Genomic DNA, 115,343 nt, shown 5'->3' with positions numbered 1-115,343 from the left:
TTGAGACGTTTGCAGATGAATCGACTTTGCTTGTGCGGTTCTTACAATCGCCAGATTTTCATCATAGAGCGATTGAAGTTCAAGAGCAATTGCTCAGTCATGAGTTAATAGCACAGATTGAACCACGATTGCTAAAAGCAGCAGAGCCTGAGCAAACTGAGTTTGCGGCAGCGCTGATGGCAGAGATTCAGAAGAATACTCGAATGTGGTACAAGCTTTTTAATAGTTTAATCAAAAGCTGTTATGAAGCGGGTAACCCACTACCAAAAGAGCAGGTTGATATTTTGGTCGATGAATCCATGTACACCTATGCGTGTTTGATAGAAAAAATATTGGCCCATAGAACAATTGACCAAAAATCGCGCTGGACAGGTTATGTGCGCCATGAGCACTCTTACAATGTATTTGGTCGCCATTATTTAATGGTATTTTATGCGCAAGATAGCAATAGCTCGTTAAGTGCAGATAAAGTTCGTGCTGGTCATCAAGATTTGCTATTTGAGCTCAACGCCCAAATGCAGCAGCCCGTTATGCAAGAGCTATTTTTAATTGGTATCGATGTCAGACCTTGTGAAGATAGCGTGAATACCGAAGTATATCTTGATGCTTTCCATCAGCATGGATCGCTTATCGATGCGAATACGCAGCGTTTATATCAACAATTGGCTCAATTGAGAGCTCAATCATAGCCTAGTTTTGAGACTTAAGTTTGATAGCTGGTTTGGATAGTTAGATTCAATAGTTAGGCTCGACACTTATTTTTGACATTTAGCTTCGATAACTGATTTTAAGATAAATTGCTAATTTGATGCTTTACTTATATTTTTACGACTTACCTTGGCATTCATTATGACGCAGCAATATCAAGTTTTAGCCCGCAAATACCGCCCCAAAAACTTTCACGAGTTGATTGGGCAAACGCATGTCTCACAGGCGTTGATCAATGCGATTGATTACAATCGTCTGCATCATGCTTATTTATTTACGGGTACGCGCGGTGTCGGTAAAACGACCATCGCCCGTATTTTGTCTAAATGTTTGAACTGTGATACTGGCATTACCAGTACCCCATGTGGCGTGTGTGATAATTGCGTGGCGATTGATCAAGGGCGTTTTATTGATCTGATTGAGATTGATGCGGCTTCTCGTACCAAAGTTGAGGACACGCGCGAGCTACTGGATAATGTGCCGTATGCGCCAAGCCAAGGCCGTTATAAAGTCTACCTGATTGACGAAGTGCATATGCTGTCGACACACAGTTTTAACGCGCTTCTTAAGACTTTGGAAGAGCCTCCTGAGCATGTCAAGTTCCTATTAGCCACTACGGATCCACAAAAGCTGCCGATTACTATTATCTCGCGCTGTCTGCAGTTCGTATTACGTCCTTTGTCGCAAAGCTTGCTCAGTGAGCATTTAGCCAATGTTCTAACTCAAGAACAAGTAGGCTATACACAGCCTGCACTTTGGCAATTGGCTAGTGCGGCAAAAGGCTCGGTACGTGATGCTTTATCCTTGACCGATCAAGCCATTGCTTTTGGCCAAGGTGCGCTTGATGATGTGACCGTTAATTCGATGCTCGGCTTGATTGATGCGGCCGACTTAGTGAGCTTAATTACAGATATCTATAATCATGATAAGCCTGCTGTCGCTGCCCATATCGAGCAGATGCGTGCGCAAATGGTTGATGCTAGCAGTATGTTTGACGGACTCGCTGAGCTATTGCATCAGTTGGCATTGTGTCAGCTGCTGCCCGAAGTCGCTCTCAATGTCAATGAAGCGCAAGCACAGCATATCGATCAGCTTGCCCAGCATATGAGCCCTGACGTATTACAGCTTTATTATGAAATTGTGGTACAAGCACGGGAAGGCGTCAAGCTTGCCAGTACGCCGATGCAAGCACTTGAGATGTGTATTTTACGTCTCTTAGCTTTTCGTCCCTTACCGGTTGATGAGATATTAGCCAATGTACTTGATAGTACGGTAATGGCTATAGAAAAACCTACTACCACTGTCTCTAGCGCTACATTAATCACTGAGCCAGTGTCATCATCATTAGAATTACAAACTCAATCTGATAATATCGTTTATGAGAATATTGATACAAGTGTCAATGATAAACAGGATGTTGGTGCTGATAATAGTATTACTCAACATGAGCAATATTACTCAAATGACGAGGCTAGTCATTTAAACCAGTACGACAATTCTAGCGTTTATGACACGCTAGAATTGTCCAATAATCAGCCTGAACCCGTTGTTGAACCCGTTGTTGAACCCGTTGTTGAACCCGTTGTTGAACCCGTTGTTGAACCCGTTGTTGAACCCGTTGTTGAACCCGTTGTTGAACCCGTTGTTGAACCCGTTGTTGAACCCGTTGTTGAACCCGTTGTTGAACCCGTTGTTGAACCCGTTGTTGAACCCGTTGTTGAACCCGAGGTAAATGATTCTCAATTATTAATTCAATCTGAAGACCCTCGGGCGCTTCTACGTTGTCCGCCGCAAGAATTGATAGGTGAGTGGACACCAGAAAAATGGGACTATTGGCTACAAACTGCTCGTGAAGCCGCTAGTTTGGCTCAAGATGAATTGGCGCTTGCCCGTCAAGGTATGATGACAGGCAGCTGTAATGCCGAAGCCATCTTTGTCACAGCAGTCGATAGTAAGCATTTGCAGGCAACCTTTGAGCAGCTAGCGACAAAGATGCAGGTACAATTCCCTGATGCTGCCATCAGCTTACGAATTGATAGCAGTATCGCGCAAGCCGATGATAAAACCCCAGAGCGTCGTCAACAAAAACGTCTCGTTGAGGCTAAAACAGTGGCAGAATCAAGATTGTTTAATACGCCAGTGATGCAATATTTAACCGAGCGCGGCGAAGGAAAAATGGGCAAGGTTCAGTTATATTAAACAGTCATACATTTATTAATTGATTGATAGTTTATAAAAATTAGCACTTTATTAAAAATATTGTATTTATTGAAAAATCAAGGCGATATTTATCTATCATCTTGATTTTTTTTACCTTTATTGATTAAGGAACACTCACATCTTACTCTGAGTTTAATATTAAAAAACTGTAAGATTTATCATTATCCGCTATAATGGTTAAGTTATATTAACAACTAAAAAGCAGCTTGGATGAGAATATGTTAGATAATTTACGTGGTATGGCTGTGTTTGCTAGTGTGGTCGGACACGGCTCCTTTAGTGGTTCAGCCCGTGAGCTTGGTATCACCACCAGCGCCGTCAGTCAGCAAATACGTTCTTTAGAGAACGAGCTTGGTGTGGTGTTATTACATCGCTCAACCCGTAAGCTCAGCTTAACAGAAGCGGGTGCTAGCTTTTATGAAGCGGCAAAAGATGTGGTAAGTGCGGCAGAGCAAGGTCGAATTAAAGTCAATCAATTACGTGATGAATTGGCAGGTAGTTTGCGTATTGCAACGACCCCAGAGCTTGGTGTCAATCATATTTTGCCAGCACTATCGACTTGGATGTCAGCGCACGATGATCTTAGTATTACCTATTTTGCAGATAATAATTATATTGATATGATTGATGAGCGAATCGATATTGCGATACGTATGAGCCCCAATATCAACGACTCAACTGTGAGCAATCATCCGTTATCTGATGTGCGTCAAATGTTGGTCGCTTCACCACAATATTTACGTCAACATAAGAAAATTGAAACACCGAAAGATTTGGCGGATCATCATCTTATCTGTATTGATATCATGAAGGATACAAATAATGTTGAGCTGACTCAGACTGAGACTGGTAAAAAAACACGTATCAAAATGACGTCGCGTATCCATACCAATAACGTCTTTATGGCAATGACCATCGCTAAAGAAGGTCATGGTATTCTTAGAATGATGGAAATGGATGTCAAAAAAGAGCTAGAATCGGGTAACTTGGTCGAAGTTCTAACCGGCTATCAGATGCCAAGTTTTGTACTATATGCTGTAACCTTAAATCGTGAGCAACAGCCTGCAAAAATCACGCGTTGCTTAGAGGTATTAAAAAAATACTTTCATGCAAACTAAGGTTTAGTTTATTTAAATGCTAACAAAGCTGAATGATTAATAATGAAAAAAGCCTATAGATAATTTATCTATAGGCTTTTTATATTTTGGTTAAATAGACGTTTAAAACGAAGGTTTTAGTAAATTAACCAAGCGTTCAACTACTTGTGAGCTTTCATTACGGCTCATATTAAGTGGTGGTAGCAAACGAATTACATGACCGCCTGTAACATTGATGATAAGTTTCTGCTCATCACGAGCACGATCGACAAGCTTGCTACAGTCCATGTCTTCTGGTAGGGCAATGCCAATCATCATCCCAGCGCCGCGACTGCTGACGCCATATTGTCCAAATGCATCAACCATGCTATCACGAATAAACTGTCCCTCGTTGACGGCGTTTTGCATGATATCACTGTTCGCCAATACGTCATATACGCTATGTACCACACGACTGGCTAACGGTGTACCACCATAGGTTGAGCCATGACTACCAGCTCCAAATAAGCCATTAGCGCGACCACGTACCATACAGGCACCGACAGGAAAGCCATTACCTAAGCCTTTAGCCGTCGTTAATACATCAGGGCGTGCGCTGCTATGCTGATAAGCAAAATACTTACCTGTTCGTCCATTGCCTGTCTGTACTTCATCAAGCATGAACAGCCAATTATGTGTATCGCATACGGCTTGTATCTGCTCAAGGTAAGTAAAGCCGTTAGCTGCCGTATTAAGACCACCTTCACCTTGAATAGGCTCTACGAATACCGCGCAAATATCCTCATAGTCATGAGCTGCTTGTTTAATGGCGGCAATATCCCCAAATGGCACACGGATAAAATCATTATCTAAAGTGTAAAAGCCTTCGCGCGCTTTGGGGTTGGCAGTTGCTGATAATGATAATAAGGTACGACCATGGAAAGATTGCTCCATCACAATGACTTTTGGACGCTTAAAACCCTGTTGATGTGCGTATAGACGCGCCAATTTTAGTGCTGCTTCATTTGCTTCAGCGCCACTATTGGCAAAAAATACACTGTCCATTTGCGCGGCATTACATAATGCTTCACCAGCACGCTCTTGCCAGTCTATACCAAATAAATTACTGGTATGAACCAATGTTGCTGCCTGCTGTTGAATAGCTTCGGTTACTTGTGGATGGCAATGTCCTAAACCACATACCGCGATACCAGTCAATGCGTCTAGATAAGGCGTCTCATCTTGAGTATAGAGCCAGCTTCCTGAGCCGCGGGTAAAACTGATAGGTTGACGAAGATAAGTGGGCATCAGGTAAGTAGCAGACATGTACAGCATCCTTGGAATCATAAAGTGATAAAAGTAAGAGGGTAAAGCGCTTAATGTTATAGCTCATCAGAAAACGGCGTCGACTCAGCAGGCAATGTATAGTCTTCGTTTGCCCATGCGCCAAGATCGATCAGTTTACAGTGATGACTACAAAATGGCTTATATTTATTATCTTGCCATGTGGTTTGCTTACCGCATTCTGGACAAGGATACGTTTTAGGTGAAAGGCTGGCGTTAGAAGTAGATTCGGTCATAATAAAAGTAGAGAGATCCTTGGTTTTATCAACAAAGTATCCTCAAAAAGTAAGCAGTAATTGATTTTCAAATCATTGCTCTATTAATCTGATTGAGAAAGCTATCTGTCGATGAGTAATCGATATCGCGATATTACTATTGGGTTGCATTGACTATATAATAGCATGCAGCCGAATAATGACAAATGACAAATACTTTAAGGACAGCAAATGACTGACAACCTTGAGCTTTCACATCAGCAAGAGCGGGCATTTCAACCTCAACGACTCTCAGCACCACGTGATTTTTTGATGCCAGACGCAGCACTTAAACCTAAATCATCACTCGTTTTGGAGATTGGCGCAGGGAAGGGCAAGCATGCCTTAAGCTTTGCCATGCAAAATCCTGATAAGCATCTGATTGCGATTGAGCGTACTCGCAATAAGTTTGAGGCATTTAAAAAATTGGCAGCGCAGCAGAATTCTGCCAATTTGACCGCTATTCATGCTGATGCAATTGCATGGATCGTACATGCAATTGCGCCAAACAGTATCGATAGTATCTATATCTTATATCCCAATCCTGAACAGCACAATCCCAATCAACAATGGCTTAATATGCCGTTTTTTGAGTTTTTACTGTCACGCTTACAGGTAGGCGGGGAGATAATATTGGCAACCAACATCGAAACATATATGGACAATGCTGAGCATCAAGCAAATGAAGTATGGTGTTTGCCCAATACGCGTAGTCAGGTTGCAAGCAGTAGTCAGCGTACACATTTTGAAGTTAAATACTTAGCACGGCAAGAAACCTGTTGGGAATTGAACATGAAGAAACCTGAAGGTTATCAAACCAGATTCGATAAGTGGATGATAGCTGATGTGAGTATTTAAGATAATAGCCTAAGTAAAAGATAAAAGAATTACATTTGCTATAAAATGCTAAGGTTAAGTTAAAACTATAAAATAGCCTAAGCAATTAAGATTGTAATAAATAAAACCGCCCCAGAAAGGCAGTTCAAAAATCCGTCGAGTAAGTACGTTAAAATAAGTTTATAAAAACGGTTTTACTAAATTATTAGAATCCGTACGAGCATCAAGCACAGTCAAAAAAGTATAGGCACCGATAAATTTCCGACTGATAAACATAAACTCTTTAGGTGGTAGATTGAACTCGAAAGACTGCATCGCTTGTGTCGCATCATTTGAGAGGCGAGTATGCAGCTTACTGTTAGCCCAAATATAGCGCTGTTGGTCATCTAGACAATTAGCAGGCATATCAGTGTTTATCACAGGCTCACTAAAAGGTTCAGTTGCCAACAAAAACAATGAGGCGATATCTGAACGTACTTTATCACTCATGGTATCAAAAAAGTCATAACCAGTCATGGCACTCATCATAGATTGATGATCATGATAATAACCGGAACGTAATAAATTATGAGCAATCGTCAATAAGTTGTTATCGAACTGGCGAATCGCACCAAAATCTAATAAGACCAGTTTATCAATTTCAGTTTCGTCGCGTGCGACACGGACAAGGTAATTACCAAAGTTTGGATCCGTTTGCATCTCACCCCAAACGAAAATCTCTTGTATCATGATTTCGATAGCCGCCTGACCGATGGCGTTTCGACGCTCAAGAGGGAGTAGTTGCAATGCGTCAGAAACCACACTGATACCCGGCTCATAAGACATACAAAGTAAGCGCTTGGTCGAATAATGGCGGTTAATTCTCGGTACAACATAACGTGCATCGTCAATCAAACGGTTATAGAACCGCTCTGTTGTGTCAGCTTCCGCCTCATAGTCGACTTCATGATGTAATAAATCACGTATCTCTTCAAACCATGCATCGAGTGAACGGGTTTGTGGAACGATATTACTAACCTTTAATAGGCTCTTAAATAGAGCCAAATCAGAGTTAATCGCATCAGCTACACCCGGATATTGAATCTTTAATACCACTTGCTCACCCGTGGCTATGACGGTTGCACGGTGAACTTGGGCGAGGGATGCTGTACCAATAGGGACAGGGTCAACCTGAAGATCCTGCAGCTTATTACCCAATAAATCCTGTAAATTCTGCTCGATTTTTGGCCATGCAAGTGTCGCTGTATCATCATTAAGCGTTTGTAAGGCACGGGTAATCTCAGGTGGTAAGATATGCTCACCATAAATCGCTAGCATTTGACCAATTTTCACGACAGAGCCTTTTAATTTACCAAGCTCTTCTGCCAAATAATGCGCCTGTTCTTCCATAAAAATCTGGTTACGTGCTGTACGTGCTTCTTTATTAAGAAACATACCAGACACGCTATTACCTGCCCAACGTCGACCAATGTTCAATGAGGTTTTGGCAATCGACATACGACGATCAAACCCCGATGTTTTTAAATTATCGATAGACTGCTTGTTATTAGAAGACCTAGAGGTATTGTTTGCCATAGATATCGTCATTTCATCGAGTTGGTATTGATTTGTGGGTGATGTACCTACAATACAAGGGAGATGTGCTATGAGTGTACAGAATTGTATCATATAAAGAAGGCAGGTTTTGCAGCTTAGCCAAGCGACGTTATTTACTTTGTAATTTAGGCTAGCATACTGAAATTCTTAAGCATTTTTTGCCTGTTAGTTTTAGCAGCCTTTAAAAACTATAACCAATCAAAAAATTCAACCTAGCATCACGCTAGGTCGAATTTATCAAAAGTCGCTATAGGTAAGTGCTACTTATCACTACTATTTAAATGTTTTCACGGGCAATAGCATGATGACCGATATCACGGCGATAATGAGCACCATCAAAACTAATGGCAGCAGTGACCGTTAATGCTGCTTGCTGTGCATCTGAGATGCTATCTGCTAATGCAGTCACACATAATACACGCCCGCCATTGGTCACGACTTCTTTCTCATTGCTAGGAGCATTTTCATGAGAAAAAGCCGTGCCCGCATGAAAAACTTTTACCGAATTTTGATTGTCATTATTTAATTCTGGCAAGCCTGCAATCACATCACCTTTCGATGAAGTTTCAGGGTAGCCTTTTGAGGCGACGACAATACCAAGGGCAGGGCGCTCATCCCAGTTGGCTTCGCTCGGTAATTTACCTTCAAGTCCTTGTGCAACCAAATCAACCATTGACGATTGTAAACGCATCAAAATAGGCTGCGTCTCCGGATCGCCAAAACGGCAGTTAAACTCAATCACATACGGGTCGCCCGCATCATCAATCATGAGTCCAGCATATAAAAATCCGGTATAAGGATAACCGGCAGCTTTCATCGCATCTACAACAGGCTGAATCACTTGTGCCATGACTTTATCATGAACCTCTTGAGTGACAACTGGCGCAGGAGAATATGCACCCATGCCGCCTGTGTTTGGACCCGCATCACCTTCAAAAGCACGCTTATGGTCTTGGCTGGTTGCCATTGGCAGGATATTTTCACCATCGACCATACAGATAAAACTGGCTTCCTCGCCTTGCAAAAACTGCTCAATCACCACGCGGCTACCGGCATCGCCAAATTTATTATCTGCCAACATATCGTCAATGGCTTCATGCGCCTGTTCGATCGTCTCAGCAACAATGACCCCTTTACCGGCAGCAAGACCATCCGCTTTAATTACAATAGGTGCGCCTTGCCCATCGATATAAGCCTTTGCCGCTACTGCGTCGGTAAAGCCCTGATAAGCCGCCGTTGGGATATTGTTTTGTTCCATGAATTCTTTGGCAAAAGTCTTTGAGCCTTCTAACTGCGCGCAATACGCTGTTGGACCCCAAGCTTTGATGCCAGCAGCACGACAAGCATCGACAATGCCTGTTACCAACGGTGCTTCTGGACCAACGATGACCATGTCGATAGCGTTATTCTGACAAAACTTGATAACAGCGCTGTGCTCGCCTGCATCAGTGGCGTCTTCCAAAGTGACGTTTTGGCATTTGGGTTCAAGGGCGGTGCCAGCATTACCAGGCGCGATATAGATATTTTTTACATTATTATCTTTTGCGCACTGCCATGCTAGTGCGTGTTCACGACCACCTGAACCAATCACCAAAATATTCATCATACCTCTTGCCCTTAGCATTAAAATTCATAATAAGTGAGTTAATAGCGAGCCAGCAAAATACTGTCCAATATTCTGCGCTATTCTAACAAAAAAATGCTGCCATTGTCATGACTATGTGTCATAGCTATGCGCCTGTCCGTCTATATTCAGCCGTATCAAATCACAATCGTCTCATTAGTAAATGTTATCGACATCTCACTGATTCATGAAATGATGTTGTACGCTTTAGCTATGACAGCAGGTGCGTTACAATTCCACCTGAGAGATAGCCTTGAGTGAAATTATTTACTCATAGACCTGTTAAACCTCACAAAATAGTTCGTATAGCGGGAGTCAGACAAACCATGATTGCTAATGATCAATAAGTTCAAACTTAATTATTCACAATACATAAGACATAACACCTAAATAAGAAGCTTATAAAAAAGCGCAAGGACAAAGGATATGCCAAACTCTCTAAATATCGCAAAAGAGCGGATCAGCCAGATAAGCGATATTGCCACCAGTTATGTACAAGCGGACAAATCATTATTTGACCACTTTATTCATAGCTACTATCAGCCATTACATCAAGAGACTGCAAAGGACATCAGTAATGCTGATTTGGCTGGGATGGCGCTGCATCATTTTACGCTATTAAAAGCCTATGATCGTAGCCATCCGCAGCTTGCCATATTAAACCCCATTGCAGAAGAGCAGCATTTTCACAGCTCACATACCGTTATCCAAATCGTTGCCTATGATCGACCATTTTTGGTCGACACGCTATTGATGAGTCTTGAAGAGCAAGGCATCGATGTGCATCGTACTTATCATATCATTGTCAATGTCGAACGCGATGAAAATGGCGCGATCACTAAAGTTGAAAGCGCTCAAGAAAGTGGCACCTCACACATGTCTTTGATTCATTGTGAAATCTCTTATCAAGACAATGATGAATTGGCGGCATTAAAACAGATGCTGCTGGCAAAAGTAGACACCCTTGATGTCGTCGTTGATGACTGGCAGCAGATACGTGCCAAGCTAACCGATATAAAAGCGGAACTTGCTACAAAAACACTGCCGGAAGTATTTTACTCTCAACAAGAGATTCAAGCATTTTTAGATTGGGTCTTGGACGATCACTTTATCTTTTTGGGATATCGAGAGTACCGCTTGGAAGACGGGCACAGAATCGAGGTTAATAGTGTTGGCAATACAGCCAACCAAGACGACCGTAGTGATTTGGATTTATTTTCTATTGGTAATAGTGGGCTTGGGCTATTACGTGGCGGTAGTGAAGATCAGCTTTCAAAAAGCTTTGACGAGCTGCCAAGCAATCTAAAAAGACTGCTAACAGCGCCGCAAGTATTGGTATTGTCAAAATCAAGCCGAGTATCGCCAGTACATCGCCCAGTTTATATGGATTTTTTGGGCATTCATAAGTTTGATGATAATGGAAAACTCATCGGTGAGCATCGTTTTATTGGTCTTTTTACAGCGCAAGCTTATCAACTAAGCGTGCAACAAATTCCATTATTACGCGAAAAATCCAATAAAATCATGGCGATGGCAAAACTACCACGTGATGGTCATGCGTATCATAAAATGATGCATATCATTAACACCTTGCCGCGCGATGACTTGTTTCAAGCCAGCATTGAAGATCTTTACCCGACAGTACTAGGAATTAGCCAACTACAGGACAAAAAAAGCCTGCGCTTATTTTGCCGTATCGATCATTACCAGCGTTTTGTTTCCTGCTTGGTCTATATTCCGCGTGATAAATTCAATACCGAACTTCGCATCAAGGTACAGAACGTCCTAAAAGAAGCTTATGGTGGTACATCTTCAGGCTTTACAACGGAGTTTAATGAATCTGAACATGCCCGCGTCCATGTGCATGTCCGTACAGTGCCAGGTCAAGTGCATGAGGTGGATACCGCTGCGCTCCAAGCCAAGCTGTCCTTTTTGATGCAGTCGTGGAGTGATAATTATCAAAAAATGCTGCTGGATAATGTCGGTGAGCAGCATGCCAATGCTCTGACGCGCAGATTTTTAAGTTATATCCCTGCCGCTTACCAAGAGCGATTCGATGCACGTACTGCCGTTGAAGATACCAAGCGTTTGGCTGGACTTAGCGATGAGCAGCCGATGATTTGGCACTTGTATCAATCGACAGGTGACGCAAGCAATCAGTTGCACTTAAAGCTATATGGTCGTCAAAAAGCAGTTATCTTATCTAAAGTCTTACCCGTACTAGAGAACTTCGGGGTATCAGTTATCTCAGCGCAGACCTATGAGTTTGATTTACCTGAGCAACCTATTTGGATGCAGGAGTATGAGCTGGTCTTAGAGCACGTTGATACCATTGATATGCAAGTGGTGCGTGCACAATTTGAGGACAGCTTAAAGCAAATTTGGGCAGGACAGGTGGAGAGTGATTCGCTTAACGAATTGGTATTGACCACCAAGTTAGATACTTATGATGTGGTGGTACTGCGCGCCTTGTCACGCTATATGATGCAAGCGAAAGCACCGTTCTCAAATGTCTATATTCAACAAACTATGGTCAAAAACAGTGACATCAGTGTCGCATTAGGCAGTTTATTTGATGCACGAATGAATCCTAACTATAGTGAAGAGGAACGTACCAGCAAAACCAGCCAGATTCGAGCACAGATTACCACCGCATTAGCAGGTGTCAGTAGCTTGGATGAAGATCGTATCTTCCGCTGGTACTTGGATTTAATTAACGCCATGGTCCGTACCAACTTTTATCAAAGAGAGGCGAATGGGCAGCGTAAAGATCGTTTGTCCTTTAAATTTTTGGCAGCAGATATTCCAAATTTGCCAAAACCTAAGCCGATGTTTGAGATATTTGTCTATTCACCACGCGTTGAAGCAGTGCATTTGCGCGGTGGTAAAGTCGCTCGCGGCGGGCTGCGCTGGTCTGATCGTATGGAAGATTTCCGTACTGAAGTACTTGGTCTGGTTAAAGCACAAATGGTCAAAAATGCCGTTATCGTACCGGTTGGCTCAAAAGGCGGTTTTATCGTTAAAACCAAAACGATGGCGGATGGTCGTGATGTATTCCAAGCTGAAGGTATTGCCTGCTATCAGACATTCCTTCGCGGTATGCTTGATGTGACCGACAATATCGTCGATGGTGCGATTGTCCCGCCAGCCAATACCGTACGTCATGATGAAGATGATCCGTATTTGGTGGTCGCTGCCGATAAAGGTACGGCAACCTTTTCTGATATCGCTAATGCTTTGTCTGCTGAATATAACTTTTGGCTAGATGATGCCTTTGCTTCTGGTGGCTCGGTTGGTTATGACCACAAAGCGATGGGCATTACCGCCCGCGGTGGTTGGGAGTCGGTCAAGCGCCACTTCCGTATGCGCGGCATGGACATTCAAAATCGCGATGATTTTACCGTCGTGGCGATTGGCGACATGAGTGGTGACGTCTTTGGTAACGGTATGCTCAGATCAACCCATACCAAACTGGTTGCTGCCTTTAACCATCTGCATATTTTTATTGACCCAAATCCAGATACAGCAGCGTCTTTTGCAGAACGCGAGCGCTTATTTAACTTACCTCGCTCGTCATGGGAAGATTATAACCAGTCTCTCATTAGCCAAGGCGGTGGTATCTTCTCACGTCAAGACAAGACCATTGCTATCAGCCCTGAAATGAAAGCGGTTTTTGATATCTCAGATGACAGCTTAGCACCAAATGACTTTATCAGCGCGTTGCTAAAATCGCCAGTAGATCTCATTTGGAATGGTGGTATCGGTACTTATGTGAAAAGTAGTGAGGAGAGTCATGCTGACGTAGGTGATCGTGCCAATGATGCCGTACGTGTCAACGGTGGCGAATTACGTGCGGCTATCGTCGGTGAAGGCGGTAACCTAGGCCTCACGCAACGAGGTCGTATCGAGTATGCCCAAACTGGTGGACGTATTTATACTGATGCTATCGATAACTCAGGCGGCGTCAACTGCTCAGATCATGAAGTCAATATCAAAATCTTACTTGGCAAAGTGGTTGAGCAAGGTGATATGACGTTGAAGCAGCGTAATGAGCTTCTTGAAAGCATGACCGAGACCATTAGCGAATTGGTGCTGCGTCAAAACTATCTGCAACCGCAAGCAATTGAGCTGAGTCAAATCCGGGCAGCTGCAAACTTAAGCGATCATCAGCGCTTTATTCAGATGTTAGAAGCAGAAGGGCGTCTAGATCGAGCGATTGAGTATTTGCCATCAGATGAAGAGATTGCTAAACGCCAAAAATCTGGCACAGGTCTAACCAATCCTGAGCTAGCCGTTGTGATGGCTTACGGAAAAATGTGGGTTTATGACAACTTACTGCTCTCAGATTTACCGGATGCGCCGTATTTCGTTAATGAATTACGCAAATATTTCCCCGATGAGCTGGCATCAAAATTCTTTGATGAGATGACTGAACACCGTTTACACCGTGAAATCATCAGTACGTATATGACCAATAGTGTGGTCAACCGTCTGGGTATCGAAGCATTATTCCGTCTGCATGAAGAAACAGGACAAACGCTTGCCACTATCGTGCGCGGCTATGCCATTGCGCGTGATGTGTTCCATGTCTCAAAAGCATGGGAGCTACTTGAAGCACTTGACAATCAAGTCGATGCCACTTTGCTGCTTGAGCTTGAACTGCGTCTGCGCGATGCACTCGAAAACGGAGTAGTCTGGTTTATCAATGCCTTTGGACAAGATTTGCAAGTGGCCGATATGATTAGCCGTTTTGAAGACAGTGTCGAAAAGCTAACCAAATCAGGCGGATTTATTGAGCAGCAATTTTCACAATACTTGCAAGCCGATACCACAAGCTTGATAGAAGATGGTCTTTCTATCAATGATGCATCGATGTTTGCAATGTTGCCATACCATGTTGATGCCCTTGATGCTGCCCTCTTAGCAGAGCAGTACGAACGTCCGGTTGATGAGATTGCCACTTTATACTTTGAGGCCTATCACGTTTTGCAGCTTGATTGGATGATTGATAATATTGCTATCTTGCCGCAGCAAGACCACTGGGATCGCCGTGCCCGTCATGCGCTTGCCAATGATGTATCGCGCAGCTTACGTATGCTGATGGAGACGTTATTGACTCAACCTGATGCCATTCAAGCCTTCAGTGATTGGAAATCGCGTCATGCTAGCCAGCTTGCCGGCGTTACTGCTGAGATGAACAAACTTGATAGCAATAATGATAGCCAAATCAGCCTCTCAACGTTATCCGTCTTGATGAGTGAGTTAAGTGGTTTAGTGACCAAATAGCGAATCAAGTAAGTAAATAGATAGTTTGATTATAAAAAACCACCGTTATTCGTTAACGGTGGTTTTTTTATGTTTTTATGCTAAATAGCCGTGCCAGTATCATTTAATAAATGCCTTTAAACGTACTTCTTTATCATATGTCGTCATCAATCCTGCTAACTTATCATACTTTATCACTCATAACGCGCCGACATCCTTGACCGCTGATTTGGCTAAAGCCGCCCGATATTTTTTCGACCTTTATTTGGGTCAAAATGCGATCTTTTAACGCCTGTACATGAGAGATAATACCAATCAATTTCCCTTCTTGTTGCAAGCCTGTCAAGGTATCTAGAGCAATATCTAACGACTCTTCATCAAGCGTGCCAAAACCTTCATCCAAAAATAGCGAATCCACACGGATGTTGTGACTGGCCATTTGAGATAGTCCAAGAGCGAGCGCGAGACTGATAATGAAGCCTTCACCACCAGATAAGTTTTTGGTGCTGCGAATATCGCCGCCTTGATAGTTATCAATCACATTAAGCTCAAGCGGATTGCTGTCATCATGAATCAGCAAATAGCGGTCACTCATTTTTTGTAGTTGGCTATTGGCATGGCTAATCATAACTTCAAAGGTTAAGCCTTGAGCAAAGGTACGATATTTCTTACCATCGGCTGAACCAATTAAAGTATGCAGCTGCTGCCAAACTTGTAACTTCTCTTTTTGCGTATTAATGGCGGTAAGCTGCGTTGCTCGTTGACCTTTTTGGTTCTCATTGTCTTTGAGCTTTTGAACAATAGCACCAATCTGTTGGCTGAGCTGATCAATCTCCATCTGAATATGCTGATGTTGGGCGGCAATCATTTCTTGGCTGACATTCGTCATAGCAAGAGATAGGTTCTGCTCTAATGATTGTTGGGTGCTATCTAACTGTGACTTTGCCTGCTGCAAGGCGCTGTCAATCGCAAGCTTACGAGTATGTAAAGCATCACGCTCTTCTTTAGGCAGGCGCGCACGGGTAAAAGCGTCTTCATCCACAAACTGCGCCGCTGTTAGATGCTCCATAAATACAGCTTGCTGCGTATTTAGCGCTGTCGTAGCAGACTGCAATTCTGCCAATAGCTGTCGTTGTCTGTTTTGCAATTGCTCTAATACTTGCTGCGTGCTGTCTAGCTGTCTTTGAGCATTTGCTTGTTTGGCTTTTGCCTCATCCACTGTGCGGCGCAGTAGAGTGTCTTCTGACTCTGGGTTTTTGTCTGAAAAAAGCTCTGTTCTTTTGCTCTTGAGCATCTCAAGATCTATCTTTTTGTCCGCTATTAAGTGTTCGAGATTCTTTAGTGCGCTTTCATCCGTGCAAAGCTGTGTTTGCTTAGTGTCAATTTGAGCGCTCACTGTACTTAATGTATTGGTTAGCTGTTGCTGGCTGTTTTTTCTCTCGTTAAAATATTTTTTTAGCTGACTTAGCATGCTGCGCTGTTGACGTAATCTGTCAATATGACGCTCATAGTTACTGCTATCTAGTACGGTTTTCTCATCAGTACTAGCATCCAATTGCTTAAGTGCGCTTTGAATGTCTGCTTTTTTAAAATCAATACTTAAGTATTCTGCATAGTTATCCGCCGGATACTTATCTGCCAAAGTTAGAATACTGCTAGTAAGAGAGGTTAATGCCAAAAAGTTGGTGGCTATTTTATCTTCAGTAGTGTCTATTTTCTGCGAGTGTAGCTTGATATCCGTCGTCAGGTGATTGATCTTGCTCATCAATACCTGATGCTGCTTTTCATCACTCTCTATAGCAATAGAGAGCTCTGATATGCTTTGTGTCAAGTCATCATGTTGAAACAATAAGTCTTTAAGAGACTGCTTTTGCTCGAGTAGCTTTTGTTTGACGCTGTTTAGTAAAGGTAATGTGCGTTCAACGTCATTATCAATCGCATTGATATCCTTACTCAGTTGATAAAGCGGATGAATAATCCCTGCAATCGCTTTGGAACAATTTTGATTGGCGTTAAAAAGTGAAAGTAGGCTATCTTGAATGTCGTTGCTCAACATCTCACACTGCTGCTGTAATGTTACTAACTGCTGCTGTTGATTGCTAATGGTCTCATTTTTAGTAGCATGGTCGATATGATGTTTAGATAACGCTTGTTCGAGATGCTCAATGAGTATATCAAGCTCAGCTATTTGCTGCTGGGTCTGCTGTGTTAGTGGCAATGCTTGTTTATTGTCAAGTTGGCTATCCAATAGCGGATGATGCTTACCATAAGGATGCTCATGCGCGCCGCAAAGCGGGCAGGGCGTACCGTCTTTAAGCTCCAAGATATAATCTTCAAGTCTTGCAATTTTTTGCAGTAAATGAAGGTGCGTCTGTTTGTCTTGTTTTTTAAGCTTAGTGCTCTGAATGTCGGTGCGATGAGTGGCAACTAAATCTTCTAAGACCATCAGCTCTTGCTTCAATACCGGTAGCGTGAGATTGATTTTATGGATTTGACTGATCAGCTGAGAACGCTGTGTAATCTTAAAGCTCACCTGCTCAATTTGTATGATGATTGGATCGATTTGTTCTTGCTCACCGCGCATACTAGCAAGCGGCTGCTTTTGAATGATCACTGCTTGCTGCTGTTGGAGATTTAGCAGTTGCTCGCGCCGCTGCGCTACCAATGAAAGATCAGTATCTTGCTGTTTAGACAATATCTCAAAATCCGCTTGTAGCTGGCGGGCATGGCTATGTTGACTCATCCTAGCGGCTGAAAGTTTAGCATTATCTTCTAGTAGCGCCCTTAATCGTTGACAGCTACTATCAAAGATTGTCATATCGGTATCAAGGTCACTCAGCTCTGGGTAGTTGTCAAAGTAATTGTCGATATTATTTAGCTGAGTTTTGGTGCTATCGGCGGTTTGCTGATGACTTTGGATGGCTTGGCTTAATATCTGTACATTGCCTGCCAATAATTCCTTTCGCTGACTATCTTCCCCTAAGGATTGAGACTGTTGCCTTATATTGCTGTCTAATTCGCGTACCTGTGCGATGAGAGGCAAATTTATTTGAAGGTTGTCTGATGCTTGCTTTTCTAGCGTATTGGCATTGTCTAAATGGCGAGCAGCTTGCGTCAGCGATTCTTGCTGGGCAGGGATTTGACTCATCAAACTCTGTTGCTCAATATCAAGCTTCTGGACCGTATCACGGCGATAGCTAAGCTCACGAAACTGGCTATCAATCTCTAATGCCTTGTTTGCAATACTTAAACGCTTAGCCTCTGGAATATAAGCTTGCTGCGCTTGCTGGGCGCTTGCAAACTCGCTCTGATAAATAGACAGGTTGCTTTGTAGCTGTTGTATGTTATTTAGCCATTGTAGCTGCTCACTTAATGTCTTAAAGGTTTGTCGCTGCGTACTCTGCTGCTGATTCAATACTTTTAGATCGGCTTCCAATAGGTTTTCGTTTTCAACACTTAGTAAAGACAAGCCATCAACGCCTGCCTGCAACTTACTGAGCACATCTTCTTCCAAGCGTTTTTTCTCATGAACATTGAGTGAGATTTTGGCATAGATAGCGGTACCAGTTATTTTCTCCAAAATCGCCGCTCTATCACCAATATCAGATTTTAAAAACGCGGCAAAACTACCTTGCGCAAGCATGATGGAGCGGGTAAATTGGCTAAAATCCATGCCAATAAGCGTTTGAATATAAGCTGAGGTTTTGGATTTTTTCTCTTCTAAAATCTTGCCAGACTTGACCTCGCTAATCTCGTGCTTAATCGGTAATAAGTTACCTTTGGCTTTTTTGTGGGCACGATGTTGGTACCATGAACACTGATATTGCTTGGCGTCAATCTCGATAATAACTTCAGCCGAGCACTCTCCTGTACCTTGGGTCATGATCTCATTGGTAGAGCCAGTAATATCACCGAGTCGTGGCGTTTGGCTGTAGAGCGCCAAGCAAATAGCATCTAAAATAGTGGTCTTGCCAGCGCCTGTTTGCCCGGTAATAGCAAAGATACCTTCGTTAAGAAAAGCGGCGTCACTAAAATCAATGTGCCATTCGCCTTTTAAGGAGTTGAGGTTTTTAAGTCTGAGTTCAATTAGGCGCATGGCAGGGTCTTATTTTTATAGATATCAATGATAATTTGCGGTTAATTGTATCAGGCTGATGAGTTTTAGCTATTATTCAGCTTGAGTATCTGCATGATGTAGGTCATAAACGATTTGCTCATAAGCCTCTCGCAAGGTTAATCTTTGCTCATCGGGGATGTTATGAGTGGCTAGACAACGCTCAAATACTTCATGTTCATTTAAGTCTTGTAGCGTCTCAGAGATTTGTTGCTGATTAAGTACTTTGTTATAAGTGCGCGTATTTTTTATTTTTAACACCTCACACGGCAAGCCTTCTACCATCGCTTGAATGCTTTCACGCAATTCGCTAATCACCTCATCACCAGTGTAGATAATCTCTAACCAGACCGATTCTGTATCAGACAGAGCTTCAATAACATTATCAACTTTTTGATTAATAGTCTCCAAATCACCTGATACTTGCGCCAAGTTTTGGAACTTTGGAATAGGCATTGAGATAACTTGCATCTGACGTGAAGTATCATGATGCAGTGGCGTGGCGGGTAAAGTGAAAGGAGTGCTTAGAATAACTTCTGTTTGTTCAGAGGGTTCTTCAATACTCGTTTCACTATGCTGATCACTTTCTAGAGACTCGACATCAGCAAATAGGTCATCCATAAAACTTGCCGCCTGATTGACTGCTTTTTTAACGGTTTTTTCTACGGTCTTATCAGTGTTAATAAGGGTGTTGTTCAGCTGATGAGGGCTGCTCTCAGAGGTATTTTCCAGTGTTAGCTCTTTGTTTTTTAGCACCGTGCCAAACTGTATGAGCAATACTTGCTTTTGCTGGCGCGCCTCACCAAAGCCCATTGCAATGGGTGATCCTGAATATCGAATGGTTTCACGCCCACCGACGCGCTGCGGCACATGTAAATGCCCAAGCGCCACGTAATCAAAGCTTTCACTGAACATATCAGCGGAGACTTTACCAAGTGAACCAACATATAGCTCACGAACACCATCATCATCAGTAGTGGTGCCGCCGGCAGCGAACAGATGCCCTGTGGCAATAATAGGGATATGGCGCTTATGCGATTTTAATAATTCAGCTTGTTTGGCGTTGGCAATCTCTGCGACTTCATCATAGTGCGCGCAGATACCAGCGATGACATTGGCGTCTTTGCTTTTAGCTGACTCGCCAGCACTACTGTTACGCACGTCGCGGTCACGCAGATAAGGGACAGCGGCAATAATGCAATGCGGTGTGCCATCTACATCATCTAACACCATCACTTCGTCATTTAAGTCATCACAAGCGGTACCAACGACATGGACATTTAAAAACTTAAGGACATTGCTTGGGGCATCTAGAAATGTCGGTGAATCATGGTTGCCAGCGACGATGACGATATGTTGACAGCATGACTTTGAAACCTTGCCTAAAAACTCGTAATACAGCGCTTGGGCTTTATTGCTTGGCGTCATGGTATCAAAGATATCACCAGCGACAATAAGTACATCCACTTGCTGCGCACTAATGGTGTCTTGTAGCCAGCTTAAAAATGCAGAAAATTCATCGTAGCGCAGACGTCCATAAAGCCTGCGTCCCAAATGCCAGTCAGAGGTGTGCAGGATAGTCAGAGGCGTAACAGCAGATACAGGCATAATGAGGCTTAGTGGTGAATAAAAAGACAGCCATTATTCTAGCAAGGATTAGAGAAGTTTGCTCTGTTGCAATCAGAAAAAAGCCCTACCACTAGATTGGCAGGGCTTTAAATAAAAAGGGGCTTTTAGGGCGCTTTCTAATCAATCACTAACTGCTCAAGACCACCATCTTCTGTTGCCAAATTAGCAATCATAGATAGCGCATGCGCTTGCTGGTTAGGATTTGGTTTTGGTGTCGTAGCAGTACCGCCTCGTAACCAGTTATTATCGTTTTCTGAGGTCTTTTTATTATTATACCAAGCCAAATCATGATGTAAGCTTACGACATCACCCATGATGAGTAGAGCAGGCGTAGGTAGTTGATGTTGTGCTTGTAATTCAACGATGCTAGCAAGTGTACCCGTTAATACTTGCTGATTGGGCATACTGGCGTTAGAGACGATGGCAATCGGGGTCTTTGCACTACGTCCGGCATCAATCAAACCTTGAGTCAAGCGCGGTAGCGAATGCAGACCCATATAGAATACGACTGTTTCATCAGTATTCAAAAAACTTTTGAAGTTATTATTAGGCGCGCCTGCCTTTAAAAACCCTGTCACAAAACGTACTGACTGCGAATGGTCACGATGGGTTAGCGGAATACCAGCATAGCTAGCAGCGGCATTGGCAGCGGTAATGCCCGGCACTACTTGATAAGGGACATTGTGAGAGCGCAGGCTTTCAATCTCTTCACCGCCACGCCCAAAGATAAACGGGTCACCGCCTTTTAGACGCACCACACGCCGACCTTCTTTTGCGCTATTAACCAACAGCTCATTGATGCCCAATTGTGCAACGGCATGATTACTGCGTTTTTTGCCGACAAATACTTTATCGGCATCGCGACGGCATAAATCCAATACTTGCGGTGATACCAGCGCATCATAATAGACAATATCCGCTTGCTGCATCAAGCGTAATGCTTTAAAGGTTAATAATTCTGGGTCACCGGGACCGGCACCAACGATATAAACTTCGCCCATCGTATTTTGGGCTTCTGTTGATTCATCTGTAGCATTTTTTGCAGTGATATTTGCCGCTGTGTTATCTAAATCAGCTTGCAATTGGGCAATGGCTTCGTTTTCATTACCGGAAAACATCAATTGACTGACTTTACCTTCAAATACTTGCTCCCAAAATTGCCGACGCCCAGTCAATGTTGGAATTTTGGCTTTAACGTCACCTCGAAACTCGCCAGCAAGCTTGGCTAATTTACCATAACCTTGCGGAATCAAGGTCTCAAGGCGTGCCCGCAGTAAACGTGCCAGCACCGGCGCTTTACCGTTGGACGAGATACCAATCACGATGGGATTGCGATCGACAATGGCAGGGAAGATAAAATCGCATAAATGTGGCGTATCGACGACGTTGACAGGGATATTTAATGCAGTCGCATCGGAATGTATTTGATGGTTGAGCGTCTCATCGTCAGTGGCGGCGATAATAACGCGCGAGTCTGTCATATAGGTTTTATTATAATTCTCATAAATCAGCGCGTGCTTACTATCACTGAGCAATGCTTGTATCTCATGGCTAATGCTTGGCGCAAGGACAGTGATACACGCACCAGCACGGCTCAGCAAATCAGCTTTGCGTAATGCCACATCACCGCCGCCAACAATCAGTACTTTACGATCTTCTAATTTAAAAAATAGGGGAAAGGTATTCATAGTATGACCAGTCATTCAATTGAATATATACTGCTATTATGAGTTATCAGTTGCGCAGGCTCACGTAATGTATTGGCATTAGTATATTCGTTTTTAAGATATTAAAAGTAGTTTTTGTTGAGAAAGGGAATAGCAGTATAAAATTATGATACTAAAAAAATCCCGCTTAACTCGGTATAAACCGGTTAAGCGGGATTTTTATGCATTGTATTTATTAAATCACAATTCTGTATTTAGCAATTACAACTGCGTATGCAAGCCACATTCGCGGTGCTCTTCTACTTTAGTCGGATCGAAGTAATCGAACTCATTCGGTAGGTTATGTTCTTCAAGATAAACATCCAAATCGCTATCTGTCTTATCAAATAACGGTGCGACTTTTAACACGCCGTCTTTAGACAAGCTCAGGACATCAAGACCTTGACGGAATTCGGTTTGATCTTTACGAATAGCATTGAACCAAACATCAGGCTTTAGCTCATCTAAAGCGCGGCGGAATGGCTCAAGCTTCACTTGATCGGTGAACTCATCATGTAGTGGGTTATCAATACCAGGGATGCCTTCCATCGTCACGTCACGATGGGCAGCAGTTTGCTTAGGAATATAGGTGATCACGTTTAAATTTAAATCACGAATGACTTTATTGGCAAACTGGTAAGTGGCGTCAGTATTATAGCCAGAATCTACCCACAATACGGTGATGTTAGGGCGCAGCGATGCGACCAAATGCAAAATCGCTGACTCGTAAGGACGGAAGTTAGTGGTAATGATTGGGTTTTTCGCTTGGCTTAATGCCCATTCTACGATTTGTTCTGGTGTTTGACCTTGCAAGTCTTGGTTGGCTTGATCGATATCTAGATTTGGGTGTAATTGGCTCATGGTAGATTCCTTGATGAAAGTTCATGTAAAAATGATTTGAGTGAAAAGTAACTAATATAAGTGCTTATGATTTATTCTAAAACTAAGTGCCTGCAAACATCGGTAATGCGCTAGCATCGCGTCCATCGTAGCTGCTGGCAAGCGCATTAAATGCTTGACTGATATCAGAGATAGATTTCATATCATGCTCACTGAGCACAAAGCTATCTGCGCCCGCGCGTAAAAGGTAAGCAATTTGGTCACGGCCAAACTTGCCAGCCATACGAATCTCGCCCTGATAGCCTATTTGACGCAGGGTTTGCGCATAACTAAAACCGCGTCCGTCGGTAAAGGCCGGTACATGAATAACAATCAAATCTTGTTGTAATAAAAAATCTGACAAACCAACCAATATATCGGTGTCATTATCTGACGTAACCCAAACGCCAACACGGCTGGCATGTTCAGTCAATAGCTCGTTCAGCTGCTGTAATAGCCCGCCAGCAAGCTTGCCTTCAGCATTCAATAAATCCGTGAGCGGCAATACGATATCGAATTTTTCTTGTTTATGTAATAGCTCAAGCAGCGATATATGGCTAAGAGCAATGCCATCTGGTAGCTCATCGGTATTAAGCGCCAACCACGTATCACTTTGACCGATATCAATACCTTTGCTGTTTAACACATGATGATTACCCATAGACCTTCTCCTTAAAAGGTGCCACGCCAACGCGATTGACCAAGTCACTAAAAGCTTCTACGTCGTTCTCATTGCTCACGCGCTGCTCTAAATAGACGTCCAGTATTTTTTGTAGGGTAATCGCCACATCTTCGGCTGGTACTGCTTTACCCAATATTTTACCGACCTTGGCATCGTTGCTAGAGTTGCCGCCAAGGCTGATTTGATACCAATGCTCACCCTTTTTATCAACACCCAATATACCGATATCACCTGTATGGTGATGCGCACAGGCATTCATGCAGCCAGACATATTTAGGCGAATTTCACCCAAGTCATAAAGGTAATCGAGATCATCAAATTGCTTCTCGATTTGCTCAGCGATGTTGTGAGTCGTAGCATTGGCGAGTGAGCAATAGTCCCAACCTGGGCAAACAATCATATCGGTTAGTGTGTTTATGTTGGCACGCGCTAAATGCAGTTCAGACAGCTGTTGCCATAGCTCATATAGCTGATTGGTTTGCACATCAGAGAATACGAGATTTTGCTGATAAGTACCGCGCAATTCACCAAAGCTATATTTGTCTGACAGATCCGCGAGAGCATCCATTTGTGATTCGCTGACATCACCAGATGGTACGTAGGTTCCATCGACCAAGCCTGCTTTTAGAGAAATTACGACGGCGCGATAGCCTGCTATTTTATGCGCGACTGTATTTTGGTTATACCAATCGGCAAAATCTTTATTCGCATTGAGTTGCTGTTGCAAGTCAGACTGTACTTGTAAGGCATCAAAGCCAACATAATCAGGCTCACTAAAGAAGCCAATAGCAGTGTCAAAATTGGCATCGGTCAAAGTCAGTGGACCGTCTTTGGTATGGGCTTCCCACTCAGCATCGACCAATTTCGCAAAGGCAGGACCGCCCATGCTCTCGACCAATATTTTGATACGCGCTTTGTATTTATTATCGCGGCGACCATGCAGGTTATAAACGCGCAAAATAGCGTCTAGATAGCTAAGCAGATGCTGACGTGGCAAGAATTCGTTAATTACTTTACCAATCACTGGTGTACGGCCAAGACCGCCACCTACCAATACTTCAAAACCAATCTCGCCTGTGTCATTGGTTTTTACATGTAATCCAACATCATGTACTTGCGTCGCCGCGCGATCATTGGCAGTACCAACGACAGCAATCTTAAATTTACGCGGTAAAAAAGCAAATTCAGGATGAAAGGTAGACCACTGACGGATAATTTCGCAATAAGGGCGTGGATCCGCAATCTCTTCTTGATGAATACCGGCATAAGGATCGGTAGTCGTGTTACGAATACAGTTGCCTGAGGTTTGAATGGCATGCATCTGTACCGATGCTAGCTCCGCCAAAATATCTGGCACTTCTTCTAGCTTTGGCCAGTTTAGCTGGATATTGGTACGGGTCGTGAAGTGTCCGTAACCTTTATCGTACTTACGGGTAATCTCCGCCAGTTTACGCAGTTGATAGCTGGCTAGTAGGCCGTAAGGAATAGCAATACGTAACATCGGCGCATAACGCTGAATATAAAGACCATTCTGCAAACGCAGTGGCAAAAACTGTTCTTCTGGCAGCTCACCCGCCAAAAACCGTTCGGTTTGGTCGCGAAACTGGGCGACTCGTTCTTCTACCAAGGTTTGGTCAGCGTAGTTATATTGATACATGACGTAATCTCAATTTTGTTTTTAGTCTTAAAAGCAGCGACGAAAATGATTTGCGTGTGTAATATATTTTGTTGTCGATCGTAATGTGTACCGTTCAGCTTTACATCATATAAGCTTGTACTTCAAAACATAAATTCCTTTCAGTCATATACATATCCAAACACAGCATAAATTTTCATAACGAAAGTTAGGTAGCCTATGCTTATCGAATTCAATACCTGATTTTAATGAGCAGTTTTTAATCATTTAATAAATAGCTTTAACGTACTGCCATTATCCCTTTGTTCGCCCAATTGCTTCTCTACTACCTTTATCTACAGTTACTCATCTTTCTCTCATCTCTTAAGGTTGTAAAATTACTATGACATCTATCACCCATGATCAAAGACCCTCAAAACTTGTGCCTCCGCACGGTAGTGCTGAGCTTAAGCCGTTACTATTGAATGGTGAGGCTCGCAACCAAGCATTAAAACTTGCCAGTACTTTGCCAGCCATTACGCTCAGCTCACGTGAGCGCGGTGATTTGATTATGTTTGGTATTGGCGGTTTTACGCCGTTAAATGGTTTTATGAATCAAGCCGATTGGCAGGGCGTGGTTGATAATATGCGCCTGCAAAGTGGTGACAATGCGGGCTTGTTTTGGCCGATTCCTATTACTTTATCAGCACCGAAAGCGACAGCGGATAGCCTAAATCAAGGTGATAAAGTTGCTTTGGTAGCGCAAGATGGCGAGATTATGGGTATCTTGACGGTGGAAGAAACCTACACCATTGATAAAGAGCATGAGTGCCAACAAGTATTTACCACCACAGATCCTGAGCATCCTGGTGTCCAACAAGTACTGGAGCAAGGTGAAGTCAACATTGCAGGTAGCGTTGAAGTCCTAAGCGAAGGCGAGTTTCCAACCTTATATCCTGAGATTTATAAAACACCAGCTGAAACCCGCGCAATTTTGGACAATAAAGGCTGGCAAACGGTCGCGGCTTTCCAAACCCGTAATCCCATGCACCGCTCACACGAATACCTTGCCAAGATTGCGATTGAGATCTGTGATGGCGTACTGATACATTCATTATTGGGTGCGTTAAAACCAGGTGATATCCCAGCAGACGTACGCCAAGAAGCCATTAAAACCTTGATTGACAATTACTTTAGAGCTGATACTGTTATTCAAGCAGGTTATCCGCTTGATATGCGTTATGCCGGACCGCGTGAAGCATTATTACATGCCGTATTCCGCCAAAACTACGGCTGTAGCCATTTGATCGTTGGTCGTGACCATGCCGGTGTTGGTGATTATTATGGTGCCTTTGATGCCCAAACCATTTTTGACCACGTCGGTAAAGATGATTTGATTACCCAACCGTTAAAGATTGGTTGGACGTTTTGGTGTAATGCTTGTAATGCCATGGCGTCAGATAAAACCTGCCCGCATGAAGCGTCTGAACATGTCAAAGTATCAGGAACCAAACTACGCAAAGCACTCTCAGAAGACCTTGATGTACCAGAGAACTTTAGCCGTCCAGAAGTGTTGCAGATTTTGCGTGATTATTATGCTGGTATCGCTTTTGATGAGCGTGCTGAGGTTAAATTGGTCGGGGCTTCTGCGGTATAAAAATTTATATTCAATATGAAAGATAAAAAAGGGTCAGATGATAAGTCTGACCCTTTTTTTGTTATTTGAACGTTTTGAACATCTCGTGGTTAGCTGAGCTCTAAACCACTTGCCAACTTTTGATAGTCACCAACCAATGTGCCACCGCCAGAGCAAAAGTAGTTAAGCGCGTATTTATCTTGGCTATCAATAGTCAATTTATCATCTTTAAATTGAAAAAAAGCTGTACTGTCATTGACCTTGCTCTGAAAAATAATGCCGTGTGCATCATCTTGACCCATCAATGTTGCTTTGCCATCAAAATGGCAGGTCGGTTTTTTGACATCGCTGCGCGCACGTATCTTAATGTCAATCTGCTTATCACCGTCTGCTTTTACCATCACGGCTACCCAGTCATCGCCTTGCGTACGCTTAGCATAACCCTCAGAAGCATAGTCACCAACGATGACTTTTACAGCAGGCGAGAGTGTCGCTGCAGGTTGCGTAACGCTGTGATTATCCACATTGGCTTTTATAGTGTTATTACAACCACTCAAAGCAAGCAGCGCTGCACTCGTTAAAGAGAGGGCGGCAAAAAAACGCGAGTAACAAGAGAAAGAAGTAATCATTAAGTTGCCTTGGGTAAGTGAGTAAGTGATAAAAATGGCTTTGCAAAATGGCTATTTTTGATTGAATTAAACAGTTTTAGGTAGCAGTTGTTTATTTGCAGCCATTATAGCTAATCCACTTTTAAAAGAGTACGGAACTACTGGGGTTCATTATTTGCAGCCTCTGTCTGCGTAGGCACAGCAAGCAAGAAAAATTAACCCCAGTAGTGATTGATAATATTTGTATTTCTTTTATTAAGGACTGACTATACAGCGCCAGCGATGATACAGCTTACACAAATATTCGTCTACTGGGCAAACAATACCATCACTTACTCAAAAGTGATGGCTTATCTCTATATCGCAAATAGCTCCTAAAAATATCCATTATAGAATAACTAATAATAGCGCTACTAATCATCGTGCTTATGCCAAGTTCACCACTCGATAAGCGTATTCGTCACTAAGCATTTGTTATCTATGCTGCTAGCATATCTCTCATCAACAAAAAAACCAATGTATCTCCCAAAATTCTTACCATCACTGCCTTTGTTATCCTTATTTATAGAATTAATAAAATAGTAAGGTCCACAAGTGGCAGCATGACATTATCGAGAGCGTCTATGCAAACGACCAATATAGCCAAGAATCAGCCTTTGCGTCATACCTCAATGACTGATAATCAAGTGCTTCAAAATAAAGCACCACGTACCTTGATAATGGGTGGTGTGCTGACAATGGCGGTATTCATGACGGGCTGTAGCCCTACTGAATCTAAGCAAAGTGAGACCCAAAACGGCGCCCAAAAATCAGCAGCGCCGTCACAAGATATTGATTTGTTGAATGTCTCTTACGATGTCTCACGCGATTTTTATAAAGATTATAATACTTTATTTGCCAAAGGCTACCAAAAAGAGCATCCCAACAGCAAAGTACATATCAATCAGTCACATGGTGGCTCGAGTAAGCAAGCCCTGTCGGTTGCTAATGGTCTACAAGCGGATGTGGTGACCTTTAACCAAGAAAGCGATATGAATCTATTGGTTGAAAAAGGCTTGGTTGCTGCTGACTGGCAGAAAGCGTTACCAAACGGCGCGGTCCCTTATACCAGTACCATGGTTCTATTGGTACGCAGCGGCAATCCAAAGGGTATTAAAGACTGGCAAGATTTGGCACGTAGTGACGTAGCTATAGTAATACCCAATCCGAAAACCAGTGGTACGGCGCGTTATGCCTTTTTAGGTGCCTACGGTTATGGTCTGCATCATTTTAAAGAAACTGTCGAAACCTCTACCAAAACAGATACCTTTATCAAACAACTTTTGGCAAACGTCGTCACTTATGACAATGGCGCGCGCGCCGCAACGACCAGCTTTACCCAACGCGGTCTAGGGGACGTGCTTATCACGACCGAAAACGAAGCGCATTTGGCCGCCAAGCAATTTGCCAAAGGACAAGTCGATATCGTCTATCCAAGTTATTCAGTGTTGATTGCCAATCCTGTTGCAGTGGTGAATGCGGTGACTGACAAAGCGGGCAAAACAGAAGCGGCAAACACCTATCTAAAGAGTTTATGGGACACGCCAGCGCAAGAACTGATGGCACAGATGTACATGCGTCCTAGTAATGAGCAAGTACTTGCCGCCCATAAAGGTACTTTGCTTGATATTGAGACGTTTGAGCCAGTCAGTGTCTTTGGTCCTTGGACACAGATTATGGAGACGTTTTTTGTTGATGGCGGGCGTTTTGATAAGCTGGCAAGCGTGCAGTAAAGGTAATAAAAAAGGTAATCAAGTTGTTCAGTTATAAGCCATTTGATTCAGACATTCATGCTTAGATGAAAGGTTGAATCAAATGGCTAAATTATTAGCGGATAGCCAATGATCATTGAAAATATTTAACCTATGCATTACGGATAAATTTAAGTTATTGATAATCTTATATTTCTCATTTCTTTATTCCATTTTGGCAATAACATACACATATTCATCATTAAACATAATAAGATAGCACTGTTAGCATACTTACATTACTTATCAGACATTTTTTGAGGCAGCCATGACATCATATACCGCAGGTTATAAAAATAAGACACTTAGCGCCCTAAGTATCGCCGGTGTGGCGCTCACTTTAGGTATTGCAGGCTGTAGCAACAACGAAAAAACTGAGCCAGCTGCCAATGCAGAGGGCACGCCAGCAGCGACAGAAGGGCAGGACATCGAAATATTGAACGTCTCCTACGATGTCGCCCGTGATTTTTATAAAGACTACAATCCATTATTTGTTGATCATTACAAAAGCGAGCACCCAAACAGCAATATTCTTATCAAGCAGTCGCATGGTGGTTCGAGTAAACAAGCCCTGTCGGTCGCGAATGGTTTACAAGCCGATGTCGCAACCATGAACCAAGGCTCTGATATTGAGCTGCTTGAGAAAAAAGGCTTGGTTGAGTCAGATTGGGAAAGCAAATTCCCAGACAATGCCGTACCTTTTACCAGTACCATCGTCTTTTTAGTGCGCAAAGACAATCCAAAAGGCATCAATGATTGGGCAGATTTGACCAAAGAGGGTGTTGAGATTGTCATGGCAAACCCAAAAGTGACGGGTAACGGTCGCTATGCCTTCTTAGGTGCTTATGGTTATGGTTTACATGCTTTTAATAAAGATGAAGCACAAGCAGAAAAATACGTCAAAGACATGCTAAAAAACGTCAAAGTCTATGAAAGTGGCGGACGTGCGGCGACTACGACGTTTGTACAACGTGGTATCGGTGATGTCTTGGTAACATTTGAGAACGAAGCCAACCTTGCGGCAAAAGATTTTGGCGTCGGTCAAGTCGATATTGTTTATCCAAAATACTCAATAAAATCTGAAAGCCCAGTTGCTATTGTAAAAACCGTCACTGATAAAAAAGGCACCACAGATGCCGCCAAAGCCTATCTTGATTTCTTATGGAGCGATGCAGCCCAGCAATTGGCAGCTGACTTATACTTGCGCCCAAGTGTGAAGAGTGTTCTTGATAAAAACAGTGATAAATTGCCACCTATCGACACCTTCCGTCCGAATGACGCTTTTGGCACTTGGGATGAGATCATGAGCACCTATTTCAGTGATGGTGGTTTGTTTGATAAGTTAGCGGTTAATGCGCCTCAGTAACAACGGTAGTACTGTGAGTAACCGACGATAAAAGCCGTTACTTATTCAAGAATTTATTTGAGTACAGCGACTGCATTATTTGACTATTAATCAGTAACGCACGACATCATGAAATTATGTCAATCTCATAAAGGACATGGCCGTCAACGCTATGTCCTTTATACCATGAGCATATTCATCATCTCTGTTTATCATACTTTTCTCTTTATATCGATACGATAGAGTGCTTACGATAAGTACCATCAGCTAGGCAATAGGACACTATTATGAGTGCAACAACACCTTCTACCATCAAACCCGTGCCGAAAAAAGGCTGGTTAACACGCTTGCGTCAGCGCAATGTGCTACCAGGGTTTGGGCTAAGTATGGGTATCACTGTCTTTAGTTTGTCACTGTTGGTAGTACTGCCGTTTGCCATGATGGCCTATACCACCACACAAATGGGCTGGACGGGATTTTGGGAGACTATTAGCCAACCACAAGTCACGGCAGCGATCAAACTCAGCTTATGGATGTCATTTTTGGCGATGCTAACCAATATGGTGTTTGGCACACTGGTCGCATGGGTGCTCGTACGCTATGAATTTTGGGGCAAATCCTTGATTAATGCCCTAGTGGATTTACCCTTTGCACTACCGACAGCGGTTACTGGTATCTCTCTTGCGACTTTGTATGCACCTAATGGTCTTATCGGGCAATGGTTTGCCAAGTTTGATATTCAAGTGGCATTTACACCGATTGGTATTTGGTTGGCTTTGGTGGTCGTCAGTTTTCCCTTTATTGTTCGTGCTGTACAGCCCGTACTTGCGGAGTTATCGGTTGAGTTCGAAGAGGCGTCTGCGGTATTGGGTGCCAATCGCTTGACGACATTTCGCAAGGTAATTTTACCAGAGCTGTTGCCTGCGTTACTGATGGGTGCTGGCATGATGTTTGCCCGTGCGACCGGCGAGTATGGCTCGGTTATTTTTATCGCAGGTAATATTCCAATGCAGTCTGAGATTTTGCCATTAATCATTATCAGTAAGCTTGAGCAGTTTGATGTTCAAGGCGCGTCAGCCGTTGCATTATTTATGCTGCTTATCTCCTTTGTGATTTTATTGACCATTAATATCGTACAGTGGAAGCTGTCGCGCCGTGTAGGAGCTCGCTAATGCAAATCTCTAATAGCTACGACTACCAAAGCAACCCAGCAACCAAAGATACGCCATGGGTACGCCGCACCTTTATTATCATTGCGGTTTTATTCATGGTTATTATGTTGGTAGTGCCGCTGCTAGCTGTGTTTTATGAAGCTTTTAAGGGTGGCTGGGAATTATATATTGCCTCTCTCGTTGATCCTGAAGCCTTGCAGGCGATTAGGCTAACCTTGATTACTGCTGCGATTGTCTTACCGATTAATATGGTGATGGGTATTGCCATTGCGTGGCTAGTAACGCGTTATCATTTTAAAGGTAAGCAGTTGGTGACGACGTTGCTTGATTTACCATTCTCAGTGTCTCCCGTTGTAGCCGGTTTAATGTTTGTTCTATTATTTGGACTTAATTCTACGATTGGTGGCTGGCTTGAGAGCATGGGTTTTCAGGTAATTTATGCCGTACCCGGTATTATTTTAGCAACGTTATTTGTCACCTTTCCTTTTGTGGCGCGTGAGTTAATACCGCTGATGCAAACGCAGGGCGATAGCGAAGAGCAGGCAGCATTAACGTTAGGCGCGACGGGTTGGCAAACGTTTTGGCATGTGACACTGCCCAATATCAAATGGGCGCTGCTATATGGTTTGATTTTGACCAATGCACGGGCGATGGGGGAGTTTGGTGCGGTGAGTGTGGTCTCAGGCCATATCCGCGGAGAAACCAACACTATGCCGCTACTGGTTGAGATTGCCTATAATGACTATAACTTTACCGCCGCCTTTGCCTTATCGAGCTTACTTGCCGCACTTGCTTTGGTCACGTTACTTATTCAGCAAATCATGACCAAACTACAAGATCACAAATTTGCCAAGTCTGAACGTTTGATAAGTGCGCCTGAACTGCCAGTCAGTGCTAATGATACTGTTACAGAATCGGCAGGCAAATCATAACGGTTCATAGAAGCCACTATTGCTATACGCCATACTATTGAAACTATCTGCTACGATAAAAGAAATAATAAGAGACACCATTATGAGCATCGAGATTCGTAACGTTAATAAAAAATTTGGTAACTTCACTGCCTTAGATGATATCAATATCACAGTACCTACCGGCAAATTGACGACTTTATTAGGTCCTTCAGGCTGCGGTAAAACCACTTTGCTGCGTATCATTGCCGGTCTTGAGTATGCAGACTCTGGGCAGATATTATTTGATGAGCTAGACGTCACCAATACACCGGTACAAAAGCGCCACATTGGTTTTATGTTTCAGCACTATGCGTTATTTCGACATAAAAATGTTGCTGACAATGTAGGCTTTGGTCTGACATTACTACCAAAAAACGAGCGCCCCAGTAAAGCGGATATTGATAAGCGCGTGGCTGAGCTATTAGATTTGGTACAGCTGCCACAAGTGGCAAACGCTTACCCGCATCAGCTATCAGGCGGCCAGCGGCAGCGTATTGCGCTGGCTCGTGCACTCGCAGTTAAGCCAAAACTACTGCTATTAGATGAGCCATTTGGGGCGCTGGATGCCAAGGTGCGTAAAGAGCTGCGAACTTGGCTAAAAGACATACATCATGAGCTTGGTATCACCAGCATCATGGTGACTCATGACCAAGAAGAGGCAAGGGCAGTATCTGATGAAATTGTCGTGATGAATCATGGTCGTGTCGAGCAAGTAGGGACGTCCGAGGCGCTGATTCATCATCCAGCCAATGCCTTTGTCAGTGATTTCTTAGACTTGGTTTAAAGTTCAATCAAGAGTGCTAGCGATAGCACATAAAAAAGACCTCATCATGAGGTCTTTTTTATGCGGCTAATATAAGCCAAAGTTATCTAAGCAAAATTTTCACTGCCTATTAGCATTAGGCTAGTTTTAGCATGGCTCTTTCTTTGATTGATATCTGCTTATAGGTAGTGTCCAAGATGTCTTGACACCATTCTGGCAAGTCATTTGCGACCTCGTACCACATCCAAGTTCCATCACGAACACAATTTAGGATGCCCAGTTTTTTTAAATGATTGAGATGGCGGGATATCGTTGGCTGTGGTTGATCAAGTATCTCTACTAACTCACCGACGCAGCGTGATTCTTTATTATATAGGATTTGGAAAATCTTCAAGCGCGTAGGGTCAGATAATACTTTAAACAACTCAAGTGGTTGTATCATAGAATTATTATTAGACATGGGTCAATTCCAATGTATATTTAGTTAATAGGAGGACAATATAACAGCAGTTATCCTTAAAATCGATTAAAAAATGAGCAAATTTACAGTTCGTCGCCATTTTACTACCTTTGATACCGTCGGTTTACATGGATTACTATATTCAGTTACAGAGATTGATTAGGATCAACATAACCATAAATCTGTCATTAACCTGACTGAAAAAGTCACCAAACACTATTGTAAATGCTAATAATTATCGTTATTATAGCGAATAACACGTTAGTCAATCACAGTAGGAACCCATTTATGTACGTCTGTATCTGTAATGATGTCAAAGAAAAGCAAATAAAAGCTGCTATCGCTTCTGGTATCGATACGTTAGATGGCTTAAAAGACACGTTAGATGTCGCCACCTGCTGCGGCTGCTGTGAGCCTATGGTAAATGATTATCTAGAGGAGCATCATGCTAAGCTCGAAGTATTGGCTTATGCTGTTTAAGCGCTAAATAATTATAAGGCTTTATGCTCGAGCTTGTGCATCCTAATCGTGTATAAGCCTTGATAAAACAGGATTATATTCACTATTATGCATTTACTATTTTAGCATTATACCTAAAGAGTAGGTTGCAAGCGTCCATATAACTCCACTGATACTCCACATCAAAACTGAATCTAGCTACTTCTATTGGGAGTTTGCTATCGCACCTGTTGCTGATACGCTAATACAAATAGTGGTTGGTTATGATTCTCAGTTCATATCGTTACAAGCGTTAAGCTCTCTCTATGCTACTATATCCTTCTTAATATGTAAGGGCCTTCGTTGATTTTAATCTTTACTGATTGGTTGACTAATGGCACTTTATATATATGCAAAATTATGAATGTATATAACAAACAATGATACATACAGGAGTGTAAGTGATGATTGGCAACCCTAAAGTGATTGATTATTTAAACTTTTTGTTAGGTGGCGAGCTTGCAGCTCGTGATCAGTATTTCATCCACTCTGAGATGTATGCAGAATGGCATTACGGTAAATTGTATGATCGTATCAGCCATGAGATGGAAGATGAGACCTTACATGCACAGGCAATTATTCGTCGTATTTTGATGTTAGGCGGCACGCCTAAAATGAGCGTCGACGCGATTAATATTGGTACTACTGTACCTGAGATGCTACAGCTTGATTTAAATTTAGAATATCAGGTACAAAAACATCTTAAAGACGGTATCGCAATGTGTGAAGAAGCGCATGACTATGTCACACGCGAGATGTTGGTCGTGCAGCTCAAAGACACGGAAGAGGATCATGCCCATTGGCTTGAGCAGCAGCTACGCTTGATTGATATGATTGGTCTGCCAAATTATTTGCAAAGTCAGATGGCTGAAGTCTCTTCAAATCTTGTTTGATAGTAACGGATAATAATCGCTATATAGTTAAATCAAATATCCAATAGATAGGGAGAGAGAATATGAATGGGGATAAAGACATTATCCGCGCACTGAATAAAGTGCTGGGTCAGTCGTTGATAGCCATCAACCAGTATTTTTTACATGCACGTATTGCTCGCCATTGGGGCTTAGAATCATTAAACGAAAATTTCTATAAACAGTCTATCGCAGAGATGAAATGGTCTGATGATTTGATTGCACGGATTTTATTGCTAGGTGGTTTACCCAATTTGCAAGATTATGGCAAGATGTTTATCGCTGAAGATGTGCCTGAAATGATTGACTGTAATTTGCGCTTAGAAAAGCAAAAGTTTAGCATCATCACCGATGCGATTACTTTGTGTGAAACGCAGCAAGATTATGTATCACGTCAGCTATTGGTTACTCTAAAAGACGGTAATGAAGAGTATCAAGACTGGCTTGAGACGCAAGAAGACTTAATCAAAGATGTCGGTATTCAAAACTATATCCAATCGCAGATGAATGATGATTAGATATTAGCATTTCTCGTTGAATCACAATAAGCCAGCCTATTTTTTGCTCATAACCCAAGCATAGGCTGGCTTTTTTTGGTCTATTTTTTATCAAATATTACTTTTTATATTTCAAATACAGCCTTTCAATACTCACTTTTAATATAAACCACGACCATCCTCAGGTTTTAAGCGTAAAAAATGCAATCCTGAGAGAATGGTAAAGACACCCAATATCCAATAGGTGGTTTGAAAGGCGGTCAATGTATCCATTTGTAGGCGCTCACGTAGCAGAGTGAGCAGCGCAGCGCCAAAGGCAATACCAAAGCTGATGGCGAGTTGTTGGTTGACAGCCATCAGGCTATTGCCGCTACTGGTTTGAGTACCATGCAGGTCGCCAATGGTAATGGTGTTCATCGCACTGAACTGCATAGAGTTACATGCGCCCATGATAGTTAAAATAGGTATAAACCACATCCACTGCGCCGCATCATTAAATTGCGCCAAGATGATAATCAAGATACCCATAAAAGTCGTGTTATAGACTAATACCGTGCGATAGCTGTAACGCTGGATAATCTTACTCACCCAAGGCTTGATGCCGATAGCACCTACGGCGATAGGGGCAAGTAGCCAGCCAGCTTGCGAGGGAGAGTACTCGAACACCACCTGCAAAAGCAACGGCAGCAAAAATGGCACAGCGCTAATGCCAAATCGGGTAAACAAATTACCCGTGATACCGATGCGAAAGGTACGGATATCAAACAAACTCAATGGAAATAGCGGAGCTGTACGACGTTTTGCGTGCCAAATATAAGCACCAAGCAACAGACTTGCCAGCAATCCAAGCATCAGCCCATAAAACCCACGCCCGACTTGTGCGCCAAATTCTACCGCCAAGGTAAAACCACAAGCGGCAGCGGCAAACAACAAAAACCCTGTCCAATCTAGACGCTTGGTGTCCTCAAACAATGCTGGTACCAGTTTTTTGCCCATGATAAAACCAAAAACACCCATGGGTATGTTGATTAAAAATATCCAGTGCCAGCTGGTGTACTGTACGATATAACCACCCAATACTGGTCCGACCAATGGCGCAACCAAAGCAGGGATTACCGCAAAGTTCATCACCGTTAAGAGCTTATTGCGCGGATAAGACTTGACCAAAATCAAGCGTGCAACCGGCGTCATCATCGCGCCGCCGATAGCTTGTACAATACGTGAGCCTATTAAGAAGTCTAGTGTCGGAGAAGCGGCACATAATAGCGAGCCGATACAGAATATGATAATGGCGGACAAGAACACGCGGCGTGTGCCATATTTATCGGCTAAAAATCCGCTAATAGGAATAAAAATCGCCAGAGTAAGCGCGTAGCTGATGACTGCCCATTGCATTTGTAGTGGCGATTCGCCCAATGCTTGTGCCATCTGTGGTAGGGACGTGTTTAAAATAGTAGCGTCTAAAATTTGCATAAATAACGCTACCGCCAGTACATAGGGTAGGTATTTATCTTGCGTTGGAGTCAGGGCTACCATTTTGCTTTCACCATATCTTAGAACAGCGGCTCGTTGAAACTTACCTTAATCGACAGTAAATTTTCAACAAAGCCATTATATTATGCGTAGTATAAAAATAACTGCCGAGTAGTTAAAGAGCAGCATAGTAACCATTCAAAAGGACTGATCTAAATAGTTGCTATCTAAAAGAAATGGTTTAGCTAAAAGAAATGGCTTAATAAATTTTTAAAATGTCTGTCATCATCTTATATACTTAATACTATTTCACTTAAACATCTCTACCATATAAATTACAAGACAGGACTTTAATAGCAGGATCAGTCCCCGTTATAGTGGGAGGTATATAGTAGAAACCCCCATTTCTAAAATATGACAATCAATACAACAAAAAATAGGTCACATTATGAGTCAGGATAACAATTCTACGAACGATCAGATAGAGAGCTATACACCGCCCAAAATTTGGACACAAGATAAAGAAAACGGCGGCAAATTTGCAAGTATCAACAGTCCAACCGCTGGTGCACGACAAGATAAGGCACTGCCAGTAGGCGATGCGCCATTACAGCTATATTCATTGAATACGCCTAATGGTGTTAAGATAAATATCTTATTAGAAGAGCTTGCTGAGCTTGATATCAAGGAAGCCGCATACAATGCTTATCTGATCGATATCTCGAAAGGCGATCAGTTTGGCTCGGGCTTCGTCGCTATTAACCCAAACTCGAAGATACCGGCTTTGGTCGACCATAGTCCTAGCGAGGCTGGCGAGCCGTTAGCTATCTTCGAGTCTGGCGCTATATTAATGTACTTAGCGGAGAAATTTGGCAAATTCATTCCGATGCAGCAAGGTAAGGCACGGGTAGAATGCTTGTCTTGGCTAATGTGGCAGATGGGCAGTGCGCCTTTCTTAGGTGGCGGTTTTGGGCATTTTTACGCCTATGCCCCAGAGCCAATGGAGTATCCTATCAATCGCTATGCTATGGAAGTTAAACGCCAGCTTGACGTTCTTGACCGCCACTTAAAAGACAATACATATATGGGCGGAGACGAGGAGTCTGATTATAATATCGCCGATATGATTATTTGGGCATGGTATGGTCAATTGGCACTTGGCAAATTATACGATGCTGCTGAGTTCTTACAGGTTGATGAGTATCAACATCTACAGCGCTGGGCGAAAAAAATTGCTGAACGTCCAGCCGTTAAACGCGCGGTGGACTTAGTCCTTGAGCCTATTGCTTAGGCCAATTGCCACGATAATTCATCTAAGTGGCTCATTTATTTATCCATAAATGTTTGATATAAAAGGTAAAAAATAAAATAATTCTGTATGTTGACGAACAAAAAGGTTAATAAGCACCTGTCTTATTAACCTTTTTCTATTTTAAATATTCATTATTCCAAATATACATATAGATATAAGCATTTGAGCTATACTTTGTTAATTACATAATGGTACATTAGTACAACAGATAGAAACATGGATACGTTAAGATAGCAGCCTCCACCCAAAAAGGGTAGGCGCTTAAACCTCTTCTATTGAAGAATGATGATTATGAAGGAGAATGATATGCTTAGGAATAGACCAACCCTCTTATTGAGTGCAAATGGTCCTAGTAGCCAGAGTGATGTTGTCAAACCTAAATACTCAAACAACTCTCATATCAAAGCGCCGTCTAAAAAAACAAAAAAGATAAAAAAAACCATGTCAAAAAGAATTTTATTACCCCTCCTTACTGCTATCAGTACCGCGTTATACAGCGCCGCAGCTAGTGCTGGTACGCCTATAGATTTTACCAGTCAAGATTGGCAAGTGGTCTGTGACAATACACGTACTTGCAGACTGGCGGGTTATCAAGCAGACAATGATATCGAATTGCCAGTGTCTTTATTGTTGATACGCCGTGCAGGTGCCAATGCCACGGTTGATGCTCGGGTCAAGCTTGGCGGTGCAAGAGAAAATTCTGCCAAAGCCTTGATGCAATTGGGTAACCGTCACCGGATATCTTTATTTATTAATGATAGAGATTATGGCGAAGCCAAGCCTTTTTCAGGTGCTGCTGGTTATGCTGAGCTCACTTCACTGCAAGTCACAGCGCTGTTAGAGGCACTGACCAAATCAAGCAAGATCGAGCTGGTTATCCGTAATACGCGTTGGCGCTTGTCCGATAAAGGGGCGAGTGCGGTCATGCTAAAAGCGGATGAAGCACAAGGTCGAGTGGGCACAGCCAGTGCTTTTGTTCGTACAGAGGGTGCCAGCAAATCTAACAGTAGTGTTTTATCGCCTACGTCAATACCAGAGATACGGATGGTGATGCCCAATCCAAAAGCCACCTCTGGTAATAAGAAAAAATTCGTCATGCGCTCATCTCAGTTATCAGATCTGATGAAAGGCACCATAAAAGATATCAGTAGCGACTGCCCAAGCCTATATGACAAATCGTCATGGAACGTCAATCGCCTAAACAGCAAGCAGCTGTTGGTACAGCATAATTGCTGGACAGGTGCTTATAATGCAGGTAAGGGTGTCTGGGTAATCAATGATACCAAACCATATGAGCCAAAGCTGATCACAAACAACGCTACCGATTACGACAAGGGTCAGATCACTTCTGTACAAAAAGGTCGGGGTCTTGGCGACTGTATCTCTAAAACCGAATGGTTATGGACGGGTAAGGATTTTGAGAAAAGTCATGAGAGTAGCACTGGTCTGTGCCGTATGATTGGAGCGGGCGGTGCTTGGCAGATGCCCCTATACGTCACTGATGTGAAACTATCCCGTTAATATCAATGTCTACAATGCCTCATTGCTTGCTTTTCTTTTAAAGCGGTAATGATCATTTATTCGATATTCTTTAGCGTAAATGCGGCGCACACGATAAAAATATTTAATGCAAAAATACCTATATTATTAGTCATGTATAGCTCATCAACTCTTGTGTTATAGCTGTTTTCTACAATAATCGTAAAAACAGCTACTGATTACGATTTTGTTGTGTTATACTGCGTCGCCACGTTAGCATAGTCTAATGTGAATTATGAGATTGATAACATCGCCTGCGATTTTGGGTCTAGGATGACCGAAAGTAATTGTTGCCGATGATTTTGTGTACTTAAATAATCCTATTATTTTTGACTCATATCTTATCTACGGACCCTTGTAGGGGCTAGATTGGTTGTTATTTACCTTTATCTGCTTTGGAATAAGCATTGATATCGAGTTTTTAGCAGACAAAGATGAGACACTCGGCACTACCACCAAAATACGTCAGACAGCACGAACGCCTTTATATAATTTTGACAAGCCTTATGGGTTTGGCATGTAATTATCATTATTTTGATAATCAGATTATATGGGTAGCGTGGTGAACGGTTATCAGTGGTATGCATCAAGTTTGCTGAATTTACAGCAGCTTATACTTACCAAGGATACTCATGACTGACATCTTATCTGCAATCGCTGCTGAAAACGGCATTATCGAAGACACCACTCAAAATACAACTACTAATGAAGCAGCTTCTACTGACGCTTCTGACGAAAATCAAGTTACTTTTACTGATCTTGGCATCGCTAAGCCTATTCTAACTGCACTTGATCGCAGTGGTTATACCAACCCAACGCCTATCCAAGCACAAGCGATTCCTTTTGCTCTAGCAGGTCGTGACTTATTATTGTCAGCGCAAACAGGTAGTGGTAAAACTGCAGCATTCGTTATCCCAGTACTTGATCGTTTGAGCCGCGCTACTAGCTTTGACAAACTAACCAAAGCACTTATTCTAACGCCAACGCGTGAACTTGCTCAGCAAGTACATGACAGCGTACGCACTTATTCTAAAGATATGCGCGGCCTGTTCTGTGTACCATTAGTTGGCGGCGCACCATACAACGGTCAGATCACTGCTTTGAAAAAAGGCGTTCAAGTTATCGTTGCGACCCCAGGTCGTTTACTTGACCATATAAATGCTGGTCGCGTTGACTTATCAAGCCTAGAAATCTTGGTACTTGATGAAGCTGACCGTATGCTAGACATGGGTTTTGCTGATGACATCAGTGACATCTTGCGTGCTGCTCCTACTGATCGTCAAACTATCATGTGTTCTGCAACTTGGGATGGCCCAGTAGGTAAAATTGCTGCCAGCTTCACTAAGAACCCTGAGCGTGTCTCAATCAAAGTAGAATCTGCACACATCGAAGAAAAAGTGTACTACTGTGATGATTTTGATCATAAAAACCGTTTGCTTGATAAAATCGTTTGCCAGCAAGATATGGAACAGATCATTATCTTTGCTGCTACCAAACGTAGCACTGAAAAACTGGCCAAACAGCTACAAGAAGCGGGTCATAAAGCCAGCTTCCTACATGGTGATTTGCCACAAAGCAAGCGTAACCGTATCGTTCAAGACTTGCGTAATGGTAAAGTTAAAATCCTAGTAGCGACTGACGTTGCCGCTCGTGGTCTAGACATCCCAGCAATTTCGCACGTAATCAACTATGATCTTCCACGTCAAACTGAAGATTACGTCCATCGTATCGGTCGTTGTGGTCGTGCTGGTCGTACTGGTATCGCTATCAGCTTATGTAGCATGGATGACCGTCCACAGCTAAACGCTATCAATCGTTATTTAGATCGCAAAATGGAAGTATGTATCATCGAAGGCATGGAGCCTAAGAAGACTTATGTACCTAGCGAAAACAAAGGTAATGGTCGTGGTCGCGGCCGTGGTCGTTCAAACGGCGGCGGTAATGGTCAAGGTCGTGGTCGCGCGGGTGGTGGCTATCAAGGTAACCCTGCTAATGCTCGTGGTCGCTCAAGTGACAGCGCTCCAACCGGTCAACGCGCAAGCAATGACAGCGGTTATCAAGGTAAGCCACGTGACGCATCTGGCAAACCAAATGAGCGTTCAGGTGGCAAGCCGTATCAAGGCAAGCGTACTGGTGCTCCTAGTCGTGGCGATAGCACTGGCGTTCCACGTGGCGAGCGTGCTGCAACGGGTCGTGGTCGTCCAAGTGGCAGCCAAGGTCGCCCAGCTGGTCGTTCAGACAGCCGTGGTCAAGGTCGTCCAACTGGCGGCAACCGTGGTAACAACTCGTAATAGCCTTATTTTAAACGATTAATGATTTTTGATAATCATGCCTTAATTGTCTAAAGATATTGCAAAAAAAGCCGGATACTTGTTATCTGGCTTTTTTGTGTCCAATAGTTTGATATTAACCACCACGTAGAGATATGACCCAAGTATATGCAGCTATTTAAAAACTCTGGCTTATTCAAAGCTTTTAAAATTAAGCTTTGTACTCGATAGCTACTTGCGCGTTTTTTTTGCCTTGTCTATACTGACAAACTTTTATTCATCGTGTGCTGTGGAGCCAGTTGATGCCGGATATTTCTTATTTAGCTATTGAAAGCTTGCCATTAGCGTTTGGCATCATTATGGCGATTATTGGTTTGGTATTTTATACCCAAGCATTGCCTGGTAAGTTTTGGCAACGGTTTTATGCGGTGCTACCGGGTATCGTACTGTGCTGTTTTATCCCTGCGACGCTAAATAGTCTAGGTGTCTTCGCTGACGGTATTGGCTCGCAGATTTATGGTTTTACTGCTACCTATCTGTTGCCAGCCAGTTTGCTTTTAATGACCTTGTCGATGGATGTACCGAAGATATTGGGTCTAGGCTGGAAAGCGATTGCGATGTTCTTCGCTGCTAGTATCGCTATTGTCATTAGTGGTCCTATTAGCTTAGGTATCGCTAAATGGGTGTCGCCTGAGATGTTTACCGATGACACGCTATGGCGCGGCTTTTCAGCGGTTGCTGGTAGTTGGATAGGAGGAGCTGCTAACCAAGCAGCGATGAAGGAGCTATTTGGCGTCAGTGATGATTTATTTGGGATGATGATTTTGGTCGATACCACCAATGCTTCATTATGGTTATTGGCCATCTTAGTCATGGCAAAACACAGTGAGAAGATTGACAAGTTTTTACGGGCAGATAGCAGTAGCATTGATAAGGTTGTCAAAGCCGTTGAGAGCTATGAGCGTGACAATGCGCGCCCAGCCACTTTAAATGATTTGATGGTGATGTTTGGCTTGTGTTTCGCCATGGTTGGGGTGGCGCATTTCGTAGGCGGTCAAATAGCAGGCTTCTTTGCCCCTTACAGTTGGGCGGTACAGTATAGCTTTGCCAGCTCATTCTTTTGGATGGTGGTGATTATCACCTTAATAGGGGTGATTTTCTCCTTTACCAAAATTCGCCGCCTTGATCATGTTGGCGCCTCAAAAATCGGGACGGTATTTATCTTTGTTTTGATTGCCGCTATCGGTATGCAAATCAATCTTGCCGGTATTGTCTCGCAGTGGCGTTTGCTACTCATTGGTCTATTGTGGATGAGCATTCACGTCGTGATTATTTTTGCGGTCGCTAGAATGATTCGTGCGCCGTTTTTCTTTTTGGCGGTCGGCTCCAACGCCAATACCGGCGGCGCGTCATCGGCACCGATTGTCGCGACGGCATTTCACCCGTCACTAGCACCGGTTGGCGTGTTTTTGGGTATTTTAGGTTATGCTGTGGGCACTTTTGGCGGTTATATCAGTACGCAGATGATGCGACTGGTGGTGGGGTGATAGCATTTTTATCCGTATTGACCGCATTTATGCAAATAATCACCTAACCACTGCAAAAACTCATCGCTTGTTGTTGATACATTTAGGCGCAGATGGGTTGAGGTGCGGGCATCGGGATAAAATAATTGCCCCGGTGCGACCAGCCAGCCTGCTTTATAGGCATCTAGTGCCAGCTGGCTGGTATCCTGCCCCGTGTCTACCCAAACAAAGAGACCTGCTTGTGTATGCTCAGGGTAGATAAGTCCTATCCTTGGTAATACTTGGCGCATTCTTTCATGAGCGCTATATAAATGCTGCTGCACTTTTTTAATCTGCCGGCGATACTCACCATGCGTCCATAAATGATGACAAACCCGTTCACCAAATTCTGGTGTGTTTGAATTACTCAAGGTTTTCATACGTAATACATCATCGATATAGTTATCAGGACAGACCAACATGCCAACGCGCCAGCCTGACGCCATTGACTTTGAAAACCCAGTCGCATAAAACACCCGTTCAAACTGATCAAGGCTAGCATAACGCAGCACTTGACCACCCGGTACGAATGCAGCGTATAAATCGTCCTCAAAAATATAAGCATCGTACTCATGAATAAGATTGAGTACTTGGTGCGCGCGAGCAGGATGCAGGTTACAAGAGGTCGGATTATGCAGCACGCTATTGGTCAAATAGAGCTTGGGACGATGCGTCGCAAACAGCTTTTGCATCTGCTCAATATTAGGCCCTTGATGGTCACGTTCTACAGAGACGACGTTTAATCCTTGTTGTTGCAGACAGCTTGATAGCCAATACCAGCCCGGCCCATCAACGACCACCGTATCCCCAGCTTGAGTAAGCAGCCGCGCCACCATGGTCACGGCTTGCGACACTCCTGCGGTAGTAATCACATGGTCAGCATTAGTTTGCATGCCTAGCGTATGTAGGTGTTGAACCAGCTGCTGACGTAGCGGCAGATAGCCGTGAACATTGCCATAATCATAGATAAAGCTATCGGCTTGCTGAGTGACCTGCCGTATGGCCCATTCCATCTTATCATTACGTATCCAGTCTCTCGGTAATGTTCCCACCCCTGGCGAGCGATGATGCGGAATATCATTAAAGACCTGCTGTACCAGCCAGCGCGTGTCTATTACTGGGTGCTTTGGGTGCTTAACGACCACTCTTTTATCATTATTTGGCTGAACTACTTTTGCTTGCGTATTGACATAGTAGCCCGAGCTGGGCTTAGCGATTAGCACACTGGTAGCTACCAATTGCTCATAAGCTTGTACCACCGTAAAGCTTGATATATTTAATAGTTTCGCTAACTTTCGCACCGAGGGCACACGCTGATTGGGCAGGTAAATCTGCCAGTCAATACGCTGCTGTAACCATTCAGCGACGGCGGCAGTCTTGGTTAAATTTGGATTGAGCGTATAGGTTTCGACCATAATGAATGTGCTTATCTCTTCAATGTCATGATTAATTGTAACGTTAAGAGTAACTATACACTTTGTTCGCCATTAGTAAAACTGTATCGGGTCTGTTATGGGCATTTAAACTATAGTTGATTCTTAAGATTCAAACATTAATAACAACTCAGAACTAATAATAGCTATTCTAGGATAAAGCCTATGACCCTTCTACACGTCGCTCTAGCTGTATTGGTTGCCTTTATTTGGGGTGTAAACTTTACCTTTATTGCATGGGCGCTCGAAAGCTTTCCGCCACTGATGTTAACCGCGCTACGTTTTTTCTTTACTGCTGTGCCGTTGGTTTTGTTCCTTAAACCGCCCAAATTCAACCGTACGCTATTTATCTATGCTATTGGTACGTTTGTTATGCAGTATGCCTTTGTATTCACCGCCATGCATTTGGGTGCATCGGCATGGTTGACGGCGCTGTTGTTGCAAGTTCAAATTTTTATTACCGTCTTGCTGGCGTATATCATATTAGGTGAGTCTGTGAGTCGCATGCAGATTATCGGTATGATGGTCGGTGTACTAGGTTTGGGTGTCATTGCGCTTAACCTTGGTGGTGATATGCCCTTGGTTGGCTTTATCTGCATATTGATTGCAGCCATAGGTTGGAGCTTTGGCAATATTGCTTCAAAACAAGCCTCAACACAGCAAAGCGCTAGTAATATTGCTACTGCCTTGCCTGTCAATAGCAATAGAAACAACAAAGCTTCAAATAAGACATCGGCACTGTCTGCGCTATCACTAGTGGTATGGGGCGGTCTGATCGCCTGTGTGATTTTGACGTTATCTTCTCTACTATTCGAAACCGAAGCATGGCATCTCGCCACATTTACTGAGGCATCCTTCCAATCTTGGTTATCGCTTGGATTTATCGTCTATGTCTCAACCCTGATCGGCTTTGGACTATGGGCGCATTTGCTTAGTCAAAATATCGCCTCCAAGGTTATGCCCTTTGCTCTACTGGTGCCCATATTCGGTATGGCGACCTCAGTGCTGTTCACAGGAGAGGTGGTGACGTGGTGGAAGATGCTAGCGATGATGCTCATCTTATCTGGATTGATATTGGCAAATGTGAAGATGGGCCTAGGCGGGAAGTCTGCGCACGCATAGTAGTAAATAACTTATAGCTTCTTATAGGGTTAGTAAGAATAGACAAAAAGAGCAGTGCATCACATATGAGGCATTGCTCTTTTTTTATTCTGAACGCTTTATATCCCACTATGATAAAGATGAAAACAGGCTGCTTATAGCTACAGCTGTACACTCACAGTCAAAAACTCTGCACGCACAGTCAATCTATTTTGCCAAAACCTCGCTATAGTGAAAAAGCTTGATCATTAGGATAGATGATAAGCCAGATAAAGCGCGCGCTGAAGGGTAAGGATAAATGGTCATATAGACCGGTATATTCTTTTATTTCTCTTATATAAATGCGCTTATTCTGACCCAAATTTCTCGACAAAGAGTCTTTCATGAGCAACGCTCACCCTTCTATAGATCCTATTACCTTGTCTGTCGTACGTGGCGCCCTAGAAACGGCGCAGCGTGAGATGACAACCACCTTAGAAAAAACCGCCCGCTCTAGTGTCTTCAACTTAGCCCATGACTACAGTAATGCGCTGTTTGATCATTTGCCTGAGATGATTTTGCAAGGGCAAGACATTCCCATTCATTGAAGGTTAAAATCCTAGAGCAACAGCTGCTTAACCTTATTGTATTGACATTGAGCGCCCCGAAAGAGGTGATGATGAGTACCAGATCCTCCATACAGTCGGTGCATCTAAAGCGCATCAAGCATTACGTCCATCTGCACCTAGAAAACCCCGCTTTAACCCCAGCGATGGTCGCTGCTGCTTGTCATATATCGGTCAGATACTTGCATAAGCTGTTTGTTGAGTTGCCCTATAGTTTTTCGGAATGGGTAAAATAATTGCGTTTAAAGCAGGCCAATCATATTTTAAAAACCAAAAGTTACGTAACCATCGATGAAGTGGCGCATAGAGTCGGTTATGGTGACCAAGGTTACTTTGCAAGCATTTATAAGCAGCATTTCGGTTATACGCCGCGAGATACTCCAAGTACAGGATAGTCATTGTTATGTACTCTGTCACGTAGTCGCTGTATGATTTATGAATTGAGCATAAGCGCGTATATTAAGTTAAGGAAAAACCAAGATGACTGATGCTACGAATGCTAAAACAGCAAAAGTAGAGATTTATGAAAGCGCCGATGGAAAGGCGCAGATAGAGATACGTTTAGAGCACGATACTCTATGGCTCTCGCAAGCCCAATTGGCGACGCTGTTTGAAAAAGACTCTGATACCATAGGATTGCATCTAAAGAATATTTATAAAGAAGGTGAGTTAGACCTAGAAGCAACTACCGAGCAATCCTCGGTAGTTCGTCAAGAGGGAAATCGACAGGTTCGACGTAACATTCGCTTTTACAATCTAGATGCTATTATTTCTGTGGGTTATCGGGTTAATTCCAAAAAAGGTACTCAGTTCCGTATATGGGCAACCCAGCGCTTACGTGAATACTTGGTCCAAGGCTATACGCTCAACCAAGAGCGCTTTGATAAAAACTCAAGCGAGCTACAACAAGCATTAAATTTAATCAAAAAGACTGCGCAAAGTCCCGAGCTTAAAACCGATGAAGGACGCGGTTTGGTTGAAATTATCAGTCGTTATACACAGACATTCTTATGGTTACAGCGCTATGATGAAGGTTTGCTTGATAATCCCGCAGGGCAAGAGGGCGGCATCTTACCCAGTCCGACTGAGGCAATGGCAGCGCTGACGGATTTGAAAGCGCAGCTGATAGCAAGGGGCGAGGCGACTGAATTATTCGCCAAACCTCGTGGTGATGGTTTGGACAGTGTACTGGGTAATTTAGAGCAGACGGTGTTTGGCGAGCCTGCATACCCGACCATCGAGAGTAAAGCGGCGCATTTACTGTACTTTATGGTCAAAAACCATCCTTTTACCGATGGTAATAAACGCAGCGGCGCTTTTTTGTTTGTAGATTTTCTGCATCGGAATAATCGACTGCTCAATGATAAAGGTGACATGGTTATTAATAACACCGGGCTTGCCGCATTAACCTTGTTGGTTGCCGAGTCTGACCCCAACCAAAAAGAAACCTTGATTAAATTGATTATGAATATGCTGTCATTAGAATCTTGATAAATAGGCTTATTGTCAGCATCACTTAACCCCTTAAAAACACATAACGCCAACAATAAAAAGCACATTCTAACGACAAAATTAAAGGAACTTCAATATGTTTAGCATGATAAAAGACTGGCGCGAGCAGCGCATATTGGACAACAGCGAGTTTACCCATGCTGACTGGATGCAAGCGGCCAAGCGGATTGTGATACTTGATAGGTTGAACGAAGATGAGCTAACACGCTTGTTTGAGCTGGCGACGTTGTTTTTAGCGGATAAGTCGATTACTGGCGCGCAGGGTTTCGAGATTACCGATGCGGTCAAGCAATCTATCGCCTTGCAAGCTTGTCTGCCTATTTTAAAGCTAAGCCTTGAATGGTACGCTGGCTGGTCGGCCATTATTATTTATCCGGGTTCTTACAAAAGCGAAACCACCACCGTAGATGAATTGGGTATCGTCCATGAGGGCAGTCAGCACCGTAGCGGCGAAGCGTGGCTGCGTGGTCCTGTTATTCTGTCATGGAAGGACGCCAAACACTCAGGCGAGCGCGATGGTCATAATGTCGTCATTCATGAGTTTGTGCATAAACTTGATATGCTAAATGGTCGCGCTAATGGCTTTCCGCCGCTACAACCGGATATGGATCCTGCGCGCTGGACTGAAATTATGAGCCGCGACTTTGAAAATTTTCAAAGTCATCATAAATCAGGTCTCGATCGCTATGGCGCGACCAATCCTGCGGAATTTTTTGCGGTGCTCAGCGAAGTGTTCTTTGAAACGCCGCAAAAGCTGATTGATGCTTATCCTGATATTTACGAGATAATGGTGAAGTTTTTTCGGCAAACGCCACTTGAGCCAAGACCGTAAGATTTATGTATATCAAAAAGTAAATATATAATAGTTGAAGCAAACAAAAAGGGCGGTGCATCATAAACGATGCATTGCCCTAATATCATAAAATACTTCTAATGAATCAAACGCTTAATCTTTTTATTACACCGTCCATCTATCGCTGACGATACCAATCAAGTAGCGTTTCCCTTGATAGTCATCAAACACTAAGCGCATACCACGCCAATCCATACCATCATATTCAGCTGTCCCTTTATAATGAAAATCTACCACATCCGATTTTGGATAAGCCTCATTGACGTTATCAATCATATTGCCTCGAGATTCAAACTCGTTGATAGTTATACGCGCATTATTATATTTTTTAGCATCAATCCAAGTTCTTAGATATTCTGGTAGTGGTACTACCAATGCCTCGCCAGTACCGTCTTTTTCGCCCCAAGTAAAACGAATTTTCGATTGTTGTAGATACTGAGCATACTGCTCGCGGCTAAAGACTTTATCCGTATCAGTCCTTACGTAAGCATACATCGAAAAACGTACGCCACGAGTTGGGTGAATATCATCTGTGATTCTAGAAAAATCATTATTGGCAAGAGCGCGCTGGATACGCAGTGCTTGCTGTTTGAGCGTTTGCTGGCTCATATCTGAGACTATAGGTACAGATGGGTTGCCAGTTGATTGATTTGGAGTGCTGGCGTTGGATTCAGCAGAAGATTGGCACCCTGTGCTTGCTAGCACTAAACCAAAACCCGCCGCGGTTGATAGCTTATAAAGATAAGACTGAAAAATATTAGAACGAGTAGATGGCATCATAACAATATCCTTATCGTAGCTTATTTAAGTCATTCCAAAACACATATTAGATCCAATGTATATTTACCAGTCAATAGTACTAATAACGCATCAAAGTTTATAATGGTGCTGTGTAAACAGTATTTTTAATAAACTCGATAGACACAATTAAGCAGTAAAGTAGTAGTTTATATATGATTTAATGAATATAACACTTAAAACGTCATATTTCATGGAGGGTGCCATGCAAAAAATGATATTTTCTATAATGATGCTCGCAATAGGATTTTCTGCTATCACGGCTACTGCTAATCTAACGCAGCCGTTACAGACAGCTTTTGCCATGAAAATTGATACTGTCGCTAAGATGTACCAGCAGGATGTGAATAATGAAGGAATGGATAACCCAGTGGTATTACAACAATATGCCAATCCGGATCTGAAGGCTGCCATGCAGCGTGAGCAAGATTACTTTGCTAAAGCGCAAACATCCTGTCATGTGGGTTATGATGTCTTGTGGAATTCTCAAGATCCTGATTATGCACAAGACAAGCAATTTTCAGTGACAACCAGAGGCTTGGTCCAAGTCAGCTTAGCGCATGGCCATGATGTTTATTATGAATTGTCCTGTGATAATTCTGCGTGCCAAGTGGCGGATGTAATCTTAGATGAGGATGGAACATCTTTACGAGCGCATTTGCTTAAAAACTGTCCTTAATTAGAAACCAATATATCGACATCAAATAACTGCTGATAGAAATCAATGGGATGATTAGCAAATAGCATTATACAAAATATGATGTGCCCAAATTATAAAACCGTTGGTTTGTTTTCGCATAATGTATATTATGTTAAACTAGGTCTATCAGTTAATAAGTTCATCAATATGTCAAACAGCCTTATTTATCAAGGGATCTAAATAAAAGAACAGTTCTCCAGTAATCGCGCAATGTTTATAAGTTAAATTATTCATAATTATTTAGCTTATACGGTTAATGGTATGTTTGAACTATTTAGGATTGCCGTAGGCAACGACAATAATGTATTAATCTTATTCGATGAACAGACAAAAATGCCTCTGTTCTACCCTTTGATGTATTCAATAGACAGGCTTAATCTGAGATCAGTATCTACCCAAGAATCTACTTTGCGAGCAATCAAATTCTTTTATAATTTTTGGCATCAAAAGTTTGATAGTACATTCTGCTATAGCTTCAATCAGTCAAATCACGACCCCTCAATTGCAATCAATGAGCTTGACGACTTTTTCCATTATCTTAATGGCGGCCACATTTACTCACCAAATCTAATTTCGCTAGAACATAGCTCTGTTTCAAATATTTTTACCAACGCAGAGCGTGTCCGTGCATTTGCACGCTTTATTAAGTATATATCTATTAAATACGTTAATTCCTATCATTACAAAGAAAGCCCTAAAGAAATATTAAGGCATCAAAATAGACTTCTAGTTTCCTTAAAGTCTAATACTGATAATTATAAGAAGATTTCAAAAAGTAGAATTACGACTGAGGTCAATAGCCATCAAGGGTTCGATAGCCTTACAGATGAGATGGTAAATATGTTGTATAAAATAATAATGCCTAGTTCATCTAAAAAAATTAATCCATTAAACCCCTTCAGAATTCTTGAAAATCAAATACGTAACTTTGTTATTGTACGTATTTTATTAAATTACGGCTTACGTGTATCTGAACTAATGCTCCTCGAGAACTCCTCTATCAAGACCAGTAAAGACGGTAGCAGCTTTTACTTAATTATCACTACGATGTCTGATAATTCAAAAGATAATAGATACCGTAAACCTTCAATTAAAACTAAGGACTCCATCAGGTCTATAGCTATAGATAAGACAGATTATCAATGTTTACTACAATATATTAGTAAAGTAAGACCTAACTCTAAAGAAAATAATCAGCTTATTTTCACGACACTTAGACAGCCTTATAAGCCTTTATCATATGATGCTATTTATCTAATATTCAAAAAAATTGATGAGGCCCTTACTACTCACTTTCCACAATTCACAGACTCTCAATATTTAGGTTGTATGAAAAAGATTACCCCTCATACGGCTCGACACACATGGGCTTACTCAATGCTAAAAAATACTTACAACAAAAAATATAATGAGATTATAAGGCTTTCAGGGCGATCCAATATTGATTTTACTAACAATGGAATTATGGAAGATGCTAAGGATGAGCTTCGAATGCTTGCCGGTTGGCATGCTAATAGCATAATGCCAGATTTATATGCAAAACGATTTATTTCCGAAAATGCTAATAAGGAAAACTTAAGAAGAATCCATACATTAAACAACACAATTGAATCAGATTTTTATTTTGAGGATACGTCAAATGACTATTAATAGGACTGTTTACACTAATATTAAATTTGACCCTAGAAATACATTTACACCTCAGCAAATTACAGTTATTAAAAAATTAAATATACCCACTGCCCTATTATTTAAAACGGCATCTGAGTTTGATGATAAATATATAAATACAAAAAAAGATAAATGGACGTTTACTTTTTCTGGTCAAAAAGCCTCGGTTCAGTTCATAGGTGGTAAACATGAGGTTTTGCTAAAAAAATATATACTAGCTTGTTTCGTAAGTAAGAACTCACCAATAGGCCTGAGTCATCTTAATAATATTTTAACCTTATTTTTCTCGTTTAACATAAAGTCAAGCTCCATATCCTATTCAAAATCTATGGATTTTATGAAGAGAACTACTAACAGTAGAGAGTTTTACTTTTTCTTATTCTTTATTAAAACTCTTTGTAGAATTGATTTTCCGGAGTTCGATATTGATAATCTAGAAGATCTAGAGTTTATACCGAGACCAATTAATAACTCATGGAGTAATTATCAAAATATTGATGCAGTTCTAAAAGATCATGATAAAAACCTTATAATTAAAGGCATACATGAATTATCTTTTCGTATTACAAGTAATAGCTCAGATAAAGTGCCAATTGGTGAATTACAAGACAGTGCTGTATTAGGCCTATGTTATGTTTGTGGTATCCGACCTGTACAGTTAGCTAGACTAGCCGTCGGAGACATTAATTTAGACTCCAAATCAAAAAGAAGCAACCTAATGCGTTACAGCATAGCGATACCTTATGCAAAACAGCAAAAACTCATACTTGATAAGATCCTAATTGCCATTCCACCTGAGTTAGCCAGAATTATGTTGGAATATGAACTTAGGACTCAGAGAAATAAAGGAGACCAGTTGTTCAATATTGGTAGCAATGCCATTATATTTGTTAATGAAGCTATTAACAGACAAATGGTGAGGTTCGCACCTCTGGAAACTCGTAAAGCTATTGAAAGTAATAATATGGTACAGCCTCATTACACCTCTTCTGATTTCCGTCACAATGTAGGACACTCTTTGGCAATGACAGGAGCAAGTGCAGAAGAAGTTGCTCATATAATGGGACACAACTCTTTAGTGGCCGCTAAGCATTATATTTTGGCAACACCAGAACTAGCTTTAGTTCGAGAAAAATCTTTAGGGAATAACCCTGTATGGCAAAATATGATCTCAATGCTATTAACTGGTGCCATTGTCTCAAAATCTGAATGGCAAGGTAATCAGGTTAGTGGGATTGTGCACAATACCCTTTACTCAGAACTAGGCGGTTGTAATCGTTCATATGATGAATGCCCCTTCTCTGAAGTTCGATCATGTTACGGGTGTTTATATTTTAACCCCTTCAAAGAAGGTAATCATAATTCAGTATTGCAAAGTGTAGAAAGAGAGCATCTTGACTTAATAGAGTTATCTGACTCAGTCGGTAACTCTAAAAATCCGTTAATTCAAGTATATGAAGCAACTAGCCAAGAAATTAAATCAGTTATCGCACGATGTAAAAGCATTGCAATAAATCCAAATGCTATTACGTTAACTAATGTGGAGTGATATAAATGGATAATATTTTTCAGAACTACGCTTCTTTTATTAGTGAGCAGAAAACTTTTTTTGAATCAAACCTCTCTAAAGATTTCCATCATAATTGGGACAACGATGCCTGGAATATAGGAACATATGGTACAGGGTGGTTAAAAGGAAGTGGCAAAGGAATTTTAACTTTTGACAACATTAGTGATCGAATGAAAGGCATTAAATCTAAAATAATTATTAATAGTAAAGAATATAAAGATTTTATGAAATCAATCATTGTTGCTATTTATCGCAAGAAGCAATCTATATCTACGACTGTGGCAGTTGCTAATCTAATAATATTAAAACGTTGGTATAACTCATTGCTAGAATTAACAGATAGAAAGCATCCGATTTACTTAAATACAGAGGTTATCCATCATGCGATGGACTTGTATACCATCTCATCTAAAAATAACGATTCTAATGTAGCTGACACCTTAGGCAGATGTGTCAGTTTACAAAACCTAATAAATCGTTATGCCTTTTGTCTAACCCCATTGAATTTCCAAAATAGTACAACATATTCAAATAATTCTAATTACACAAGAAAAGCAAAGGAGCTACAGAACCTTAAAGAACAAGATTTTATTGATGATAAAAATATTGAAGATAAGCAGAAATTAATTACTATTGATACGTTTCTGAACATAGTTAATCTGATTCATAAATGTGAGGACCGTGGTGAAAGAATTTTATTAAACTTAGTTATCCTACTCATCATTACAGGCTTTAGATCCATTGAAGCTATCAATTTAAGAAAAGACAGCCTTATTAGAAGAGAGATTGAAGACTTAGATACCAAAAACAGATTAATAAATAAAGGGTTACGCCCCTACTTCCTAGGAATTAAATATATTGGTGCTAAAGGTGCTGGCGAAAGAATTCACTGGTTGGAGCCTTCTTCAGTACCTTTGGTCGAAACTATTTTTGATACTGTTAAAGATTTGACACAACCATTACGTGAACATCTGATTTACTTAAGAGTTAATAAATTTTCCAGTTATTTACCTAAAGAAATTGAGCTAATAAATTCTGATTTTGTGGAATTAGACGATATAGATAGATTTATAATTGGCACAAAATCAGATAATAGAGGCCGAGGGGGGCGTCGTGATAAGGTACGTAAGACGTTAAGGAATGCTAGGTTAATTTCTATAAAAAAAGATAGACAAGAGTTTTTTTCGAAAGCAAATCTTAACGAATTCGTCGCTCAAAGCTTTATTGACGATCAAAATCAGACTACTAATCTATGTACTGTTGTATGGAATACTAATCAGAAAAATAATAAAATCCCTTACGAAGATTTACTGTTTATTCATGCTCGCGGGTCTACCAATATTCGTAGAACATTAGTATATAAATCGACTCCTATACCATTTGACAATAAAATAATAAATGATTTTTTAGGTGCTAGTAAATCTGTATCTATTTTCCAGAAATACGACTTAAAGGAATCTAATAGTGATTATACAAGATTGACAAGTCATATTCCTAGGCACAATATTAATACCTTTCTTGCTATAGCTGAGATAGCCGACCATTTACAAGCTATGTTGATGGGCCGTATAGATATTACTCAAAATCAGCACTACAAGCATTTAGCTATTGAACACCTTAAAACTGGTGCTTCTGTCTTACCCTATACTATTCAAGAAGATAGAACAATAAATGATGAGTTGTCTGAGCTGACACCAATTGAAGTAATTAAAAGAATAGGCTCTATTCATTTATCACAGAACTTAGACACTGAATTAAATCTTAAAGCTAATTTACACACATTCGATAATAAGTATGAAAAATCTAATTTTATTAAGATGTCATTTCAAGAAGATCTTTTTGAAGATTTAAAAGCTGCGTTTGATGATATTGAAAATGATGAAGGGAGTTCTGCAGCAGAAGAAATGATTTTTAGACATACTAATTTACATCCATTAAAACTTGGATCTTGCACTTATGATGTTGGTTTATGGAGCTGTCCATATGGAGTGAAATGCCAAAGCGGAGAGTCTTGTAGCCACTTCACACTCACTGGGCGAGCTGATGAAATATATAAGATAATTGCTTTAAAAAACAAATTAGAGCGACTTTTAATTGAAGCAGAAGAGATAGTTTTATTAAACCATGAGCGTAAAGGGGTTCTTAAAAAAGTAAGTAACCAGTTAGATCACGTTATACATCTTGAAAAAGTTACTAAAAAATCTCTTTCAAATAAAAATACAATTAATATCTATGCTGGAACCAATAACAAAATTGAATCTAGGCATATTAGCACTTTAGCCGATCTATTTGCGTTTGAACATCTTGCTCAGAAGGAGTTAAGCAAATGACATTACGTGGTAGAGCATTAGATGATGCTATTGAGAAGGAATTACTTACCATGTTAGAAGAAGGCTTCGAAAATTCGCCTATCTCCCCTTCGGCGTTACATCAGAGATTAGTATGCAAAGGTATAATAAGAGGCGGTTTAAGCACTTTAAGCAAAAGTACATCGCTTGAACGTCACAATCTAATTTCATACTATATAGACAAGCAATTAAGTCCTTTAAATTTAAAGAATAAAGAGAAGCAGCAGTATATTAATGGGAGAACTCGAGAGGCTTTTGTTTCACAGAATGCTAGGTTAAAAGAGAAGATCGCTAATCTCGAAGATAGACTTTCTGAAAATACAATGACTTTAATAGCAATTATTAAAGAGGTTAATAGTAAGACATCAGTTCGCACTGAAAGAATTATAGCACCTCATATTATTAGAGAAATGAGAAATAAAGACTAAATAGGTTTAGAATAAATATATTTAAGATACTAACAAAGACCTAAAAGAGCCTTTTCTAAAAAGTGTGTAACTGCTTATAATTCACTAACCGGAGAATAAGCAATGACTACTCAATCTGACCTTAAAAAACTGGCCGAGCAAATGGCTGGTAGCATGAATAGCTTCGATGACATCAAAGACTTTCAGAAGCAGCTCATGCAATCCTTCATCGACACTGCCCTAGAAGCTGAGATGGAAGAACATCTTGGCTACCCTAAGCATGAAAAAGCAGACAAACCTATGAAATCGTCGAAACCATTAAAGAGCTTTACGATGTAGATATCTCAAGCAGCTTGGTTTCAAGAGTCACTGACAAAATCTTAGAGGACATCACCGCTTGGCAGAATAGGCCGCTGAGCAGTGTTTATCCTATTGTCTACCTAGACTGCATTGTCGTTAAAGTCCGTCAAGATAAGCAGATCATCAACAAAGCCATTTACTTAGCGTTAGGTGTCGCTCTTAACGGTAAAAAAGAGCTGCTTGGTATGTGGCTATCAGAGAATGAGGGCGCTAAGTTCTGGCTAGGGGTTCTCACTGGATTGCAAAACCGCGGGGTACAAGACATCCTAATCGCCTGTGTCGACGGTTTAAAGGGCTTTCCTGATGCCATCAATACCGTTTACCCCAATGCTCAGGTTCAGCTGTGTATCGTGCACATGGTGCGCTATTCAATGAAGTTTGTGCCTTGGACGGATAAGAAGGCCGTAGCCGCTGACTTAAAGGCCATCTATGGCGCTGATACGCATGAGATAGCAGAGGCCAATCTTGAATCCTTCGACGCAACATGGGGCGATAAGTACCCACATGTGGTCAAGTCTTGGCGCAATAACTGGGAAGGCTTAAAAGTGTTCTTTGGTTACCCTAAAGACATCAGAAAAGCGATTTATACCACCAATGCGATAGAGTCTCTAAACAGTGTGATTCGAACGGCGGTGAATAAGCGTAAGGTGTTCCTATCTGATCAGGCGGCATTTAAAGTGGTGTACTTAGCAACCCAGCAGGCATCTAAAAAGTGGTCGATGCCCATTCGTAACTGGACGTCTGCCCTTAATCGCTTTATGATTATGTTTGATGACCGTATCAGTAAGCATTTAATCTAAACGGCAGTTACACAGAATCTGGGATGATCTCAAGAATATACTTAGCTTTCAACATACTATCATTACTACAGTAAAGAGGAATCTATTCTTTCTAATGATTCAATTATTTCTTTTACAGTAATGTGATCAAATTCTTCACGATCCTCTTCTTCATGAGTACCTTTGTTTAGATAAGCCCAATGTAAACCACCTTCATCCTTACCCAGACCAAGCAGTAAGTCGAGACTTATAATTATTTCATCTTTATTTGGAACATCTACTTTAGCTTTTTTAATTTTAGAACATATATTTGCAGCTAATGCGTTTAAATCCCAAGGTGCTTTAGGGTTTCGTCTAACGACACTGATAGCCGGATCCCTTATATGACAATTGTTGCTGTAGTGCCACCATGCTTTGTCACATAAGTATTCCAAAGCACGACGCGATGACATTAAGGCATCCTTATACTCACCATTAAAGTATAACTCCGATGCTGCTAGAATATAATTTTTAGGACGATGTTTAGAGGTGACTTGTATATGATTTTCACCTTTTTGACGTAAGAAAATATATGATTCAGTTTCTTCTGCAGCTTTTTTTCCAATAGTCTGATGTATATCTTTGAAAAACTCTTCGCCATGGCACGCTAAAATAACTTGTTTATCTTTGAAAAAACTATCTTTAAATAATGTCTCACGAATAGCCTTCCGATGTTCATCATCTATAGAATTTACAGGATCATCAAATATAATCAAAGGGCAATTATTTTTAATATTTTTTGCGAGTAAGATGGCTAAACCTAAACACCTAATATGTCCTTCGCTTAGTACATGTAATGCATCATGTTTCTTAGCAGGTGTTGTTTGGAAAGATATTAATAATTTTTCATCTTGTGCAAGTGGTAAATCTATCCTCCCGATCATCTCCTCAGGCTGATCGTATCTATTAAAGGCATTATATAATTTAGTAGTCATGTCACCCAAATCTGCAACTAAATCAATAGGTAAGTTATTCTTATAATCATTTAGAGATATAATCAATAAGTTGTAAGATTCAGCAATCAGAATATTATTAGCTATCACTTCTTTTTCTGAGTTAACATCTTCGATTAATTCAGCATTATCTTTTTCAAATTTAGCTATAAAATCATCAGCTTTTTTTAGTTGCTCATTAATATTTTCTTTATTCACTTTAAGTTTTATTATTTGATTGGATATAGCCCTTATTTTCTCTAAACCGTTGTTATTTATTCGTTTTTCTTCTAATTTCTGAGTGATCTTTGAATCTTCTAACATTTGATTCTTTATTATTCTTTCTATTAAGACTATTGGTGCATGAGCACTAGAGTTGGAATTTTCTAAGCTATGAAACCATTCAATATCTAATTCTGAAGAATTTTCCTTTAAATATTCTTTTAAAAAATCATTATCGGAATAGTTATCACAAACTGTAATAATACTATTTAACTTTACTAGTGAATCGCTAAGTGTCTTTTTTTCAAGATGTATTTCATCTTGAATTCTGGCAAGGTGCTCTAATTTTTCTAGCTCTAGAATGGCATTAGCAAAGGGATTTCTAGTCGATAAATTTATTGGAGTCTCACAAGCAGGACACTTATCAGCGCTTTCATCTTGCAATACACGTACTGATTCATACAACCTTTTATATGAAATTTGTGTTGAGTTGTCTATTAACTCCTGATTATTTATCATAATTCTAGAGTAAGCATTTCTAATTTCTCGTCGAACGCTATTCATAGAGTCTAGGTTCAGGTTAGATTTAGATGTTATAGGCTTTTGAAGCTCTGCTTCGATACGACTTATTTCCCCACTACTACCCTGTTTTCCATTAAGCTCATCATCCATCTGCAAAAAGGTATAACCGTCTTTATATGTTCTAGCTAGGCTATTCTCATCTTCTTTTATTTTTTGTAGATCAGCCAGATACTGATGTCTATTTCTAACATGAATGTCAGTTTCTCGCTCTTTAACTCTCAATTCCTCTGCTTTTTTCCCAACCAAGTCTATATATTTCTGATCAATTGCTAATGAAAAACCTTTTACAAAATCGTTAAATGCATCAAGACCAAATAAGGTTGAGGTAAGCTCTGTTTGCTTAGCTGGTAGCTGAGCTGCTATACGTGAGAAGCTATCAATACGATTTCTTTCAATAAAACAAAACTGGTAAAGCTCTTGGTCAAATTCTATTTCTATTTCTTCGTCTTGATCATTACGACCTAAAAGAATGGGACGAGTAAAGCTTTCTGTATGGGCATTTTCAAAGTATTTATCTTGATTTTTAAATCTCTTGTTATCAGCCTCAGCAACACTTCCAAGTAACCCATATTCTAATGCTTCGCAGAAACTCGTTTTCCCAGTCCCATTAGGACCGTATATAAGAACTATATTGCTATCAAGAATCAATACCTCTTCTTTAGCAAAACCCCGAAATGGACCCACTTCTACAGAAACTATTCTCTTTATAAGTGGATTAGCTTTAGAACTACCTTTTGGTGATTGTGAGATTTCATCGGATAACTGATTCCAGCTTGTAACTGTTAGCTCTACTATTTTTCTTACTCGCTGACCTTGATGCGTGCCCAATAACGCCAACTCATCAAAATTAGCGAGAATTAAATTAGCCATCTTTGATACATTTGGCGCTGCAGTTAGTTTTATAGTGTTCATAAAGCGTAAGTATTCGTTTTTAAGCATAATTTCCCTCTTAATCAGAATCATCCTGATTTAAACTTATATGCAAATGATTACATAATAAAAGTAGTTCTAGCAGCAAATAAAACATTAATATCCTGAAGGTTTTAACAGTCGGTGTCAGCAGACACCTTTAAAAAATCAACCCTAATATTCTCCATGTTCAAAAATTTATTTATCATTTTAGTTTTCATTAGCTTGATTGTTGATAACCAAGCTTTGAAATAGCACTCTAGACATTAGTATAAAAACGACATAAGTTTCAATTGTTAAAAACCGTATAATTATAACTAAACCACTCTATTCTTCTTAAAGTTCTCAGCCTGCTCAAATATCTCTTTATAGACCTCTTTTGAATCAACAGGTGGATAATCCCATTCATCAAGCAATATCATCAAATCAAACTGTAGTTCCGCTTTGATATCATCGCGCTTATTCCAGTCAATATACTTAGCTTTATCATCGATGAGCTTTTTAACCTCTTTGGACAGCTCAACCAGCTTATCTTCTGGATAAGTAAAATCGTATTTATGCGCCAGTGACAGCAGAATGTCGTAAAACGCTTTTTCTTCAAAGTCGATACCCATTTCACCAAACGATGCCATCTCAACCCGTAGCTCGTTATATAGCTTGATGATCTCATCAGAGAAATCACCAATGACTTCAGCGCGTAGTATGTCTTGCTCGTCACGGTCGTTATACTTCTCAACGAGCGCATTCATTTTCTTACTGAAATCAACACCCTTTACCTTGTTGGTCTTTTTCAGCTCACCAATGGCTTTAGCCAGTAGTTGTTGTAGTAGCTCTAGCTTGGTATTCGGCTGTTTAATCACTTCAAGCTTGGCCAGGTAGTCTTCATCGAAGATATCGATCTCACCGTCGGTGTTATCACCCAGCTTAAAGATCTCTTCAACGCCATCACTCATCAGTGCGTCTTTCACTAGGTCACGTACCTTTTGGTTCATCTGCTCGACGTCAGGTGCGCCGCCAGTAGTGATTTTAAAGATGATGGTACGAATGGCTAGGTAGTAATGAATCTTGTCTTTATAAGTCTTGGTGAGCGCTTCACTGCCCACGCAAATATCATAAGCAGACTTCAAACGCTTGGCCAAATCCATAAAACGCTTTTCTAGCTTCTTAGATTGCAACGCAAAGTCAGCCGCTGCATTCAAGCAATTGAGCTGCTTTAATGGCGTGCCGTTAAAGTAAAGACTAGAGTCAAACTTATGATAGACGGTATCTAGTAGATCCAAATGGTCTTTGACCACCACGACTGACTTTTGAATATCGTCTAGGTTTTGAACCTGACCGCCTGTGTAATACGAGAGCGCCAGATTCATCTGCTTTTTGATGCCGATATAATCAACCACCAAGCCGCTTTCTTTGCCTTCAAACTTACGATTGACCCGTGAGATGGTCTGAATCAGGCTATGCTTTTGTAGGGGTTTATCTATATAGATGGTATCTAGAAACGGTACATCAAAGCCTGTGAGCCACATATCAACGACGATGGCGATCTTAAAGTTAGACTTGCTATTTTTAAACTGACGATCTAGCTCTTTGCGGTAGTCTTTGTTACCCAGATTGTCCCACATGCCTTTTTCATCATCTTTGTTACGAGTTATGATCATCTTGACGCGCTCCATGGGCATGACATTTTTCTTGTCGCTCTCTGACAAGGTTGAGCCTTCCTCGCATGCTCGCACTTCATTCCATTCAGGACGCAGCGCTATGATGTCTTTATAGAGCTGATAGGCAGCTTCACGGCTGCTACAGACAAACATTGCCTTGCCTTTTTGCGTCGTACCCTCTTCTACTCGCGCCTCATAATGCTGAACAAAGTCTTCAGCAATGGCTCTTATGCGATCAGGGTCACCAAGAATGGTGGACATACTCGCCATGGCTTTTTTGCTTTTCTCTATCTGATACTCATTGGTGCCAGCGTCAGCACTTTCTTGATAGTATTTCTCTACTTCATCAAGCTGCTTACTATCGAGTAGTACTTTGGCAGCACGGCCTTCATAGACGATACGTACCGTGATTTCATCGAATACCGACTCAACCATGGTATAGCTATCAATGACTGGACCGAAGACATCAAGGGTGGCATCAATTGGTGTACCTGTGAAGCCGACGTAAGTAGCATTGGGTAATGAATCATGTAGGTACTTAGCGAAGCCGTAGCTCTTTTTGACACCGTCTTCGGTGACGGTAATTTTTTGCTGTAGATTGATTTGGCTACGGTGCGCTTCATCTGAGATACAGATGACGTTGGTACGCTCGGTCAGTAGGGCTAAGTCTTCGGTAAACTTATGAATGGTGGTCAAGAACACACCGCCACTTCTGCGACCTTTTAACTGTTCGCGCAGATGCGCTCTACTTTCGACACTGATGATATTGTCATCGCCGATATAGGTCTTAGCATTGGTAAAGGTTTCAGACAGCTGACCGTCTAAATCGGTGCGATCAGTGATTAAGATAATGGTTGGACTGCCAAGCTCAACGTCGCGCATCAGCAGACGTGCTAGAAACAGCATGGTAAAACTCTTACCACAGCCAGTGGCGCCAAAGTACGTACCACCTTTACCGTCACGTAAGCCATTATCGTCAATTAAGTTGCCATGACTATCGAGCTGCTTCATGTGCTGCTTAATATTGTCGTATAGCTTGGTGGCAGCATAATACTGCGGATAACGACAAACGATTTTTTCTTCCTTGCTTGATTTATCAGGTACATAAATAAAATTGCGAATAACATCAAGCAAACGAGCTTTATCAAATAAGCCGCTCATCATGGTCAGTAAGGAATGGATACCGTCTTTCTCTAACTTCTCATCGCCTGTCACTTTGCGCCAAGAGTAGTAGAACTCATAAGGCGCAAAGAACGATCCCATCTTTGAGTTGACCCCATCGCTAATGATACATAGGGCATTGTATTTAAACAGCTCTGGAATATCGCGCTTATAGCGAGTGGTCAGCTGGGTATAGGCATCAAACATAGTGGCATCTTCGCGGATGCTGCTCTTAAACTCAAACACCACCAGTGGTAGGCCATTGATATAAAGAATGCCATCAGGAATACGCCACTCAAAGCCTTGTATCTCCATTTGATTGACGATGCGGTAGCGATTGTTATCGAGTGCTTCATAATCAATGAGCTGGATGTATAAGTCTTTTTGGGTATAGTCCTCACGCTTCAAGAAAAACCCATCAGCGACAAACTTCATAATGGCTTTGTTGGTATCGTAAAGGTCGGAGGCAGGAAGGTATTCAAGCTTATGAATGATAGAATCAATCTCATACTCTGTAATCAAGTCATCTTTATAACGGGTCGCTAGAAACTGTCGAAGATCAGACTTAATCAGCACATCGTCAAGATTACGGTCGAGTGCTTCACCTAGCGTATGTGGATAGCCCTCAGCAGATAGTAGCTCGATAATGGCTTGTTCAAGCCTGTCTTCGGTGAATTTCAACTATAAGTCCTTTTTTAGATAAATAGAGCATCTTTCAATAACATTAGTAATCGCTTACGGCAATGTGAACCCTACAAAGCTGCAAAGCTGGATGTCGTCTCATAAACTTTTTTTACTGGATTGAACTTCATAACGAAGCTTTTATTAACGAAGTTAGGACGCTCAGGATCATCAGGAGGTATGCCTTTATAAGTCAATATAATGGGATAATAAGCAGCGTTTTCAGGCATTACTTTAACGATCCCTTCATAATTATAATATAAAGGGGAATCTTCATCGTCTTGACCGTCATTATCTGAACCAGCATCACCCAAAGCATAAACATTAATAAAATCATTCTCAGGCAGGTGTAGTACTGTCCACCAACTGTTCGTTTCGCCAAGAGTCATATAACCGCTCTTAAAAACACTGCCTACTAAGTTTGTCCCTAACAGCTGTATAGTTTTTTGAATGTCATTGTCCTGAAGGTTCATTGTGCCCCATCTGTCATAAAAAGCTACGCTCTCCGGTGTTCTGCTTATCAATTGAAACTGTCCATTATTTAGTCTTTTAAAACTATATAAATCTGCCTTTGAGCCGCAAGATTCACAGTATTCAGATGATTCATCATAAACGATAACCTTTTCAATGGTCACTAAATAACGTGGTTCACCTTTTGCGTTATCATAAAGTCCCATAGGATGCATTAAAGCAACTATTCTTGCTCCATTGCTGTCAACTTGACCTAAACCGATATTTGGCATCGATTCAATATATTCATCATTGACGGAGGTAGGTCTCATCTGACCACTATAAAACTGACGCATGACTTCTTTAAAGCTTAAGTCTTTGATTTTTACCTGAGCCATTTGGCTGACAGAAAAAGCGGGAGCGGCAGCTATTGCAGGAGTCGCAGATAGAACGCTTAGGCTGAGCGCCAAACTAAGTAAAAGCTTTTTCATGCTAAACTCCATTAATTACTATATTTTTGAGAGAAATATTTACTGTCAAAAGCTATATTATTTCATCCACAAGTCTGGCAGCATCTGGGATACACAACTCCCCTGACATTAACTTAGACAAGAGGGTATCGCGGAGTTTGGCTAATTCAATAGTCTGTAATGAACGAAGATTATTTGCGAGATACATTGGTTTTGCTAATTCCGAAAACTCTTCCATTAATCTTGATGAAGGTATTGCTACTGACCAGCTCATAATGGCTGCTTTATCACCGCGTGGCATCTTGGTTCCTTTTGATGTTGCAGTCATATAGTCAAAAAAGGAATCCTGATAAAGAAGATTAAATAAATATTCATTAGCTACAGAGTTATGAGCTTGAAAGCTCAAGACATCATTTGACCGACCACCGCTGAAACTAGCAAGCCATATTTTTTTGAAATATGGACGTATATTAGAGATTAAGGTTTGTCCTACAGAAAACTTTGGAACTTGATTGGTACTCGCGATATTCGCTGCATGAGAAATTCCTGACTTCTCTTTATTCATATTTTCAGTAGAAACATAGTTTTCTAAAGTGAGTTCTGATGTATTTATTTTGCCTTTTCCGTACGAGCAAATATCAGCAAGTATTCCATTTTCCCACCCCTTCGGAATCCAACCCATTTCTTCCGCAAACTCAAACGCATCAGGGAATAAGTCCTGAATATCTGAATTGTCTTTTTTCTCAATCTTCTTACGCTGTTCAGCACGTTCGATAAATTCATCAGGAATAGCATTACCAGCCGCCAGCGCATTATCAATCAACGGATCAAAATCAACAAACCAACTTTTAAACAATGCCTGTGCCATCGCTTCTAGCGTTTCATTCATTTGGCGGTTTAGCTCGATTTTGTCGTCTAAAGAACCAAGAATATGGGCAATTGCTTTTTGAGTATCCAAACTTGGTATGTTCAAAGGAACGCGCTTGAGTATTCCTGTATTAAGATTAGGCATAGTAGCGCCAACAGCGTGTCTGATTATCCATTCTTGATTTATAGGCGAACTTAAGTGATAGGTCAAGAAACGAGCATCTATGCTATTACCAGGTCTTACAAGTAAGCATCCAGTACCACAAAACATCCCTTCTTCAAGTTCAGTAATCAACGCTTTTCTAGTTACGTCACCTCGGCGACTGTATACGATATCGTTCTTTTTCACTAAATGCTTTGATAGTCTTTCTGCATCTTCTTTAGTTATTCTAGCTATACCAGATAAATCTATTTTATTATTGATAATATTAAGAGGCATAATTACTGGAATCCCCTCATCAACATAATCAGAGGCATGCAATTGGCTACCAAATGGTCCTGTCTGAATTATTCCATTGCCCAGCTTTACTATTTCTCCAAGAGTTGTTTTTACCCAATCACTCGCCATAACCCAATACCTCCAAGTTCTGACGAATGGTCGCATCTAGCTTTTCGGACTCTTGCATCTGTGCATATAGCGTTTGGCTTAGCTCCAGCATCTTAGTCTCAAACGGAATGCCATCATCTTCGATAGCTGCCGCCCCAACATAACGCCCAGGCGTCAGCACATAGTCATTGGCTTTGATATCGTCTAGACTGGCGGATTTACAATAGCCTGCTTCATCTGCGTAGGCTTCATAGCCGCCCGCTTCTTTCTCACCGCGCCATGCATGATAAGTCTTGGCAATCGCTTCGATATCATCAGTAGAAAACTCTTTATGCGTACGGTCAATCATCGCACCGATATTACGGGCATCAATGAACAGCGTCTCACCGCTACGGTTACGCAACCCCTTTGCCTTACTATCAGCTGACGTAGCTTGTTTGTCTTTACTGATAAACCATAAACACACCGGAATCTGCGTGGTATAAAACAGCTGACCCGGTAGCGCAATCATACAATCGACCAGATCGTTTTTGATGATTTGCTCGCGTATCTCACCCTCACCACTGGTGGTGGTAGACATCGAACCATTGGCAAGTACAAAACCAGCAGTTCCATGCTCAGAGAGCTTGGATATCATGTGCAATATCCATGCATAGTTGGCATTGCCCGTAGGCGGTGTCGGATACCCTGCCCAGCGTGGGTCATCGACCAGCTCATCAGAGGCGCGCCAATCCTTTTGGTTAAAAGGTGGGTTTGCCATGATGAAATCGGCTTTTAGGTCTTCGTGCTGATCTTTAAAGAAAGTATCGGCAGCCACATCACCCAAGTTGCTAGAGATACCACGAATGGCAAGGTTCATCTTAGCGAGCTTGTAGGTCGTGCTGGTGTACTCTTGCCCATAGATAGACACATCTTTGGTATTGCCGTGGTGACTCTCGATGAATTTGATGGACTGGACGAACATACCGCCCGAGCCGCAGCACGGATCGTAGATTTTGCCTTGATATGGCTCAACCATTTCTGCAATCAGATTGACCACAGACTTAGGCGTATAGAACTCACCACCGCCTTTACCTTCAGTTGCAGCAAACTTACCCAAGAAATACTCGTACACGCGCCCTACCGTGTCTTCTTCTGGATTACCGATAGTGTCGATGTTATTGACCACATCAATCAAGGCGGCAAGCTTACTGGCCGTTAAGCCTAGACGTGAGAAGTAGTTGTCAGGCAATGCGCCTTTCAATGATTGGTTGGTCTTTTCGATGGTACTGAGCGCCGTGTCGATTTTAAGCGCGATGTCTTCTTGCTTAGCATTCTGCTGGATAAAACTCCAACGGCTCTCCTCTGGCAAGTAGAACACGTTATCTTTGGTATAAGCTTGCACCATGTTGATATGCTTTTCATAGCCTGTATCGATCAGTTTTTGGCGCTGCTGCTCGAAAGTATCACTGATGAATTTTAAGAAAATTAGGCTAAGGACGATGTGCTTATATTCTGATGATTCGACGCTACCTCGTAGCTTGTTGGCAGCATCCCAAAGGGCTTCTTCAAAATTGCCATTGTCTGTTTTATCTTTTTTGTTCGCAGGTGTTTTAGCCATGTTTCTTTAATCTCTATTTGTGATACTTTTAATTTGTATGATGAATTGTGTTTAATTTTCATATGCAATACAGATATGATTCCGACTACCTTTACGATGTAGCCATCACTTTATAATGTTGAAAACAGCATCATTAATTTTGTTTGGTATTATACTATCATAAGAATGCTTGAACTCTATGATATACAAAGCGTCATTCCATCTTTGACTTAGACAGTTTTGATTATACTCATCGAGATATGCAAACTGATGTAAAGATACTTTTTTGCAGAAAAGTGATTAACTTGCTATGAAAAGTCTATTATTGGACTATAACGCAATGTTTAAAACCAACTATGGCGTAGACAGCAAATCCTTCCAAAATTACTACCGCGACCTTGCAGGGCGCGTCATTAATCAAGAAGTGGACTTACTGGTTGTCGTTGGCATGTTCTTGACGGGTTTTGATGCTACCAAGACATTTGGCCACATTGTGACCTTTCGAGACTTAGAAAAAGCGACCATTGACGCCATCACCTTGTTTGGTGATAGAAACACTAAAAACGTGGTGCTAGAGAAGAGCTATAAAGAATACTTAGAAGGTTTTACTGATATCGCCACAGGCAAAGCACGACGCGGTTATTTGGAAGTGGTCAAAGAGCTGCAACAACGCTTCCCTAACCCTGATGAGATTGTGAAAGAGTCTGATAAGAAGGACTTTGCTAAGTTATTCGGGGAGTATTTACGTGTCGAGAATATATTACAAAACTATGATGAGTTTGCAAGCCTAAAAGCACTGCAAGACTTGGATGTGACCGATGCTGACGCTGTTGAGACGTTTAAAGATGAGCATTACCTAAACGATGATGACTTAGCCGCTATGCAAGCTATTAGAGTGCCTGCTGAACGTACCGTACAAGATTACCGTTCTACCTATAACGATTACGTGATTGGTTACGTCGTGAAAAAGCAGCTGACCAGCAAGGAGAGTCTTCGATTGATTGGGACGACGTGGTTTTCGAGATAGATCTGCTCAAATCACAGGAAATTAATCTTGATTACATACTCGGATTAATTTTTGAGCATAATAAAAACACCAAGGACAAGTCTGCCCTAGTTGAGGAAGTACGTCCTTTGATTCGGGCAAGCCTTGGCAACCGTGCCAAAGAGAGCCTAGTAGTCGATTTCATCAATCAAACCAACTTAGATAGCATCCCTGATAAATCCAGCATTATCGATGCTTTCTTTAGCTATGCTCAGGTAGAGCAGCAACGTGAAGTGAAAGACATGATTGCCGCTGAAAACCTGAATGAAGATGCTGCTAAGCGTTATATCACCGCTTCTTTAAAGCGTGAGTACGCCAGTGAGAACGGCACAGAGTTAAATGCTATTTTGCCCAAACTGAGTCCACTGAATCCGCAGTACTTAACCAAGAAGCAAAGTGTTTTGCAGAAAATTGCGGCTTTCGTTGAGAAGTTTAAAGGCGTGGGTGGGAAATTTTGAGTAATCTATAAAGCAAAGAGGCTGTTTGACACACGTCAATCAGCCTCTAATATAATCAGGGCGGTTCATATCTTGAGTACTAGATTTATTCGTGGAAATATATTCCGTATTTTGAAGAACATATTACTAATAATATTAAACCAAATATGTATATTTTTAATTGCTATTACAGCCTAAATCACTCACTAACTTAGTATCTTTACTCTTAATTGCTTCTAAGCAAGCAGCATATTTCTGTTTTACGAGTTCTAATTTAATCGTCTGTTCTAAGGCGGAAATTTCGTTCTGATTGGTAGTTGAAGATCTGCTATATACTGAACCAACTGCAGTAAATACTGATGTTATAATTGCAGACGGAATTTTTGCTACTGCTAAAGCTTCACCATCTACATCTTGCTTATATTTTGTTGGAATACCCTTTTCAAAAGTAAATTCTGCGCTATTATTGGCAAAAAATGATTTAGATATTGGAAGAAATGATGTTGTGGAATACGATGGTGAAAATACTATCGATGAAAAATTTAGATCCCCAATCGTACTACCACTATTTATCGTTACTCTATAAGGTTCGTCTTGTCGATAAAATATGCCAGAACTAGATACTTCCACCTCCTCGGTATTTTCTACCCCTTTATTCTCCGGCCCTTCTTTTTTAATAGTTACTGAAAGACCACATGGGTTATATTCACCTTCCGATTTATATATAAAAACATGTTCTGTATCAGTATTACAGCCGATCGGCGGAAACAAACCAGACCCTAAAGGCGGTTTGGTAAAATTACCATAACTAGTTGCTAGATTACTGAATATATCTGTAACGTTACTAGTAGTCTTTGATGTGACAGTGGTTAATAATCCGCTTTCAGTTATCGATATATCTGAAAGGTTTTTACCCATTATATTTTTATTGTGGTTTAGCACATATCTTTTTGATAAATCAGGATATGATGGTGTCGTTTCAAGCGCAACCTTAGTTATATTACTAGCTTCTATAGTAACTTTAACTACAATATCTTTTTTAGGCATGTAATAAGACAAGCCGTGAACATGACTCGAATTTTTATTTTCAAAAGAGGTTATGCTCGCACAGGAAGTTATACACAAAGTAGCAATGACTATTAATATTTTCATCTAGTTATCTCCCATATATTGTATAGTGCTTCTTACCTGATTTATCTCTGCATTACATCCTATTGTTTATTATTTAGACACAAACTATATTACGCTTAATTTTTAATTCTTTATACTAATAAGAAGTCAAACCACCTCAGCGTTTTGGACGTTCATCACTTACATCTACTTTAGATTCTTGCCGTTTCAGCGCTAAATATTGCTGATGCTGTTCGTTAGACCTCTCATTTGTGCCGTTTTACAGAATTCTTAGTTTGACAATAGATAAATCCTAAACTGGTATAAAGTAGTGTAAGACTTATAAGGAAGCGTGTACTGATCAATATTTTCTATCTCAACTTATATGTCTTGCTCTTTATAGTCATCAATATCAATATCTGTATATTCATTATTAGAAGTATACCTCAAGAAAACCAAATATTTCACCCTTCAAACCTATTAATAGACCACTTAAAACAATCTACCGTTTCACTATACCTAAAGCATAAAAGCTTTAAATGATAATCTATCTATCATTAGACTTTTTTGTATTATTAAATGATAGTAATATCTTGCTATTATTAATGAACATTAATTATTAAGTCTAAGTAATAGAGGTGGCGTTATGACCGTTCGTATTTATGTGAGAGCCAGCACTAAGGATCAAGACGCTACCAGAGCATTAGCTGAGTTAGTAGCTTTCAGTACAAGTTATGATGATAACTATATTGAATATGTTGAGCATTTCAGTGGTACGAAGCTCGATAGACCAGCTTTAGCCAAGCTGCTAAAGGATGCTGAAAAAGACGATATTCTACTAGTTGAAAGCGTGGATAGATTAAGCCGGCTATCTCAAGATGATTTTGCAATTCTAAAGCAGCGTATCAAAGACAAAGGCTTACGATTGGTGGTGGCTGATCTACCAACCACGTATACGGTGAGTGGTGGCATGACAGGTGATATCCTAACAGTGATTAACCATATGTTGATCGACTTATTAGCAACGATGGCAAAACTTGATAACGACAAGCGTAGAGAGCGTATTAAGCAGGGACTGGCTAACAGTGGCTATAAGCCCACTGGTAAGAAGCCTAATACAACGAAACACAATCGTATTAGAGAATTAGACAGTCAAGCCAATATGACAAAAGAGGAAATCGCTAAGGCGGTTGGTGTTGGGGTAGCTACCGTTTATCGTGTATTAAAGCAGGACTAATAGCTGAGGTATTTTAAATATTAGCTCATCATTATTATTATGAGTGCTATATTTTATTTTCGTTCATAAATAGCTGATATATAAGGTTTTACACGCGAGGTAAGAAATATTTATTTATAGAGACACCAACTTTTTTACTATGTGGACGTGTTAAAACACAGTATCTTATGGTTGGGATGTTTGCCGCATAGGCTTTAAGCTCACTAATGATAAAGCTAGAAAAACTGGGCAGAAATACTTTAGAATAGTAAACATTTTACCAGTCCTCTTGTATGAATCAATCTTACTACGAGAGAAGTAACATAAGGTCGCTTATAACCTTATTTTCTTCATTTTAAGAGATTAAGGTGCTCTATGTCAGACCCAAATAGAGAAGAGTTTAAAGGCACAGCCTGGCATAAAAAAGATAATGGCTTATTTGTGCCAGAAACTTATAGCCTTGATGAAAAAGCCGAGGTCACAAAGAAGACACTAAGGGAGCAGGTTAAATGGGTGCTGGACAACATAAGCCTTGTTTTATTGTTGCCATCTTTTTTAGGAGCTTTATGGCAGATCTTAGAATTATCAAGTATAAATGTTGCTTATATTAGGTTTTTTTCTGTCACTCAAATACCAGTTGACGGCATACTTATACTGTTTTTAATCGTTCTGATAATTGTTATGGGGAAGGCAGTAATAGGTTTGTTAAAAAGTGCTTTTGAAAACAAAGTCAAAGGGCTTGAAGATGAAGAATTTGTTAAAAAGCTTAGAAAAAACTTAAATTTTCACATAAAAAAGATGCTTATCGTCATACCTATAATGCTAGTTCTTATTATTTATTTAATTAGTGAGCTATTTGCAGGTATGTTCCCCACATCCCCTATTGTTACCATTTTACTTGTAAGTTTTTTTATTTCGGGCTTTATGTTTTATGTACTTGACGCTGTTATGCTGATTGGATTGAAGTACGCTCAAGATGGTATTAATTCGGATAATATTAAAGACCGTATGGGCACCCTTGTAGATAAATATAGAAAGCCTATTTACTGGTCAATATTAGCAGGCATAGCAATAGCCATCTTTATTTGTTATCTGTTAATCAAAGCATTTAGTGCAAGCTTTATATTGCCTGCTGATTTATATAACACTAAAACCTTAGAGGCAGTAATATATAACGATTTTAAAACCAAGAACTACGAGATAGAGTATTTTAATGACAAATACATCTTTGTTAAATTATGTGCCATCAAGGAATGCAATCATAGATTAGATAAAGAGATCATTATATATCCTACCGAAAAGGTCTTATTTAAAACTACCTATGGCAAAGTATGGACTGGATATTTTACAACCTACAAACCTGTTAATAGCCCAGATACTCCTTAATTGGGCTGTTCAATTTAAATATGTAAAGCAAACCACGCTCTATGCAAGGATGTCTACCTTGATAATTAAGCTATTATAAATATCATCGTTGCGATGATGATTCGACTATAAGAGAATCGGCTGATATACCATAGCTTGAAAAGTAATCGATATTTTTCTTGACTCTATTTAGGCTAACAGAATACCTAAAACATTCCGTATCAAAGGATACTGATGCTCAAAATAATTTTGAGTATTTGAGTATTTGAGTATCACATCGCTTCTTTGGCTATGATAGTTATCAGCTATATTAGTTTTGTAAGTACTAGTGTCGCCCCTGATCCATTTTCTATATAGAACACAGCAGCTTTAAGGCCATGATCAGTAGCAAACTGTATGAGCTTGTTCTTGGCACATTTGGCATTTTGCTCTTTGGTTGACGCTCTAAGTAAGATACGCTCTGATAAACATAAACACCTAAAATAGTCTGTTATAAGTAGTTCCACTACACCAGTCTATTTTAGGTGGTCTATTAATCGGTTTTTGATGCCTTTTAAATGGTTCCGCTGGGATATACCCTACGATAACAGGAAAGCCATCGCGGATGACAAAACCTGTTTAGCTTTTAAACAAGACGGGTTTGTCGATAGTATGTAAGATAAGTTCGAAAAGTAACTAGAGTGTGAGACTATTCATATTGGGTCTGAATCAAAGTTTTATTGTGATTAATTTCTGCTCAATGTTATTCATTTGTCGCCATGATGAGTGATGGCGGCTTGTAATTTAGTTAGGAAAAATAATCTTGAGTAATAATATACGTTTGTAGCATTTGTAGCAGAGCTTGTTCTAGGCTTCTTTACTTACGCTTTTTTGTAGATTCTTTTTTAGTAAATGATCAAATATGAACGGGCCAAATGGTAAGAGTGATCCGAGTACGCCCGCAGGTATTGCCCAACGAGGAATTTTTACTTTGATAGCTGTGCCTACAAGTACTACGATATAGACAATGAATAGTACACCGTGCGCCATACCGATATATTTCACACCTTCTGGAATGTCCATCATATATTTTAGTGGCATGGCGATGAAGAGCAATAATAAGAAAGAGGTGCCTTCTAGGTAGCCTATAAGGGTAAGACTTTTTAACGCGGTCTCTTGTTTTTTTCTAAGGCTGTGAATTTTTTCAATAGTTGGCTGAGCCTGTGACACTATATTTTCCTTTTGTTATTATCAATAAAGAATTTATGGATTATTCAATGTCTCTATAATAATGGCTCTACGCAGAGCTTTTAAGTATTGGGTTTTAAGACCTAAAATGAGTGAGTACCTATACCAGTCATACATTACCTTCCAGTTCACATTTTATAAACATACTCAAGTATAAAAAGTATTTTTCCGTATAGAGTGACTACGACGCTAGTTCATTTTGTTTGTGATAATCGGCATCAATGTGCTTATTTATTACGCTTACTTTCTAAAAATATCATGTCAATTATAATCAATGCGACACCGACACAGACACCTATATCTGCAACATTGAAAATAGGATAATTCCAGACATCAGCATAATGCACATGGATAAAGTCAACCACTTTACCAATTCTTAAACGATCGATTAAGTTGCCAATCGCACCACCGAGCATTAAGGCTAACCCCATGGACAATAGCTTGGCTGCACGTGGCGCTTTGATTAAATAAACCGTTAAAAAGATAGCCATTATAAAAGCTAAGCCTGAGAAAAACCATTTCTGCCAACCGCCAGCGTCGGCTAAAAAGCTAAATGCTGCCCCATAGTTATAAGCGAGTGTCCAGTTGAGAAATGGTTCAATGACCGGTACGGGGTCATTGAACGCTAATTTGGTTTGGGCCAACCACTTAGTCCATTGATCAAGTATTAATACCATTATCGCCAACAAATACCAGATAAAAGCGCGACTGCCATTGGCAACCATTTTTGGCATTTTATTCAACTTACCTTTAGGTGTTATCGAGTTGCCTGAAGTTACGTACATAGCTTTAGGCGTATGATTCATGGTTTTAGAGTCAATTGATTGATGAGTACTACTCACAGCTATAGGTACTTTATTGTCAGCAATATTAGTACTAGCCGATTCAACGCTATTCAATTTAGTACTATCTAATCTGTCGGTAGATTCAGTCATAGTTGTTTTCTTTATCTGTGTTTATACAATGAACAATGTTAAACGTATATGTTTTTAGTATACGACTATTAATAGCGCCACTTTTAAAAACTGCTCCACTTACCGCTCTGGTATTATGAAACTTACGGTAATAATTTTTTATTAGGGAATCTGTTGATTGATTTCAACATTAACCTGAGTCTGTTCAGCACTAATCACTATCGGATTACCCGATAAGTCGCCTGACTCTGCTATGGCATTACCGCTATGACTAATACGAGCAACGACTGCTAACTGAGTTTTGTCACTACGAGCTGAATTTAACGTGCGATCTGGCATCATCGCATCAAGATTGCTTAAGCGGATACTGGCCTCACCTTGCTCAATAACACTAATGGGTAAACGTTTGGCGGCAAACGGTGGACCTCCTTTAACGTCACGTATCGCAACAAACAACACATCATCAGCTTTCACTAACGGTAATAAATTAGCGTTAATTTTCACTGTCACGTCAATACCTTCTAGCGCTTGCTTTTCTTGCGTGCTAACGTAGTTACTCAACTCATCTAAGCTTGCTAAAGCTTTAGTATGATCACCTGGTTTGGCCACAATGCTGCCTTGTAAGCGTTTAATCCAACCTTGCGCTTGGGCAAAGTTACTACTACGAGTCTCACCCATTGCCATGAGCATCTGAGCCCGTTCATGCTGCGGATTTTTAGCTAATATAGCTTGTAATACACGGCGAATATTAGCGTCTAACTGACCTTCATTAACAAAAAAGCTAGTCTGAGCATAAGTGGTGGCGATTTCTTCATTTTCAGGAGCTAAACGATAGGCACGAGATAAGGCTTCCAGCGCAGAATCAGTTGCCTCCATAGATAAGAAAAGCTCGGATAGGCGCATCCAGCGATTAGGATCATCAGCATTACGATGAACATTGGTTTGCATGGCGCTAATCAGTTGACGACCATCTTCAAACGCCCATGATGGCGGCTTGTCAATTTTAGCTGTCAATAGGTCGTCAGCCACTTGTCCTACTTTGTCCTCAGCTGTCCACAAATCAAACACGGGCGTACGATTGCCTATTAGTAAATACGCCATTGCAGCCAATATTGGGATCCAAGCTGCGACAATTAAACGGCTTTTGACATCAGGGGTGACCATAGGTGTTATCTGACGCTGCGCATCTAATAGCTGACGCTCCAGTTCCAGCTTTTGATTTTGATAATGGCTATTATTAATAGTACCGCTGTCTTTATCTGTTTGTAGCTCAGCTAAACGTTCGCGAAATACTGCAACATTAATATCTAGCAGTTGATTGTCTATTGGTTTGGACTGCAAACGCGGTGCTCGTAGCCATGGCATAATAGCAATCAGCGCAAATATAAGAGCAATCAGCAAGCTTAGAGTTACAAATAAGCCAAAAGTAGAAAATAGAGTCATTTTTTGTCCTCTAGGCTAGTAATGTCGTGGTCGACACTCTCAGCTTGCGATAATAGACGATCAAGCTCAGCCTTTTCCGTAGAGGTCAAGGCAGCAGTACTGTTCACTGTGACGCCGCTTTGACCACGGGCAACAACTTGGCGACGCTTACTTTGCCAAAACCAACCAATGATTAAGACGAGCAATAATAGTGGTGGAAAAAACCATAGGATCCATGTTGATGGTCGCATAGGCGGCTTGTAGCTAATAAAGTCACCGTAGCGCTCTTGCATATAGACGCGTATTTCAGCATCACTACGTCTATCTTTAATTAAATCATAGACTTTTTGCTTTAGATCCTGTGCAATCGGTGCATCAGAGGCTGCAAGGTTTTGATTTTGGCATTTTGGGCAGCGAAACTCTTCTATTAATCCACGATACTGAGCTTCTTGCTGTGGTGAGTCAAAATCGTATACGTCAATAGCTGCGTTTGCCGTCATGTTAAGCAGACACGCTAGTATTAAGCTTGCTATTTTTAAAACTATATTGGGTTTTAGTTGAGGAGCTCTTATTCGAGTAACGTTCATTTGCACATCTCCTCAACCTGAATGAGATCAGGACTATCGTTGTTCTTATTAGCCTTATTAAGTACTGTCAGGCACGGCTTAACACGCTGTTGCCAATTGGCTTCATTAATCTCACCAACAATATGCTGACGAATGATGCCATCTCCATCCACAACAAAGGTTTCGGGCGCACCAGTTATGCCTAAGTCTAGAGCAAACTGACCCAATGAATCCTGAATAGACATAGAAAATGGATCACCGCCTCGGTTTAAGTAACTGAGCGCATTACCAATCTCATCCTTATAATTCACACCAACGATATCAACGCCGCGCTCTTCTAGTTGCATTAAAAACGGATGCTCAATAACGCAAGTTGGGCACCATGAGCCCCAAACATTAAGTAAAAACGGCTTATCTGGCAAATTATCATTGGTGATAGTACGGGTAGTATCTGCTAATAACGGCAGCTCAAAGGTAGGAACCGGACGCTCAAGAGCGGTATTGGTCACAATGTCTGTTGGTTTACCTAAGCGCATGTACAATATAACTACCAAACCAAAAAAGAGGATAAGCGGAATTAAGAACCATAGCTTCGTCTGCTTTTTTTTCATTGTCTTTGGGTTACGCTGCTTACTGTTTTGGCTATCTTTTTGCTCAGGAGTATTATTCGACATAGTCATTTATTTCTCCTTTAGTGTCGACATCGTCGATGCTGAGATTGCCTGCTCAATAGCTACCTCATTGACTCCATCAGTAGCCAGATCACCAGTAACTAGCAATGGAGCTTTAACTTTTTTGATGCGGTATCGTTTATCAAGCATGCTAATTAATCCACCTAGAGCCATGATAATTGCCCCTAACCAAATCCAGCGAATTAATGGTTTTACATAAATCCTTAATGCCCATTGGTTACTACCATCGGCAATAGGTTCGCCCAGTGCGACATAAACATCGCGCATTAGGCTAGCATCAATGGCCGCCTCAGTGGTCGGCATAGTGCTAATGATATAAGTACGCTTTTCTGGATTCAGTTTCGCCACTTCACGACCGTTTTTGGATACCACGACTTGCGCCTGCGTTGCATCAAAGTTACTACCCTTTATTTCAAAAAATTCAGTTACTTCAAAATCGTAACCTTGAACATTGACTGTATCGCCAATACCCATTGCTACGTCACGCTCAATACTCAAGCTACTAGTAAAGGCTATGCCAATGACAGCAACCAATACGCCAATATGAGCAGTCTGTTGACCCCAATAGCTCAGACGCAACTGCCGCAAACCGTTAAAAAAATTAGGCGCATTCTTAGTTTTATCTTTAAAATCAACTGCCATCCATAGCAGTACCCAAAAGCTAACGGCTAAAGTCACACCAATATTAAGCATAGACGATGGATTAACAAAGTAAGTAATAATGGCGGCTAATACTAAGCTACTAACGGCGATGACCATGCCTATACCCAGTAGTGGACGGGTGTCTTTTTTCCAGCGAATATTTGAGCCCATACCCATAGCTATTAATAACAGCCACGTTAAAGGTACAAATAATGCATTAAAATAAGGAGGGCCAACGGACACTTGTCCTAAACCAAAGGCATCAGCGATAATAGGATAGAGGGTGCCGAGCAGCACCACTAAGGTTGCAATCAAAATGATGGCGTTATTGATCACTAAAAAGGACTCACGTGAAATCAGCTGATATTGACTTTCAACGGTTAAACGCCAACCGCGAACGGCAAACATTAATAGACCACTACCGATGATAATGCCAAGAATAGCTAAGATGACCAAACCACGCGTCGGATCAGCGGCAAACGAATGCACTGAGGTAAGGACTCCAGAGCGTACCAGGAACGTGCCAAGCAAGCTTAAGGCAAAGGCGAAAATAGCCAGCATGATGGTCCATGCTTTAAACACCCCGCGCTTTTCAGTGACTGCTAATGAATGCAGCAATGCTAAGCCGACAAGCCAAGGCATAAACGAGGCGTTCTCTACCGGATCCCAAAACCACCAACCGCCCCAGCCAAGCTCGTAGTAGGCCCACCACGAGCCCAGTGCAATACCAATGGTCAAAAATCCCCAAGCCGCGAGCGCCCATGGACGTGACCAGCGTGTCCAAGCAGCATCTAAACGCCCTTCCCACAATGCCGCCATACAAAATGCAAAAGGCACTACCATACCCACATAGCCCATATATAACATGGGCGGATGAATAATCAGACCGAAATCTTGTAGGACAGGATTTAAATCAGCGCCATCGACCGCTAGATTGGGTAAGGTACGCTCAAACGGTGACGAGGTAAATATCAGCATTGTTAGCATCATTAACTGTACACCGGCCAAAATAACTAATACCCGCGCACGCATTGATAACGGCAAGCCGCGACTAAAGTATGATACCAGTGCACACCATGTGGCCATGATGGTCATCCATAGCAGCAAAGAGCCCTCGTGTCCGCCCCATGTCGCCGATAACTTATAGTACCAAGGCAACAGCGTATTGGAATGCTGCGCGACGTAACTGAGGCTAAAATCATTATAATAAAAACCTGCTATCAAAGCGCCAAATGACGTTATCATGGCGGCAAACTGTGCCCAAGCTAAGCTAGGGGCTAGTCGTTGCCAAGCAACTTGGTTACGAATAACACCAATAGTTGGCAGAATTACCTGCAATAACGCCAATACAAAAGCGGTAAGCAAGGCAAAATAGCCCAATTCTGTAATCAACATACGGTCTAACCTTATTTACTCTAATGCGGTTGCAGTTTACTGTAGCGGTGGAATTTTTATTATTAGAACCCACCCCCGAAATCTGCTGCTATCTCTAGTTTTTAATTGATTTCGAAGGGTTTTATTTAACTACTTTAGGCGGAGTTACCAGTGGAGGCGCGCCTTTAAAGCGCAGTAAACGTAACGCATTGAGAGTAACGAGCACTGTTGCTCCAGCATCAGCTAGAACCGCAATCCATAGTCCAGTAATGCCGAATACGGTCGTGATCAGAAAGACGCCTTTGAGACCTAAAGCGAAAATGACGTTCTGATGAATGTTGCGCATGGTGGCACGCGAAAGTGCAATCAGATGGGCCATGTCTGTAACACGACTTTTTAATAATGCGATATCGGCCGTCTCAATGGCCACATCGGTACCACCACCCATCGCGATGCCAACATCAGCGGTTGCTAGTGCTGGCGCATCGTTAATACCATCACCCACCATCGCTATTTTGCTGTTATTCTTCATCTCGTTAAGCAAGCGCAGTTTGTCCTCAGGCAACAGCTCAGCTTCCCATTCCACGTCTAAATTACTGGCAAGTGCTTGAGCGGTTAAGCGGTTGTCGCCTGTTAGCATAACAGAGCGCACACCCATCGCTTTAAGTTGAGCCACACCTTCATGAGCGTCGTCTCGTAACTCGTCTCTTAGTGCGACCAATCCAAGCACTTCTCGACTTTGCTCATCGAAAAGAACTGAGACGGTCTTGCCCTCATTTTGCAGCGCCTCGATTTGTGCCTGTTGCTCGGCTGAAATTGATGCCTCATCTGCGGCATAAACAGGCGAACCGATAGCTAGCGCGCGCCCAGCGATAGTTGCGTGTACCGCTTTACCCGCAGTAGCAGAAGCTTTAGAAGCCACAGGTATGACAACTTTGGCGGCTTTGGCATGACTGACAATGGCTTCAGCAAGCGGGTGACTAGAACCTGTCTCCACACTGGCAAAGAGCGCCAATACCTTATCTTTACCTTGAGAACCCTGATCCTGAGAATCCTGACCTTGAACACTTGAATACTCTTGTGTAATGTCAACAACATCGGTCACGCGTGGTTTGCCTTCAGTTAAAGTGCCTGTCTTGTCAAAAGCGACTGTCTTCACTTGGCCGATGGTTTCTAAAGCACTACCGCCCTTGATCAGCAAGCCGCGGCGCGCACCGACCGCTAGACCAGAGGCGATAGCAGCTGGTGTTGAGAGCACAAGAGCACAAGGACAAGCGATCAATAATAAGGCTAGACCTCGATATAACCAAGTTGACCAATCTCCGCCCATGGTTAACGGTGGGACGATGATAATTAGGGCGGCAATAGCCATCACAGCCGGTGTATAGTAACGACTGAATTTCTCAATAAAACGGGCAGTGGGTGCTTTGGAAGCTTGCGCTTGCTCTACCAAATCAATAATGCGCGAAATAGTGTTATCGGCGGCTGTCTTTTCTACGCGCACTTGGAGCACACCATCGATGTTAATTGACCCTGCAAATACATTGTCACCCATCGTCTTGGCAACAGGAACAGACTCTCCCGTCACGGGCGAATCATCAAGGCTGGACGCACCTTGAACAATGGAACCATCAGCAGATACCCTATCTCCAGGACGCACCAGCACAAGGTCATTCACTTGTAGTGAAGTCGCTGGAACGTTACGCTGCCCACCTTGAGCATCAAGTAAAATCGCACTTTTCGGAACCAGCGATGATAAGGCTCTGATGCCAGCGCGAGCGCGATCAGCAGCGATACTCTCAAACAGTTCACCGATTGAGAACAAAAAGACAACCGCTGCGGCCTCTTCAGCTTCACCAATGATAAGTGCGCCAAGCACGGCGACGGACATCAGCGTTTCAATTGAAAAGAATGAACCTGTTTTAGCCAGTGCTAAGGCTTTGCGTGCAAATGGAAAAACGCCTACAATCACAGCGATGGCAAACACCCATATCCCATAAGCGGGGAACAGTAGTGACAGTGCATAAGCGCTGCCCATCAAAATACCGAGACCAACAACCTGTTTGCCTTTTTGAGTTTGCCACCACCGCTTATCCTGCGGAGCCATCTGATTGTCGCTGTCAATATCAATAGCCGATACAGTTTGTTGACCAGTATTGGCAGATATACCGAACCCTAGGCTTTTGATGGTTTTTTCAATATCACTAGCCTGAGTCGGCGCATCAGGGGCCAAGCTTAGCTCTAGCGTTTCTGTAGCAAAATTTAGCTCAACATCAGAAACCCCAGGCATACGTTTCAAAGCTGTTTCAATCTTGCCGATGCAACTGGCACAGTCCATACCTTCAATATGATATTTCATAATAATTTACCCTTTGAATAATGGTATTATGAACCCTCTAGTGGCTTTAGAGTCAAGGTTGTCTATCTACAGTTTTGTAAATTTAATTTCTCTAGCGCCAGTCTTTACAGCCACTTTAATTATTTAAATCATAGAGGTTATTATGACAATCAAAATTGGTGAGCTCGCTAAACGCACAGGTGCCACAGTGGAAACCATTCGCTATTACGAAAAGGAGCACTTATTACCTGAGCCTTCTCGCAGCGCAGGGAATTATCGTTTATATAATGAAGAGCACATTGAGCGTCTACAATTTATCCTACACTGCCGTACGCTTGACATGGCTCTAGACGAAGTACGAATCTTACTTGAGTTTTGGGAGGAACCTGATAAAGACTGTGGTGATGTGAGCTCCTTACTAGATAAGCAAATTTATGCTGTAGAAATACGAATGGAAGAACTGATGCACTTAAAGCAGCACTTGACTGTTTTGCGCCAGAAATGTGCAAGTAGTGCACCAGCGGTATCATGTGGGATATTAAAGGCTCTTGCCGATAATTCTTGTCATGAGTAATGATATTAGTAGTGTTCATTTCTGACTGATCAAATCATGAAAGGTTAAATACACCCTGATGTTAAGCACAAAAAAACCCAGCAATGATATTAAGATCACTACTGGGGTTGGAGGAAATAATAACTATGTTGTGCTGACTTATCAGGTCTTATTTATCATTCATAGCAAGGTAGATATTTCGATCTGATGCGGATGCGTCATCCACGTATTTTGAATCACGCCATGTGGTATAAGCATAGACACCACTGTATGGGCTGATGCTGTTCTGACGGAAATCAGAAATCCAGTTTTCGCCATCAAAGATTTGGATATGGCCATGTGGACGCTTTGATGAGCGATCATAGACAATAACATCACCTACTTGGGTTGGCATATCATTACTGATTTTGCTAAAACCTGCTTTATCAAGCGTGCCACGAGTGGCGTACTGATAGGCTGAAGGATTGGGGGTGAACTCATAACCTGCTGATTGTAGTGCTTTACGTACGTAACGGGCACAGTATCCAGAGCTACCAGATAGAGCCACTCGTGAAGCACGAGCAGCAGCGATAGCGGGGGCTGAATTGCTATCAGGAACTGTATTGACTTGCTGCTGTTGTTTTTCAGCGTATAAGCGGCTGTTTAATGATGAAAGCCGACTCTCTTTTTGCTTAGCCTGCGCACTTAGGTTGCTAATAGCTTGACTGATTTCGTCATTACTAGAAACATAAGCACCACTGCTAGTGCTATAGATGTTTTTTGATGAACCGTAGTTTGATGCCACAGAAGTATTGGTGATGGTATTATTTGTTTGAGAGATTGTGATAGCAGCACCACTCGTTTGTGCTATGCCCATACCCAGTACTGACAAAATCAATAAAGCCTGTTTCATAAATCTAATACCTACGGTTAATTCAAAATGGTCTGTTATCAACAACAGCGCAGTCAATTAAATTTCAACAACTCAAGTATATATACGTCATAGTGACTGATACTTCTGCTGCATATTATTCATATAAAAAATGATTATTGGCGATCACAGCATCATTGAAGTCTTACGAAGCTGTTGCAAATCAAGCTGCTGGCCAAAACACAAAGCCGACTTTAGCATAGGCTGTTTAGCCTGTCATCACCCTTAAAAACCCCAAAAATACTTTTTTGATGTTGAAAAAATTGCTAATATTCCACATTTTACAATGTAAGTTTGTGTAACATATACAGAATATAGCTGACTAAATTGACAACAATTTCTACTGTTTTATAAGCAAAAAAACGTCTGAGGGTTAAATCTAAATTATAGATTTAACCCTCAGACGTTTTTTTATTGGATGAAGTAATTACCCTATATAGGGTCTAACTAATTATTAAGATAATATAATAATTTATAATATTAATATAGATGTTAATTCCCTACTGGCTTATGTAATATTACGTAATTGTTTCGATACATCCTGTATATTCTTGTATTAACCCTTAATTATTTATCTATTTTAAGGGTTAATAACCGATAAATCCGCTTACATTGTCATCAAAAGTTACAAATTCAAAGTTATTTTTGCTTTTAAAGTCGCAATAGCTAATGATTTTTTTGATGAAGAATCATTTTATAAGCAATAGAACAGTCTTATACCTGCCTCATTTACTTTTAACGCTAACACTATAATCAAAGTATTCTTAACTGCTAACACACTATAATTGCTGCTCTACCGATTCAATATCAGCATAAACTTGGGTCGTCCCGTCTTTATTGAGCTGCATAACCTGATAGGGCATGAATTTATTTTGATACTCCATACCTGGGCTACCAACAGGCATGCCAGGTACGGCAAGACCCATAGCTTGTACTGGCGGATTTTCTAAGAACTGCGCCATATACTTAGCAGGTACATGACCTTCAAAGACGTAATCATCAGTAGTGACTACAGTATGGCAAGAACGCATCTCAGTTGGAACGCTGTAGCGCTCTTTAAATACGGCTAAGTCCGCAACATCTTGCGCGGTTGCACTTAGACCATTATCTTCTGCATGACTTATCCATTCTTTACAGCAGCCGCAATTGGCATCTTTATAGACCGTAGCTGAGACGTTTTTTAGTAGGTCTGGTTTACTTACTGACCTTGTCATCATGTGAGCACTTTTAGCGTTTGGTTCATCTTCCTTTAAAGTGATAGCTGTTGCATTTTCGGTTGTTACTGATGTTGTGTTTGCATCAGATACGCCACTACTCGGTTGGCTACAAGCAAATAGTGATGAGGCGGCAAGTAACACCAGCGTACCACGCAACCCCTTAGACAGATGACGATTGAATATAAGACTGGATTTTATTTTTAAGGGGGTCATAGTGCTCTCTCATGTACTGTAGATATTGTGAGCTATAGAAGGTCAAGTAACACTTCATATCGTTTGGTAATGTAGCATAATAACCCATCAAACGGGGTACGTAAATTTATACATTGAGCAGTGCGGACTGGTATCATAAGCAGTTTTTATTTTGAAATGCTGCCTGTAGTATTAACGGGTCTATCTGAGTTTTGGATTTTGATTAAAAATTCAAGGCTCATAATTTTGGATAATTTGCGATGCACCTGTCTACTATTAGTCTACAAAAGCGTTTGAGTACTCACTTAAATCAATTACCGCTATGGCTTACGCTAGTAGCAGCATGGCTTGCAGGGGCTATTTTTTTATTTGCATTATCGCCTTATGGGTTCTGGCCGCTAGCAATAGTGTCACCAGCGATTTTATATGCGCTGTTGGTGCCAAATATGAGTGGTCGTCGCGCTTTTATTATCGGTGAAGCTTACGGTATGGGGCTATGGTGCGTCGGCGGCTTTTGGCTCTATACAGCTATCCATGATTATAGCGATACTCCAACGTGGCTCGCATTGATTATGATTGGATTGATGGGTCTCGGTATGGGACTGTTTCATGGATTTTTAGCACTAGCCTTTAACCGTATGGTAGGCAAACAACCCTTTTCATTTGCTGCTCTTTGGGTGCTACAAGAATGGTTAAAAACTTGGTTATTCACAGGCTTTCCGTGGCTGTTTGTTGGTTATGCGTTTACTGAAGAGTATTGGTTATCGTCCTTAGCACCCGTTGCTGGTGTTTTTGCCGTCTCTTTTGTTGCCATACTATTGGCTGCAAGTTTAGTAGAGCTACTGCTTCGGCGCAGTAGTTATGCCGTCGTTTCTGTACTGTTATTGGCCATTAGCACATCATTATGGCTGGTCAATCCGCAATGGACAAAACCTAAGGGCACACCTGATCTGTCAGTGTCATTGATTCAAGGTAATATTTCACAAGATATAAAGTGGCTGACTCAATATCAAGTAGAAACGCTAAAGATTTATGCGAAGTTAACGCGCACTGAGTGGGGACGTGATGTTGTGGTGTGGCCTGAATCATCTATTCCGATGTTTCAGGATGAGGCTGCGGGCTTTATTAGTGAAATGATAGAAATGGCTAATGCGACCAATACGACATGGATAACTGGTATCCCTTATAAGGATAAAGCGGCATTCAATGCCAGTACGGATAAGTATCCCCCATTTTACAATAGCGTGATTGCTCGAGGTGTAGAAGCGGAAGGCCTATACAAGAAGCAGCGTCTGGTGCCTTTTGGAGAGTATATTCCATTTGAAGGCGTGCTCGATATTTTCCCAAGTTTGGCCGGTAGTCAGGATATTAAGAGCTATAGTCGTGGTAGTGATCAGCAGTCACCGCTACAGGTGCGTGGACACAATATAGGGACGGCTATCTGTTATGAGGTAGCTTATCCAGATACCACGCGTAAAAATGCAATCGATACTGACTTTTTGTTGACCGTCTCTAACGATGCCTGGTTTGGCACTTCAGCAGGACCATTGCAACATTTGCAAATGGTACAAATGCGCGCTCTTGAGAACGGGCGCTGGTTTATTCGAGCGACCAATACTGGTGTTACCGCTATCATTAACCATAAAGGTCGTATTGTAAAACGCGCACCGCAGTTTGAGCGTACTGTACTACGTGGTGAGATACAGGCACGGGTTGGTAACACTCCCTTTATGCTTATGGGAAATTATCCTATCTTGATAATAATAACCCTGTTATTACTACTAAGCTATTTTGGCCAAGGTCTAACCACACTTAGAAGACGAGGGTAATAGTAAACTTAATCATAATAATTTAATCAGCATAAATTTTATTGTAGGATTCATGTTTCAGCTGCTTTAGACTCTAAGTCTTGATCAAGCGGTTCTACGAAACTTTCAGATATTATCATGCTGTAGATACCTCTAACCAAATGACCATATTCGTGACATGCATCGAATCTACTTTTCTCCATAGTTTTTTGGTTATTCAAAAAGATAAAAGGCATTCACGCCTCAGTTGGTTGATTAGATTTAGGGAGAATATCACATTGCTGGGATAATTTTTTTTCGCTTGCTGCGCGCAAGCCAAACAGATGCTTCGAAATATTTATTCCAGCACCACGTTATGATCGTTGACACTCTTTTGTTTTGAACAGACTGTCGTGTTCGCAAGGGTCGAATTTTGCTATTATGACCAATATTTTATTATCAATAATTATGATACCTTTATGATGATTCATCCTCAGTATGATCCCGTTGCGCTGTCTTTGGGTCCAGTAGAAGTGAACTGGTATGGTTTAATGTACCTGCTGGCATTTGCCGCCGCTTATGGTCTGGCTTGGTATCGTAGTACCAAACGCGACAATTGGACCACCGATATGGTGTCTGATTTGGTCTTTTATGGGGCGCTTGGCGTTATTTTAGGCGGTCGGATTGGCTATGTGCTGTTTTATCAATTCGGCGAGCTACTACAAAACCCCGCATACCTATTAAAGGTTTGGGAAGGCGGTATGTCTTTCCACGGCGGCTTTATTGGCGTCATGCTAGGTATGTGGTTCTTTGCGCGTAAATACAAAAAAACCACCTTTCAAGTATTCGATTTTATCGTTCCTTGCGTGCCAACTGGCTTACTGTTTGGTCGTATCGGTAATTATATCAATGGTGAACTATGGGGGCGCGTATCAGACGGTGGCTATAATTGGCTGACCTACTTTCCGCAAGCCGCTGCCTTTGATATGGAGCAATTACAGAGCAATCCACAATTGCAAGAATTAATGATTGAGGTTAATGGTCAGTACATACTGCCTCGTCATCCATCGCAACTATATGAAGCCTTCGCCGAAGGTCTGCTGCTATTTATCTTTTTATGGTGGTACTCATCAAAGCCGCGTCCACGTATGGCCGCTTCTGCCGTGTTCTTACTGGGCTACGGTATCAGCCGCTTTATCATTGAATTCTTCCGTCAGCCAGATGCTGATCAAGGATTTATCCTTTTAGGTTGGATGACCAAAGGACAAATATTAAGCGCACCGATGATTATCGCTGGCTTAATTATGCTGATTTACGCTTATAAACGTGGTATCTATGATTGGGGTAAGCAGTCTGCTTATTAGGTATGAGAGACAATCATGTATGAACTAATAAAAATGAACGCTGTGCTAACAAGATACATTCCTTTGTGAAACTGATATCTATGTTAGAGTAAGATTTTTTATTCCTAAAGCCAATCTGTTTAGTGACAACTGGGAGGTAAGCCTTCATTTATTTAATGGTAAGGCAGATAGTGAACTGCACCGACTTTATCGGAAGTTGCTTTACTTGAGTCCGGCTGTATGACTCCTGCTGTCAAATCCGTAGACATTAACTTGGGAGATTTCCGTTACGCAGCCTGACGGTAAAAGTCAAACCATACCTGTCTTGGCGATTTATAGCCCAAACCCTTTTGAATCCCTGTCGAGCTATATGTATATCCAATATAATGGATATTATTTTTTAATAATGTAGTGGATCACTCAGTATCGGTAAACTTTGATTGATAGTCTATGTGTTGCGCGGTGCAAACATAATAATAGCCATGCCTAGAAGTGCTACTGATGTACCTAATATGTCCCATGTCGTTGGTCGAATACCATCAACAGCCCATAACCATAGGATTGCCATCGTTACATACACACCACCATAGGCGGCATAAACTCTGCCAACAGCGGTTGGATGTAAAGTCAGTAACCATACAAAAGCAACCAAACTAAGCGCACTAGGGACAAGAAGCCATATTGACTTACCCTCTCTTAGCCACAAGTATGGCAAATAACAGCCTACAATCTCTGCTAGTGCAGTAATAGCAAAAAGCCCAACTGTTTTTAATTCAGACAAAAAACTTACTCCTTTAGTCATCCATAATGCAGCGATCGAGTTTATCATACCACTATAAAAAGCATCCTATAAATATGCTACCCCCCCCAGTATAAAATGAGACAATAAAAATAATGTCACATACTCAAAAAAGTAAGAGCAAGCTACTAGGACGTATCAGACGTATCAGACGTATCAAAGGTCAGTCAGTAGCAATAGAAGCTTCATTAGAAGGCGATCCTGAATGCATGGCTCTTTTGCAGCAAATAGCGGCATTAAAGGGGGCGGTAAACGGTCTTATGAAGGAGGTTTTAGAAGAGCATATAAAAGAGCATTTAGGAGCAGAAGACATGACCCAACAACAACGTCAACAAGAGATAGAAGACGTCTTATCCATACTAAAAACTTATATGAAATAGAAAACTAAGAAGAATAATATTTCAAAAGGAACGATTTTTTCATGTTAGAAGTACTATTATTGGCGCTGGCACTCGCTGCGGATGCGTTTGCGGCTTCAATCGGTCTTGGCTCGACTCACAAAAGCGATGTTAATTCGCAGTTTATGAAAATGGCGTTACTCATTGGTGTCTATTTCGGGGTTGCTCAGGGAGTGATGCCGCTGATTGGTTATGCGCTTGGCTCTACCATGCTAGGCTGGTTTGCTGAAGGTGCTTCTTGGGTTGCTTTTGTCATACTGGTAGCTCTTGGAATTAAGATGCTCTATGAGTCGCGTTCCGTTAACAATGATGAGACTCGGATCAATTTAAGTCATAAAACATTGCTTTCGTTGGCTATAGCAACGAGTCTTGATGCGATGGGGGCAGGTTTTACGTTAAACCTGTTGGCTGTTAATGCTTATTTGGCATGTTTAATTATTGCACTCACGACAGCTGTTTTAAGTGTCTTAGGCGCTTATATAGGACGCAAGTCAGGAACATGGCTGGGCAGTTGGGCAGAAGCTCTAGGCGGTTTGGTGTTGATAGCTATCGGTGTGAATATGGTGGTTTAAAGGCGACCTTATATTTAATAGGTACAGCGACTAATTAAAAAGATGGATATGCCGCCATTTCATCTTGAAAGGTACACTGCTATGTACACTGAGCTGCTATGAGTATTTTGACTACTGACATCAATAGCTTGCAGCTTGATATTCAAGTCCTCACTAGGGTACCGAACCAATAAGAGAGCCTGATTGGTTTTATTCTCTAGTGAAATCTTCAATATACGTCTATAGACCAATGGTTTGAATTACCTGAATACTTATAGAACACTCCTACTAAGATCCAAATAAGCATAAACAGCCTTTACATATTTTTTACTTACAAAGCCCTTGCCATAAGTGATAGCTGGTTCATAATGTAATTTCGGCCGATGACTCCATATCTTTTACCTTCTATAACGACATCAAAAGATATAGCTGAGTTATCAATTTGTTTGAGCTCCATGATTATATAGTCTAATCCAAATAAAACCGATACAATCCTATTAACAATCGCATTTAATGAAATAAACGATGACTTATTCAGTAGACTATCGCAAACAGGTGCTTTCTAGCATCGCTGATGGCATGACCATCCGAGAAGCTGCCCTATTTTATGGACTTAGCACCAGCACCATTCACAGCTGGCAGCAGAATTTAGTCCCTAAAATAACTAGAAATAAAGCACCAACTAAAATACCTGATGACGCCTTGATTGAAGACGTAAAAAGATATCCCGATGATTATAACTATGAAAGAGCCCGCCGCTTGAGCTGTAGCAAGACAGGAATTTTTAATGCTCTAAAGCGCCTTGGCATCAGTCAAAAAAAGACCTTGGAACACCCAAAAGCCTGTCCGATCAAAAGAGCGAAGTATCAGAGTAAGCTTAATAGTTTCATGCAGCAAGGCTATCCCATTGTTTATATGGATGAGAGCGGCTTTGAGGCTGAAACTATCAGACCTTACGGCTATGCACCGATAGGAAAACCCTGTATAGATAGCTATAACTGGCAAGCAAAAAAGCGTACTAATATCATCGGTGCTCTCTATGAAAAAATGCTGTTTGCGCTTGATTACTTTGAACAGAATATCAACAGCCATATATTTTATGACTGGTGCAAGTTCACGCTAATTCCAAGTCTCAAAACTAAATGCGTGATTATCATGGATAACGCTCGGTTTCATAAAAGTAGACGTATTCAAAAACTACTGAACAGACATGGCCATCGTATTCTTTGGCTACCACCCTATAGCCCTGATCTTAATCCCATTGAAAAGAAATGGGCACAAGCTAAGTTTCTACGCCAAGGATGGATGGAGAATAATCTACCTAAACTGTTTCATAATATGGGCTGTATCGATTTTATAAAGACTTAACTATAGTAAGATTGACATACTCTATTAATAATTAAAATAGGAATTACCATCATGGTTAACAAAGAAAAAGAAGAATTGTATTTCAAAAATACGAGTCAGAACAAACTCCGTATCGGAGTGACTAATCTTTCAGGAAATATCGGAAAATCTCTCGTTAGCGATTATCTGCTTAGAATGAATATGGAATTCCAAGCTCATTATTTAATAAGTAGTCAGGATATGAACCATCAGTCATATTCTGACAAAATTATTGTTTCTGGTGAAAATTTTAATGAGGTTTTAAAAGACTTAGGCAATCTAAATTCAGCTATTATTGATATTTCTGCACATAGTACAGACCGTGTAATAAAAGTCATGCAGAACAATATTAATTTTCATAAAGTATTCGATTACTTTTTAATACCTGTAGTCAAAGGAAGAAAAGAATCAGAAGATAGTTTAAATACAATCAAAGCTCTCTTAAAACTTGGGGTGCCACCTGAATCTATCAAGATAATATTTAATAATAATAATTTTCTAGAAGTCATAAACGAGGAATTTGAATATCTTTTATCACACTTAGATGAACTTAAAATACCTTATGATACTAATGCAGCTATTGAAAATAACCCACTTTACTCGATGCTTTCTGATTTGGATATGAGCTTACCAGAACTACTATCTATACCAATAGAAGAGAAAAAAGTTAGGCAAAAATATCTTAGAACCAAGAAAATTACGGAACGAACAGAGCAAGAATCTGAAGAGCTAAAAATACTAATAAATCTAATTACAGCTTGGAGATATGCACAAACAGCTGTCAGTAATCTAAACAATGTATATCACTGTATATTTGCTAAACCAGAAAAACACTAAGCTAAGACTCATGAAGTAAAAGCTTTATAATCGTCTAGAAGCACCAAAAAACCATAATTTCTGAATGGTTCATGAACTATACTGTATATTTTAGATAAAAAATATATAGTATAGCTATATTTAACAACGGTTTATGTCAATTTTATTTATATGAATGGAACTCTAGATAAACATAAGTTAAATGAAGTGTATGTAGTACTAAGTTCATAGGACTATGTTCAAGCATTAAGTTGTTAGTCAGTCTGCTCGATAATTGCTTAATCATAATATGTGTTACCTGTTTAAATAATCATTGTAATCATCACTAGTATAATTACTAACTGATATGTCTTGAAGGTTTAATACGCGGAGTCCTAATCGAACTTAATGCATTAAATCAAGTCGCTAATAGCCTCTCTGCATATATTTCAGAAACCTCTTATAGACATGTTATGGATACAGTGATTTTATTATTCATTCAAAGTTAACCTCTTTGATAAACTTGTTCTGCTCATCATTACTGTGCTTACTATCTTCACAATGCCCAATAAGCCCCTTGCATAGTCTCTCATTCCCAATTATCACCTCACAATCAAATAATGATTACTTTACATTGAGATTCTCAATCAAAAATAATTGTTTTTTGACTGTCATATCTATTACGGGCTTTATTAAGATGACCAAGAAATAAATAGTTACTATTGCCTACTAATTTAAGCAAGTCTCATCGCTTTATGCGCTTTATGCGCTTGGATGAGCTCATGCTAACACCGAAAAAACTGATCAATACTGCGGGACAAGATTTTATAGAACAGGCGTTTTTCGGTAATAATTAGACGAAAAATCGCTATGATATTACCGGACTGTTTCTTGTCGCTTGTCATCAGTAAAATAAAAAACGAGGGCTTCTACTCGGCAAAAGACCAGCAAATTGCTCAATTTTCAACAGCTTTTGCTAAAGAATATTCTTCTTAAGATCAAGGTAATGAGCACTTATCTATGTCAGGCTTTAACGCTGCCCTATTGTATCAGCAGGATGCTTCTTGCTATGAAAAAGCGGCTTATCATGGCAGTGAGAGCAGTCATTATCTGATTATGCCTTATGTTCGGTTTATTGTGTGCTGTGTTTGATTGATTACAATGAGAAGCATTTATTTATTTCCTATTAAAGAAAACTTGTTTAGCTAAATCAAATCTTATATCAAGGTGCTGCAATAGTGGCGGACTCTGGTTTTAAAATAGACTGACTTGCGAACAATACAAACGCGCCCAGCAGTAAAAACAACCCGAAAGCGTAAAATGCAACAGTAGAACCATACCGATCTACCATCAAACCAGTAAAAATCACTGGCACGCTAAACCCCATGTAAGCCATTAAAAAATAGCCAGCACTGGCGCGTGCTTGCTCATTGCCAGCAGACTGTGTCACCCCTGATAACCCGCCTAAATAAACAAAGCCATAACAACTACTGCTAGCTAAAAAAGCCGCTAAAAGAATTACTAGTAGATTGGCATGCAGCGCACCCCAAGCAAGCAACGCATAAGCAGGAAGTAAAATCAGAATACCAAGCTTACTTGATACTTGGGGATCAAGCTTTCGAGCGATAGGCTGAAACAATAATCCACAGCTGATGGCAAGCATAGAGGATATTCCAGCATACTTAGCCAGTCCATGCGTGGCTAGTACGGACGGAATAATCGATAAAACCAATCCGGTAGTCGCCCAACAAATCAAAATACCGCCGCCATACCATATCACTTCACGATTAAAATACGGCAGCTTGAGCATTGATCCAAGAGTGTTCGAGCGCCCGTGCGCAGTATCAGGTAATCGCCATACTAAAAATATTGATAAAAACGCGCTTATTAACAGGAAGAAAAAGCTGATAGGATGCTGTGTCTCATACAACAATAAAGCAACTGTCGTTAATGCAGGCCCAAGACCAAAACCTATAGTGGTACTTGCGGTTACCCAAGTGGTAGCACGCCCCGTATCGGACAAGCCAATCAACTCAATCATATATGCAGTCGCTGTTGCTGCCATTAATGCCGTACCCACACCAAGCAACAATCTCGCTACTGCTAACGCTCGCGTATAAGGATAGAACATCATCAGAGCAGTTGCCGCTATTGATAAACCTAAAGAGATTAAAATCGTCTTGCGTCTCCCAATCCTATCGGAGAGTCCACCAAAAGCTAATAATACCGGTATCACCCCCAACACATAAAAAGAAAATGCGACCGTGGTTGCTAAAACACCGTAGCCGTCATTTTTAGCATAAATAGCATAAAGCGGCCCTTGGATATTGACGCTTGTCGTTATCACGCATAGTGCAAATGCCAGATATTTATTATATTTTTGAGTGCTCATATATAGCCGCTTTTAAAAAGTATCATTGGGTTGATTGATATTGATGGTTGTCACCACTCAGGCTTTATAGCCATATCACATTGTTTTAAGTCAACAATTAGAACAAAAGCGCGTTAGTTTATCTATATACAATCTCGTACAATTGGACAGAACTGTTTGGCATATAAAACCCATACAGTTCTTCGATCGAATTTATATATTCATGGGTTCACTTGAAAAATATGAAGCATCAATTAACACGAATTGAAATCGTCATGGCTGACGTTAAAGAAAAGATAGCAACCGTCGTCTATATGCCTGGAACACGCCTACCCTCTGTAAGGGCAGCGGCGAACAGTTACGGGTTTTCACCGTCAACGGTGGTTGAAGCTTACGAGCGCTTGCAAACAGAAGGTACTATTTACTCGCGTCCTGGCGCAGGGTTCTATGTCGCAGAGACGACAGCGCCGCTTTCATTAACAGAGTCAGGACACAATCTTGATCGCGCAATAGATCCACTCTGGGTGTCGCGGCAATCGCTTGAGCCATCCGATAATGTACTAAAGCCTGGCTGTGGTTGGCTGCCACCCGATTGGTTGTTTGAGGAGGGTATGCGCCGCGGTTTACGACATGCGGCAAGAGGTGACGCTACCGTTATCAGCGAGTATGCAACGCCGCTAGGATTGCCCGCATTGCGCCAATTACTGACACGGCGTATGGCAGGACTGGGAATCGATGCGCAGCCTTCACAAGTAATGCTGATAGAGTCTGGCACGCAAGCGATAGATTTAATCCTTCGCTTTTTATTGACCGCAGGCGATACGGTAGTAGTGGATGACCCTTGTTATTTTAATTTTCGAGCGCTATTGCGTGCTCATAGAGTCAAAGTCATTGGCGTGCCTTATACGCCGAGTGGTCCAGATATAGAGACCTTTGCAAAAATTTTAGAAGAACACAAACCTCGCCTATACATTACCAATGCCGCCATCCATAACCCTACCGGTGCAACCTTATCGCATGCTACGGCGTACCAAATATTGCAATTGGCTCAGGCATCTGGTTTATATATTATCGAAGATGATATTTTTGCTGATTTTGAAGTCAAACCTGCGCCACGGCTTGCGGCATTAGACGGCTTATCACGCGTGTTTTATATTGGCAGCTTTTCTAAAACCTTATCGGCATCTTTGCGCTGCGGTTATATTGCAGCTCCTAACGAGTGGGTTGAGAGTTTGCTTGACTTGAAAATAGCGACGGGATTTGGCGGCGGTCAGCTGGCAGCGGCCGTGGTGTTGTCAGCGTTAACGGATAGCGGTTATCGCAAACATATGAGCATGATGCATACGCGACTTGCAAGCGCACGTTCTCAAACGCTGCCACGCTTGGAAAAATTAGGAATTGTGCCGTGGTTACTACCACAAGCAGGGATGTTCCTTTGGTGCCGCTTGCCTGACAATAATAGTGCAACCGAACTGGCTAATCGTTGTTTGTCACAAGGTGTAGTCTTAGCACCAGGCAATGCTTTTAGTCAATCAAAAAACGCTGAGAACTTTATGCGTTTTAATGTGGCACAAGCTACAGATTCACGTATATTTAAAGTGTTGGCTCAAGCGTTGGTATAGCCAACAATACTTAGAAGTTTTTATATATTTGATAAATTATCCAATATGGCTGCTAACCATGCGTTATTGTTTCCAATATATTGGTGGCCACACTCTATTATCTCAGCAGGTGATTGGACAGATTCAGGATAGTTACTAAGTTCATTTTAGATTCCATCACGCCCATTCGTTACCATCTTGACCATACTCTCTCGGGTCACTTCAAAGTGACACTGCCAGCCGATAACGAAAGATCCAAGCTCTTTATGCCGCGGTGTTTGTTAGCCAAATTTATTAACGCTTTTAACCTATATCAAACTCCATACGTCTTGCAGTTGTTTGCATAGTTTGACTATCTAGTAACTTCTTCACACAGTACAGGCTGGCATGAATACCCGCACTTATTCCTGCTGATGTTACCAATTTAGCAGTCTCGTCACTGGCATCGACAAAACGGGTATTAGCGATAACTTCAATATTAGGATAGGATGCTAAATTGTCCAAATCCATCCAATGAGTGGTTGCAGACTTGCCAGCCAGCAATCCAGCTTTTGCTAATAGCAAGGCACCGGTGCAGACTGATAGCGTTAACTCGGTAATCTTTGCTTGAGAGATAATCCAATCAATAACTACTGGATTATTTATTTCGATCTTTTCAGCACCATAACCGCCAGGGATAACCAAAACATCGATAGTGGGATGATTGTCGAAGCTATAATCCGGTATAACAGTTAAACCATTTCTAGCAGATATTGGCGCTTGGTGCTCGGCAATGGTAATGACATCAAAATGCTTATCACTGCTATCGTTTTCAGCCAATGAAAACACCTCGAAAGGTCCTGCGAAATCTAATACTTCTACTTCGTTAAAAAGTAATATGCCAACGGTTCGTATCGATGTCATGGTGTGTCCTTGAGTTAATTTTATTAAATTAAATATCACTCATTTATACCCTTATAATCAAGCTTAATCTTCATTTACTTCTTCAACCAACGTCGCCATTTCATTTTAGTTTGACGTTCCTAGCTGTTTCAGTCCTGCGACAGCCCCTACTCTATTTTCAGCAGATTTGTTTTGGCTCAACTTAAACTGTGCTCGAATATTTAAGCAAACACAAATGCTTGAATACTTATCTACTCTGATGCACACGTTTGATAATAAAAAATTAGTACTTGATAGACAGAGGCCCGCAGCATTGAATAAATTAGCCATTACCTGCCAGCAAAACAGTTAAAGCAAAGGCAGACATTGGCAAGATTATGGATAGGCTCATAGCAATTACTCAGTCAAAAAATCGAGTTTACTTGAGAACTATTATGAAATATTGAAGAAAATTACTTAAGAAATCCCTATCAGTAAATGGCGCACTAGTTGACATTCATATCTATTTTATCAAAGTGGATACATCTTGAGACAGCTTAGAGGTGTCCATAGTAAAATAACAAGGCAGACTCAGTCTAATATAATAAAGGTTGATTTTATGACTCCTGAATTTTGGAAAAATGCATGGCAAAAGAGCCAAACTAATTTTACTCAGAAAAAACCAAATCCCATGCTAGTACATCATTTCAAAGCACTCAACACCCCTAAAAATGGTCGCGTTTTTGTGCCTTTATGCGGTAAGAGCGTGGATATGCTATGGTTTATAAGTCAGGGTTTTGACGTTATTGGTGTTGAGCTGTCAGAAATAGCAGTCATACAGTTTTTTGCCGAAAACGATTTGCAAGCGACAGTATCGCTACATCCAACTACCCCTAGCCTCACTTGTTATCAAGCTGAACACGAAGGACAAACTCTCAAAATCTGGGTGGGTGATATTTTTGATTTAAGTCCTATTGATATTGGAATAATAGATGCTGTGTATGATCGTGGTGCATTAGTAGCGCTTCCAGATATGAAGCCTGATAATCTACGTACACGCTATACACAGAAACTGATGGCGCTTAGTAATAAAGCAAGCCAACTTCTCTTATCTTTTGCTTATGACGGCGAAAAGCAGTGCAGCGATAATCATAAAAACTTACCTCCTTTCTTAGTGACACGATCTCAACTTGAACAATATTATGCTGAGTACTATGAGATAAACTTGATCGCACAAGAGAAAGTAGACTATGTTTCTACCGCAGGTGATTCAGGATATCGTCTTGTCTATACCTTACTATCTAAAAATTAATCCCTAATCTACATCTGGCTTTTCTAATCAAGAAGTTATCTAGAATTTTTGATGTTTTAGTAAAGAGTCTTTCGGGTAAGATTTATATTAAAAATTTTACCCTAAAACCAATAAATCTTTTAATCAAGGCAAACAATAACTCGTGGAAGCTAATATTCAAGGTCATCATATGTTAAACCTTAAGATTAAAATTTTGAGCGTAGATGAGTCTGATGAGTCTAACGATTTCAGAACTATCAGACTTTCAGCTTTGGAAAAATCTCCCGAAATGTTTGGATCCACTTATATAGCAGAAATAGAGAAACCATTGGATTTTTTCAAAGATTGTTTGTCAAACTCAACTGTATTTGGCGCTTATCAGAAAAATAAAATTATAGGTTTAGCAACCTTAACACAAGAGAATGGAATAAAATTTTCTCATAAAGCCTCTTTATCAAGTGTATTCATTGAACCTGAGTTTCAAAAAAAAGGCGTGGCAAGTATTTTACTTAGTGCAATCATAGAATATAGTGAAAAACATGTAGAGCAAATTTTACTTACTGTTGCCGATGATAATAAGCCTGCGATTCATCTTTACAAAAAATTTGGTTTTGAAACTTATGGTATAGAAACACAGGCAATGAAAGATAATGGGCAATATACTAATTAGGTTTTAATGAAACGATTTATGTCTTAACAATTTTCACTAAAAACATATGTTCAGCAAGCTATGAGAAGATTAAGAGCTTTCTAAATCAATGCCTAACATCCATTACAAGTCTTGTTTGGGCAAGCTCATCAAGATATTGATCTATGATTTGAGTATTTTCTCTATCCAAGTGTGCATCCCATTCATCAAGCATGACAATCGTACTCTGGTCGTCCTCTCTAATCTCTTGAATTTGTTTGATGAGTTGTTGTCCTGTTGAACCCTTATGGGCTTTATCTGATTTGTAATTGAAATACAAATTGTGCTTGGCAGGTAAATAGTAAGCCTGCTCTTGGTAGTCCTCTTTGAGCTTGAGCAACATACAAGATTTGCCAACGCCATTATTACCAACCAACGTTACTCTACCTTGCTTGGGCAGTTGTGTTGAATCAAAAATATCCCCTGTTTGCTGCACACGTATTTGGTCTGCTTGAATATAGTGATCTAAATTGACAGCGGTAGGTTGTAAGACCTCTAAAATACCATCTAGCATCGTTTTAATAACGCCAATACTGGTATGGTAGCCAATCAAGGCATAGCACATTTGCAATAGCTGAATTTGTCTTGGCAGCGTGGTAATGAGTACCGCCATCGTCGCAGCATCTTGCCAATTTTTATTAAAAATAAAAGCAGTAACCACAAAGACAGGCAGCATCAATATGATCATGCCTAAGCTTGAATTGATATGCTGTATCGAAGTAGATTTAACGCTATTATTCTTGGCTGTCGCAAAGATTTTTTGAACAATATTATTATAGAGCGTGTAATTATGCTTATTAAAAATAACGACGTTATCCCAACTGTCAAAAAGTTTAGCGGTTAAATTCAGCCGTGATTGCTGATCTGTTTTGGCAGCCGATTTTAGGGCGTGTCGTCTAAAATGCACAAACAGGGAGGCGAAAATAATACCTACTGCATAACCAAGCAGTAATGTGCCATCTAAAAACCAAGCAATGACCAACACATTAAATAAGACATTGAGTACCAACGCTGAAATATCAAAAATACTATCAATGACTGTCTCAAGGGTGTAATTACTTTCTTGGGCAAGGGTTGTTGTTGCCGTACTCTGTAACTCGTCGCTGGATAACAGACAGGTCTTGCCTAAGAAGACGGTATGGAAATTATCATTGTACAGCTTATGAGCATCGTACTTGGCGCGCTCTGTATTGGTGACACAAAAATACGCGGGCACATAAACCGCTACTAAAGAGACGGCAAATAGCACCATATATAAAATTGAGATACTCTCCTCGGTCAAACTTTGTGCAAGGCGAGCAATAAAGTACGTTGATGAAGCAACAATAATTTGCTGAATCAGTAAAAATAGCAATGCCATACGCAGATGCTGGTTTGAGATAATTTTATAGATCAAATTTATTTACATCCTTTAAGGTCTAAACACAGTAATTGAGCAAGTAACGACTTCTTATTGGTGTCAACTCTGCTGACATATAATATTCTTACTATCTTTTAGAGGTATAGTACTATCTATGAGATTGGCGAAATATATCAACTGTATCAATAGAGTTAATAATCTCTTGGTAATTATTTACTACATTAAATGTAGACATGGATTTATCTAGTACCTCTTTGGAGGGTGAAAATAAGCATCCCTGAACTGATAATACGGAGCAACCCCACTCATTATTTATGCAAAAAAAACTGAAATGACTGTGAGATTATGCTCACGGTCACAATAATCTCTGAGAATTTGAGTGCAATTCACTTCAATAGACCTGAATTAAAATATAATATTTACATCCTTATCACCTTTTATTCAGTTAAAATCACTATTATTCAACAACGCAGTAGAAATACGGTTACCCAACTCATATGCAACAGATTCTTAATGATATTGCCGCAGAGATGGCCCTTGAAACCGATCGTGGAAAAGTGGCAGATTATATCCCGCAACTGGCGCATGTCGATCCGAACCAGTTTGGTATTGCCGTAGCGACACCTGATGGGCAAGTATATGTAGCAGGGGATGCGAGCACCCTATTCTCGATTCAAAGTATCTCCAAAGTATTTACCTTAACCATCGGTCTTGGCAAGTTAGGTGATGCGATTTGGACCCATGTTGGTCGTGAGCCATCTGGCGATCCCTTTAACTCGATCACGGTATTGGAGTTTGAATCGGGTCGACCGCGTAATCCATTTATCAATGCTGGTGCGATTGCTGTGGTGGATGCCATTATGATGGGACATGAGCCGAAAGAAACCTTGGGTGAAATTCTGCGGTTTGTACACTTTATTGCCGATGATGATTCGATCCGTTTTGACCATAAAGTGGCAGCGTCTGAAATGGATCATAGAGATCGAAATGCCGCCTTAGCCCACTTTATGAAGTCCTTTGGTCATATAAAGCACGATGTAGATAAGGTGCTCGGTGTTTATTTTCATCAATGCGCGATTGCAATGAGTTGTGAGCAGTTAGCCCGTGCTGGTCTTTTTTTAGTGTCTAATGGTGTTAATCAACACACAGGGATACGAGTGATTAATGCACAGCAGTCTCGACGGATAAACTCCTTAATGATGATGTGCGGTCATTACGATGGCGCTGGTGAATTTGCCTACCGTGTCGGGCTACCGGGTAAAAGTGGTGTTGGTGGCGGTATTTTGACGATAGCGCCAGGTAAAGGCTCAATCGCAGTCTGGTCACCAGGGCTTGATCACGTAGGAAATTCCAAACTTGGGTCAAAGGCATTAGAGCTGCTGGTACAGAAAACGGGCTGGTCAGTTTTTTCGAATTGAAAACGATCCCTTAATGCTTTTTTAATTGATTATCAATCCAGCGAGTAATGTCGCTTTTTCGGAAAGTATTACATCCTGATTGTAGCGATTCTATTTTAGGGATCGGTAAACGGATACTCTGATCCACATTTGCGTCCATTGATACCCCCTTAGGATATAGTTATATCGTCTTTTGTGTCTTCCAAACGTGTATAGAAAATCCTTTTTCCTATACATTTTGACTTGATATTTATAAATTTCCTATGCTTCTAGACTTAATTGAGCCGTATCTAAAAGAGAGGCTCAGAAATATTTAAGATAGGTTGCCTAGGGAGCGTTTGAATCCATGAACCAGTGCCTTAAGGCTTGGATTTTTACCAGTATTTTTAGCTAAATGTAAGCACTAGCATTAAAAAAATCTAATTAATTTGAATACCATAATGATCTGCGATTAGTTCAACGGTACGCTATACAAGCATCGAACTGCTAGTGTTAAATATGAACTTAATGACTATAAAATCAACAGCATGGGTCATTATGATTGAGCTGTCTGATTAAACCCTCCCATATTAGTTTCTACAATTTCTTCAGCATAGCTCACTACTGAGCCTCTTTAGGTTCAGACTTGCTGCTAGCATAAATAAAATAAAGCGCAATTGCCAAACAAACCAAAGCACCTATTCGACTGCCTGAAAGGCTAATCGCCTCATTACCTAACCAACCAAAATTATCAATTAACACACTCATACTCAGCTGACCAAAAATAACCGCTACCGTTGCTACAGCAGTCCCAATACGCTGCACCGCAACCACCATAATGACAATGTAAGGCACACCGCATAAGGCACCAAGCAATTGCCATTTAGGGACATCCATCAAAGTAACGGTATGATTTGGCTCAAAAAAGAAAATGAGCAAGGCAGTTACTACTGCACCCACAGAAAAGGTTAAAAAGGCACTTTTAAATACGCCAACATTGCCGCCAAGGCGACCATTCAATGCCGCTTGAACGCTCAAAGCTGCGCCGCCAATTATTGCTAATACAATCATTAAAATAAGCATCATTTAGGTTATCCTTTTGCCATAAAAACAAGTGCGGCAATAATGAAAAATAAAGCGATAATTCGTTTGCTGTCTATTTTTCGTTCCATGGTTTCGAACAAACCATAATGATCTATGATTAAACTCTGAAATACTTGCCCAGCCAATATCCCAATCATCGTCAGCGCAATGCCAATAACAGGCGTCACCACGGTTAATACCACAACATAAACAGGCCCTAAAATACCACCAACCAGTAGTAAAGGCGGCTGTGAGAAAAAGGAAGGGCTGTCTCGCGGACTAAAAAACAGCATCAAAAAGAATGTTAAAGCAGCGCCAACACCAAAAATGCTCAATGTTGCCCACAGCTCGCCTACTTGACTCCCTAAAGGCCCAAGTAATCCTGCTTCAACAGACAACCCCATGCCGCCTAACACAACAATGAGTATCAATAAAATGTGCATGAAAAAATCCTTAATGAGCAATACGCTGCAGCTTACAGCAATGTATACCCATTAAAAAACGCTATAATACGAAAATGACCTTTGCATAAGTTGCACAAATGAATACGGTAGATACCATCAACATACAAACACTATTATTTTTTATAGAGGTTTTTGACGCTCAGAGTTTTTCTGTAGTGGCTCGAAAAGAAGGCGTTTCGGCTTCTAAAGTGTCACGTATTATCAAGCAGTTAGAGGACTCACTGGGACAGCAGCTTTTTTACCGTAATACACGCGCTGTTACTCCTACTGAAGCGGGTCGTGTGTTTATGCGCTATGCAAAATCCATGACCGAGAGCATGAGTGCAGCACAGCAGGAGCTTCAAGACAGGACATTAGAACCGGGTGGTTTAATTAGAATCAACGCTCCCGTATTTTTTGGACAACGACATATCGCACCTTGGCTGCCACAGCTTAGTGCTCAGTATCCTAAATTACAGATAGATTTGAGTTTAACGGATGACTTTATTGATCCGCATCATTATGCAACAGACGTTATTTTTAGAATTGGCACGTTACATGACTCCGCCTTTCATGCGCGTATTTTTGGCGAGCAAACCTATCATCTTGCCGCCTCTCCATCGTACATAAGCACGCATGGTAAATTGCAAGTGCCAGCAGATCTGACACATCATAAATGTTTACTATATAAAGGTTCAACAGGACCCAATCGTTGGCTTTTTAAAACAGAAAGTGAAGATTGGACGCCATTCTTAGCACCCGCTTTATTGATGTCCAATAATGCAGAATCTTTATTGGTATCTGCACTCAAGGGTATGGGGATTGTGCTTTTTCCAGATTGGCTCATCGGTGAGCATTTAAAGAGTGGTGAGCTTATCAAGCTACTGCCTAATTATAGTACGGCCGTCAAAACCACACCTCAACATGTCGCAGCTATTTATCCTCATACTCGTCATGTCTCTCTAAATGTTAGAACATTAATTGATTATTTTGCCAAAGTTTATGGTCACCCTCTTTATTGGCAACTCAATTAAAAAACAAGAATTTAAAGCAATAAGTATCCATGCACCTTATGAGGAAAAGGTGCAATAGGAATATGTAATTTTACCCATTCAGGAGCGTTCCTAACTCAGGTTATTCATTTCTGCTCTCATGCACACTCTATAATAAATGAGAATGGTTGTACTCAGTCTAAGTCAGATATTAAGGTTTATGAACCATTTATTTTCCTTCTTATTATAGAGTGCTGTTTTTAATATCCGGCTGAAATCCAACCAACTCAATTATCTGGTTTATAAACTTACCCGTGCCATCAATCATTTATCATCTCAATCAATACTCTTAAAAACCCATATCCAAACTAGGCAAAGAGCAACGCTTGTTATCTTCTTAAACGCTCAATGAGCCAGCCTGCTAGTGGAAATGACACCATCTGCGTCAACGGTACAAGTATTATGGTTTCAATCAATACCACCACTGGCAGACTTAAACCATGAGTCACAGGCTTCAGTAACGTTAATACAATTAGGAGTGTTGGATAGAGTCCGACATATCCTACTAATATACGTATCAGTCTGTCTTTAGTATTCTGGTTCATTGTCTGCTACCTATTGATAAAATGATAAAAGAAAAATATTTAAGCGACAAAAACAATAATTGTCGCTTGATGATTGACTGTTTGTGAATATCCAACAAGTCTCAAATTTATAAATAAAAATAAGGCCATTAGTATTAATGGCCTTATCTCATTCACTGCTCAGCTGCTTTGCTATTCCTGATAGCGAGGATAATCACTGTAGCCAATGGCAGTGCCACCATACATCGTAACAGGATCTGCCTCATTGAGTGGCCAATCATTGGCTATGCGTTCAGGTAAATCGGGATTAGCAATAAAAGGACGACCAAAAGCAAATAAATCCCCATAACCTTTAGATAATATATCGACCGACTTCTGCACAGTATACTTACCCGCATAAATAATACGTCCTGAAAACTCAGCTCTGACGGCTTGGTAAAAAGGCTCTGGCAAATCAGGCGCATTATCCCAATCAGCCTCTGCAATGGACAAGTAAGCAATACCAGCCTGCTCAAGCACCTTAATCGCTTCAATATAGGTATGATGTGGGTCCGCTTCTACTAGCCCTAGATACACACGAGTCTCATCCGTGCTGGCAAATAAAGGCGCAAAACGTACGCCTAAACGATCAGCGCCAACCACCTCACTGACGGCAGCGACTACTTCTTTTAAAAAACGCAGACGATTGGTCAACGAACCACCATATTGATCATCACGTGTATTGCTATGCTCAGAGATAAATTGATTGACCAAATAGCCATTGGCACAGTGTAGCTCTACCCCATCAAAACCTGCTTCTAATGCGTTGCGTGCGGCTGCCGCATACATAGCGACCAGCTCACCCACCTCTTCTGTGCTCAGTGCGCGTGGCTCACTTGGATCGGCCAATGCGCCTGTACCTGGGCCTGTTTCAATAAATACTTTTACATTGTCAGCAGCAATCGCTGATGGGCCTACAGGCTGAGCACCTTGCGGCTGTAAGCTGGTATGAGACACGCGGCCAACGTGCCACAGCTGCGCAAAAATAATACTACCTTTAGCGTGTACTGCCTGCGTGACTTTTTTCCAGCCTTCAACTTGGGCTGGTGAATGAATCCCGGGCGTCCATGCATAACCTTGGCCTCTTGGTTCAATCTGCGTACCTTCAGTCACCATAAAGCCCGCTGAGGCGCGCTGTGCATAATAGCTTGCCATTAAATCATTAGGGATATTATCAGGTTGCGTGCTACGAGAGCGCGTCAAAGGCGGCATCACGATACGGTTTTTAAGGGTATAAGGTCCAAGTTGTACAGATGAAAATAGTGTACTGGTATTTAGAATGGTTTGTGTCATAAATGTCTCTTTTAAAGCAGCTGATGGCTTATTATTAAATGTATTTGGTCTGTTTTGATGCTTAATAACCAATCTAATGATTACTTGAGCAATGTTGGTCAGCATAGAGTTTTATGGGTACAATTAGAAACAAGCCTTTCTTGTTTATGGTACAATTATTAATGGTGAGTTTTATGAATGGTATGAACCGGCTAGAGATCAAGCAGCTTAGGGTATTGCAGGCGCTGCTTGATCTACAAAACCTCTCGCAAGTTGCGCGCAAAATGGGACTGACACAACAAGCGATTAGCGAGCAGTTGCGTAAGCTACGGGATTTGTTTGATGATCGTTTGTTTATTCGTCAAGGCAATAGCATGGTGGCAACACCAAAAGCCTTAGCGATGCGGCAACCGATCGACGAGATATTAAAGCAGTTGGAAGTATTGTTAGAGCCAGAGGTGTTTACGCCGCAAACCTACAAAGGCGTCTTTACGATTAGTGCAACCGACTATGCGACGCAGGCATTATTGCCGCAGTTGTTTAGTATCACACGCCGTGAAGCGCCTAATTTAAAGCTGATAGTGAGAGATTTTGCCTCAGACAATATCAATCAGCTGATTGCGGCGGGCGAACTTGATTTGTTGATTACTTTTCCAGAGTTTATCCCTGATAATTTATCGTATGTGACGCTATTTGAAGAACAGCATTTATGTGTGACGGGTTATAAAAACACCTTTGCAACAGAGATATTCACACTGGCTCAAGTTGCCGCACACCCGCAGCTGGTGGTATCGCCTTCACGTGCCAATTTGCGCGGATCGCATGATCACTGGTTTGCAGAAAAAGGGCTTAAACGCCATATTGTGATGTCAGTGCCTAGCTTTTCAGCCGTGCCAGATATCCTACACACCACCGATATGATTGCCTTTTATCCTGCGCGACTACTACCAAATAGTAAAGTCAAAGAGATTAAAATCGAAGCATTACCGCCTACCTTTAAGGTAATCGCAGCATGGCATCCACGTACCAGTGACAGTGGTATACATCGCTGGTTAATTGAGCAATTACGAAATTTATAGTTATAGGATTAGCCTGTCTTAAAGTTATCTTATTGAGCATTTAGACTAACCCTATATTTTATGCAATACTCTCAAAAGTAGGTATAAGATGTTTATCAGTGATGGATTGCTTAATATTGCAGACTGCACGCTTACCAAATGCACCAAGGTTGTAGTCTGCAAATTCATGATATAGCGTCACCACATCGCCCATAATCAGTAATGCTGGGGTTGGCAATTTCGCTTCAGCTTGCTGCTTAGCGATACTACCAAGCGTGCCGATGAGCAGTTGCTGCGTGGGCAAGCTGGCATGGCTAATCACCGCAAAAGGCGTCGCGCTATCTCGTCCCGCTGCTATCAACCCTTCAGTCAATTCATCTAGCTGATGCAATCCCATATAAAAAACAACCGTTTGGGTGCTATCTAAATGCTCGTCATAGTTATTATTTGGCGCTCCTGATTTCTTATATGCCGTTACAAACTTCACTGCCTGCGCATGGTCGCGATGCGTCAATGGAATACCTGCACTACTAGCAGCGGCACTGGCGGCAGTAATGCCAGGGATAGATTCAAAAAAGATACCATGGCGCACCACTTCTTGAAGCTCCTCTCCGCCGCGCCCAAAGATAAAAGGGTCGCCGCCTTTGAGTCTTACAACTGTTTTACCTGCCAGCGCGTGCTTGACCAACAGCTCATTGATGCCTTCTTGCGGCAGCGCATGATTGGCTCGGCGTTTACCAACAAATATCTTTTCCGCTGTTGGTTCGCACATATCCAATATATCCTCTGAGACTAGGCTATCGTAAAGCACCACATCAGCGCGCTGCATGATTCGCAAAGCTTTTAGTGTGAGCAGCTCAGGATCACCAGAGCCTGCACCGACTAAATGCACAATGCCTACTTTTGCAGCTGCTCTGTTTAATGGCGTGTTTAGCGCATTGACGACACACTTTTTATTAGATAAATCGTTTGGAGGTAGTGTTGCGATAAAGGCAGATGAATCCGTCATGACGGTGACTCCTAATGATGCTGTTAGTGCAATATACGGTGCAAGCCCTATGCCATATTGATCAATTGGTTGTATTTCATAAGGCGGTTATAAGACAGCTATGACGCATGCTCCTCAATAAGTGCATTGATTTGACTCACGCATGAGCCGCAATTGGTACCAGCACGGCACGCTTTGCCCACTGATTGTGCGCTATGGCACTGCTGCTTGGCGATTGCATTGATGATGATGTTTTCTCCGACTGCCATACAAGAGCACACCAACGGACCTGGATCGATATAGCCAGTAGCTGGACGACCTGCCAGCAACCATTTATAGCGCTGCTGTACTGGTATGGCAGCGGTACTGGCAAAGCAGCTGTCAAGCCAATGTGTACTAGGCAAATACATCAATTTTGGTGCAAAATAAATAGCTAATAGCAGCTGATCACTAGGTACGGCAGAGTCTGAATCACTTGGCAATATATGATTTAATGCTTTGTTCCTCACCTCTGACTGAGTCGAGATAAAGCGTAGTTGCTTCTCTGGTTTACTCAAGGTGAAAGCGCTATTAACCGTCAGAGTATCGTCGGCATTGCCAGTCAACCACTTGTCTGATACAGACTTTTGATAGTCATCGATAAACTGCTGCCAAAATTTAGGGTCAAGCAACTGCCTAGCTGTGCGCTCGGCTGGGCTGGCAAGAGTAATGAGCACACTATTGGCTTGCCTGCTGATACTCCATGTCAGCGCTGGTAGTGAGAGAGACGAACCCGCACCATTTAACTCAAAGTTTGTAGACGCTGTTTGCGACTCACCCGCTATTGCTTCCTTCTTAAAATGAGCAGTCATCGCACGCAAGTGCACTAATATGGTGTCCTGCAAATCAGGATGCACCATAATCTTGCCAAGTGTCTGCATAGGCACGGCGCTCATGCGAATCGCTGAGTTTTTTAGCTCAGGCTGCCCTGAATATGGATCGACCACAGTCGGAATGAGTGTCCCTACCCGTGCAAAGCTAGCAAAGGCATTACTCCAGTGCATGGGCATAAAGGCATCACCAACACGCATACTATCGCTGATGGCGATTTGCGCTAAAACCGTTTGCTCTATATTCTCATTATCTGTATCGGCATTTTTACTAACATTATTCGTATCAATAGTTGTCGCCTCACTATTCGGCAGGATCTGCTCATAGCGAGGATGTAGCTGCACATAGTCGCCCTTTTCAACACCGAGTTGTTTGGCTTCATTAGGATGGATAGTCAGCGTCGGCACAGATTCATGTTGATTGAGCTGTGGCGCCAGTCCTGTGCGTGTCATGGTATGCCACTGATCTCGTAGTCTGCCCGTAATCAGGCGTAGATTCACGGTCAATGGGTTGAAGTCAGTGTTATGCCGCTTATCTCTATTCTTAACATCGCTCTTATTCGAGTTCTGCCGACGTTGATGTTGATGGAAGTGATGAAAATTAGGCAGGCTAGCACTATCTGAAGGCGTAATAGCAATGAGTTTTACTTGAGTGGGTGTAATACGCGCACCGCCCCATTGAAAGGGAGTCATCACCTCGTAGTCAGCGCGGCTTAGTACTGGCATTGATAGGTCTTTAGCCAAATTGAGATAGCGTGGTTGATTGCTAATAGAGGGCACTTGGCTAGGATCGTTTTTATAAGCGGTCAATGCCACATGCTCATTGAATATCTCGCTAGGATGCTGGTAATCAAACCCAGCTAGCCCCATGCGAGTAGCCACTTGAGACAGTATCCACCAGTCAGGCTTAGCGAGTCCTAATGCAGGCTTCAACGCCCGCTGTCTTGAGATTCGCCGCTCAGAATTGGTGACTGTGCCTGATTTTTCACCCCAACCTTGAGCTGGCAATACAATGTCTGCGCACTTAACCGTATCGCTGTCTACCGAGCAGTCAGAGACAATGACCAAGTCACAAGCCGCTAATGCGCGGCGAAATTTATCCGCTTCAGGTAAGCTCACGACTGGATTGGTTGCCATAATCCAAATGGCTTTGATACGCCCATCTAAGATAGCATCGGCAGCATCACAAGCTTGGATGCCCACCTCTGGCGCAATAGACTGCGGTGCCTGCCAAAAGTCAGCCACCAGTTGACGATGGATGCTATTACTCAAGTCTAAATGTGCCGCCAGCAAATTAGCCAGCGCCCCGACTTCACGGCCACCCATGGCATTTGGCTGACCAGTGAGTGAAAAAGGACTGGCACCTGGTTTGCCCACTCGTCCCGTAAGCAGATGGGTGTTGATAATGGCATTCACCTTGTCAGTGCCACTCTTTGACTGGTTGACACCCATACTAAAGGCAGTCACTGTTTCATCATGAGCGGCGACTAGCTGATAAAATTCAAGGATACTGTCGATACTGACTTGGCAAGCTTGAGCAACTTTTTCAATGCTCCAGACGTTGGCTGCCGCTAAAGCATCATCAACACCATGACCATGCTCGATATAACCTGTATCAGCACAGCCGTGTTCGCTAAGATAATGTAATAAACCATTGTATAAATGCGTATCGGTGCCGGCGGCTATTGGTAAGTGCAAATCGGCGAACTCACAGGAATCGGTACGACGTGGGTCAATGACAATAAGCTTTTTATTGGGATTGGCTTTTTTGGCGGCCAAAAAACGCCCAAATAAGATCGGATGGCACCATGCCATGTTTGAGCCAACCAGCACTAATAAATCGCAGGACTCTAAATCCTCGTAATTACCAGGCACCAAATCAGCGCCAAAGGCACGTTTATGCCCTGCTACTGCGGAAGACATACATAGGCGTGAGTTGGAATCGATATTATTATTACCGATAAAGCCTTTGATAAACTTATTGGCGACGTAATAATCCTCAGTGAGTAGCTGTCCTGAGACATAAAACATAATACTGTCGCGACCATGCTTGGCGATCGTGTCGTTTAAGCGCGTGGCAATATCATCTAAGACGTTATTCCAATCGGTAGGTTTTATAAGTGGCTCATCAGATATGTCGATAGCGTTAAAATCAGTACCTAATTGCGTGGGTCGATGTTCTTGCATTACCGCTTGCTTGTTTTGATAGTAAGGCTCAGTTAAGCGGCGCTCACTGCCTAAGGTTTGCGCCAATGCACTGCCTTTTGAGCATAACTTACCAAAATTTGCCGGATGGTCAGGGTCGCCTGCCACACTGACTGCACCTACCTCATCGATGCTCGCGAGCACCCCGCAACCGACACCGCAATAAGGGCAAGTGGTACGTATGATGGACGTCGTTTCTTCAGTATAAGTGGCAATAAGAGCCGTTTTTGAAGGATTGAATATGTCATCAGATTTGTTATTAGATCGAAGTATACCACTTTCTAATTCTTGACTAGCATTCGGTTTATTACTCAAGATCACTTCACTCATGACGCCGCTCCTACTAGGTCTGCTGCGCTTAATAAATCCAGATCGCTATCGTTATCCATGTCTCCGTTAGCCTCACTATCTGTCGTTACCTTCTCCAAATCACAGTAAGCCTCGCCAAATATTAAATCCGCTTTTATAGGCGCGATATCACTATTGCTGTTGATCAGCTGGCTATAGAAACTGCCCTCATTGACCTCACCGTAGAGTACAGCGCCGATCAGTTTATTGTTTCTAAGATAGAGGCAGTGATAGTGATTTATACTGGTTTGCTGATAAGTAATGGTTTCGATAGCCGCCGCTTCCTCGTCATCAAAGTCGACTTGCCCTGCTGAAAAGGCACTGATGCCAGATACTTTTAGCTTTAATGACAGCGGTGTACTGCGAAAAGGCTGCCAGTTCTCTTTAGAGCCTAAGCTGTCGCCCGATAGTCGAGTGTCTTTTAGCACAGAGACTAAGGTATCCACTTGCTGATTAACAGGTGCGACCATACCGAATAGCTCACCATCCAACTCTACGCATTCGCCAACTGCGTAGACATGCGGACAACTCGTGTGCATGCAATCATCCACAATGATGCCGCGATTGACTTCAAGACCGCTGTCTCTCGCCAGTGCTATATTGGGCATCACCCCGACTGCCATCACGATAAAATCTGCCGGCAAGGTACGTCCATCCTTCAATGATAAGCCTTTCACCTCATGCTGGTCATTGACCGCAATACAATCAGTAATAGCAGAGACCTCCACACCTACGCCCCGACGAGCCAGCTCAGCTTGCAGTAGCTGGGCAGCAGGTAAATCAAGCTGCCTGTTAAGAACATAGCTGTCTACATGAATGACCGTCATATCTGCCCCTTGAGAAGCCAACGCGCAGGCGGCCTCTAGCCCTAGCACCCCGCCACCAATTACTAGACCTTTTTTCCCTTGGCGCGCATATTCAATTAAAGCATTTACATCGGCTACTTCTCGGAACACATGCACACCTGTCGCATCATGATTGGGAAAAGGGATGACTCGAGCGCTCGAACCTGTAGCGATAACCAGCTTGGCATACACCATCGTCTGTCCATTATCAAGATTAATAGACTGTTGTTTGGTGTCCACAGCGGTAACTGCAATCCCTGCTAAGACAACAATACCCAACTGTTCATAATCTGATTGCTGGTATAAATAAGTATCATCAAAGGCGCTATCTCCTGCCAGCACTGGTGATAGCATAATGCGGTTGTAGCCAACCTCTGGCTCTTTGCTGATAAGGGTAATCGGTAATGGTCTTTGGTTATTTGGCGACTTACTTTGCTGCTGGGCACGTGCCAGCTCAATGGCAAAACGGCTGCCTGCCATGCCAGCACCAATAATGACAATACCCGCATTTGAATGAGCATAAGACGTTGTCTGTATTGTTAATTTTGATCTATCTGATGACATGAGCAAAAAATCCCTTAGCCGCAACGCGCAGCATTAATTAAATGGCGTGTCAGAGTATCTTTTGTGCTTAAAGCCTGCACTTATAAGAAATAAGCCAACAGCGAAAAAATGAGCACAAACTGAATAAAGCAAATGCTATGCCATACCAGTAATGGGTTGCGTATGATGAGCGGCTCAGGGTCGCTAATATAATTATGATTCTCAGGGTTAAAATCTTGTAAGAACTCACCAATTGCTTGATAGCGAGCTTGGGTATTAGCAAGCAGCGCACGCATTAGCGCTTGCTGGCTGGCAGCAGGTACACGGTACTGACGTAATAATTGAGTAGGTAGGGTTAAGGTATGATTTGCTTGATGTGAATGCATCAACGCTTGCGAGCTAAATGGCAGCTCACCTGTTAGCAGCTCATAGCCAATCACCGCTATGGAAAATAAATCAGAATGCACACCTTTTGGTGCATCGGTGTAATATTCTGGTGCAGCATAGTGCAAATCACCGTTCGGTGGTCGCGTACTGTCTTTAAGTATGGAAGAGCTGGCTGAACCAAAATCTATCAATTTGACCGCGCCTGATGTGGTCAATAGGATGTTTTCCGGCTTGATATCTTGATGCAATAGATAGTTTCGATGCATCACCCGAACCGCCATGCCTATTTTGGTTAACAAATCATAGGTCTGCCACACATCACAAGGCGCATGACGATCCATAAAATCTCTTAGGCTTTCGCCTTCAATATATTCTGTGAGATGGTATAGATATGCACTGCTGGCTGGTATGGGGTAATAGCGTAGCAACCCTGAAGCACTAAGCGCTGAGCTTGCGTCTAGATAGGGTTTTATACTGCTGATGCCTGTAAGGCTGCTGTCGCTAGATAGGTTATTAGGATCTGCTTGATTATAGGCAGGCTCGCCCGCCCGTCTATGCTTAGATAAGCTTAGACCGATTTTACGCTCCTTTAAAAATTCGCGCAGATAATGACCATCGGTAATAGCATTAAGGCTTGGTGACTTTAGTGCAAATAGATGATGGTTTTCATCCTCTACTAGATATACTTCGCTACGAGCAGTACGGGCTATAATATGCTTGACGATAAAACCATCAATCCGTGCCCCAACTTCTAAGCCCGTTAATAACTGATACCGATGGATGTCGTGAGGCATCGGATCATGCAGGCTAGCATTTTTATTATTACTATTGTTCTTAGTATGAGCGCTATTGGCTGTCTTTTTCTTATGGAGCGCTTGCGCATTCATACCGAGTATCACCATACTTAAATTGTCATGACTGCCCTCGTTAAACGCCTGCTCGCATATGCTTTGGCTGATGCTAAGACTATTCACTGCCCCGTCATTCGAGCTGTTATCCGTCGTATCTATCGTTTGACTCGGCTGACACAGCGCCTTTACTGCTGAACATAGCTCAAACTGGAGCTCGGACGCTGCAATAGACTCATAGACGCCATCTGTCATCAGTGCTAAGCATTCATTTTGATGCAAGGTAAATACTGACTGCTGGAGCTCGACCATCGTATCCGCGCCAATAGCGGCAGATAGCGCGCCTTTATCTTGCCCATGGTGAATACGGTGGTCTTTACTGAGCACTTTTATACTCTCTAAACCGACACGGTAAATACGCGAGTCGCCTGTATGAA

General features: G+C 41.5%; 88 protein-coding genes and 3 pseudogenes (2 of these 91 only partly in view). 47 read left to right on the top strand and 44 right to left on the bottom strand.

The features are described from left to right. The 3 genes from PCRYO_RS07190 to PCRYO_RS07180 form a co-directional block, all read left to right on the top strand. Positions 1-689, top strand: partial view of a hypothetical protein gene (locus PCRYO_RS07190; RefSeq protein ID WP_011513739.1) — the 3' portion only. Its footprint begins 607 nt before the window's first position; the window shows 689 of its 1,296 coding nt (coding positions 608-1,296); its start codon lies beyond the left edge, outside the window; it ends in the stop codon at positions 687-689. Between the two features lie 160 nt (positions 690-849). Then, positions 850-2,907: a DNA polymerase III subunit gamma/tau gene (dnaX, locus tag PCRYO_RS07185; protein WP_011513738.1), complete on the top strand. Its 2,058-nt coding sequence runs from the start codon at positions 850-852 to the stop codon at positions 2,905-2,907. Positions 2,908-3,146: 239 nt separating this feature from the next. Then, on the top strand, positions 3,147-4,046 hold the full coding sequence (locus tag PCRYO_RS07180; RefSeq protein WP_011513737.1) for a LysR family transcriptional regulator: 900 nt from the start codon (positions 3,147-3,149) through the stop codon (positions 4,044-4,046). A 102-nt stretch (positions 4,047-4,148) separates the two neighbouring features. Here the strand turns inward: PCRYO_RS07180 and PCRYO_RS07175 are convergent, their stop codons facing one another. Next, on the bottom strand, positions 4,149-5,330 hold the full coding sequence (locus PCRYO_RS07175) for an aspartate aminotransferase family protein (RefSeq protein WP_011513736.1): 1,182 nt from the start codon (positions 5,328-5,330) through the stop codon (positions 4,149-4,151). Between the two features lie 56 nt (positions 5,331-5,386). Further along, entirely contained in the window at positions 5,387-5,584 is a 198-nt protein-coding gene (locus tag PCRYO_RS07170) for a DNA gyrase inhibitor YacG (protein ID WP_011513735.1), read from the bottom strand. Between the two features lie 210 nt (positions 5,585-5,794). On the opposite strand from PCRYO_RS07170, the gene PCRYO_RS07165 reads away from it, so the two are divergent. Beyond that, entirely contained in the window at positions 5,795-6,460 is a 666-nt protein-coding gene (locus tag PCRYO_RS07165) for a methyltransferase domain-containing protein (RefSeq protein WP_011513734.1), read from the top strand. 159 nt (positions 6,461-6,619) lie between these two features. On the opposite strand, the gene PCRYO_RS07160 is transcribed toward PCRYO_RS07165, so the two are convergent. Both PCRYO_RS07160 and purD read right to left on the bottom strand, forming a co-directional pair. Further along, entirely contained in the window at positions 6,620-8,014 is a 1,395-nt protein-coding gene (locus tag PCRYO_RS07160; RefSeq protein WP_192941320.1) for an ABC1 kinase family protein, read from the bottom strand. Positions 8,015-8,312: 298 nt separating this feature from the next. Then, positions 8,313-9,638, bottom strand: a complete 1,326-nt coding sequence (gene purD / locus PCRYO_RS07155; RefSeq protein WP_041753119.1) for a phosphoribosylamine--glycine ligase — start codon at positions 9,636-9,638, stop codon at positions 8,313-8,315. Positions 9,639-10,085: 447 nt separating this feature from the next. Between purD and PCRYO_RS07150 the strand changes: the two genes are divergently transcribed. Further along, positions 10,086-14,945, top strand: a complete 4,860-nt coding sequence (locus tag PCRYO_RS07150; protein ID WP_011513731.1) for an NAD-glutamate dehydrogenase — start codon at positions 10,086-10,088, stop codon at positions 14,943-14,945. Positions 14,946-15,108: 163 nt separating this feature from the next. On the opposite strand, the gene PCRYO_RS07145 is transcribed toward PCRYO_RS07150, so the two are convergent. The 6 genes from PCRYO_RS07145 to PCRYO_RS07120 all read right to left on the bottom strand — a co-directional run bounded on the left by PCRYO_RS07145 (position 15,109) and on the right by PCRYO_RS07120 (position 25,591). After that, complete coding sequence (locus PCRYO_RS07145; RefSeq protein WP_011513730.1) at positions 15,109-19,020, bottom strand: AAA family ATPase; 3,912 nt, start codon at positions 19,018-19,020, stop codon at positions 15,109-15,111. Between the two features lie 72 nt (positions 19,021-19,092). Beyond that, a complete protein-coding gene (locus tag PCRYO_RS07140; protein WP_011513729.1) occupies positions 19,093-20,646 on the bottom strand; it encodes an exonuclease SbcCD subunit D C-terminal domain-containing protein in 1,554 nt (517 codons plus the stop codon). 137 nt (positions 20,647-20,783) lie between these two features. After that, positions 20,784-22,355, bottom strand: coding sequence for a siroheme synthase CysG (gene cysG, locus PCRYO_RS07135; protein WP_041753116.1), 1,572 nt, complete (start codon positions 22,353-22,355; stop codon positions 20,784-20,786). Between the two features lie 240 nt (positions 22,356-22,595). After that, entirely contained in the window at positions 22,596-23,234 is a 639-nt protein-coding gene (locus PCRYO_RS07130; RefSeq protein WP_011513727.1) for a phosphoadenosine phosphosulfate reductase family protein, read from the bottom strand. Positions 23,235-23,316: 82 nt separating this feature from the next. After that, a complete protein-coding gene (locus tag PCRYO_RS07125; RefSeq protein WP_011513726.1) occupies positions 23,317-23,913 on the bottom strand; it encodes a DUF934 domain-containing protein in 597 nt (198 codons plus the stop codon). Beyond that, a complete protein-coding gene (locus PCRYO_RS07120) occupies positions 23,906-25,591 on the bottom strand; it encodes a nitrite/sulfite reductase (RefSeq protein WP_011513725.1) in 1,686 nt (561 codons plus the stop codon). Before PCRYO_RS07120 ends, PCRYO_RS07125 begins: the two co-directional genes overlap by 8 nt. A 361-nt stretch (positions 25,592-25,952) precedes the next feature. Between PCRYO_RS07120 and sat the strand changes: the two genes are divergently transcribed. Next, positions 25,953-27,206, top strand: coding sequence for a sulfate adenylyltransferase (sat, locus tag PCRYO_RS07115; protein WP_011513724.1), 1,254 nt, complete (start codon positions 25,953-25,955; stop codon positions 27,204-27,206). Between the two features lie 89 nt (positions 27,207-27,295). Here the strand turns inward: sat and PCRYO_RS07110 are convergent, their stop codons facing one another. Beyond that, a complete protein-coding gene (locus PCRYO_RS07110) occupies positions 27,296-27,814 on the bottom strand; it encodes a hypothetical protein (RefSeq protein ID WP_011513723.1) in 519 nt (172 codons plus the stop codon). A gap of 602 nt (positions 27,815-28,416) precedes the next feature. Between PCRYO_RS07110 and PCRYO_RS07105 the strand changes: the two genes are divergently transcribed. The 5 genes from PCRYO_RS07105 (at position 28,417) to PCRYO_RS07085 (ending at position 33,837) form a co-directional block, all read left to right on the top strand. Continuing rightward, positions 28,417-29,565, top strand: coding sequence for a sulfate ABC transporter substrate-binding protein (locus tag PCRYO_RS07105; RefSeq protein ID WP_226939344.1), 1,149 nt, complete (start codon positions 28,417-28,419; stop codon positions 29,563-29,565). A gap of 286 nt (positions 29,566-29,851) precedes the next feature. Next, entirely contained in the window at positions 29,852-30,949 is a 1,098-nt protein-coding gene (locus PCRYO_RS07100) for a sulfate ABC transporter substrate-binding protein (protein ID WP_011513721.1), read from the top strand. A 266-nt stretch (positions 30,950-31,215) separates the two neighbouring features. Next, complete coding sequence (gene cysT, locus PCRYO_RS07095) at positions 31,216-32,100, top strand: sulfate ABC transporter permease subunit CysT (RefSeq protein ID WP_011513720.1); 885 nt, start codon at positions 31,216-31,218, stop codon at positions 32,098-32,100. Next, a complete protein-coding gene (gene cysW / locus PCRYO_RS07090) occupies positions 32,100-33,032 on the top strand; it encodes a sulfate ABC transporter permease subunit CysW (protein WP_011513719.1) in 933 nt (310 codons plus the stop codon). Before cysT ends, cysW begins: the two co-directional genes overlap by 1 nt. An 82-nt stretch (positions 33,033-33,114) precedes the next feature. After that, on the top strand, positions 33,115-33,837 hold the full coding sequence (locus tag PCRYO_RS07085; protein WP_011513718.1) for a sulfate/molybdate ABC transporter ATP-binding protein: 723 nt from the start codon (positions 33,115-33,117) through the stop codon (positions 33,835-33,837). Positions 33,838-33,952: 115 nt separating this feature from the next. Here PCRYO_RS07085 and PCRYO_RS07080 read toward each other — a convergent pair whose 3' ends face one another. Then, entirely contained in the window at positions 33,953-34,276 is a 324-nt protein-coding gene (locus tag PCRYO_RS07080) for an ArsR/SmtB family transcription factor (protein WP_011513717.1), read from the bottom strand. Between the two features lie 288 nt (positions 34,277-34,564). Here PCRYO_RS07080 and PCRYO_RS07075 point away from each other — a divergent pair, with 288 nt between their 5' ends. From PCRYO_RS07075 to bfr (PCRYO_RS07065), 3 genes are all read left to right on the top strand, one after another. After that, the gene (locus PCRYO_RS07075) at positions 34,565-34,756 is read left to right on the top strand and encodes a (2Fe-2S)-binding protein (RefSeq protein WP_011513716.1); all 192 of its coding nucleotides are present in this window, start codon (positions 34,565-34,567) and stop codon (positions 34,754-34,756) included. 422 nt (positions 34,757-35,178) lie between these two features. Beyond that, positions 35,179-35,667, top strand: coding sequence for a bacterioferritin (bfr, locus tag PCRYO_RS07070; protein ID WP_011513715.1), 489 nt, complete (start codon positions 35,179-35,181; stop codon positions 35,665-35,667). A gap of 62 nt (positions 35,668-35,729) precedes the next feature. Next, on the top strand, positions 35,730-36,203 hold the full coding sequence (gene bfr, locus PCRYO_RS07065; protein WP_011513714.1) for a bacterioferritin: 474 nt from the start codon (positions 35,730-35,732) through the stop codon (positions 36,201-36,203). Positions 36,204-36,341: 138 nt separating this feature from the next. Here bfr (PCRYO_RS07065) and PCRYO_RS07060 read toward each other — a convergent pair whose 3' ends face one another. After that, complete coding sequence (locus PCRYO_RS07060) at positions 36,342-37,718, bottom strand: DHA2 family efflux MFS transporter permease subunit (protein ID WP_011513713.1); 1,377 nt, start codon at positions 37,716-37,718, stop codon at positions 36,342-36,344. A 385-nt stretch (positions 37,719-38,103) separates the two neighbouring features. Here PCRYO_RS07060 and yghU point away from each other — a divergent pair, with 385 nt between their 5' ends. From yghU to PCRYO_RS07040, 4 genes are all read left to right on the top strand, one after another. After that, complete coding sequence (gene yghU / locus PCRYO_RS07055) at positions 38,104-38,946, top strand: glutathione-dependent disulfide-bond oxidoreductase (RefSeq protein ID WP_011513712.1); 843 nt, start codon at positions 38,104-38,106, stop codon at positions 38,944-38,946. A 462-nt stretch (positions 38,947-39,408) separates the two neighbouring features. Further along, positions 39,409-40,488, top strand: coding sequence for a DUF1176 domain-containing protein (locus PCRYO_RS07050; RefSeq protein ID WP_226939343.1), 1,080 nt, complete (start codon positions 39,409-39,411; stop codon positions 40,486-40,488). A gap of 650 nt (positions 40,489-41,138) precedes the next feature. Further along, a complete protein-coding gene (locus PCRYO_RS07045) occupies positions 41,139-42,797 on the top strand; it encodes a DEAD/DEAH box helicase (RefSeq protein WP_011513710.1) in 1,659 nt (552 codons plus the stop codon). Between the two features lie 281 nt (positions 42,798-43,078). After that, positions 43,079-44,323, top strand: coding sequence for a DUF819 domain-containing protein (locus PCRYO_RS07040; RefSeq protein WP_011513709.1), 1,245 nt, complete (start codon positions 43,079-43,081; stop codon positions 44,321-44,323). 8 nt (positions 44,324-44,331) lie between these two features. On the opposite strand, the gene PCRYO_RS07035 is transcribed toward PCRYO_RS07040, so the two are convergent. Next, a complete protein-coding gene (locus tag PCRYO_RS07035) occupies positions 44,332-45,756 on the bottom strand; it encodes a PLP-dependent aminotransferase family protein (RefSeq protein ID WP_011513708.1) in 1,425 nt (474 codons plus the stop codon). A 183-nt stretch (positions 45,757-45,939) separates the two neighbouring features. On the opposite strand from PCRYO_RS07035, the gene PCRYO_RS07030 reads away from it, so the two are divergent. The 6 genes from PCRYO_RS07030 to PCRYO_RS07015 all read left to right on the top strand — a co-directional run bounded on the left by PCRYO_RS07030 (position 45,940) and on the right by PCRYO_RS07015 (position 49,824). Next, a complete protein-coding gene (locus PCRYO_RS07030; RefSeq protein ID WP_011513707.1) occupies positions 45,940-46,896 on the top strand; it encodes an EamA family transporter in 957 nt (318 codons plus the stop codon). A gap of 362 nt (positions 46,897-47,258) precedes the next feature. After that, positions 47,259-47,462, top strand: a complete 204-nt coding sequence (locus PCRYO_RS07025) for a hydantoinase B/oxoprolinase family protein (protein ID WP_011513706.1) — start codon at positions 47,259-47,261, stop codon at positions 47,460-47,462. Positions 47,463-47,533: 71 nt separating this feature from the next. Further along, positions 47,534-47,716 (top strand): AraC family transcriptional regulator, encoded by a 183-nt coding sequence (locus PCRYO_RS13160; protein WP_144061763.1) that lies wholly within the window; start codon positions 47,534-47,536, stop codon positions 47,714-47,716. Continuing rightward, the gene (locus PCRYO_RS13075) at positions 47,717-47,875 is read left to right on the top strand and encodes a helix-turn-helix domain-containing protein (protein ID WP_020443547.1); all 159 of its coding nucleotides are present in this window, start codon (positions 47,717-47,719) and stop codon (positions 47,873-47,875) included. 85 nt (positions 47,876-47,960) lie between these two features. Further along, positions 47,961-48,971 carry a RhuM family protein gene (rhuM, locus tag PCRYO_RS07020; protein WP_011513704.1) on the top strand — a complete coding sequence of 337 codons (1,011 nt, stop codon included), beginning with the start codon at positions 47,961-47,963 and terminating at the stop codon, positions 48,969-48,971. A 97-nt stretch (positions 48,972-49,068) separates the two neighbouring features. After that, a complete protein-coding gene (locus PCRYO_RS07015) occupies positions 49,069-49,824 on the top strand; it encodes a zinc-dependent peptidase (protein WP_011513703.1) in 756 nt (251 codons plus the stop codon). A 126-nt stretch (positions 49,825-49,950) separates the two neighbouring features. Here PCRYO_RS07015 and PCRYO_RS07010 read toward each other — a convergent pair whose 3' ends face one another. Further along, the gene (locus PCRYO_RS07010; RefSeq protein WP_011513702.1) at positions 49,951-50,625 is read right to left on the bottom strand and encodes a hypothetical protein; all 675 of its coding nucleotides are present in this window, start codon (positions 50,623-50,625) and stop codon (positions 49,951-49,953) included. A 223-nt stretch (positions 50,626-50,848) separates the two neighbouring features. Here PCRYO_RS07010 and PCRYO_RS07005 point away from each other — a divergent pair, with 223 nt between their 5' ends. The 6 genes and pseudogenes from PCRYO_RS07005 (at position 50,849) to PCRYO_RS06975 (ending at position 58,499) form a co-directional block, all read left to right on the top strand. Beyond that, the gene (locus PCRYO_RS07005) at positions 50,849-51,322 is read left to right on the top strand and encodes a hypothetical protein (protein ID WP_041753113.1); all 474 of its coding nucleotides are present in this window, start codon (positions 50,849-50,851) and stop codon (positions 51,320-51,322) included. A gap of 282 nt (positions 51,323-51,604) precedes the next feature. Continuing rightward, on the top strand, positions 51,605-52,993 hold the full coding sequence (locus PCRYO_RS07000; protein WP_011513700.1) for a site-specific integrase: 1,389 nt from the start codon (positions 51,605-51,607) through the stop codon (positions 52,991-52,993). Then, positions 52,983-54,563, top strand: a complete 1,581-nt coding sequence (locus PCRYO_RS06995) for a site-specific integrase (protein WP_011513699.1) — start codon at positions 52,983-52,985, stop codon at positions 54,561-54,563. Before PCRYO_RS07000 ends, PCRYO_RS06995 begins: the two co-directional genes overlap by 11 nt. A gap of 5 nt (positions 54,564-54,568) precedes the next feature. Next, the gene (locus PCRYO_RS06990; RefSeq protein ID WP_011513698.1) at positions 54,569-56,914 is read left to right on the top strand and encodes a hypothetical protein; all 2,346 of its coding nucleotides are present in this window, start codon (positions 54,569-54,571) and stop codon (positions 56,912-56,914) included. Then, on the top strand, positions 56,911-57,360 hold the full coding sequence (locus tag PCRYO_RS06985) for a hypothetical protein (protein ID WP_020443541.1): 450 nt from the start codon (positions 56,911-56,913) through the stop codon (positions 57,358-57,360). Before PCRYO_RS06990 ends, PCRYO_RS06985 begins: the two co-directional genes overlap by 4 nt. Before the next feature lie 102 nt (positions 57,361-57,462). Then, positions 57,463-58,499, top strand: a pseudogene (locus PCRYO_RS06975) (IS256 family transposase). A 65-nt stretch (positions 58,500-58,564) separates the two neighbouring features. On the opposite strand, the gene PCRYO_RS06970 reads toward PCRYO_RS06975, so the two are convergent. The 5 genes from PCRYO_RS06970 to PCRYO_RS06950 all read right to left on the bottom strand — a co-directional run bounded on the left by PCRYO_RS06970 (position 58,565) and on the right by PCRYO_RS06950 (position 68,596). After that, positions 58,565-61,192 (bottom strand): AAA family ATPase, encoded by a 2,628-nt coding sequence (locus PCRYO_RS06970; protein WP_011513694.1) that lies wholly within the window; start codon positions 61,190-61,192, stop codon positions 58,565-58,567. A gap of 287 nt (positions 61,193-61,479) precedes the next feature. Then, positions 61,480-64,662, bottom strand: a complete 3,183-nt coding sequence (locus tag PCRYO_RS06965) for a type I restriction endonuclease subunit R (RefSeq protein WP_011513693.1) — start codon at positions 64,660-64,662, stop codon at positions 61,480-61,482. 71 nt (positions 64,663-64,733) lie between these two features. Then, positions 64,734-65,603 (bottom strand): hypothetical protein, encoded by an 870-nt coding sequence (locus PCRYO_RS06960; protein ID WP_011513692.1) that lies wholly within the window; start codon positions 65,601-65,603, stop codon positions 64,734-64,736. Positions 65,604-65,655: 52 nt separating this feature from the next. Further along, entirely contained in the window at positions 65,656-67,017 is a 1,362-nt protein-coding gene (locus PCRYO_RS06955) for a restriction endonuclease subunit S (RefSeq protein ID WP_011513691.1), read from the bottom strand. Further along, positions 67,007-68,596: a type I restriction-modification system subunit M gene (locus PCRYO_RS06950; RefSeq protein ID WP_011513690.1), complete on the bottom strand. Its 1,590-nt coding sequence runs from the start codon at positions 68,594-68,596 to the stop codon at positions 67,007-67,009. The genes PCRYO_RS06955 and PCRYO_RS06950 overlap by 11 nt, the downstream gene beginning before the upstream one ends. Positions 68,597-68,900: 304 nt before the next feature. Between PCRYO_RS06950 and PCRYO_RS06945 the strand changes: the two are divergent. After that, a pseudogene (locus PCRYO_RS06945) lies at positions 68,901-70,078 on the top strand (type I restriction endonuclease subunit R, EcoR124 family); the annotation flags it as partial. A gap of 156 nt (positions 70,079-70,234) precedes the next feature. On the opposite strand, the gene PCRYO_RS06940 reads toward PCRYO_RS06945, so the two are convergent. Continuing rightward, the gene (locus tag PCRYO_RS06940; protein ID WP_011513689.1) at positions 70,235-71,209 is read right to left on the bottom strand and encodes a hypothetical protein; all 975 of its coding nucleotides are present in this window, start codon (positions 71,207-71,209) and stop codon (positions 70,235-70,237) included. Between the two features lie 604 nt (positions 71,210-71,813). Here PCRYO_RS06940 and PCRYO_RS06935 point away from each other — a divergent pair. Together PCRYO_RS06935 and PCRYO_RS06930 are read left to right on the top strand one after the other, a co-directional pair. After that, a complete protein-coding gene (locus PCRYO_RS06935; RefSeq protein ID WP_041753110.1) occupies positions 71,814-72,404 on the top strand; it encodes a recombinase family protein in 591 nt (196 codons plus the stop codon). Between the two features lie 354 nt (positions 72,405-72,758). Continuing rightward, on the top strand, positions 72,759-73,769 hold the full coding sequence (locus PCRYO_RS06930) for a hypothetical protein (RefSeq protein ID WP_011513687.1): 1,011 nt from the start codon (positions 72,759-72,761) through the stop codon (positions 73,767-73,769). A gap of 825 nt (positions 73,770-74,594) precedes the next feature. On the opposite strand, the gene PCRYO_RS06925 is transcribed toward PCRYO_RS06930, so the two are convergent. The 7 genes from PCRYO_RS06925 to PCRYO_RS06895 form a co-directional block, all read right to left on the bottom strand. Next, positions 74,595-74,927, bottom strand: a complete 333-nt coding sequence (locus tag PCRYO_RS06925; RefSeq protein WP_041753506.1) for a DUF3817 domain-containing protein — start codon at positions 74,925-74,927, stop codon at positions 74,595-74,597. Positions 74,928-75,202: 275 nt separating this feature from the next. Further along, positions 75,203-75,910: a signal peptidase II gene (lspA, locus tag PCRYO_RS06920; RefSeq protein ID WP_011513685.1), complete on the bottom strand. Its 708-nt coding sequence runs from the start codon at positions 75,908-75,910 to the stop codon at positions 75,203-75,205. Between the two features lie 141 nt (positions 75,911-76,051). Then, the gene (ccmI, locus tag PCRYO_RS06915) at positions 76,052-77,332 is read right to left on the bottom strand and encodes a c-type cytochrome biogenesis protein CcmI (RefSeq protein WP_011513684.1); all 1,281 of its coding nucleotides are present in this window, start codon (positions 77,330-77,332) and stop codon (positions 76,052-76,054) included. After that, on the bottom strand, positions 77,329-77,811 hold the full coding sequence (locus PCRYO_RS06910; RefSeq protein ID WP_020443538.1) for a cytochrome c-type biogenesis protein: 483 nt from the start codon (positions 77,809-77,811) through the stop codon (positions 77,329-77,331). The genes ccmI and PCRYO_RS06910 overlap by 4 nt, the downstream gene beginning before the upstream one ends. A gap of 83 nt (positions 77,812-77,894) precedes the next feature. Beyond that, the gene (locus PCRYO_RS06905) at positions 77,895-78,557 is read right to left on the bottom strand and encodes a DsbE family thiol:disulfide interchange protein (protein WP_011513682.1); all 663 of its coding nucleotides are present in this window, start codon (positions 78,555-78,557) and stop codon (positions 77,895-77,897) included. Beyond that, positions 78,558-80,606 carry a heme lyase CcmF/NrfE family subunit gene (locus PCRYO_RS06900; RefSeq protein ID WP_011513681.1) on the bottom strand — a complete coding sequence of 683 codons (2,049 nt, stop codon included), beginning with the start codon at positions 80,604-80,606 and terminating at the stop codon, positions 78,558-78,560. 121 nt (positions 80,607-80,727) lie between these two features. Next, positions 80,728-82,944 (bottom strand): heavy metal translocating P-type ATPase, encoded by a 2,217-nt coding sequence (locus PCRYO_RS06895; RefSeq protein WP_011513680.1) that lies wholly within the window; start codon positions 82,942-82,944, stop codon positions 80,728-80,730. A gap of 142 nt (positions 82,945-83,086) precedes the next feature. Between PCRYO_RS06895 and cadR the strand changes: the two genes are divergently transcribed. Continuing rightward, positions 83,087-83,497 (top strand): Cd(II)/Pb(II)-responsive transcriptional regulator, encoded by a 411-nt coding sequence (cadR, locus tag PCRYO_RS06890; RefSeq protein WP_011513679.1) that lies wholly within the window; start codon positions 83,087-83,089, stop codon positions 83,495-83,497. A gap of 148 nt (positions 83,498-83,645) precedes the next feature. Here cadR and PCRYO_RS06885 read toward each other — a convergent pair whose 3' ends face one another. Further along, a complete protein-coding gene (locus tag PCRYO_RS06885) occupies positions 83,646-84,368 on the bottom strand; it encodes a CHAP domain-containing protein (RefSeq protein ID WP_011513678.1) in 723 nt (240 codons plus the stop codon). Between the two features lie 797 nt (positions 84,369-85,165). Further along, complete coding sequence (locus tag PCRYO_RS13410; RefSeq protein ID WP_011513677.1) at positions 85,166-85,816, bottom strand: DUF411 domain-containing protein; 651 nt, start codon at positions 85,814-85,816, stop codon at positions 85,166-85,168. A 239-nt stretch (positions 85,817-86,055) separates the two neighbouring features. On the opposite strand from PCRYO_RS13410, the gene lnt reads away from it, so the two are divergent. Then, positions 86,056-87,624: an apolipoprotein N-acyltransferase gene (gene lnt, locus PCRYO_RS06875; protein WP_011513676.1), complete on the top strand. Its 1,569-nt coding sequence runs from the start codon at positions 86,056-86,058 to the stop codon at positions 87,622-87,624. A 50-nt stretch (positions 87,625-87,674) separates the two neighbouring features. Here the strand turns inward: lnt and PCRYO_RS13490 are convergent, their stop codons facing one another. Then, on the bottom strand, positions 87,675-87,839 hold the full coding sequence (locus tag PCRYO_RS13490) for an ImmA/IrrE family metallo-endopeptidase (protein WP_020443537.1): 165 nt from the start codon (positions 87,837-87,839) through the stop codon (positions 87,675-87,677). Positions 87,840-88,061: 222 nt separating this feature from the next. On the opposite strand from PCRYO_RS13490, the gene lgt reads away from it, so the two are divergent. Then, positions 88,062-88,946 carry a prolipoprotein diacylglyceryl transferase gene (gene lgt, locus PCRYO_RS06870; protein WP_011513675.1) on the top strand — a complete coding sequence of 295 codons (885 nt, stop codon included), beginning with the start codon at positions 88,062-88,064 and terminating at the stop codon, positions 88,944-88,946. A gap of 266 nt (positions 88,947-89,212) precedes the next feature. Here the strand turns inward: lgt and PCRYO_RS13485 are convergent. Continuing rightward, positions 89,213-89,335: pseudogene (locus PCRYO_RS13485) on the bottom strand (IS3 family transposase); the annotation flags it as partial. A 38-nt stretch (positions 89,336-89,373) separates the two neighbouring features. Then, positions 89,374-89,706: a YnfA family protein gene (locus PCRYO_RS06865; protein ID WP_015060935.1), complete on the bottom strand. Its 333-nt coding sequence runs from the start codon at positions 89,704-89,706 to the stop codon at positions 89,374-89,376. A 113-nt stretch (positions 89,707-89,819) separates the two neighbouring features. Here PCRYO_RS06865 and PCRYO_RS06860 point away from each other — a divergent pair, with 113 nt between their 5' ends. The 5 genes from PCRYO_RS06860 (at position 89,820) to PCRYO_RS13405 (ending at position 94,006) form a co-directional block, all read left to right on the top strand. Further along, entirely contained in the window at positions 89,820-90,104 is a 285-nt protein-coding gene (locus PCRYO_RS06860; protein ID WP_011513673.1) for a metal/formaldehyde-sensitive transcriptional repressor, read from the top strand. Positions 90,105-90,145: 41 nt separating this feature from the next. Next, the gene (locus tag PCRYO_RS06855; RefSeq protein WP_011513672.1) at positions 90,146-90,694 is read left to right on the top strand and encodes a manganese efflux pump MntP; all 549 of its coding nucleotides are present in this window, start codon (positions 90,146-90,148) and stop codon (positions 90,692-90,694) included. A 504-nt stretch (positions 90,695-91,198) separates the two neighbouring features. Next, complete coding sequence (locus PCRYO_RS13065; protein WP_011513671.1) at positions 91,199-92,041, top strand: IS630 family transposase; 843 nt, start codon at positions 91,199-91,201, stop codon at positions 92,039-92,041. A gap of 51 nt (positions 92,042-92,092) precedes the next feature. Then, a complete protein-coding gene (locus tag PCRYO_RS06845; RefSeq protein ID WP_011513670.1) occupies positions 92,093-92,896 on the top strand; it encodes a hypothetical protein in 804 nt (267 codons plus the stop codon). Positions 92,897-93,874: 978 nt separating this feature from the next. Beyond that, positions 93,875-94,006 (top strand): hypothetical protein, encoded by a 132-nt coding sequence (locus tag PCRYO_RS13405; protein ID WP_264623013.1) that lies wholly within the window; start codon positions 93,875-93,877, stop codon positions 94,004-94,006. A 70-nt stretch (positions 94,007-94,076) separates the two neighbouring features. Here PCRYO_RS13405 and PCRYO_RS06840 read toward each other — a convergent pair whose 3' ends face one another. Beyond that, entirely contained in the window at positions 94,077-95,246 is a 1,170-nt protein-coding gene (locus PCRYO_RS06840; protein ID WP_011513669.1) for an MFS transporter, read from the bottom strand. Positions 95,247-95,467: 221 nt separating this feature from the next. Here PCRYO_RS06840 and PCRYO_RS06835 point away from each other — a divergent pair, with 221 nt between their 5' ends. Continuing rightward, a complete protein-coding gene (locus PCRYO_RS06835; protein ID WP_011513668.1) occupies positions 95,468-96,847 on the top strand; it encodes a PLP-dependent aminotransferase family protein in 1,380 nt (459 codons plus the stop codon). 282 nt (positions 96,848-97,129) lie between these two features. On the opposite strand, the gene PCRYO_RS06830 is transcribed toward PCRYO_RS06835, so the two are convergent. Further along, on the bottom strand, positions 97,130-97,729 hold the full coding sequence (locus PCRYO_RS06830) for a DJ-1/PfpI family protein (RefSeq protein WP_011513667.1): 600 nt from the start codon (positions 97,727-97,729) through the stop codon (positions 97,130-97,132). Between the two features lie 577 nt (positions 97,730-98,306). Between PCRYO_RS06830 and PCRYO_RS06825 the strand changes: the two genes are divergently transcribed. Together PCRYO_RS06825 and PCRYO_RS06820 are read left to right on the top strand one after the other, a co-directional pair. After that, entirely contained in the window at positions 98,307-98,999 is a 693-nt protein-coding gene (locus PCRYO_RS06825; protein ID WP_011513666.1) for a thiopurine S-methyltransferase, read from the top strand. Between the two features lie 169 nt (positions 99,000-99,168). After that, the gene (locus PCRYO_RS06820; RefSeq protein WP_011513665.1) at positions 99,169-99,648 is read left to right on the top strand and encodes a GNAT family N-acetyltransferase; all 480 of its coding nucleotides are present in this window, start codon (positions 99,169-99,171) and stop codon (positions 99,646-99,648) included. 85 nt (positions 99,649-99,733) lie between these two features. On the opposite strand, the gene PCRYO_RS06815 is transcribed toward PCRYO_RS06820, so the two are convergent. Then, positions 99,734-101,062: an ATP-binding protein gene (locus PCRYO_RS06815; RefSeq protein ID WP_011513664.1), complete on the bottom strand. Its 1,329-nt coding sequence runs from the start codon at positions 101,060-101,062 to the stop codon at positions 99,734-99,736. Between the two features lie 461 nt (positions 101,063-101,523). On the opposite strand from PCRYO_RS06815, the gene PCRYO_RS06810 reads away from it, so the two are divergent. Next, positions 101,524-102,444: a glutaminase gene (locus PCRYO_RS06810; protein WP_011513663.1), complete on the top strand. Its 921-nt coding sequence runs from the start codon at positions 101,524-101,526 to the stop codon at positions 102,442-102,444. Between the two features lie 579 nt (positions 102,445-103,023). Here the strand turns inward: PCRYO_RS06810 and PCRYO_RS06805 are convergent. Together PCRYO_RS06805 and PCRYO_RS06800 are read right to left on the bottom strand one after the other, a co-directional pair. Beyond that, positions 103,024-103,485, bottom strand: coding sequence for a DMT family transporter (locus PCRYO_RS06805; protein WP_041753498.1), 462 nt, complete (start codon positions 103,483-103,485; stop codon positions 103,024-103,026). 8 nt (positions 103,486-103,493) lie between these two features. Further along, complete coding sequence (locus PCRYO_RS06800) at positions 103,494-103,928, bottom strand: DMT family transporter (protein ID WP_011513661.1); 435 nt, start codon at positions 103,926-103,928, stop codon at positions 103,494-103,496. Positions 103,929-104,026: 98 nt separating this feature from the next. Here PCRYO_RS06800 and PCRYO_RS06795 point away from each other — a divergent pair, with 98 nt between their 5' ends. Then, positions 104,027-104,962 carry a LysR family transcriptional regulator gene (locus PCRYO_RS06795; protein WP_011513660.1) on the top strand — a complete coding sequence of 312 codons (936 nt, stop codon included), beginning with the start codon at positions 104,027-104,029 and terminating at the stop codon, positions 104,960-104,962. Between the two features lie 347 nt (positions 104,963-105,309). Here the strand turns inward: PCRYO_RS06795 and PCRYO_RS13060 are convergent, their stop codons facing one another. Together PCRYO_RS13060 and PCRYO_RS06790 are read right to left on the bottom strand one after the other, a co-directional pair. Beyond that, positions 105,310-105,525, bottom strand: a complete 216-nt coding sequence (locus PCRYO_RS13060) for a hypothetical protein (RefSeq protein WP_083759467.1) — start codon at positions 105,523-105,525, stop codon at positions 105,310-105,312. 171 nt (positions 105,526-105,696) lie between these two features. Then, positions 105,697-106,836 (bottom strand): alkene reductase, encoded by a 1,140-nt coding sequence (locus PCRYO_RS06790; RefSeq protein WP_041753497.1) that lies wholly within the window; start codon positions 106,834-106,836, stop codon positions 105,697-105,699. A gap of 173 nt (positions 106,837-107,009) precedes the next feature. On the opposite strand from PCRYO_RS06790, the gene PCRYO_RS06785 reads away from it, so the two are divergent. After that, positions 107,010-107,894: a LysR family transcriptional regulator gene (locus tag PCRYO_RS06785; RefSeq protein ID WP_011513658.1), complete on the top strand. Its 885-nt coding sequence runs from the start codon at positions 107,010-107,012 to the stop codon at positions 107,892-107,894. A gap of 58 nt (positions 107,895-107,952) precedes the next feature. On the opposite strand, the gene cobA is transcribed toward PCRYO_RS06785, so the two are convergent. From cobA to PCRYO_RS06765, 4 genes are all read right to left on the bottom strand, one after another. Beyond that, a complete protein-coding gene (cobA, locus tag PCRYO_RS06780; protein ID WP_011513657.1) occupies positions 107,953-108,882 on the bottom strand; it encodes a uroporphyrinogen-III C-methyltransferase in 930 nt (309 codons plus the stop codon). 98 nt (positions 108,883-108,980) lie between these two features. After that, a complete protein-coding gene (locus PCRYO_RS06775) occupies positions 108,981-112,265 on the bottom strand; it encodes a molybdopterin-dependent oxidoreductase (protein WP_011513656.1) in 3,285 nt (1,094 codons plus the stop codon). Continuing rightward, entirely contained in the window at positions 112,262-113,692 is a 1,431-nt protein-coding gene (locus PCRYO_RS06770) for an NAD(P)/FAD-dependent oxidoreductase (protein ID WP_011513655.1), read from the bottom strand. The genes PCRYO_RS06775 and PCRYO_RS06770 overlap by 4 nt, the downstream gene beginning before the upstream one ends. A gap of 80 nt (positions 113,693-113,772) precedes the next feature. Then, on the bottom strand, positions 113,773-115,343 hold the 3' portion of the coding sequence (locus PCRYO_RS06765) for a bifunctional protein-serine/threonine kinase/phosphatase (protein ID WP_011513654.1). 532 nt of this gene lie beyond the right edge of the window; the window shows 1,571 of its 2,103 coding nt (coding positions 533-2,103); its start codon lies beyond the right edge, outside the window; the stop codon is at positions 113,773-113,775.

The sequence above is a fragment of the Psychrobacter cryohalolentis K5 genome (genome assembly GCF_000013905.1).
Lineage (GTDB): Bacteria > Pseudomonadota > Gammaproteobacteria > Pseudomonadales > Moraxellaceae > Psychrobacter > Psychrobacter cryohalolentis.
Note: the sequence above shows the minus strand (reverse complement) of the source record. Positions and strands in the feature narration are given on the sequence as shown.

Excerpts from the sequence above, each read along its gene's own strand:
- cysT (WP_011513720.1), top strand. The coding sequence starts at position 31,216 with ATGAGTGCAACAACACCTTCTACCATCAAACCCGTGCCGAAAAAAGGC.
- PCRYO_RS06845 (WP_011513670.1), top strand. The coding sequence starts at position 92,093 with ATGGTTAACAAAGAAAAAGAAGAATTGTATTTCAAAAATACGAGTCAG.
- PCRYO_RS07025 (WP_011513706.1), top strand. The coding sequence starts at position 47,259 with ATGAGCAACGCTCACCCTTCTATAGATCCTATTACCTTGTCTGTCGTA.
- PCRYO_RS13160 (WP_144061763.1), top strand. The coding sequence starts at position 47,534 with ATGAGTACCAGATCCTCCATACAGTCGGTGCATCTAAAGCGCATCAAG.
- PCRYO_RS07150 (WP_011513731.1), top strand. The coding sequence starts at position 10,086 with ATGCCAAACTCTCTAAATATCGCAAAAGAGCGGATCAGCCAGATAAGC.
- PCRYO_RS07145 (WP_011513730.1), bottom strand. The coding sequence starts at position 19,020 with ATGCGCCTAATTGAACTCAGACTTAAAAACCTCAACTCCTTAAAAGGC.
- PCRYO_RS06905 (WP_011513682.1), bottom strand. The coding sequence starts at position 78,557 with ATGACTATGTCGAATAATACTCCTGAGCAAAAAGATAGCCAAAACAGT.
- lspA (WP_011513685.1), bottom strand. The coding sequence starts at position 75,910 with ATGACTGAATCTACCGACAGATTAGATAGTACTAAATTGAATAGCGTT.
- PCRYO_RS06860 (WP_011513673.1), top strand. The coding sequence starts at position 89,820 with ATGTCACATACTCAAAAAAGTAAGAGCAAGCTACTAGGACGTATCAGA.
- PCRYO_RS07100 (WP_011513721.1), top strand. The coding sequence starts at position 29,852 with ATGACATCATATACCGCAGGTTATAAAAATAAGACACTTAGCGCCCTA.
- cadR (WP_011513679.1), top strand. The coding sequence starts at position 83,087 with ATGACAATCAAAATTGGTGAGCTCGCTAAACGCACAGGTGCCACAGTG.
- bfr (WP_011513715.1), top strand. The coding sequence starts at position 35,179 with ATGATTGGCAACCCTAAAGTGATTGATTATTTAAACTTTTTGTTAGGT.
- purD (WP_041753119.1), bottom strand. The coding sequence starts at position 9,638 with ATGAATATTTTGGTGATTGGTTCAGGTGGTCGTGAACACGCACTAGCA.
- PCRYO_RS07000 (WP_011513700.1), top strand. The coding sequence starts at position 51,605 with ATGTTTGAACTATTTAGGATTGCCGTAGGCAACGACAATAATGTATTA.
- yghU (WP_011513712.1), top strand. The coding sequence starts at position 38,104 with ATGAGTCAGGATAACAATTCTACGAACGATCAGATAGAGAGCTATACA.
- PCRYO_RS06840 (WP_011513669.1), bottom strand. The coding sequence starts at position 95,246 with ATGAGCACTCAAAAATATAATAAATATCTGGCATTTGCACTATGCGTG.
- PCRYO_RS06810 (WP_011513663.1), top strand. The coding sequence starts at position 101,524 with ATGCAACAGATTCTTAATGATATTGCCGCAGAGATGGCCCTTGAAACC.
- PCRYO_RS13060 (WP_083759467.1), bottom strand. The coding sequence starts at position 105,525 with ATGAACCAGAATACTAAAGACAGACTGATACGTATATTAGTAGGATAT.
- PCRYO_RS07165 (WP_011513734.1), top strand. The coding sequence starts at position 5,795 with ATGACTGACAACCTTGAGCTTTCACATCAGCAAGAGCGGGCATTTCAA.
- cobA (WP_011513657.1), bottom strand. The coding sequence starts at position 108,882 with ATGACGGATTCATCTGCCTTTATCGCAACACTACCTCCAAACGATTTA.
- PCRYO_RS06790 (WP_041753497.1), bottom strand. The coding sequence starts at position 106,836 with ATGACACAAACCATTCTAAATACCAGTACACTATTTTCATCTGTACAA.
- PCRYO_RS07120 (WP_011513725.1), bottom strand. The coding sequence starts at position 25,591 with ATGTATCAATATAACTACGCTGACCAAACCTTGGTAGAAGAACGAGTC.
- PCRYO_RS13490 (WP_020443537.1), bottom strand. The coding sequence starts at position 87,839 with ATGCCTTTTATCTTTTTGAATAACCAAAAAACTATGGAGAAAAGTAGA.
- PCRYO_RS06900 (WP_011513681.1), bottom strand. The coding sequence starts at position 80,606 with ATGTTGATTACAGAATTGGGCTATTTTGCCTTGCTTACCGCTTTTGTA.
- PCRYO_RS06770 (WP_011513655.1), bottom strand. The coding sequence starts at position 113,692 with ATGTCATCAGATAGATCAAAATTAACAATACAGACAACGTCTTATGCT.
- PCRYO_RS06960 (WP_011513692.1), bottom strand. The coding sequence starts at position 65,603 with ATGAAAAAGCTTTTACTTAGTTTGGCGCTCAGCCTAAGCGTTCTATCT.
- PCRYO_RS07180 (WP_011513737.1), top strand. The coding sequence starts at position 3,147 with ATGTTAGATAATTTACGTGGTATGGCTGTGTTTGCTAGTGTGGTCGGA.
- PCRYO_RS07035 (WP_011513708.1), bottom strand. The coding sequence starts at position 45,756 with ATGGTCGAAACCTATACGCTCAATCCAAATTTAACCAAGACTGCCGCC.
- PCRYO_RS06995 (WP_011513699.1), top strand. The coding sequence starts at position 52,983 with ATGACTATTAATAGGACTGTTTACACTAATATTAAATTTGACCCTAGA.
- PCRYO_RS07105 (WP_226939344.1), top strand. The coding sequence starts at position 28,417 with ATGCAAACGACCAATATAGCCAAGAATCAGCCTTTGCGTCATACCTCA.
- PCRYO_RS07030 (WP_011513707.1), top strand. The coding sequence starts at position 45,940 with ATGACCCTTCTACACGTCGCTCTAGCTGTATTGGTTGCCTTTATTTGG.
- PCRYO_RS13410 (WP_011513677.1), bottom strand. The coding sequence starts at position 85,816 with ATGACCCCCTTAAAAATAAAATCCAGTCTTATATTCAATCGTCATCTG.
- PCRYO_RS07110 (WP_011513723.1), bottom strand. The coding sequence starts at position 27,814 with ATGATTACTTCTTTCTCTTGTTACTCGCGTTTTTTTGCCGCCCTCTCT.
- PCRYO_RS06820 (WP_011513665.1), top strand. The coding sequence starts at position 99,169 with ATGTTAAACCTTAAGATTAAAATTTTGAGCGTAGATGAGTCTGATGAG.
- PCRYO_RS06985 (WP_020443541.1), top strand. The coding sequence starts at position 56,911 with ATGACATTACGTGGTAGAGCATTAGATGATGCTATTGAGAAGGAATTA.
- lnt (WP_011513676.1), top strand. The coding sequence starts at position 86,056 with ATGCACCTGTCTACTATTAGTCTACAAAAGCGTTTGAGTACTCACTTA.
- PCRYO_RS07005 (WP_041753113.1), top strand. The coding sequence starts at position 50,849 with ATGCAAAAAATGATATTTTCTATAATGATGCTCGCAATAGGATTTTCT.
- PCRYO_RS06910 (WP_020443538.1), bottom strand. The coding sequence starts at position 77,811 with ATGACGGCAAACGCAGCTATTGACGTATACGATTTTGACTCACCACAG.
- PCRYO_RS07175 (WP_011513736.1), bottom strand. The coding sequence starts at position 5,330 with ATGTCTGCTACTTACCTGATGCCCACTTATCTTCGTCAACCTATCAGT.
- cysW (WP_011513719.1), top strand. The coding sequence starts at position 32,100 with ATGCAAATCTCTAATAGCTACGACTACCAAAGCAACCCAGCAACCAAA.
- PCRYO_RS06785 (WP_011513658.1), top strand. The coding sequence starts at position 107,010 with ATGAATGGTATGAACCGGCTAGAGATCAAGCAGCTTAGGGTATTGCAG.
- PCRYO_RS06855 (WP_011513672.1), top strand. The coding sequence starts at position 90,146 with ATGTTAGAAGTACTATTATTGGCGCTGGCACTCGCTGCGGATGCGTTT.
- PCRYO_RS07130 (WP_011513727.1), bottom strand. The coding sequence starts at position 23,234 with ATGAGCCAATTACACCCAAATCTAGATATCGATCAAGCCAACCAAGAC.
- PCRYO_RS07085 (WP_011513718.1), top strand. The coding sequence starts at position 33,115 with ATGAGCATCGAGATTCGTAACGTTAATAAAAAATTTGGTAACTTCACT.
- PCRYO_RS06800 (WP_011513661.1), bottom strand. The coding sequence starts at position 103,928 with ATGCACATTTTATTGATACTCATTGTTGTGTTAGGCGGCATGGGGTTG.
- PCRYO_RS06825 (WP_011513666.1), top strand. The coding sequence starts at position 98,307 with ATGACTCCTGAATTTTGGAAAAATGCATGGCAAAAGAGCCAAACTAAT.
- dnaX (WP_011513738.1), top strand. The coding sequence starts at position 850 with ATGACGCAGCAATATCAAGTTTTAGCCCGCAAATACCGCCCCAAAAAC.
- PCRYO_RS07045 (WP_011513710.1), top strand. The coding sequence starts at position 41,139 with ATGACTGACATCTTATCTGCAATCGCTGCTGAAAACGGCATTATCGAA.
- PCRYO_RS07140 (WP_011513729.1), bottom strand. The coding sequence starts at position 20,646 with ATGCCTGTATCTGCTGTTACGCCTCTGACTATCCTGCACACCTCTGAC.
- PCRYO_RS13065 (WP_011513671.1), top strand. The coding sequence starts at position 91,199 with ATGACTTATTCAGTAGACTATCGCAAACAGGTGCTTTCTAGCATCGCT.
- PCRYO_RS06835 (WP_011513668.1), top strand. The coding sequence starts at position 95,468 with ATGAAGCATCAATTAACACGAATTGAAATCGTCATGGCTGACGTTAAA.
- PCRYO_RS06895 (WP_011513680.1), bottom strand. The coding sequence starts at position 82,944 with ATGAAATATCATATTGAAGGTATGGACTGTGCCAGTTGCATCGGCAAG.
- ccmI (WP_011513684.1), bottom strand. The coding sequence starts at position 77,332 with ATGACTCTATTTTCTACTTTTGGCTTATTTGTAACTCTAAGCTTGCTG.
- PCRYO_RS06950 (WP_011513690.1), bottom strand. The coding sequence starts at position 68,596 with ATGGCTAAAACACCTGCGAACAAAAAAGATAAAACAGACAATGGCAAT.
- PCRYO_RS06955 (WP_011513691.1), bottom strand. The coding sequence starts at position 67,017 with ATGGCGAGTGATTGGGTAAAAACAACTCTTGGAGAAATAGTAAAGCTG.
- PCRYO_RS07080 (WP_011513717.1), bottom strand. The coding sequence starts at position 34,276 with ATGTCTAATAATAATTCTATGATACAACCACTTGAGTTGTTTAAAGTA.
- cysG (WP_041753116.1), bottom strand. The coding sequence starts at position 22,355 with ATGAATACCTTTCCCCTATTTTTTAAATTAGAAGATCGTAAAGTACTG.
- PCRYO_RS06805 (WP_041753498.1), bottom strand. The coding sequence starts at position 103,485 with ATGCTTATTTTAATGATTGTATTAGCAATAATTGGCGGCGCAGCTTTG.
- rhuM (WP_011513704.1), top strand. The coding sequence starts at position 47,961 with ATGACTGATGCTACGAATGCTAAAACAGCAAAAGTAGAGATTTATGAA.
- PCRYO_RS06775 (WP_011513656.1), bottom strand. The coding sequence starts at position 112,265 with ATGAGTGAAGTGATCTTGAGTAATAAACCGAATGCTAGTCAAGAATTA.
- PCRYO_RS07160 (WP_192941320.1), bottom strand. The coding sequence starts at position 8,014 with ATGGCAAACAATACCTCTAGGTCTTCTAATAACAAGCAGTCTATCGAT.
- PCRYO_RS07040 (WP_011513709.1), top strand. The coding sequence starts at position 43,079 with ATGCCGGATATTTCTTATTTAGCTATTGAAAGCTTGCCATTAGCGTTT.
- PCRYO_RS07050 (WP_226939343.1), top strand. The coding sequence starts at position 39,409 with ATGTCAAAAAGAATTTTATTACCCCTCCTTACTGCTATCAGTACCGCG.
- lgt (WP_011513675.1), top strand. The coding sequence starts at position 88,062 with ATGATGATTCATCCTCAGTATGATCCCGTTGCGCTGTCTTTGGGTCCA.
- PCRYO_RS06990 (WP_011513698.1), top strand. The coding sequence starts at position 54,569 with ATGGATAATATTTTTCAGAACTACGCTTCTTTTATTAGTGAGCAGAAA.
- PCRYO_RS07010 (WP_011513702.1), bottom strand. The coding sequence starts at position 50,625 with ATGATGCCATCTACTCGTTCTAATATTTTTCAGTCTTATCTTTATAAG.
- sat (WP_011513724.1), top strand. The coding sequence starts at position 25,953 with ATGACATCTATCACCCATGATCAAAGACCCTCAAAACTTGTGCCTCCG.
- PCRYO_RS06830 (WP_011513667.1), bottom strand. The coding sequence starts at position 97,729 with ATGACATCGATACGAACCGTTGGCATATTACTTTTTAACGAAGTAGAA.
- PCRYO_RS13405 (WP_264623013.1), top strand. The coding sequence starts at position 93,875 with ATGTCAGGCTTTAACGCTGCCCTATTGTATCAGCAGGATGCTTCTTGC.
- PCRYO_RS07170 (WP_011513735.1), bottom strand. The coding sequence starts at position 5,584 with ATGACCGAATCTACTTCTAACGCCAGCCTTTCACCTAAAACGTATCCT.
- PCRYO_RS07060 (WP_011513713.1), bottom strand. The coding sequence starts at position 37,718 with ATGGTAGCCCTGACTCCAACGCAAGATAAATACCTACCCTATGTACTG.
- PCRYO_RS06885 (WP_011513678.1), bottom strand. The coding sequence starts at position 84,368 with ATGAAACAGGCTTTATTGATTTTGTCAGTACTGGGTATGGGCATAGCA.
- PCRYO_RS07075 (WP_011513716.1), top strand. The coding sequence starts at position 34,565 with ATGTACGTCTGTATCTGTAATGATGTCAAAGAAAAGCAAATAAAAGCT.
- PCRYO_RS06970 (WP_011513694.1), bottom strand. The coding sequence starts at position 61,192 with ATGCTTAAAAACGAATACTTACGCTTTATGAACACTATAAAACTAACT.
- PCRYO_RS07015 (WP_011513703.1), top strand. The coding sequence starts at position 49,069 with ATGTTTAGCATGATAAAAGACTGGCGCGAGCAGCGCATATTGGACAAC.
- PCRYO_RS06935 (WP_041753110.1), top strand. The coding sequence starts at position 71,814 with ATGACCGTTCGTATTTATGTGAGAGCCAGCACTAAGGATCAAGACGCT.
- PCRYO_RS06940 (WP_011513689.1), bottom strand. The coding sequence starts at position 71,209 with ATGAAAATATTAATAGTCATTGCTACTTTGTGTATAACTTCCTGTGCG.
- bfr (WP_011513714.1), top strand. The coding sequence starts at position 35,730 with ATGAATGGGGATAAAGACATTATCCGCGCACTGAATAAAGTGCTGGGT.
- PCRYO_RS07125 (WP_011513726.1), bottom strand. The coding sequence starts at position 23,913 with ATGGGTAATCATCATGTGTTAAACAGCAAAGGTATTGATATCGGTCAA.
- PCRYO_RS06795 (WP_011513660.1), top strand. The coding sequence starts at position 104,027 with ATGAATACGGTAGATACCATCAACATACAAACACTATTATTTTTTATA.
- PCRYO_RS06930 (WP_011513687.1), top strand. The coding sequence starts at position 72,759 with ATGTCAGACCCAAATAGAGAAGAGTTTAAAGGCACAGCCTGGCATAAA.